We start from the raw sequence: 115,343 nt of genomic DNA on the forward strand, positions 1-115,343 counted from the left end.
ATTGGTCGAGTCCCTGATAGTCCATTCGTGCTGATAGGTACCTTTATACCAGAAAGTATCTTCTGGCACACTTTCAAGTTTCCATTTACCGCAATCACCCTCGATGAGTTTACGTTCTGCATAAGCTCTTCGTTTGACCTTGACAGAATAACCTCGAGATGTAAGCGCGTTTCTCGGACAGGCTTTGTCTCTGGCTGTTACAGTGAAAAGATACGGAGCCTCCCGACCATCCCCAACTTTGGTTTGCCAACATATTTCAACTTCCCTGACGGCAGTTAATACACCATTTTGGAAAGTAAAATAGGGTGTCCCGACTGTAAAAGAAGCACCGGGCAATCCATTATTCCATGATAAATCGATGGTGTCTTTCCAGGGTTGGGTGCCACTGCTGCCGGAAAATTCCTCGTCTTCGGCAATAACTGTCATACAAATCTTATCTCCTTCACATACAGTGGGGTTCTGAATCTCTTTGAGCATAGGAGGGTTGTTGTTTCCGCACGTTACGACTCGTAATTGTAAATCTCTTTTGGTGTACCCGATATGCAACCATTCTGAAGCTGTCGAATCCAAACGGAATTGATCAATCTTAATACATAAAATGCCACATTCTTCGCAATCAACGGGATTAAAAGAAAGGTCTCCGGTCTCAGGGTCAAAACAAATTCCTTCGGTTGTTCTTGTTTTGCTACCCGGGCGGCATGCACAAGGTGTGGTTTTTCTGCAATAGCCTGTCATGGGCCAAGTTGGAGAAAAAGGGCTTTTATATGAAACACTTACACCGGATGAAGCCTGAGACATAACCAAAGAAAAGGAAAGAGAGTCTCCATCAATATCAACAACACCATTGTTGAAATAAAACTCTTGGTTACAGCATAAATACCCAATGGGTGGGTTTCTTAAATCAGGACTGTCATCACAAGTTTTTTTTACGGAGTTCTTTATATTGCAAATATCAATTTCTGCATCAGTCATATAATCGCCTGGAATAATGGTTGTGATATATCCATTTCTGCAACATTCTCCAAATGACATTTTAAATCTACAACACCCCTCATCAATCATTTTCTTTAAATTTCCACTGCCAAAATCTATGATACCGGTATATAAATGTTCTTCTGTACCATCACCACTTGTTGTGTTAGGTGGGTTACAAGGGTTTTTTACATCAGCACAACTTGGTGTAATATCACGCATCGAAACGTTGGGTAATGTGATACTATATGATGTGCTGGCACTACCTCGAGTACAAGAAAAGGAAATAGTTTTACTACCTGAAAATGGAACACCTCTACAATCGCGGTAAAAAGCCAATGTAACTTCAAATTTCAGGTTTCCTATACACTTCCATGTTATATCGGAACCCATTACGTGGGAGGCTTTGAGGTCTTTGGTAGGTATAAAAATGAAGGATAATAGTGATAGAGTAATCACTATGGATTTACAAAGTTGAATTGGATTAGTAGTAAATATTTTTTTCATATTTGATTTGTAATGAATGTTGGGTGTTTATATGTATGACACAAATTTTAACTTAAATGTTGCCTCGTTAATTAAATTTTTCTTTTCTATGGATTAAGCGATTTGTAATGAATGCTTTCACTTGATAATAAATAATAAACATTACCATGAGTTTTTCCACATCATGCTTTCAACGGGTCGTGAACTTCTTTCATTGTATTTTGCGCTCTGCTTACTATGATAGGGGTTTATTATATTGCCTTGAACTGCAAAATAAATGAGTTGTCCGATCGGCATACCTGAATACACTCTAACAGGGATTGCAGTAGTGATTTCAAGCGTCCATTTATTGCAGAATCCTACATCGCCTTTGCCGGCAGTTGCATGAATATTAATCCCCAACCTTCCGGTACTAGATTTACCTTCTAAAAAGGGCACATGTTTGTGAGTCTCAGTATATTCTTCAATAACACCTAAGTAAAGTGTGTTGGGTTGTAACACAAACCCTGACTCAGGAATTTCAAAGTGTTCAATTTCATTATGCAGCCTCGCGTCAATAACTCTGTCTTTATATGTTGCAAGGTGTTTGCCCAAATGGACATCATAGCTGTTACTCCCTAAACATTCCCTGTTAAATGGCTCAATTAATATGTTGCCTCTCTCTATTTCTGCTAAAATTTCTCCGTCACTAAGTATCATCTTTTGTAGTTCTTATGGATTTCAATCTATTTCTACAAAATAAGGTGTTTTGCATTAATCTACCAAATGGATTTAATGCAGTTTATTTTACTTTAATTTCTAAGAGTTTTGTTTGTGAAATTGATCCTGTAAGGGTATCGCCATTATTGATTTTTCCTACTCCTGCAGGAGTACCGGTGTAAACGATGTCGCCAATCTTCAGGGTGTAGAACTGTGAAATATATGAAATGATTTCATCTACACTGAATATCATGGCTGAAGTATTGCCGGATTGAACGGTTTGTCCGTTTATGTCTAATGAAAAATCGATGTTTTGAATTTCATTGTCGCCTAAATGAATCCATTTGCCAATTCCGGCAGCGTTGTCAAATCCTTTAGAAATTTCCCAAGGCAGTCCTTTGTCCTTCAAAGATTTCTGGATATCACGAGCTGTGAAGTCTATACCCACTGTTATTTGATCATAATATCTGTGAGCAAATTTCTTGCTGATTCCTTTGCCAGTTTTGCAAATACGCACCACTACTTCTGCTTCATAATGGATGTCTTTTGAAAAAGTGGGGATAAAGAAAGGCTGCCCTATGCGTAATAAGGCGGTCTCGGGTTTAAGAAATATGACAGGCTCTTCCGGAATGTCATTACCTAACTCTTTTGCGTGAGGAGCATAGTTCCGACCTATACAAAATATTTTCACACTATAATAGTGTTGTTAAATTAGAAATATTTATATCGGTTATCTTGGATATTCGCTAGAGTTTTGAGAGAGTTTACAATCTTAGTTTCCAAGATTTGAATTGTATTCATGTTAACCATGTCTTTTCTGCTAGCTAAATCATCCGGTATTTCGGGATTAGATTCTTCTGTAACAAAAACTAAATAACAACCGTTTTCGCCTCTGATAGGAGTGCTGATGACATTGTGTTTTATTCCTAACACAGCACCTTGAACAGAAGGTTCGTTTCTGCCTGCATCAAACGAAGTTGACTTCATTGTGATGTTCGTAAAATCATGAGCCACTGTTCCAACGTTAATCGCAGTTTGAACCATATTTGTATTGCCTTCTTTTGCCTTGATAAGTTTAGCTTCTAACAATTCAAATTTCTTTTCTTTGATTACGTCTTCAATAACTTGATTTTTAACATCTTCAAAAGAACCGATTCCTTTCTTTGTTATTTTAGCTAAATGAACAACAATCTGTCTATTGTCAATTGAGAATACTTCTGAGATGTCATTGACTTTTCTGTCTTCATCAAAAGCCCATTTAATGATATCTTTAGAATCATCAATACCGGGTATTTCGCTACCTGTAGGGAGTACGTGTTCCGCAATTCTCTTTGCATATCCACCTTCTTCAACCGCACTTTCAAAAGCACCTTCTTTACCTTCTGATAATTTTGAACGGAATTGACTTGCTTTTGCATAAACTTCATTAATTGTATTCATGGAAGGCTCAAATGTTTTGAAAATCTCGTAAACCATAAAGTTTTCTTGGTTCGGATTTTCAAGTATATGTATAAGTAAAATGCCATTCTGAGTTCCTTTAATAATATAATCTCCCTTTTTAGCTTTCTTAACGTCTTCCACTACCATCGGATCAATAGTTTCTTCATAATTCCATGGAATATACCCATCTTGATCTCCTTGAACAAAATACCCTTTTTCGTGTGCAGATTTGATTACATCTGCAAATGGCGTAACTTTCATGTACTCAAGAAATGCGCGTCCTTCTGCCACCACTTTTAATGAATCTTCCGTGGTTGACCATGTCCTAGGTAATGTAATAGACTCATATTTGTATTTCTTTCTTGTACCTTCTTTTCTTTCTGCAAGTTTGGCAATGACATAAGTATTGTCAACGATAAAAGGACCAAGTACAGCACCAACCTGAGCATTTAATAATTGTTGATCTAATGGTTTAATAAAGTGTCCAAGTTCTTTGTAATTCGGATTTACTTCTCCATCGGAGTTTTCAGCGGCAAAAGCCGAGTCATTGGTTGATTCCGCAAATCCTTTCATCAACTCTGTAATTTGGTCTCTCACTTCCAATGAATCATAAGATGAAGGAGTGATATTCCAAGATACATATTCTAAGTCACGGCTTTCTTCTTGTTTGTATTTGTCTTTGTTTTTATTGTAGTATGATTGCAAGTCTTCTTCTGTATATTTGACTTCATCGTTAGAAACGCTTGTTAATTGTAATCCAACTACACTGCCGGAAACCCCTTTAGACTGTGCAAGAAAATCTTGCAGAACATCAAAGTTTGTGGTGTTGATTCCTTTTAGAATGATGTCTGAATATTTGTCTCCTTGAATAGATGATACTACCGCATCTTTCAAGCTGTTAAAAAAGAGTTGCGCTTCAGGATTCGTTTTGTAAACTTGGTTATACCAGTTTCTTACATTCGCAGATGAAAATTCTCCTTTTTCATTAGTAAAGTATTGTCTAACATATTGATTAGGGTTGTCACCAAATAATTGCTCTTTCAATTCTTCATTACTTGCTTCAATTCCTAATTTTTGGTATTCTTGTTCAACAACATACTTCCTGAATAAATCGTCCCAAGCGTTTGTTGCCGCTTGTTTTCTGTCCTCATCTGTCATTCCTTCGCCTTGCTTGCTTTGAGCAATATTGTTTTCTCTAAGTTTCAAACCGCTTTCGTATTCGGAGTAATGAACTTCTATGCCATTTATTTCGCCAATCACAGGGTCTTGGTTTCCGCCACCTCTTTGAAATGATTGAATAAAATCAGTCAACACGAATAAAAGTAATGCAACAAGGATTACTACAAATACCCAACCTGATTTTCTTAACTTATTAATTATAGCCATATCTCTTTATTTAAAGGAGTCGCAAAATAATTTCTTTTAAACTAAAAAAGCAACACAAACTTTGACGATGATTTTGTTTTATTTTATTAGTACATTTTTTTTTTGAGCTTAATTTTGCAAACACGGATTACTTACTATGCACGACATAGAACCATACTACAATTGGCTGCATTTATATAAAGCACAGCATGATGAATATTCACCATTCTATCAAAGAGAATACAGCGAATTGTATTTTACAAACTCTGTATATGACCATTTTATTCACCCGCAATGGGATGAGTTTGGCTCTCATACACTTTATATCAAAATATTATACGTTGATTATGATACAGGTTATTGTATTATCGAAATGATAGGGGAATGGAATGATTGTATTCACAATGATATCATGACCCTGAAACGCGAAATTATTGATGTGTTATTCAATTATGGTGTAAGTAAATTTATAATGATTGGAGAACATGTTTTAAATTTTCATTCATCAGACGACTCATATTATGAAGAATGGTATCAAGATGCTGAGGCTGGATGGATTGTGTTTCTTAATTTTAGGGAACATGCATTAAATGAATTCAAGTCTGAACATATTGACTATTATGTTCACTTTGGCGGTGAATTAGATGATTTTGAATGGCGTAAATACACGCCTTCTGTCTTGTTTTACAAAATTAATGAGATTGTTACTCATAGATTGGGTTAATTAAATCTTATTTTCGCACTCCCCATGCAGTTTGATTTTGATGACAGCGCAAATGTTGCTTATGCAGAAGTCATTTTGCCATTGCCTCTTGCAGGAACTTTTTCATACAGGATAAGCAGAGAAATGCAAGACTATGCTAAGGTCGGGGCGCGAGTACTTGTTCCATTCGGTAAAGGAAAAATTTACACAGGAATTATATTCTGTTTCCATAGTAACACACCCGGGAATTTCCATGTTCATTATATTCAGGAATTGATTGACAAAGAAGAGGTATTGGTTACTCAGTCTCAGATCAATAATTGGCAATGGGCTGCTGAATATTATATGTCTCCAATTGGCGAAGTGATGAATGTTGCTATGCCTGCAGGGTTGAATTTTCACAGTTTAACTTTTGTAGAAATTAATCCTGAGATTTATTGGCAGGATGAAAACTTGAGCAAAGAGGAAGAACATTTGCTGACAATAATTGAAAGTCATAAAAAGATTTCAATCAAAGATTTAGAGCTTGAGTTACGGTCAAGAAGTTCGCTTCTAAAACAAATTCAACGATTGTATGCGCGTGATTTAATTGTGCTGTCAGATGAAGTTAAACAAAAGTACATTCCTAAAACCGAAACCTATGTAGTTTTAGCAGAGAGTCTTAGAAATGAAGAATATGCTCGAACACAAATTGATATTTTATATAAAAAAGCACGCAAACAATATGAGTTGTTGATGACTTTGATGGGACAACCGCAAAGACAAGCGCTCAAGTCCTTATTGGAAAATGAAAAAGGTTTTTCATCAACTATAATCAAATCATTGGTAGCCAAAAATCTTTGTGTCATTGAAAAAAGAAAAGTAAGTAGAATAGATAAACAAAATACCACAGCATCTACTCTGCCGGCTTTAGTTGATTTTCAGCAACAAGCATTGCATGAGATTGAGCAACATTGGAATTCAAAGTCGGTTGTATTACTAAAGGCACCTACTTCAGGAGGCAAGACACTCATCTATTCACATTTAATCAAGAAAGCATTATCAGAAAACAAACAGATTTTGATGTTGATTCCGGAAATTGCACTCACCCAACAACTCGTACAAAGATTAAAAACATACTTTCCCAATAATCTTTATGTAACACATTCAAAATACGACACAAATGCGCGTACAGAAGTTTGGTTAAAGGTGAGGTCAGGTGAGCCGCTGCTTGTGATCGGTCCACGCTCCGCTGCATTATTGCCATTCCAAAACCTGGGGTTAGTCATTGTGGATGAGGAGCATGAAAGTACGTTTAAACAGTTTGATAAAATGCCACGTTTTCACGGACGTGATTTTGCTATTAAATTAGCCTTTGATATGAAAGCAAAAGTGCTGTTAGGCTCTGCCACTCCTTCTGTTGAGTCTGCATATATGGCTAAACAAGGTAAATGGGCTTGGGTAAGCTATGATAAAAAGTTTGATCATGTCGAACCTGTTGAAATAGAAATCGCAAACCTTTCTTCGAGTGTTAAACAACAGGGTAAAAAAAGTTTTATTACGGATGCGCTTGATAGTAAAATCAGAGAAGCAATTAAAGCAAAAAAACAGATATTGGTTTTTCAGAATAGGAAAGGCTATGTGCCGGTGATTGAGTGTGGTAAATGCGGTTGGGTTCCTCGCTGTGTTTCATGTGACATTGCTTTGACTTACTATAAATATAGCAATGATTTGCGTTGCCATTATTGTGGATACACACAACCCTCAGTTACTAAATGTGAAGCATGTGGAAGTAATGACATGCGAATCTGGGGCTTTGGTACAGAAAGAATTGAAGAGGAAATTAAATTGCGTTATCCTGATTTGAGAGTAAAGCGTTTTGACCAAGATTCTGCCAAAAGGAAGGGGGCGCATGAAAAAATATTGGCAGAGTTTGAAGAGGGAGAAATTGATGTTTTAGTAGGTACGCAACTCTTAGTCAAAGGTATTGATTTTGGCAATGTAGGTCTGTGTGTGGTCATTAGCGCAGATCAAATGCTTAATATTCCTGACTTTAGAGCCGGTGAAAGGACTTTTCAAATGCTTGTTCAGCTTGCGGGAAGAGCCGGCAGACGTGATGGAATGGGTGCGATGTTAATTCAAACCGGACAGCCCTTGAATCCGGTTCTCGGGTTCGTAAAGCAATATGATTATGAAGGGCTTTATCATCAGGAAATTGAAGCCCGTCAACAACTTTATTATCCACCTTTTGTTCGGCTTGTTAGAATTACAATCCAGCATAAAGACAACACTGTTGTTGTAGCTGCCGCAGAACAATATGTAGCAATGCTTAAAACAAATTTAGGGAATCGTGTGTTGGGTCCCGAACAGCCCTATATTTCAAGAATTAAAAACTATTATTTACGTAATGTCCTTGTGAAATTTGATATCCGGCATGACCCTATTGCTAAAATGAAAAAGTGGATGATGGATATGGAGAGACAATTAACGGAAATAGACACTTTTAAAGCAGTAAGAGTGGTTTTTGACGTTGACCCTCAGTAAAAACCTTCATTTTCTTTTATCATTTTTGATTTGTTCAGGAACTCAATTAGTTTTGTCAATAAAATCTTTCTGATATGAATAAATTGTTTACCGTTCTCTTTTTATCAATAATTACGGCTTGCATACAGCGTGAGAAACCTCAAAATGAAATTGAAATGAATCTCGAATTTGATAAATATACAAATACATTTATAGAACAGTTTTGGAATTATTACCCCGATTGGGCTACTAATGTGGGGTATCATCAAAATGATTCCGTCTTGCTTGTTCCTACAGAAACAACAAGAGGTTTGCAAGAACAGTTCGCAAAAGAGCAATTGTCTATTCTTCATAATTACCAACTGACAACGCTGACTGATGCACAGAAGATTGATTATCATTTGATAGAGAATCAGTTAAATAGAATTTTGTGGCAACTTAATGAGGAAAAGTCTTTCCAATGGGATCCCTCTCAATATAATGTCAGTGGTCTGATCGCATTTATGCTCTCTGAAAATTATGCACCTTTGGAGAAACGCTTACGATATATACAAGCAAGAATGCAAAATATTCCCTCTTATTACAAGGCTGCTCTAGAGAATTTACTGAATCCGGTTGAAGTACTGAGAATCTTGGCTATTCAACAAAATACGGGTGGGATTGCTGTATTTGAAGAAGACTTAAAGGATTCTATCCTTGCATCAGGATTATCTGAGTTAGAGAAGAATGAGATGTTGCAAAGCGTCAAATTGTCTGTTGAGTCCATTCGTGGTTATATTGATTTCTTGACAAAGCTTTCAAATCCAACTCCGCGTGATTTTAGATTAGGGAAAGAGTTATATGATAAGAAGTTTGGGTTCGATATTCAATCAATCTATACGGCAGAACAGGTGTATGACTCTGCTCAATTGCGTAAAGAGTTTTTGCATAATGAAATGTATAAGATTACGCAAAAGTTATGGACTAAGTATTTTGGAAATCAACCCATCCCTGAGAATCATTTGCTGGCAATTAGAAGAATGATAGACACGCTGTCTCTTAACCATGTAACCCCTTCAACATATCAACAAACGATTGCATCTCAGTTGCCTGATTTAGTTGATTTTATAAAGAAAAAGAATTTGCTGTTTATTGATGAAACTAAACCTTTAGTTGTGAGAAAAGAACCTGCCTACATGGCGGGTGTTTCAATTGCATCTATCAGCGCACCGGGTCCGTATGATAAAACGGGTAATACTTATTACAATGTTGGAAACATTGAAAATTGGACTGCTGAACGGGCTGAAAGCCACTTGAGAGAATACAACCACTATATTTTACAAATATTGAATATTCATGAAGCTATTCCGGGACATTACACTCAGTTGGTGTATGCCAATCAAAATCCGAGTCTTGTAAAGAGTATCTTTAGTAATGGCACTATGATAGAAGGTTGGGCGGTTTATACTGAGCAAATGATGCTTGAAAACGGCTATGGAAATAATGAGTTAGAAATGTGGCTGATGTGGTATAAGTGGCATTTGCGAACTGTTTGTAATACTATTTTGGATTATAGTGTACATGTGAAAGGAATGACAGAGCAAGATGCAATGCATTTACTTATGAATGAAGCCTTCCAGCAAGAAGCAGAAGCGCATGGGAAATGGGTGAGAGTATGCGTTACCAGCGTACAGCTTATGAGCTACTATACAGGTTACAAGGAGATTTGTGAATTACGCGAAACGCTAAAACGCAAAAACGATCAACACTTTGATTTGAAATCCTTTCATGAGAATTTCTTGAGCTATGGTAATGCTCCTGTAAAGTATATTAGAGAAATGATGTTAAAGTAAGGTGCGCGCTATGTTTATCCTAAGGCTTGGGTTAAATCATCTTTTAAGTCCTCTACGTTTTCAATTCCAATGCTTAAACGGATTAATGAATCTCTGAGTCCTGCTTTTTCTCTTTCTTCTTTTGGGATAGAAGCGTGAGTCATTGTGGCGGGATGTCCTGCAAGAGATTCAACACCGCCAAGAGATTCGGCAAGGGTGAAGATTTTTAATGAACTTAAGAATTGTTGCGCAGCCTGAATGGAATCATCTTTTAATTCAAATGATAACATACCTCCAAAACCTTTCATTTGTTGTTTCGCAATCTCATGACCGGGATGTGAAACTAAACCGGGATAATACACTTTATCTACTTTGGGATGGTTTGTTAGAAAAGTTGCAATTGTTGCAGCATTTGAGCAGTGTCTGTCCATTCTCACGTGCATCGTTTTAATTCCCCTGATTGCCAAGAAGCAATCCATAGGTCCGGAAACACCACCACATGAATTTTGAATAAAGCTTAATTTTTCAAATAATTCTGCACTGTTGCCGCATATAGCTCCCATGACCACATCACTGTGTCCGCCAATGTATTTTGTTGCTGAGTGAACAACCAAATCCGCTCCCAAATTCAGTGGGTTTTGCAAATAAGGAGAGGCGAAGGTGTTATCAACTGCCAGCATGATGTTGTGCGTTTTTGCAATAGCTGCAATTGTTTTCAAGTCAACAATCCTAAGCAGTGGGTTAGTGGGTGTCTCTGCCCAAATTAGTTTTGTGTTTTGATTGATTGTGGAAGCTACATTGTCAGGATTAGACATGTCCACAAAGTGAAATTTGATTCCAAAGTCTTGATACATTTTAGTGAAAATCCTGTACGTACCACCATACAAATCATTTGAAGCAATCACTTCGTCATTTGGTTTTAATAGTTTGGCAACCGAATCAGTAGCAGCCATTCCGGATGCAAAAACCAATCCCCATGCAGCATTTTCTAAAGCTGCAAGATTGTCTTGCAACACGGTTCTGGTTGGATTGTGTGTGCGAGAATATTCGTAACCTTTATGCACACCCGGAGCAGATTGAGCATAAGTAGAAGTTTGGTAAATAGGTGTCATGATTGCTCCTGTGCTTGGATCCGCATGGACACCTGCGTGTATAGTCTTGGTTTCAAATTTCATGGGCGCAAAGATAGCGAGATGGAATAACAAAAATCACAAAAAATGGCTTTGTATATCCTGAATAATGCTGAGTTTAAACTGTTTTTGAATGTAATGTAAACAATGTGATTTCAGGGTTTATTCCCAATCTGCCGGGATAGCCAAGATAGCCAAACCCTCTGTTCACATATAGATACTGACCATCTTCATGATAAAGTCCTGCCCATTCGGGATATACGTATTTTACCGGACTCCATTTGAATCCATGTGTCTCTATTCCAAATTGAAATCCATGTGTGTGCCCTGAAAGAGTGAGTTTGATATTTTTGCTTGTCTTGAGCACTTCTGCACGCCAATGACTTGGGTCGTGTGATAGCAGGATTTGAAATGCAGAATTGTGAGAAGTTGCTAATGCCTCGTCAAGTTTTCCGTATTTAGGAAAGTTTGGTTTTGCACTCCAATTCTCAACACCTATAATTTCAATATGTTCTCCTTCCTTTTCCAGCCTAATACTGCGGTTGTTTAGCATTTGCCAACCCATTTCAGCTTGGATTTGCTTTAGCCTAACGAGGTTTGCTTCTTTAGCGTCAACTGATTGCCAATGTATATAGTCACCGTAATCATGATTGCCTAATATAGAGTAAATACCGAAAGGTGCAGAAAGGGTGCTGAATAAATCCTTCCAATTGTCCATCTCGTCAGACTTGCTGTTCACTAGGTCGCCTGTAAATAGGATTAAATCTGCATTGAGGTTTTTGATTTTTTCAATACCTTCGATAACTGCATCTCTATCCCAAAAACTGCCGGCATGGATATCGGAGATTTGAACAATCTTAATCCCATCAAAGGACTTTGGCAGAGTCGCAAAATCCAGTTTTACATTTCTTACTTTATAATCATGTGCCCCTTTCAATATTCCATAAGTAAGACCGGCAAAAGGCAGCGAACCCAATCCAATTCCTGTAATTGAAATAAATTTTCTGCGACTATGAAATAACTGCTCTGATTCTTTGTGCGAGAAGAGACCGACTATCCATTCAAAGAACCTGAATATATCTTCAAGAAATAAAGGTACAGCAATTACCAATTTTGAAAAAATCAATATAAAACCAAAAGCTTGTATGACACCAAAGACCGGATTGCCTGTTTGTTCAACATGGAAAAAAGGACGCAAAATCACCAGAATGACAAAGAAAATACTGACTGACCAATAGGTGTAGAAAATGATGCTTTTTGTTCGTGATGACAAGTCGCGGATAAGTGTTTTGAACGCTTGCCAGGCATATAAGTCTAAAAGGAAAATTGTAACCGCTAATAATGAGAAAAAAAGTATTGAATTGAATTTGGACACGATGCTTTGAAACATTATTTCTTTTGTAATTTTTGGAACTCTTTGTCGTAAGCCATTAATGCAAGCTGAATGCGTATGTTCAATCCTTCTTCTTGATTGATAACCTGTTGGTAGCCTTCTTCGCCAAAGCATATTCTTGCAATGTAAGCCTTAATATATTTGCGTATTAAATTCTCTCCAAATGCATTGATTTTTAAATTCTTGTATTTTGGATTTGCATTAATATACTTACTGATATTGTTAAAAATTGTGGAGTTAATTTTGTAGTTATGCGCAAAACTAAGGGCAGAATGATATTTGCCATTAACCTTGTAAATTTCTTGGCGCATATGGTCTAACACAAAAACATCCAATATGCCGGAAGTAAAGATGCCTCCTAAGTGAAACTCAAACTTGTCTGATTCGTTAAGAGTATCCGTAATCACTAAATCAGGACTAATGCCTCCACCGGCTCTTAGTGTTCTGTTTAGCTTGGTGCTGTAATAAATTTGTTCTGTACTGTCAATGTCTGTAATGTCTTTTCTTCGATAAATTTCTTGTCTATAGGCTTCAACATCTTTAGTATATGGTTTTTGAATGCTTCTGCCCGAAGGTGTGTAATACCGAGCAACAGTGAGCCTTAGGGAAGAGCCGTCAGGTAGGCGATAAGGCTCTTGCACAAGCCCTTTGCCAAATGTCCTGGCACCTATGATAAAGGCTCTGTCATTATCTTGAAGCGCACCGGTTAGAATTTCACTTGCTGAAGCTGTGCTTCTGTTTGTAATCACAAGGATACGGCCGGTTTTAAAAATCCCGTTACCACTTGCTTTATATGCTTCTTTTCTGCGTTTTCGTCCTTGTGTAAATGTAATTAAATCGCCTTTTTCAAGTAATTCATTGGCAATTTTAATTGCTTCACGCAACAAACCTCCACCATTATTTCTAAGGTCTATCACAAGGTTTTTCATGCCTGCTTTTTGAAGTTTAATCAAAGCATCTTTAAACTCTGTATGCGTTGTGGCACTAAAGGATTTGATTTTAATTATACCCGTATATTTATCAATCAAATAAAATGCATCCACACTTCTCAAAGGAACAGAACCCCGTCTGATTTGTGATTCAATAATCTTATTATTCCTTTTTCTATATATCTTGATTTTAGCAATAGAGCCGGCTTCTCCGGAAATTGCTTCAATAATTTTTTCGTTTTTTGCATTTTCACCGGTCAGACTATGTCCGTCCGCTTCAATGATTCTATCCCCTTCATTTAATCCTGCCATGAATGCAGGACCTTTGAGATAGGTTTTTGTAATAACTGCGGTGTCTTGATAGATTATGTATTCAACTCCAATCCCTTGGTAATTACCCTTGACTTTTCGTTCTGTATATTCAACTAATGCTGCTGGAACAAATGTGGTGTGAGGGTCTAATTGTGATAACATCCCTTTGATAGCATCTTCTTCTAATTCTTGAGGATAGGGCTGATCAACATAGTCGTTTTGAACGATGTCAAGAATTTGGTAAATGCGACTCTTGGTTGGTGGTTTTAGAAAAAAACCGACTACTATTCCTGCTATTAATAACAACGAATAAATAGTCGGTTGTAAGAATGACCTTTTATTAAAAAAGCGAGTCACTGTTTTTCAAGGTTGTTAAAACCTTTCAAATTTGCTAAAAAATATGTTCCCTTCAATTTCTGCATTTTCATCGCTGTCTGAACCGTGGATTGCATTTGCATCGATAGATTGTGCAAATTTATTGCGGATGGTTCCCGGAGCAGCCTTTTTAGGGTCTGTGTTGCCGATCAATTCTCTAAAATCGTTCACTGCATTTTCTTTTTGAAGGATAGCTGCTACAATACTACCGGATGTCATAAAATTTACAAGGTCGTTAAAGAATGGACGCTCTTTGTGAATTGCATAAAACATCTCAGCATGTTCCTTACTTAGGCGAGTATATTTCATTGCTTTAATGGTAAATCCTGCATTGAGGATTTGGTCTAAAATCTTGCCTGTGTGTCCGTTTGTTACTGCGTCAGGCTTAATCATTGTGAATGTTTCGTTGGTTGTCATTGATCTTTATTTCTAAGCTGGCGCAAAGTTATGTTCTTTATCGCTTTTTATTCTATTTCATTTGTATTGATAGTCAAATTTTTATCGACTTATTGCCATATTCAAACTTTTTCAAAGCAAAGATAATTTATACATAAGTTAGTGTGATTAATCCATAAGAGGATATGTGATTGGATTTCAATTTGTTTTTCAATAACATATTAGATACTTTTGACGGTCAAATCAATTTATACAATTTATAATTATCAGAATCATGAAAAAGAAGTATTACTTATTGGGAGCATTGGTGTTCCTATTTACTTGGCAACAATTAGATGCTGCCAGATGGTATGTTGATGCAAATGCAATAGGAATGTATAACGGCAAAAGCTGGAAAGATGCTTTTAAAGGACTGCAAGACGGTCTTGACAAAGCATCGGCTGGTGATACAATTTGGGTGGCAAGCGGTACATATTATCCGGTTAAATCACCTGCACCATCCGGAGATCCACGCGATGTAACTTTTTACTTAAAAGATAGAGTACATATTTATGGAGGATTTTCAGGTAGCGAAGTGGAATTATCAGACCGTAGATCTGATTCGTTAAATTTACATGTCAAATTTGAAACCATCCTTAGCGGAGATATTGGCACACCAAATAACGCTTCAGATAACGCTTATCATATTGTTATTTCAAATAATCTGTCCTCATTTACTCTGGATGGATTTACCATTTCTGGCGGTTTTGCTACTGACATGACTGCTCTGACAGTTGGGGGAAATGATATATATAGAAATGCAGGTTCTGGAATATATAACTATGAAACTCAAGGCGTTTATAGGCATTTAGTTGTCCGGGATAACCTTGCCTATAGTACTGATCCTGAATTAGGAGGAGGAGGAGGAATGTATAACTGGGAAATCAATGCGCAAGGCACTCTCTTGGTGGACCAGTCTATCTTTGTAGGCAATATTGCAAAAAACTGTAATGGTGGTGCAATGTATAACTCTAATAGCAGCGTAAACATTAAAAATTCGTTTTTCTATAAGAACGAAGCACATACAGATGATGAAGGAGGCGGAGCCATTGACAATAGAGAGGGTAGTGATTGTTTAATATCAGATGTTGTTTTCGAAGGTAATTTGTCAACCAATTCAGGTGGAGGGATTTATAATGATGGAAGTAAGCCTAAGTTAACCAACGTATTGTTTTTAAAAAATCAAGCAACCGGAAGCTGCGGTGGCGGTATGGATACCGATGGAGGCAGTGATGCAATCCTGAATAATGTAACTTTTCAAAGTAATTATGCAGCAGAAGACGGTGGTGGATTATATGGATGGAAGTCAAGCCCTACACTCAATCATGTTTATTTCTATGATAACTATGCTGCAAATAATGGCGGAGGCATGTATTATTATAATACTTGTAAACCGGTTATTACAAATGCAATTTTTATGGAAAATAGTGCTGATAATTTCTTTGGAGGTTTTGGATTAGAAAGAGAATCCGAGGCAGTTCTTACTAATGTTTTGTTTGCAAAAAACACAGCAATTAATGAAGCCGGAGGTATGGGAGCATTAGGCTCTAATACAAAATTGATTGTAACAAATGCTACTATTGCCAACAATTCGACTAAAAATGGCAATGCCGGAGGTGGTTATGATATGGGTTCTACAACTACTTTACGTAATTCAATCATTGCTAAGAATACACCGGATGATGTCACTATTAATCCTTTTTTAGCAACACTGGTTTTTCATTCTTTAATTGGAGATACTTACATTGAAGACGGTAGTGTGAATCCAAGTGGCTCAACCGTAACTACAAGTTATTTTGAAGACCTGGCAAATGATGATTATAGATTGGATGTTACAAGTATGGCAATAGACTTGGGAGATTCAAATTTTTATGCACCTGCAAAAACTCCTGATTTGTCTTCAATAAAAACTGATTTGAATGGTGATAACAGGTTTTTAGGCAAAAATGTTGATTTAGGTGCTTATGAACGTTGTGCTCAGATTTTAGCTCCTTCAGGATTGGTTGCTAAATCTCCAAACCACCCTGTGTTAAGCGGTAGTTCAATTACTTTTACTCTAACTCCAAAAAATGCAGGAGTTAATCCTACGTTCCAATGGTATAAGAATGGTTCCGCCATATTAGGAGAAACAAGCATGAGCTATGCAGGTACTACCGGAACTGATTTTAATGATAAAGATACAATCTGGGCGATGATTTATACACATGAAACTTGTTTAAGCCCGACAGATACTGCAAGTGCTAAAGCTATTGTTGAGATTTGCCCTCAAGTGCTTGTGCCCAGTGCGGCAATTCTCCTGTCAACCGGCACCCTTGTTCCCGCAGGTACTCCTGTTTCTTTTTCACTTGATTTGAATAATGTTGGAATGAGTCCTGTGATTGAATGGTTTAAAAATGGCAAAAAGATTCCGCTGCAAAGTGGAATTACATATAATGCAACAGCCGGCAATAACTTCGCAGATGGAGATACTATCTGGGCTACTGTAGTTTCTTCTGACCCTTGCGCAATGCCTAAATCTACTATGAGTAACAAAGTTGTGATGAATATTTGTGCAAACGTGCTTATCCCTTCTGCAACAATTTCAAAGAATACAGGTAGCCTTGTCCCTAACGGCACGAATGTTACTTTTACTTTAAGTCCGGTAGATGCAGGCAGTTCTCCTGATATTGAATGGTATAAAAACAGTGTATTAATTGCCGGTCAAACTACTACTACGCTGAATATTATTGCAGGTTCTGATTTTAATACTGGCGATACAATTTGGGCTAAAGTGCTTGCTAATGATCCTTGTGTTGTTCCTAATAATGCATTTAGCAATAAGGAAATTATGTCAATCTGTTCAAGCACTGTTATACCTACTATTTCAATTTCTATTGATAAACCCAGAGTGGTGCCATCAGGAACGGTTGTAGCATTTTCTTCAATCGCTACAGACGCAGGAGCGAGCCCGGTTTTTGAATGGTACAAAAACGGAGTTTTAATACCTTCAGTTTCAACTTCATATTATTTTGCTACTGCCGGAATTGACTATGTCGATGGTGATTCTATTACAGCAAAGTTAATTTCAAGCGAACCGTGTGCTGTACCTAATAACGGAATGAGTAATGCAATAACTTTGTCAATTTGTGCCAATGTTTTACAACCTAAGATTTCAATTTCTATAACCCCTCAAACAATGGTTCCTGTTGGGGCTACGGTAACATTTAGTGTGCAAATTGAAGATGTTGGAGACAATCCGACTATTGTATGGTACAAAAATAATACAGTAATCGCAGGTCAAAATAATGCGATGACCTATGAAGCTGTTGCCGGAAATGATTTTGTTGAAGGAGATTCAATCTGGGCAAAGGTTATCTCAGTTGACCCTTGCGTAGTTCCAAACACTGTTTCAAGTAACAAACTTGTTGTAGAATTTTGTCCTTTGACACTAACTCCAAGTGCTACACTAAGCAAGGATGTTAATTCAGGGGTGTTTGCTGGAACTGAGGTTGAGTTTGTATTGACAGTAAATGATGCAGGAGCCACTCCAACTATAGAATGGTTTAAGAACAATGTGCTCATCCCTTCTGTAAATGGAATGACATACACAGCAATAGCTGGAACTGATTTTGACAATGGAGATACTATTTGGGCTAGAGCGTTGGCTTCAGACCCTTGTGCGCTGCCTGATAATGCCGTATCTAATAAAATGGTGATGACTGTGTTTGGGTTAGGAGTGCAAAGTCTTGCATCAAATTTTGATATTAAGTTAGCTCCAAATCCAAATAGTGGAAACTTTGTGTTGACTGCCAACTTTGTTACCGGAGCTAACTATCGCGCTGATGTAACAGATGTGTTGGGAAGAAAAGTTTATTCTGAAAATTTCATTGGTAGTCAAAACAGCCAAGAGTTTTCAATGCCGGTTACATTGACACCCGGTGTTTATATGCTTTCAATACACAACAATGAAATGGGAACTCAAACCATCAGGTTTGTGATTGAATAAAAGTGTGTTTGTTTCATAATAAAAAAGGCGGTTAACAATAACCGCCTTTTTTTGTGAAAATTCGTGAATACTGCTCAGTCTCGATAACCCAATAGGAAGTCTGCAATTTTCATCCTTTTTTTTCCTTCTTGTTGAATTTCTGTAATCAAGATGTTCTGATCTGCACACCCTACAAGTAATTGTTTGTTTGTTATGCTCCATTCACCCGGAGAAAGTGTGGGGATGGAGGCTGTTTCAGATAGTGCAGTTGCATATACTTTAAAAATTTTGTCATTATGTTGTGTTCTGGCAACAGGATAAGGAGCAAGTCCTCTCACAAAGTTATAAATGGCTGATGCGTTTTGTTCCCAATTAATATAGCAGTCTTGAGGGAAGATTTTTGGAGCCGCTTTTAATACTATTCCATCAACAGATTGGGTTGAACTTCTAACTGTGTTATTTTGAATTTGTATAAGTGTTTTGTTTACTAAATCCGCCCCTTCAAACATGAGCTTGTCATGCAAAGTGCCGGCATTGTCTTGATTGGTTATCTCAACTTTAGATTGTAAAATGATTTTTCCGGTATCTAATTCCTTTTCAATAAAGAATGTAGTTACTCCAGTTTCTTTTTCACCATTTATAATGGCGTGATTAATAGGCGCAGCACCGCGATATTGGGGGAGTAAAGATGCGTGAAGGTTGAATGTTCCTTTTGATGGTAGCGCCCACACTGTTTCCGGCAACATGCGAAATGCAATCACAACTTGTACATCAGGATTTAATGTTTTTAATTCTGAAAGAAATGATTCTGATTTTAGATTGGAAGGTTGTAAGACATGAAGACTTAACTCTTCTGCCATTTTTTTTACAGCAGAACTTTGAACAGCTAAACCTCTTCCTGCCGGTTTGTCGGGGGCGGTAACTACTGCTATAATTTGGAATCCTGATTGATGAATCTGTTTTAGTGAATAGGCAGCAAACTCAGGTGTGCCATAAAATACAATACGGAGCGGTGAATTCATTCTTTTATTTAAACAACTTTTGAGCTGCAAATTTCATCTAAATTACGACAACGAACCCTAAAATCACTTATTTTTGTTCTTTCATGCGGGAATTGATGCGCTTAATCTTGCTGTTGCTCTTATTTTCATTAGGAGTAAATCCTGCTACACTAAAGGCTCAAGAAGGTTTTGTTAAAAATCTGGGTCAATGGGAAGGCGATTTTGTAATGAAAGCTGCAATCAAGGGTGGTTTTATTTTTCTCGAAAAACAAGGAATGACTTGGATTCTATATAATTCAGACTCGCTCCATAAACTTCAACATGACAGATATACAAAAACAATACTTCCCGTACAAGTCGTTAAGTCTAAGTTTTTGAATGCAAACACCATTCCTGTTATTGAGAATTTTGAACCAAGTGAGGCATATTTTAACTTTTACCTTTCTCAAGATCAGAGTAAGTGGTTCAGTGGATTAAGGGCATATAAAGAAGTGTTATATAAAGATGTTTATCCCAATATTGACCTTCAAATACTTCACAATGCAATTGGAATTAAATATAACTTCATTGTGAGAGCAGGAGGCAATCCTGAATTGATAAAAATACAATATGAAGGTGCCGATAATCTTAGATTAACACAAGATGGGTTTGAAATACAAACAAGTTTAGGTGTAATGAAAGAGTTGCCCCCAGTTGTTTATCAAGAGATTGCAGGTGAAACAAAATCCATTCCTTGCGAGTTTGCTATTGATGGTAATATTTTAAGTTTTAAATTGAAGTCCAAGTTTAGCCGCAGGCATAGTCTGATTATCGACCCGATTTTAGTTTTCTCCACTTACTCAGGGTCCGATGCCGATAATTTTGGTTTTACGGCAACTTATGATTTGTCAGGAAATGGTTATGCCGGAGGAACGGTTTACAATTTCAATTTTAATGATACACAAGGATTCCCGGTATCTGCCGGTGCATACCAACTTACATTTAATGGCGGAGTGAATGAAAGCCCTTCCGGAAAATTTTCTTATCCGGCCCGAGACTGTGGGATTCATAAGTATTCACAAGATGGTTCTAAACTGTTGTTTGGAACATTTTTAGGGGGAACCCACAATGACCAACCACACAGTATGGTTGTGAATAATAAAGACAGGTTGGTTGTGTTTGGTTCTACACGCTCAAGTGACTTCCCAAAAACACAACAGCATTTGAGTTATGATAATCATAATTCACCGAATGTAAATTACAATATTTTTGTTTCAATATTCAGCCCGGACGGGAAATCTCTCGTGTCTTCTGCGTTGGTTGGAGGTGTTGGAAATGATGGTATTAATGGAGATTTGACACAATACACAATGGCAGAATTGCCATTGTTGGCTAATTACGCAGATGACTTTAGGGGTGAAGTAATTGTAGATGAATTTGATAATGTTTATGTAGCTTCCACATCGAGTTCATTGGATTTTCCTTTGGTAAATCCATTTGTTTCTACCTATTACAGTCCTCAAAGTGGTGTAGCTTTTAAACTTAGCAGTGATTTATCTACGCTGCTTTGGAGTAGTTATATAGGGACAGGAAAGGTAGGAGATTTTAAAAATTTAGATGCAGCCTTTGGAATTGCTTTAGGTACTGACAACGATGTGTTTGTGTGCGGAGGTACAAATAATGGAGAATTCTTTAAAACATTAGGAGGGCAAAGGTCGTTTATGAGCGGAAACAAACCTGACGGCTATATTATTCGTATTCAAAAAGAAACCGGAGGATTGCTTGCCGGTACCTTAGTAGGAACTGATGACTATGATCAATGTTATATGATTAAAACAGACAAGGAGGGCTTTCCTTATGTGTTTGGACAAACTTTAGGCAAATTTCCTGTTACGGGTAATGTATATAAAAACGATGGTGCAACGCAGTTTGTGGCTAAGTATAATAAGGATTTAAAAAGTGTTGTTTTCTCAACAACTATTGGCTCTGGACACAATACCAGCGATATTTCGCCAACAGCATTTTTGATTGATGATTGCGGCAAAATTTATGTCTCAGGTTGGGGTGGACAGGTTAATTCGCTTTATGGTTTCAGCAATGGTTCTACTTATGGTATGCCCATAAGTCCGGATGCTTTTCAGAAAACTACGGATGGTTCTGATTTTTGGTTAGCAGTGTTTGCAAAGGATATGCGAGAGTTAATCTATGCTACTTATATGGGTGGAAAATCCACTCCGTTTGCAAGTGCTTATGAACACGTAGATGGGGGCACGAGCCGATTTGATGCCAGAGGAGTGATTTATCATTCTGTTTGTGCAGGCTGTTCCAACAATAGCTTGTTCCCCACTACAGAAGGAGCATTTAGCAGGGTTAACAAGAGTAGCAATTGCAATAACGCACTCTTTAAATTCGATATGGATCAATTGAATAAGAAGCCTGTTGTTAGCGATACTGTTTTTACTGTTATGGTTGGACAGACTTTGAATTTCTCATATTTTGGAACCGATACAGATAAGGACGATGTACTCAAACTTTCTTTCACCTCTGACTATATCAATGGTAGTATCCCTTTGCCTCATATACAAGTTACTACATTGCCTAATACAGACACGGTTTGGGCATCCTTTTCTTGGAAGCCTAATTGTGATCATTTGACCGGTGATACGATTTATTTGAAAGTAAAAATCGAAGATGGAGGTTGTCCTCACAGTGATTCATCTTTTGCTTATATTAAAATCTTAGTTACAGAACCCCCTTTAGCCCATGGTCCTGATATTTTGTGTCTTGACTATTTACTGAAAAATGAGACTAAAATTGAATGGAAAGATTTTGACACAGATGCTTATTTTGCAAAAGCCTATCTTATTTGCAAATATCCTGATGGTACCTTGCATTTGGTTAAGACTATTTTGAATGGTAAGTCAGATTTTATTATTCAGGACGGTATTTTAGATTTGAAAATACAGAATTATTGCTACTTCATTGTAACTGAAAATATTTGTGGCAGAACCGATACACTTGATTATATGGTTTGTTCCAAAGATGAGTATGAATCCCCCATTGTTGGCAGTCAACTCATTACTGTTACTGTGCCTGAAGACAATAAAAGCGTACAAGTGGTTTGGTCTATGAGCCATGAAGATGATTTTAAAGGGTATAGATTGTATAGAGGGCAAAATGTACAAGGGCAGATTGTTTGGAGGGAACTTACTGATGTTACTAATGTGTCAGATACTGTCTTTACAGACAGGACTTTTGATGTGAGCAAGGAGTCATATTGTTATTGTTTGCAGGTGGTTGATAAATGCGGACATATCAGTGATACTTCAAATTTGGGTTGTAATATTGTACTCAAAGGAGTTTCAGAACGTTGGTATTTTGACTTAAATTGGAATCCTTATCGCAAATGGGATTCGGGTGTCAAAGAATATGTTTTAAGTCGTAGTGTGGATACCGGAAGTTTGAGACCGATTGTAAGTGTTGTTCAGTCCGTGAATAGTTATAGAGATGGAGATCTTGACTATTGGTGGGGAGGTTATTATTACCATGTTGATGCTTATCAACAACAAGACACTGGACAAAGGTTTAATGCAGTCAGCTCATCTAATACAATTTACTTGGTTCAACCGCCTTTGTTGCATGTACCTAATGCCTTTAGCCCCAATGGAGATGGTACAAATGAAGTTTGGGGTTTTGTTCCGGTTTTTGTGAAAGAGTTTAATATTAAAGTTTTCAATCGCTGGGGTGAGAAAGTATTTGAAACTGACAATAAAGGGTTTCAATGGGATGGAAACTATTTCGGTCAAGAATCTTTCGATAATGTCTTTATTTGGATTGCTACATATAAGGGTTGGGATGATAGTTTCCACAAGCAACAAGGTACTGTTACGGTGCTGAAATAAAAATCCTGATACTGTATTTGCATCGCTTGTTAAAATCATACTTTCGCATCTGATATTACTATGAAAAATCTGATTTCGGTTTCAAAAGTTGACTTACAAAGTCTTACTGCTGTGAGGGTGGGGGAGACAAAGTTGGGTGAATGCTTAGACACTGTGCCTCAAGACGAAAGTGTTGAAAGTTATCTTGCAAAATCTGTATCAAAATTTGTCCTTTTAGGTGTACCAGAAGACGTTGGAGTAAAAGCAAATTTCGGACGACCCGGAGCCGCTACTGCTTGGGAAAATACGTTAAAGAATTTTGTAAATATTCAGTCTAACCAACTTTTGCATGGCAATGAAATATTGGTCTTGGGATATGTAGATACCCATAAGCAAATGCAGCAAGCCCAACCTCTGAATCCTGCCATTCCTTCAGAACTAAACAAACTTAGAGATTTAGTGTCTGAAATTGATGAAATGCTTGTACCTATTGTAAAGCAGATTGTAGCAAATGGTAAAATCCCGATAATCATTGGAGGGGGACATAATAATGCGTATTGCAATATTAAAGGAACCGCACAAGCAAAGGGAAAAGGTATTAATGCTATTAATTTTGATGCTCACACTGATTTTAGAGCGTTGGAAGGAAGACATTCAGGAAATGGATTCTCTTATGCTTATAGTCAAGGTTTTTTGAACAAATACTTTGTTTTCGGGATACATGAATGTTATACTTCCGAAGCCATTTTTAAAGAAATGAACGACAAACAAAGCTGTATTCATTTCAACACGTTTGAACAAATGGCAATCAGACATGAAAAGGATTTTGAAGAAGAATTGTTAATGGCCACTGATTTTATTAATTCAACATCTTTTGGAATAGAGTTGGATTTAGATTCTTTGGCTTTTGTGCCCAGCAGCGCCATGACTGCAAGCGGCTTTCATATAGAACAGATGAGAAGGTTTTTACATGTGCTTGCTTCCAGCCGAAATGTTTCCTATCTTCATATTTGTGAAGCTGCGCCCTCCTTAGGTGATGATAAAAACCCCAATATAATTGGAAAATTAATCAGCTATTTAGTTGCTGATTTTGTGAAAGCGAATGTTCGGAGTATGTAATAAGCAGAGGCTTTTCTTGTATGTTATTTACGGTGTTTGAATACATGTTCAACTACGTGGGAACGAATGGTTAGCTGTTTTTCTAAAAGTTTTCGGCTTGAAAAACTATGGCAAAAAAAAGCTGTCCTGTTGGACAGCTTACATATTCGTTATGTTTCAAAGTTATTACGCCATTTCTGCACGTTGCATTTGCTGGCGATAGCGTGCTTTAATTAATTGCTTTCTCTTTTTAATAGAAGGCTTAGTGAAAGCTTGTCTTTCTCTAAGTTCTTTAACAACTCCGGTTCTTTCAAATTTCTTTTTGAATTTCTTTAAAGCTTTGTCTAATGACTCGTTTTCTTTGATGTTTACTATTAGCATTGATCCACTTCCTTTTTTTGGGTTCGCAAATATAAAAATCTTTTTTGTATTGACAAGTGTCAAAAAGTAAATTCTCTTATTTTAATATATCCCTTGCTATAACAAGCTTTTGAATTTCAGAAGTACCTTCTCCAATAGTACAAAGTTTGGAATCCCTGTAGTATTTTTCAGCAGGGAAGTCTTTTGTATAACCGTAACCTCCAAAAATTTGAACGCTTTCTGTAGCACATTTAACTGCAACTTCAGAAGCATAGTATTTTGCAAATGCAGATTCTTTATTGACTCTTAACCCTTTGTTTTTTAAGTCAGCAGCTTGTTGAGTTAACAGTGTTGCTGCTTCGATTTGGGTTTTCATGTCTGCTAATTTGAATCCAATGGCTTGAAAATCTGAAATAGGTTTTCCGAACTGATGTCTTTCTTTTGAATACTGCAATGCAGCTTCATAAGCCCCAATTGCAATACCTAAAGACAGGGAGGCAATTGAAATTCGTCCACCGTCTAATATTTTCATGGATTGAATAAAACCTTCGCCAACGTTACCAAGAATATTTTCCTTAGGTACCCTGCAATCTTCAAAAATCATTTCAGCAGTTTCGGATGCTCTCATTCCCAATTTGTTTTCTTTTTTACCTGCTTTAAAACCGGGGGTGCCTCTTTCAACTACAAAAGCAGTAATTCCGTGTGAGTCTAACAGCTCTCCGGTTCTTGCTAAAACTACGGCAACTTGACCTGATTTGCCATGTGTTATCCAATTCTTAGAGCCATTTATAACCCAATCATTACCATCTTGTTTTGCCACACATTGCATACGCATAGCATCAGAGCCTGTATTTGCTTCGGTTAAGCCCCATGCCCCGATCCATTCACCTGTGGCTAATTTTGGGAGCCATTTTAATTTTTGCTCCTCATTGCCAAACTGTAAAATATGACCGGTACACAGTGAATTGTGAGCAGCCATTGAAAGACCGATTGACCCGCATATTTTGGATATTTCGATAATGGCATCCATATACTCAAAATAACCCAAGCCGGAGCCGTTGTATTTTTCAGGAACTAAAATGCCCATTAAGCCGTATTCTCCCATTTTTTTGAATAAATCAATTGGGAATTCTTGTGACTCGTCCCATGTTTTGTACTCAGGTCGGATATACTTTTCTGCAAAGTCACGGCAAGTTTCACGAATAAGTTTTTGGCTTTCTGTAATTTCGAAATTCATATTGTTGGCTAATTCTTCTTAAGTCTGCGAAAATAATATTTAATTTCTTAATAAGTTATTTGTCTATCGCTTTGAGAATTGGTTTGTTAGAATTTGAATCTTTAAATCTCTGTTGATTGTTTAAAGTCTATATAAGGTTCAATTTTTTCAATATCCGATGCCTTCAAAGCTTTGATTTTATAAAGATCTTCAATAGAATGATAGTCGCCATGATGCATACGGTAATTGATAATCAATGAGGCTGTTTTGTTGTCTATATAAGGATGTTTGACCAAGTCTTTCCATTCAGCAGTGTTGATTGTGATTTTGTTGATTTTTTTAATATCCAAAAAGATGATTGAATCGTTTTTTGACAGTAAAGAGGAGTCAATACCCCAAACTTCTAAAAGTTGTGATGGGTCAAAAAATCCTCCTAATTTCTGTCTGTAATTGACTATCCTTTTACTTAAAGCAACGCCAATGCCTTTAAGTAACATCAATTCTTCTTCTTGAGCCGTGTTTAAGTCAATTTTGAGCGTGTTTGCTGAATTGGAGTGTGAAACAAAATTGTTTTGGATTGGTTTTGACGTATTGATTTGATATTCAAATATCATAAAAGGGGAGAGCTTCTCCACAAATGCGTCATCGATTCCATAAATTTTTTTCAAGTCATCGGGGGATTTCAGCGTTACTTTTTCTCTGTATTTGATTAATCTGTCAGCGAGCTTTGGATAGAACCCAAGTGCTAACAGTGTTTCGCGATTTGCGGTGTTGGGGTTAAAGGCAAAAAGGGTGGAATCCTTGTTTTGTCTTTCCTTTTGAAAAGCAATGAGTGCTTCTAATGAGTCGCGCAAGGAAGGATTGGTTGAAATGAATTGCTGTTTGGCGGTGTAATTATTGATTATGAAAAATGCGGCAGACAAGGAAAGCATGAGTATCACGAAAATCCAGACTACAATTTTTTCGTAGTAATAAAAGGTGAAATATGCTTTGAATATGGATTTGAATCGTTGTTTCATTATGAACGGATTTTGTAAACCTTGCCCGGCAGTGATATTACTATTCCCTTGAATTCCAAATCAAGCAGTATCATTGAGAGTTCACTCAATCCTATTCCGGATTCTGCAAAAAGAGTATCAATATGTTTTTCTCCTGAGCGCATTTGATTATATATTCGTTTTTCTTGCTCCGAAAGGTTTTGTTCTAAAGCAAAAGGACGTGTGTTTTTGTTACTTTGTTGATTCCATCCTAAATATTCTACCAGCTTTTCGGCACTCTCTACGCTCATAGCTTTGTTTGTGCTGATAAGTTTATTACAACCTTGAGAATAAATATCTGTAATCCGACCGGGCACAGCATATATTTCTCTGTCATATCCCCAAGCAAGCTCGGCTGTAATCATTGCTCCTCCTCTGTTACCGCTCTCAACAATGATTAGACCGTCACACATTCCAGCAACAATTCTGTTTCTTTTTGGGAAGTTCTCAGGGTTTGGAGGTTCGTCAGAGAAATGTTCTGTAATCAATGCTCCGCCTTCATCTAAAATCTCTTTTGCGAGACTTCGATTTCTCGGTGGTGAAATGGTTTTTAGTCCGTGTCCCAGAATGGCTGCTGTAGGAAGTTGGTTATTCAGTGCTTCTTTATGAGCGTATGTGTCAATTCCAAATGCAAGTCCACTCACAATCAGACAATTTGTGCCCATTAGTGCTTGTCCTAATGAATAGCAAAATTCGCGTCCATATTGAGTAGCATTACGAGTGCCTATTACTGCTAATACACGTTGGGCGTTTAAGTCGGTATTTCCTTTTACAAAAAGAAATAAAGGTGAATCCACACAATCTTTTAACCGTTGAGGATATTCTTTGTCAAAGTAAAAGTAAATGTTGATTCCCTTGGATTGAGCAAACTTGATTTCTTGGGCAATTCTGTCAAAGTCTTTGAATTTGATGATTGATTCTGCGGATTTTTCTCCTATATCAGGAATTTTAAGCAAACCGGATTTTTTTGATTGAAATACGGCTTCTGCTGAGCCACAATAGGCGATTAGACTTTTTGCCGTTTTATCCCCAATGTTAGGGACACTTTTCAATGCCACACCATAAATGAGTTCTTGTTCCGTCATTTTTTAGTTGTTTTCTCATTAAGAATGTCTGAAACTCTTTCTACTGCGGTCTTAATCTCTTCTTCTTTATTGAATTTTCCGAATGAAAATCGTATATAATTTCTATGAGGGTCAGCTCCAATTGCTTCTAATACATGCGATCCTTTGCTTGCTCCTGATGCACAAGCACTCCCGGCAGAAACAGCAATGCCATTTAAATCTAATTGAAACAACAATATGTCGGCAGGCAACCAAGGCGGAAATGATGTGTTAAGAACAGTATAAAGCCCTTTGTCTGAACCTATAAACTCAATCTCCGGAAATTGTTTTTGTAATGATTTTTTGAAAATACTCTTTAGATTTTCAATATGTTTTCTATCATGTTCCAACTCATTCAGAGAAATCTCCAGTGCTTTAGCCATGCCTGCGATACCGGCAATATTCTCTGTGCCGGCTCTATGTCCGCGTTCTTGCCCTCCCCCTGTTATAAACGGAGCAATCTTGTTACTTTTTCTAACATATAAAAACCCGACTCCTTTAGGTCCGTTGAATTTATGGGCGGAACCGGTTGCAAAATCAATTGGCAGCGCACCTAAATTAATTGGGTAATGACCCATAGTTTGTACGGTGTCTGAATGGAACAATGCATTGTATTGTTTACACAATTGTCCGATGCTTTCAAGATTATATAAGGTGCCGATTTCATTGTTGCCATGCATTAGGATCACTAGACAATGCGACAAATTTTGTAACTTCTGTTCTAACTCATCTAAGCGAATTTCGCCATGACGGTTTACAGTTAAATAATGCACTTTTACTTTGCCGTAATTTTCAAGATCTTCAACAGTATGCAATACCGCATGATGTTCAATAGGAGAGGTGATAATATGTTGCACTCCTAAGGAGGCAACAGACATCCTGATTGCAGTATTATCTGCTTCAGTCCCCCCTGATGTAAAAATGATTTCAGAGGCGTTTACATTTAAGAGTTGTGCAATTTTTTTTCTGGATTGCTCTAAGATAGTTTTAGCTTTTCTTCCTTCTGCATGAATAGAAGAGGGGTTGCCAAATACTTCAGATAGGAGCGGTTGCATTGATTCAAGAACTCTGCTGTCAAGTGGTGTTGTGGCAGCGTTGTCCAAATAAATCCTTGCCTTATCCAAATCCATCATGCATTATATTCTATTGTAAAATGAAAGGTAAGAAATGAATTTGTAGAGTAATTTAGCACAATTAAATTGTGTTAAAATTTCATTTTCCCTTGGGGCAATTTCAACAATGTCAAAACCAACAACATTGCATTTTTCTGCAACTTTTTTAAGCAATTGTGTGCCTTGATGCCATGTAAGCCCGTTAGGTTCTGCGGTACCAACGGCAGGCATAACGGATGGGTCAAATCCATCTGCATCTATGGTAACATAGACCGGAGCGCCTTTGAGTGTCTCTACTACTTTGTCTATCCAATCGGGGGTACTGTGTACCATGTGAGCATACCAAGTATGAATTGTGTCCGGATTGTTTTTTATAAGCATTGCTTCTTCTTTGCATTGTGCTCTGATTCCTACTTGTGTAAGCGGAACACCCAAGTCAAACACACGCGCTAATGCACTTGCGTGCGAATATGGATTATCTTGATAGGCAGTTCTTAAATCAGAGTGAGCATCAATCTGTAAGCATTTAATATTGGAATATTTTTCTTGGTAAGCGCGTACCATAGAAACGGCAATAGAGTGTTCAGCCCCAAGGGTTACAACAAATTTGTTGTTTGCTATTTGTTCTTTGGTCTTTTCATAAAGAAAATCAATAGCTTCTTTGTTTACTCTTCCCGCAATATCATAAGGCTCTAAGGTGCAGATTCCTACTTTTTGATATGCTTCATGATCAGTTTCTTCATCATAAAACTCGACAAAGTGAGAAGCCTTTAAAATCTCTTCAGGTCCTTTGTTAGAACCTTGTAAATATGAAGATGTATGTTCATATGGAAAAGATTGGATGACTATTTTACTTGAGCCGTATTCATATAGTCTTGGATCTTCAATTCCAAGAAAATTATCTTCTGTTGTTAAGAATTTCATTCTGTAAAGCTGTTATTTAACCCTTTCAACGTATTGTCCTGTGCGGGTATCAATTTTGATTTTTTGTCCTTCATCACAAAAAAGAGGCACCATTACTTCTGCACCGGTCTCTAATGTAGCAGGTTTAAGGGTGTTGGTAGCAGTATCTCCTTTTACACCCGGCTCTGTATAAGTAATCATTAATTCTACATGATTCGGTCCGGTAGCAGAGATCACTTTGTCGCCTTCAAATGAAGCAAGTACTTTCATTTCTTCTTTCATAAACTTTGCAGTGTCTCCAAACATTTGTTCAGGTATATAGATTTGTTCAAAAGTTTCACCATCCATACATACAAGGCTGTTTCCGTCTTTATATAAATATTGTAATTCGCGCACTTCCACTCTTACCATTTCAACTGACTCGTCAGTGCTGAAACGATATTCGGCAGATTTGCCATTCATTAGATTTTTCATCTTTGCTTGATAGAATGCCCGTAGGTTTCCAGGTGTTCTGTGAATAAATTCAACTATTTGATAGAGTTCGCCATTGAAACGGATGATAGCTCCGTTAGATAAGTCTGATGCTTTTGCCATAATCTGGTTTGTTTATAGTGGGGTGCAAAAATATAAAATTCAAGGTGACAAGCAAAATGCTAATCATTGTCAAAGTATATCAATAGTAAAGGTTTCTTCTACTATTTCTGTACTTTTCTATATAATATCCACGCAACACCCAAGTATAGAATATTGGGGATTGTTACGGCTAAAGGTGCGCTAATTAACCCTGTTGCACCATAACTATTGAAAAACTGTACTATGAACAGGAACCCAAAACTCAAACCTATCCCGATTCCTAAGTTTACTCCGATACCACCGCGAGATTTTTTTGATGAAACACACACACCAATGATGGTTAAAATAAAAGTAGAAAATGGCGAAGCCATCCGTCTGTATTTTTCTGTGGTATATAAATATACGTTCTCGGAACCTCTTTCCAATTCGGCTTGAATAATATTGTTTAACTCATTGTTGTCAAAAGTTTGCAAATCTTCTATGCGCAAAAAGAAATCTGAAGGATCAAAAAGAATGGCAGTGTCTAAAGTGTTGTAGCTGTTAATGGTTTGGCTTCCATCTTTGTTGTATGTACGAGAAAATACATCTTGAAGTTGCCATTTATTTGCTTCGTAATTATAACTGATGCGCCTTGCATAGGTTTTTGATAAGAGTTGTCCGTCTTGATATTGCTCTAACGTAATATTAGTGCCGGAGCTATCGTATTGGCTAAACCAATCAATAGAAAGGAACATGTCCGGTCGTATTTGACGATGAATACCCGAACGAGAATGAAGCATATTCCTGGTATATTTATTTTCAAACTCAGCCCTCTTTTTGTCTGCGTGAGGGATAATCCATCCGTTGAGGAAGAATGTCGCTATTCCCAACAACATTGCCGTAATAATATAAGGTCGTAAAAATCTTAAATAGGAAATACCGGAGGCTAACATTGCTACAATCTCCGTTCGTTGTGCCATCTTAGAAGTAAAGAATATTACCGATACAAAAACAAATATCGGACTGAACATATTCATTATCTGAGGAATAAAATTGAAATAGTATTGGAAGATAATTTCTTTTAATGGTGCTTTATTGGTTAAAAAATCATCTAGCTTTTCACCTATATCAAAGACAATAATAATAATACTGAACAAGCCTAATGTTACCAGAAATGTGGTCAGAAATGTTTTGATAATATATTTATCCAACTTTTTGAGCATTCGATTATAGTCTGCTTGTTAGTATAGGAAGTATTTGCCTTTTCCAGCTTTCAAAAGTATTGTCTTTAATCTTTTCACGCGCAGTCTCAACTAACCACATGTATAGCCTTAAATTTTGAAGACTTGCCACCATTGCAAAGAGCATTTCTTGCGCCATACACAAATGCTTGATGTATGCTTTGGAATATTCAGGAGTGAGGAGAGGGTCTAATGGAGTAAAATCATCTTTCCATTTTGTGTTTTTTAAATTGATGATGCCTTGTGTTGTAAAGACAGTGCCATTTCTACCGTTTCGAGTAGGCATCACGCAATCAAACATATCAACTCCCATTGCAATTCCTTCTAAGATGTTCTCAGGCTTGCCGACACCCATAAGGTAACGCGGTTTGTCCTTTGGTAATATTGCACAAACAGTTTCTGTAATTTCATACATCTTTTCAGTAGGCTCGCCAACAGAAACACCTCCGATTGCATTGCCTTCTCGTTCACACGATGCTACAAATTCAGCAGAACGTTTTCGCAAATCAATATAAGTGCTTCCCTGCACAATTGGGAACAGCGTCTGTGGATAGCCATATAGTGGTTCTGTGTTGTCAAATCGAGTTATACAACGAGTTAGCCAACGGTGTGTCAATTCCATACTGTTCTTGGCATATTCGTAATCGCATGGGTAGGGAGCACATTCGTCAAATGCCATAATGATGTCTGCACCAATTGCACGCTGAATATCCATAACGTTCTCAGGCGTAAAGAAATGTTTTGAGCCATCTATATGTGATTTGAATTCGGCTCCTTCTTCTTTAAGTTTTCTGTTTTCAGACAGTGAATACACTTGAAAACCTCCGCTGTCTGTGAGCATAGCGTTTTCCCATCCAATAAACTTATGAAGTCCGCCAGCTTGTTTAATAATATCTGTGCCCGGACGTAAATAAAGATGGTATGTGTTCCCTAAAATGATTTTTGCCAATAAATCACTGTGAAGTTGTTCTCTGTATATACCCTTTACGGTAGCTTGTGTTCCAACCGGCATAAAAACCGGTGTAGCAATTGTACCATGAGCAGTTTCAATTAAACCTGTTCTTGCATTGCTTTCTTTGGATGTATGCTGAATCGTAAATTTCATTTATTCAAAGTGAAAGGAAATCTGAAATAATCTGGTTTGTAAAAAATCGATAGAGCCATTGTAGATATATGAATCCTTTGAAATCATATTGGTGATGGAGTTTGACATTTTTATTTCAGGAGAAAATTTGAAGTATTGAGTATAAATATCTAAACCAAATCCAAATTCATATGAAACAGATTGCTTTTTCAGCGCAATTTGCTTAATCAAAGGTCCGCGCTGTTTGTCTTGTTTTGCACTAAAATCATGAGTAAATCTTGTACCTCCAATCACATACAGGTTGTAATTATTATGACGCTTCCCACGATATTTAACTAGAAGAGGTAAGTCGAACGAAACACTTTCTACTTCAATCATATCTGTTCTGTCTTTGAATTGAAAAAAAACATTTCGCTGTTCAAAATGTAGTTGTGGCAATGCCCGCAAATGCCAATGACTGCTGAGTCTTAAATTCATGATTCCCCCTAAACCAAATCCAGGGAAGCCCTGAGTGCGAATACTTAACAATGAATCTTGACTAAGAATATTTTGAACCGGGGTAATCTTAAATTTGCCATAATCTCCGGTGATTGTAAAGCCCATGTGAAAAGGGTTGACCTCATACCGCATCGGATCAATTTCTCCCCCCCTGGTACGTTTTATTTTTTGAGCATTAACTGAAAACCCAAATAAAAGCAGGATAAAGACCGGAATTACTTTATGGCTGTGTATAAACTGCAAATCCCAAACGTTAATTTTTTTTGCTTTGACTCTTTAAACCCTAAGTTATTCAATATGTCTAAAAATCTTTGTCCGTCAGGGAAAGCCAGCACTGATGCAGGTAAATAAGTATATGCTTTATTGTTCCCTGATACTAAACGCCCCCAAGCAGGTAAAATTGTCTTAAAATAAAAGTTGTAACATTGTTTAACGATAATTGTGGTGGGTTGAGAAAATTCCAACACGGCAATCATGCCTCCGGGTCTAATTACCCTATAAATCTCCGCAAGTCCTTTATGCATGTTTTCAAAGTTTCTTACTCCAAATCCAACCGTAACAGCATCAAAAGTGTTGTCATCAAAAGGAAGGTGAGTAGAGTCTGCAATGTGCAGGGAAATAGTTTCTTGTAACCCGAGTTTCTTAACTTTTTCTATACCAATATTTAACATTCCCTGTGATATGTCAACACCAATAATAGATTCAGGATTTGAATATTTGATAGCTGCAATTGCAAGGTCGGCTGTTCCTGTAGCAACATCAAGTATATGCTTCGGATTTACAGTGGCAATACGCTTGATAGCATTCTTTCTCCATGATTGATCAATGCCAAGAGATAAGAACCGGTTTAAGAAATCATATCTACGCGAAATGGAATCAAACATTTCTACAACTTGGTCTTTTTTGCCAAGCGTAGAATCCATATCCGGTTTTACGTTGTTTTGTGCTACTTGCATGTATTTGGACTATATTCGCGGGTGTATTTTGGAGGGGCAAATATAGTCTTTAAATCCCCTTTTTTACAAACTTTGTATGAGTGACAAATTAGTTAAAAGTGCCCTGTTTAAGGCTTCTTACCCAAACTATAAGAAGATGCCTGATTTTAATAAACCAGAGTTTGCCTTTATTGGCAGATCAAATGTTGGCAAATCGTCAATGATAAATATGCTTGCAGGTAGAAAAGAATTAGCACTCACCTCTTCAAAACCCGGGAAAACCAAGCAAATTGTATGCTTTGAAATTGATACTAATTGGATGTTGATTGATTTGCCCGGATTTGGTTATGCAAAAACATCAATGACCGAAAGAGCGGGAATGAGCGAATTGGTGAGTGGTTATATCAAAAATCGTAAACAATTGTTTTGTGTTTTTTTGTTAATAGATTTTAGATTGCCTCCGCAACAAATTGATCTGGATTTTATGGAATGGTGTGCTGTAAACCAAGTCCCATTTGTAATCATTTTTACAAAATCAGATAAGGTTAAATCCGGAGAAAGGGAGTTAAAGATTCAAGCATATAATGTTGTTTTGAAGGAAAATTGGGAGGAACTACCAATGCAATTTGTTTGTTCATCGCTCACTAAGGATGGAAGAGAGGATGTTTTATCATTTATTAAATCAGTGTTGCAATAAATAAAAAAGCCTCTTTGTAAACTAAAGAGGCTTTTTTATTTAATTTTTTCTTTAACTAGTTATTTTTCAAGTTGTCTGATAACTTTTTGTTGCAATTCTATGATTAGAGATTGGTAGTCAACAATTTTGTTAGAAGAAGTTGAGGATGCTCCTGTGCCGTTATGTGTGGTAGAAGAGGAGGTGGGAGCGTGTGGATTAATAATGCCGCTAACAAACATGTCGCCTGTGCCTAATATCAGCCATTCTGTACTGATTCTGTTTTTGAAAACTTCATAGATACTTTGAATTACTTCAAATGAAGGTTTTTTACCTTTTTCAATGTAATTGTTAATGTTTTGATAGCTAACATTTAATTCTTTAGCCATTTTTGATTTGTTTCCACCATAATAAGTTTCACAAATGATTTTTAATCTTTCACTTGGAGTGTTTATTTTGTCAGTTGTCATTTTGGATATTTATTAAAATTTCGGGAGCAAAATTAATGATAAGATTCTAGGAAACAAGAATGACAATCTATAATATCGCACAATCCGTCAAAGAATCACGATAAAAAATAATTGCATTTTGTCTTTAAAATTATTTAAGATGAAAGCGATTTGTAGATATTTTATATATATCTCTTATAATCAAAGTCTTCGAGGTAATCAGCTACTTTTCTAACAAAAGCACCACCCAATGCGCCATCAACTATCCTATGGTCGTAAGATAGAGATAAATACATCATATGTCTGATTCCTATCATATCACCTTGCGGTGTTTCGATAACAGCAGGCTTTTTTCTGATTGCTCCGGTAGCTAATATGGCAACTTGTGGTTGGTTTATGATAGGAGTGCCCATTACATTTCCAAATGTGCCTACATTGGTAATTGTAAATGTGCCTCCTGATGTTTCATCTGGTTTGAGTTTGTTTTCACGGGCTCGTTTTGCTAAATCATTTACAACTTTTGAAAGTCCTACAAGATTTAGTGTGTCAGAATTTCTAATTACAGGTACAATTAAATTTCCTGAAGGCAATGCTGTTGCCATTCCTATATTAATTGCTTTTCTTTTGATAATTTTGTCTCCATCTAAACTTACATTTATCATTGGCATGTCTTTGATTGCTTTCGCAATTGCCTCAATAAATATAGGTGTAAATGTAATTTTCTCACCTTCGCGTTTTTCAAATGAGTTTTTAACTTTATTTCTCCAAAGCACTAAATTTGTTACATCAGCTTCAACGAATGAGGTAACATGAGGAGAAACCGTTTTGCTCATTACCATGTGTTCAGAAATGAGCTTTCTCATCCTGTCCATCTCAATTATTTCGTCACCTTCCATTAAGGTTATTTTAGGTGCTTGAATATTTCTAACTAAGGTTGCAGCTTGCTCTCCAGCCTTGTTTGTTGTGTTTATAACCGGAGTTGGTTGAACACCTGAAATAGAAGGTTGTTGTTGTCCATTTTCAATAAATGCCAAAATATCTCTTTTGGTAACTCTGCCATTTGCACCTGTGCCTGCAATGTTTTCAAGTGCTTCCATTGAGATTCCCTCTGTTTTGGCAATGTTTAATACCAAGGGGGAATAAAATCTGCTTGCATCTGCATTGGATAAAGGCTGTGTTGATATTTGTGCACTCTGTATATCCTTATTGATTACATCAATAGCTTGTTCTACAGATGCAGCCATGTTGCGGTTTTGAGTAGGTGATTCTGTAGTTGGTTGAGAAGTGGAGTCTCCTGCGTTGCTCTCAATACCAATGATTGCAATAGGTGCGCCCACCGGAGCTACTTGTCCTTCAGAAAAAAGTTTTTTTACTAAAACTCCTTCAAAAGTAGAAGGGACTTCAGAGTCAACTTTATCTGTAGCAATTTCTACAACGGCTTCGTCATTGGCAATTTTGTCGCCTTCATTTTTAAGCCATTTCGTAATGGTAGCTTCTGCAATACTTTCACCCATCTTGGGAAGGATTAATTCTACTTCTTTCACGTGTTTTTGAATTAGTTAGTTTTGAGAAGTGCAAAAATGCACTTTTTTGTTTGGCTTGGCAAATTGGATAATGAAATTAGGAAAAAAGTATTTTGTCAGGCAACATTTAATTAAATTATGTGTCTTAGTAATAGTATAAAAGCTGATTTTTGCTTTTGGTTTTGCCTTTTTTGCAGAGATGATGACAGAGGAAGATATCATACAAGGATGTATTAAGGAGAAACGACAAGCACAAGAAGCATTATACAAAAAATATGCTCCTAAATTGTTGGGTCTCTGCTGCCGATATGCTAAAGATATGCTTGAGGCAGAGGATATCCTTCAAGAAGGATTCATTAAGGTCTTTGACAATATCTCAAGCTATAGCGGAAAAGGGTCGTTTGAAGGTTGGCTTAAAAGAATTATGATAAATGAAGCACTCAATAAAATAAGAGCTAGAAAAGAAAAGCTGGATTTTATGGATGACTTCGATTTTGATGTCCCGACAAGTATTCTTTCTACCGATACCCTCCATCATAAGGAGTTGCTTCAAATACTAAATCGTTTGCCGGAAGGATATAGGGTGGTGTTTAATTTGTTTGCGATTGAAGGGTTTAGTCATCAAGAAATTGCAGAAAAACTCAATATAGGACACTCTACTTCGCGCTCTCAATATGCTAAAGCAAGAAATTATTTGCAAAAACTAATTAATGAAATTGAAAAAGTAAAATTATGAAAGAAAACAATTTTGAAGAGTTTGTAAAAAAACAATTTGAAGACTTTGAAATTGAGCCCTCTAAGGGATTGATGGAGAAAATATTGATGGCTCGTAAAAGCCGCAAGGGAGCAGGATTGTCCTTTGTTGGAGGTAAATCATTGGCTCTTCTGATTGTGGGTTTGTTGTTAAGCGGCTCTTGGATTTTTATTAAAACCCAAAAATCAAACAAAGAAGTGGTACAGGCTCAGGTTCATCAACCTAACACTGCACAATCAGATCCTGAAATAAATTCTAATAGTCCGTCTGAGGACATAAAAGACGATGTGCAAATTCCGGATTTTGTTGTGAATTCAAATCATGAACGGGTAAATGAAAATAATTCTACTAATACTTCTGAATCTATATACAACAATAAAACAATCGGGTCTGCCGGTTCAAACAATGTTGTTTTTGATAATAACAAAGAAAATAAGAACGTTAAGAACACTGCTCAGAAGGTTAAAAGAAATAACATAAATCAGGAATTTACTTATATCGAAACAGAGAAACAACCGGAATTTAAGTTTTCTGCACAATCTGATGAGATGTCTATTCATGAAATCCATACAATTTATCATGACAAAGTTTTGAGGCAGGTTAGTTACATAACCCAGATTTCATATAAACCATTGACACATACTTTTTACCCAACCTTAACCAAAAACAATGCATTTGTAGCCACAAAGGATATGTTATATACTCCAAATCCTATTAAACGTCCCCGTAAAGGATACTCTGAAACCAAATGGTTTAACCAAGTAGAAGTGAATGTTGGTGGCGGGATTTGGAATGATAATGCTCAAGTGAATAATTTTAGCGAATACGGTCGTTTTTCTATGGGTGCTAAGGTGTTGGGCAGATTCAAACTAAGTGATAAATTCAATTTTATCACAGGATTCTCATTCTTACATAGGACTTCTAATATTCAATATAGTAGAACAGAAAGTCAAACTTATATGAGTGTTGATACTACATACGGGTATATAATTGATCCAGGAGCACCACCTGTTTTAGTGGTAAAATATGATACCTCGTTTAACACACTCATAAGTTATTATAAGGGCTTAGGGCGAAATGTATATAACAAACTATCGCTTCCTTTAGGTGTGGAGTATGAGATTGGATTTGGACAAAATTTGGTGTATGCCAATGGAGGTTTGTTACTCACGCTTGTAACGCTTGATAAAGGTGTATGGGTTCAAGGAGCTACTAATGAACTTAAAACATTTTCAGGTAGATCAAATCAAATTTCAACAGCGTTTAATTCAGGTTTTTTTGCAGGTGTTGGGTATGGATATCTCATCTCTCCTGAATTTACTTGGATTGTTGAATCCAATTTGTCAATGTGGAACTTTAAAAATAACCCGCTTGGGAAGTCAAATAAGAGTGTTCTTCTAAATACCGGGTTAAATACAGGGTTACGCTGGAGATTTTAGGTTGTTTGTGAACCGTTTTACTTTTAACTTTGTTTTATGAATGTACGGTTACTTGTGTGTGTGCTTTTTGTTTGTTCTCTTGCTGCAAACGGACAGCAAAACAATACGTTTGTTCAAAGCCCAAAGCTTGATTTTCATTTTACTCCCTTAGGTCGCTTTAGTAATGATTCAGTGGGAATGTTTTTTCCGAGCAGTTCCCTCAAACCTGTCATTGCAAATACTGGAATATTAGTTGCAGGAAGAGTTCAATCCGGAGAGTTGCGTGCGTCAATGAATACTGACAATGCGACTGATTTTACTTACGGTCCATTAGACATTTCATTTACTTTTACTCCTGATAGCGCTCAATGGAATAAGTCTTGGATGATTAGTAAATCAGCTATTCTTAACCATATTCAATCCTACAAAAAACCGGGTTATGTTTTACCTGATGAGATAAAGCATTGGCCCATCAATCCGCCTGCCGGATTTGAAGGTATATTAGCACCTTTTATAGACTGGAACAGTAATGGTGTGTATGAACCTGACTTAGGTGAGTCTCCTGTAGTTGAAGGTGATATCAATGTGTTTGCAGTTTATCATGACTATAAAAAAAATAGAACACGTGCAGATAGTGGATTAGGTATTGAAGTTAAACATTTTGCGTATCTCATCACTCAACCTGAAACGAATCAATATTTGATTTTGAATAGAATGTTAGTAACCAATAAAAATACTAACACTATCAATGGTTTTAAGTTAGGTGTTTGTTCTGATTTAATATTGGGTGGAGGAAATACAAACTTTGTCAGATCATATCCGGAGCATAATGCAATGGTTGGATTCAATGCGGTAGGTTCTGATTCAATTTATGGAAATAATATCCCTGCATTTGCAATCATTACATTAAATCGCAAACTCGCGGGCACAATGTATTTGACCACAGATGATGACGTGGTTACTGGTTATCCTACAACCAATGAACAAATTCAGCATTATTTGTCCGGCAAATGGAGAAACGGGAAGGCGTTGACTTATGGCGGAAATGGGGTTGATGGCAGTACTTCGGTGCGCTATGTGTATCCTGGTTTAGAAGATAAGAATAATCATCCTTTTAATTGGTTGGAAAGTAATTCTGGAAGTATATCAGGTAAGAGGAGTTTGTTGCTTGTTTTTGACAGTATGAATTTAGCTTCCCAAGCTACGGTAGAGTATCGTTTTGCTTTTCAGTTGATACCCGGTGCTAACAATGATTCTGCTTTGATAAAACAGTCAATCGAAGAAACCTTGTTGAGATATGGAAATGGAGACTTGACGAATGTGTCGCAAATAATACATAAAACCGAGTGTAAAGTATTTCCAATGCCCATTCAGTCAAATGAAGCATTCATTATAGAGTCTTTTAATCCAATTAACTCAATCCAAATTTTTGATGTAACCGGGCGTATGGTTTACAATAATGAAATGCAATCTCTCGAAACATCTTTTCAATGCAGCCCTGCTTTGCAACCCGGAATCTATTCAATACGTATTGCTACCACGACAGGTCTTTTTATTCACAAACTGATGGTTCAATAAGGATGTGAGTGATTGGTGGAAAGAATGTATTGTGAAATAAAAATAATGTTTTAACTTTGAATAAAGTTAGATGAACGGATGAAGCGAGCTCTACCAATAGGCTTTTTTATCGGATTTTTACTTTTGTTTCAATTTGAAACAAAGGCTAGCCATGTGCTTGGTTCTGAACTTGTTTATAGTTTCACCGATGTATATAATGTTAAATTAAACCTCAAGGTTTATAGGGATTGTAGCGAATGTAAGTTCAACGGCAATGGAGGAGGGGTTAGTACCGATAATTGTTCAGAAATTCCTCCCATTGAGGTTTATGGGTTTAATAATATTACCGGTAAAAAAGTATTCTTAACATCATTGACAATTTCACGTCAAGGAATGTCAAATATTACCAATTCATGTGTAGGATTGACCAATGCTTGTGATTTGACAAGCACACCTGTTTTAAATAGTGGAATAGAGGTGCATGATTTTATAGCAAACTTTAATACTCAGTCATACGAATTAAACGGATACTGTAATTTCTTTTTTACAAGTTCTATTTTTTCTCGTTCAGATGAGATTACTCCACCTAATTCACCCATTGAAAAGTTCTTTAATTATTCCGAGTTAAATGTTTGTGCCGGTATTAGAACAAATTCTGTAAAGTTGACTTCCAGACCAAATTTTATGGTGAATGCAGGCAGCCCTATTTTTCATTCACCGGGTGTTGATCAAGGAGATGCAGATAGTATTTCAGTTAAATTAGTTCCCGCTCTGAGTGATTTTGACAAAGAAATTCAATATGTGTCGGGTATGAGTTACAATATGCCTTTTACTGTCGCATCTTGTGGTGGTAGCGGATGCGCTCCAGATCCGCTTGCCAATCCTCCGACCGGTTTTTATTTTGACTCCAAAACGGGAAATACGGTTTATACACCTCAATTTTCAGGGCAGGTTGGGACTTTAGTTTATGAAATTACTAAGTGGAAAAGAAGTTCATCAAGCGGACTTGTCGTTGTTAGTAGGGTGCGTAGAGATTTTATGATTAGAACGATTACAGGAACTAATGTTGAGCCAATTTTTGAAAATGATAAAGATGCATACACTGTGTGCACCAATTCAAAAATTATAATCCCCATCATTGTTAAGGAAAGTCAAGATGTAAGCTTCAATACAAATAATCTGCCCGATGGAATGTCTTATACGCCTAGTTCCATGACAACACCTTATTATACCGGAATGTTGAGTTGGACACCTGCTGATTCTTTTGCAGGCAAGACTTTTTTGGTTACTGTCGATGTAACGGATAATAATTGCCCATTGAATGCTACTAGTTCAAAGACATTTATTTTAAAAGTACATGCTACTCCAAACCTGTCTATTTCATTAACGCAGAAGTCTTGTGGCAAAGTGGAATTGGTTGGTAAACCTGCCGCATACCCTGACAATATGTATATTTGGAGGGTTACTTATCCAAATACAGTAACAAAAGAATATTGGGGAAGGAAACAAGAAATTGAGCATCTGTATGGTGGATTACTCAATGTTGAACTTAGTTTAAATCAGGTTTGTAAAGGAACTATTGTCAGTGCAATAACGCTTCCTCTATATACTCCTCCAACTTTCTCTTTAGCTTCCGATTATGTTGCATGCGCAGGAACAAATATCACTGTTGTACCAATGGGAGTTTCCGGCAATGCGCCATTTAAATATTATTGGAATGATGCTTTAGGTACTTCTTTTTTTGTAAAACCAGCAGGTAGTGATTTTGCATTAGACGCAAAAATTGAAGATAAAGATGGTTGTGTTCAAACGGTTTCTACTGTGCTTAAATCTTATCCGAAATTGACTTTACATACGAAAGATTCTTCTTTTTGTTCTTTAGATTCGGGTAGATTTGTATTAAATGGTTTGTTAACGCATCAACACGTCAATATTTCTCAAGGGTTTGAGTTGTTGGGAGGCGGTACTCAATTATTGAATGATAATGGAGAATGGTACTTCTTGAAACAAGATTTTTCCAAAACAATGATTGTATTCCGAGCATGGGTACAAGATGAAAATGGATGTAAATATTATGACACATTTAACATCTATAAAAAGTCCGGACTCGATTTTACTGATCATTTGATAGGTGATTTCTGTAATACGGCTAATAAGTTAGACCTCTATCAACATTTTGGATTAAAGAAAGAAGATGGTTTTTTTGAAGCATTAGTATATGGAGTAATCGAAAATGGCGGATTGCTTAATCCTGCTGCGTTTACAAGTTCAGGAATGTATGATGTGTATTTTATGAGTTCTCCAAAATATTGTTCTAAAACAACGAATTTACATGTCAATATTTTTACAATTCCAAATATTTCGTGGATTCATTCAATGGATAGTATTTATTGTCAAAATAGCGAGAATGTGCAATTGAATGCGAATTCAGGAAGTGGACATTGGACAGGCAAGGGGATTACAGGAAGTTTGTTCAATCCTACTGATCCTGAAATTAAGGCTGGAGAACCATTTTATATAACTTATTCCGAAAACGAACCTGTTTTAGGATGTATCGCAACTGACTCTGTTAAGATTTGGGTTTATAAAGCACCTTCATTCGAAATGACATTCATGGATGGGTTTAATAATGCTTTACACAGTCAAGTGTGTATAAACACTCCCGTCTTTGTTAAATTAACTCCACAGTTTGACGAAAGCACTTTCCCTTTTGAATATTCCAACTCGTTGTCAACGAACCGCGGTCTTTTGGTGAATTCAAGGTTGCAACCGGATTCAGATGCCGGCAAACATATTCTAACACTCAAGACGTCAAGTGGGATATGCCCGGATGTTCAAAATAGTAAAGAAATTGAGTTTGAGAAATTACCTCAAATTTCAGTTGAACCTTTTGAACAGTTTTATTGTGAGCAAGATAATGAAATCAAGTTGCATTATGTAACATTACATACAACTCAACTTGAGTGGTATATGAATCAGAATAAAATGGGTGAGTCTAATTTGTCTGAGAGTGATTTTATATTCTCAAATGCCAAATCAGGTGTTTATACTCTCAAAGTAAAGTTGACTAACGGAGTTTGTAAGAACGAGGTTGTCCTTGCTGATACCCTAGTGATAAGCCCAATACCTCAACCAATTATTGCAGCTACTCCCTCTGTTTACGTGCCTAATGATATGCGCTTGGTATCAATTCAAGATGCAGGGAAGTATTCATTCCCAATTTCAAAGAGAAGATGGTTAATAGAGGATAAGGAATATACGAATCAAATATCTATTTCACACCGAATTAAAGCTGTTGAAGGTGAAATTCCTATTCACTTGTATGTAGAAGATATTTATGGATGCTCTGCAGAAGTTGAGAGTGTACTTTACATTTCAGCACCACTAGACATATATATTCCCAATGCTTTCAGCCCAGATAATATAGGTCCTGAAATCAATAATCAATTCAAGGTTAATGCAGAACATGCTTTGGAATTTAAGATGATGATTGTAAACAAATGGGGGGAAACAGTTTTTAGCACTACAAATCCTAATATGGGTTGGGATGGTACCTTCTTAGGTGCAAAATGTCCCGGTGATGTCTATGTTTATTATATCAAGGTTGTTAACCAACTTGGCGGAACAAGAGAGTTTCGAGGAACCATTACTTTGTTGAGATAGTTATACCTAACAGTATCACAGATTGCGTAGTGGTTGATGTTACTGAAAATGCGTCTTTTATAGAGGTAGGCATTTTCATCAAAGTTGTCGGATAATATTAGTTTCAATAGTTTGATATCGCTTACACTATGAATAACGTGTGGAAATTTCGATGTCTTGCCAAGATGCATTTGATTTTGTTTTGAACCCCAAATAAATGTCATGCTGTGCAGAATGCGTTAAATCAATTTGAACTCCTTTATAAGAAGTATTATCGTGCATTGCACTATTTCTGTCGCCAGTATGTACAGAATGATGAGGATGCAGAAGAAATTGTGCATGATGCATATGTTGCGGTTTGGGAACGCAGAGAAAATTTAGACCTTGACCTACAACTCAAGCCATATTTATATAAAGCGGTGCGTAATAAGTCTTTAAACTTTTTACAGAAACGAAAAATTGAGGTGCAAGAAGTTGAAGAAATTGAAAACTTACAGCACAAGACTGATGTAAGTCCTTTAGAAGTGCTTTATACTAAGGAAACTGAGCAATTGATAGTGGAACTGATTCACACGCTGCCACCTCGATGTAAACAAGTCTTTTTATTAAGTCGAAAAGAAGGTTTTTCATATAAAGAGATTTCAGATATTATGGATATTAGCCCTAAAACTGTAGAAAACCAAATTGGAATTGCAATTAAACAGATTAAGGAAGGAATAGAAAAACGCAACAAAACTATAGATAAAAAAAATGAGAAATTTCCTCTGGTTTTATTGATTGGCGCAGCATTGGAGCATTTTTACTAAAAAATCGCTGTTTTTTGGGGGAGAGATAAATAATGGCTGTTTTATGTAGCAATGAAAGAAGAACTTAAAGCAAATCTAATAACCAAATATATTTGTGGTTTATGTACTCCTGAAGAAGAGGAGTTTGTTCTAAATTGGCTTAAAGCAAATAGTACCAATCAATTGTTGCTTGGGTATATTCGTCAAAATATGATGAGCAATCCAAGTTTTGTCCCTGCAAGGTAAAATGGAAAACAATAGAAAATTAAGCGAAATTGTCTCTGATTTAGAGAAAGGTACCTTGCTCCCTGAAAATGAGCAAGGATTTCAGACTATTTGGGATGCTTCCTCAAAATTTAATTATCCTGAGGTTGATGTGGAACATTCGTGGCAAAGTTTGAAACATAAAATTGCGGCACAACCTTCTGAAGTTGCTTTAAAAGTGAATTATTTTAGAACGTGGGCAATTGCGGCTTCTCTTGCATTGTTGGTCGCTTTTGGTGCACTTTTTTATGTTAACTACTTTAAGGTTAAGCCTATAGAGTATGTTGCGAATAATCAAAATAAAGTCGTTCAATTGCCGGATGGCTCCACTGTTACACTTAATATGTTTTCAAGTATAATTACCGATTCTGATTTTGGTAAGAAACACAGAAATATTGAACTTAAAGGTGAAGGGTATTTTGATGTAAAGAAAAATGCTGCAATTCCTTTTATTGTCAAAACAGGTACACTTGAAACCAAAGTAACTGGAACACAGTTCGATGTTGATGCATATTCTAATAATTTAATTTCAGTTGCACTTAATGAAGGGAGTGTGGAGCTTCAACTTAACCCAAAATTAGTAACTAAATTAAAACCGGGTGAGGTAGCACTTGTGAACAAAACAAAGAATGAGGTGTTTGTATCTCAATTTAATAAACAACATACATTAGCTTGGATAGACAATCAACTTGTATTTGAGAACGAACCTCTTGTGCATGTAATTAAAAGATTAGAAAATGTTCTTAATGTTAAGTTTGTGTATCCTAAGAATATGGATTCTGTTTTAATTACTACGACATTTACTACACTTGATCCTGAACTGATTTCAAACATCCTTTCAAATACTCTTGAAACAGAGATAAGGGTGATAAAATAAATTCCTTTATTTTTTTAGTCAGCTAACAAACTGACAGCGATTGCATCTGAAAAAAGCAAAGCATCTTCGTTACACGTTATTCTATAGTTGCGTAGGCATAATTGATTTTTTAGTGGAATTTTAGCAATTTTTTTTAATAATTGCTCAGTTTCAGAAGGAAGTAAACTCATTAGAAATTTAACGTCAATACCATTTGAAGTCCTTATACCTGTCAGAATAGCTTCATTAAATGCCATTGTTGGTGTGATAAGTTCAGACTCGTGAGGAGGCTCCTTGTCAGCATTGAGACTTTGTATGTATTTGCTATGCGAATTTAAGTTCCACCTTCTTGCTCTACCATTGAAAGAATGGGCAGAAGGTCCAACTCCTAAATATTTTAAATGATTCCAATATGCACTATTGTGCTTTGATATCCATTTTTCAGATAATGCAAAGTTTGATATTTCATAATGCAACCAATCGTTTGATTTAATTTGTTTAATAGTTTCTTGGAAAGAATTTGCCTGTTCTTCCTCAATTGGTCTTGGAAAATGTTTCAAACGAATCAATCTCTCCCAACTTGTGTTGGGTTCGAGGGTTAATGAGTAGCATGAAAGGTGTTGAGGGTTTAATGATAGGGCAACTTCAATGTCTTGGAGGTGCTGTCTTGGATCTGTTACGGGTATACCGGTAATAATGTCTAAGCTAATATTGTCAAACCCTACTTGCTGTGCAGTTTTGATACATTGCACCGCTTCAGTTGCAGTGTGAGCACGATTCATCCATTGCAATGCTTTGTCATCAAAGGATTGCACTCCTATGCTTAAACGATTGATTCCAATTTTATAAAGCGAGCTTATTTTGTTTTCATTTAGGTCATCCGGGTTTGCCTCAAGTGTAATTTCAGGTGAGGGAGAGACCGGGTATGTTGTTGTGATTGTGTTTAAGATTGTAGCTATTTCTGTCGGAGTGAGAAGAGACGGAGTGCCGCCTCCAAAATATATGGTGTCAATCTGCTCATTTTCTAAATAGTGTTTTCGCAAGAGTAATTCATTACAAATTGCAGCAGTCATTTTTTGCGTAGAATGATTTCCTGCCTTGAAATGAAAGTTGCAATATATGCACGCTTGTTTACAAAATGGAATATGTATATAGATTCCCGCCACTGTTTTTACTTTACTCGAAGTATCATTAAACCGTCTCTAACCGGTAATAAAAAGTTCTCAACTCGAGAGTCGTTTCTTACTAAAACATTGAAATCATGCAACGCTTTGGTGTCTCTGTCATTTAATCGCTCCATGTTGTCCAGCACTTTGCCACTCCAAAGAACATTGTCTGCAATAATTACCCCACCCTTATTCATATTGGGTAAAACCATGTTGTAGTAGTTAATATAATTCATCTTGTCTGCGTCAATAAATACCAAATCCCACTTGCTGTGAATTTTAGGAACCAAATCCAACGCATCTCCATATTGGATATTAATCTGTTTGGAATATTGAGATTTTAAAATGTATTTCTCATGCACATCTGCAAGCTCGTCATTAATGTCAATTGTGTACAATAAGCCATTTGATTCAAGACCTTCTGCTAAACAAAGCGCAGAATATCCGCTGAATGTACCTATTTCAAGAATGTGTTTTGGTTGTCTCAGTTTACTAATAAATGCAAGCAATCTTCCTTGAATTTTTCCGCTTAGCATGCGAGATTGCAACATGTTGGTTTGAGTGTAACGCTCTAAATCATCTAATAGTTGATTCTCTAGGTTGGTACATTCTTCTGCATATTCATGAATTAAAAGGTCGTCCATTATTGGTAAGTTTTAAGATGAGGGATTAATTAAATTGACCGATACAAAGATATGCAAGCAATAAGTTTAAACATCGTAATAGGGCTTGCTGATACAAGAGGATAATGTTTTGCTTGCAATTACTTGAAAGGGTTTGAAAAGTTTTGATTCGTTGTAAAATGATAGTCAGTAAGACTTTTTAGAAACGCAATCAAATCCGCTTTTTGTTGTGCATCTAAATTTAGCCCTAAAGGAATTTGGTCCATCAAAGGGTCAATGTTGGGTGAGTTTGCGTGAACTCCTGTCGAATAAAAATCAATAACTTCTTCCAGAGTGGCAAATCGCCCATCGTGCATATAAGGTGCTGTAAGTTCAATGTTTCTGAGGCTTACAACTTTAAACTTTCCTTTATCGTGTTCTTGTTTGGTTGTAGCTCCAAAGCCTATGTCTGTTTGGTGGGTCTCATCTAATCCATTGTTTGCCATTTTTAGACTACCAAAGTGAATATTTCCATGACAATGAAAACAATCGGCTCCTCCCATATTGGGTTCGCTATTGAAAATTTGTAATCCTCTAAAAGCGGAATCGGAGAAAGTGGACGGCTCGCCTCTAAACCATTTGTCATATTCTGAATTAAATGAAATCATTGTAAACAAGAACTGCTCCATTGCTTTAGCATAGTGTTCCTCTTTAATATTGTAAATACCGAAAGCATTGTAAAATAATTTGCGATAAAAATTAGATTGGTTGAGTTTTCGTAACACTTCACTCATAGAAGAGTTCATTTCATTTGGATCTTCAATGGGTGCAATAACTTGTTCGCGAAGCGTATTTGCCCGTCCGTCCCAAAAGAAGTTTGGATGCCACATCAAATTAAATAACCCCATGGCATTCCTTTTTCCTATGGCACCTGTAATCCCAACTGAAAACCTTCTGAGGTCTGCAAAAGCATTTTCTTGTTTATGACAACTTGCACAACTTTGGCTGCTATCACCGGATAAGATAGGATCGTAAAACAAATACCTGCCCAACGTAATCCCTTCTTCGGTTAACTTGTTGTCGTCATTCATTTCATATTGCGGATAGCCAGTTTGCCTTTCCGGAAAGGTAAATGGGATAGGATCAAACACATAATCAGGTTTGTTCTCGCGTCTGCATCCAAACTGGATGATGAATATAAATACAATGAATCCGATGAGTGCTCTTTTATACATGTAGTTATTTTAACTCGAATGTATTGCTCAGGTTTGTGTATAATAAATCCATGATTAAATCCTCATCAGGGGAGCTTGAATGTGAAAGATCGCCATTTGTTTTCAGGCTGTATTGGTTTGGAGTAGAGAAGTATTTATCCAAATTTACGTCAATGACTTTTGCGATTTTGTTATTATTGTCAAAACTGAAGGTGTTTGAAGTTTCTAATGTAATCTGTTTGCGATATTTCAAGTTTGCCATGTGAAAAGAAAAAATCTGGTTGCTGTTGCCATTGTTCATGTAGTACCCTTCGCAAACCCAGAAAATATATCCCCCTTGCCACCCCCAATGCATATTATTTACGATGGGATTGAGCGGGTGGTTTTTGCTCCAACGGTTTGGGTCTCCGTGGTTAATGGAAGAGTCAAGACCAATCATGAATTTTATCCCTTTGAATGTGCCTTCAGGCATTGTTTCATCTATTTTAACTTCGTTTCTCTTTTCTGCAAGGTTCAGATAGGCAAAGGTGTCAAGTTTAACAGTCTCGCCATTTTCTTTGATTAATTCAAAATTTGAAAGAATGAGTTGAACTCTTGAAAAGTTCAGTGTATCACTGGCTTGGATAATATGTGTCATTTTATTAAACACTAAATCTTGACCTTCAAATTTTGGCTTGAAAGTGAGGGTCAATGCCGCTTTTTTCTCTGTTTTGGGTGTTTCATTCGTTTGTTTGTTTTCTTTTTCGCATCCAAATAACATGAATAAACTTAACATGAGTATTACTACGTATTTGTATTTTTTCATTTTCAACTTAACTATTGTTTGACAAATTTCCTAATTTGCTTTCCTGCACTGCTCGTACTTTCAAATATATATAATCCTGATTGAATTTGCTCAAGATTTATCTGTGAAATTTCACCTATAGCTAATGGAGTAGTGAAAGTATATTCAGCCACTACTTTGCCATCCAATGACATTATTTGATATGATTGAATTTCATGGTCAAAAGACACAACATTAAGCAAGTCATTGCTTGGATTGGGGTACAGTAGCAAACTGGATGTGGAAGTGCCTTTGTCTTTAATCATGATTGCTCTCGCTAAAATCCATTTTTCAGGGTCAAATTCAATAGCTTCAATGTCAAATAGAACTTGAAATTTGATGTTGTCATTATTTGCTTTTGGTAGCACTGTTATCATTTCTTTTTCACCATTTTTCCCTTTTAATAGCAATGGTATGGGAGTTTCAAAGAAATTCACAGACGGATCGGATGTTTCTTGAAATATCGATAATTTAACGGTTTTGTTACTGTGCTGTTGATAGTGGATAGTAAAAATCGGAAACCCTTGGCGCATAACCCATTGGTCAAAAAATGTGCTTAAATCTTTGCCTGAGCTTTGTTCTAAATGCCATTGCAGGTGGTTGCGATTAACAAATCCATACGCTAAATCAGTGTCTGCAAGGTAGCTTCTTAAACCGGAAAAAAATGCACTGTCACCACATACAAAACGCAACATGTGAACGACCATCGCTCCTTTGAAATAAACCAAACGTTGGTCGAAAAGTGTGTTAGTGCTCGCGGTGTCAAATGCAAAAACACTTCCGTTTGGCTTGCTTAATACTTGGTCAATTGCGGTTTGCAGTTGCAATTTCCACAAACTGTCATTTCTTAGGAACTGATAACATAGCATATTGCCATAAGTGGCAAAGCCTTCGTTGAGCCACAAATCTTGCCAAGAACTACAAGTAAGTTTGTCTCCAAACCATTGGTGCATCAGTTCATGCGCTATTAAGTCAAAACTAAAGCTGCCCATAAAGCTCATGGTTTGGTGTTCCATTCCTCCTCCATGATGAAACTGAGTATGTCCGTATTGTTCACGCATAAAAGGGTAAGCGCCAAACAAACTGTCGTAAAGTGTCATGATAGGTATGGTTTGTTTCACTTGTGTTTTGGCTGTTTCTGTGTAGAATGGGTAAACAAAATTTTGAATTTTAACAGAATCATTCCCGTTGTTTACAGATGCATAGTCGGTGATAATCTCATAAGGCGAAACACTCATGCAGATAAGGTATGGTGCAATAGGATAGGAGTGTTTCCAATGATAATAATTTCTTACAGAATCAGCCTTGCCTGTTTCAACTAAAACGCCATTTGAAACACCGGTATAAATACTGTCGCAAACAATTGTTATCTCAATAGAATCAATTTTGTCATTGAGTGTGTTTTGACATGGAAACCAATAGTAACAACCATAAGGTTGCGATCTTGTTGCAATGATATTGCCGCTTTTATGAACAGATCTGCTATAATACATTTGGTTAAAGCTGGGTTGTCCTTGATAAAAGATTTCAAGTGTGTCTAAAGTGCCGGCAAGCAGTAAAGGCGAATAATTTAAAACAATCAAGTCCAATTGTCTGGAAAATGCAATGGTATTACCTTGTTTGCGAACAGAATCAACATGTAATGATTTTTCTAATTCAAAAATAACCTTAGAAGTGTTAGTCTTTGGGGTGAAGATAATTTTTGAACTTGCATTCAGATATCCGTTTGCAGGGTTGGGTGAGAAATTAAAACTTTGATTCACAATGTTTAAATATGCAGCATCTGTGCGCCTTTCTAAAGATGTTTTTTTTGTCATTACACATTGTTCAGCAACCGAAAAAGGACTTTCTTGTGCAATAGCAATATTGTGTAATCCAAGCAATATCAACAAAAGTAGCCTTGTCATTCGAGATTTCAAATTTACATATTTAATTCTACTCTTGGAATTAGCCTTTTTGAATCTTTTCTTATTTGAAAAAGCAGCGTTTTCGCTACCTTTGACACGCTTTTGAACAAGACTGCAGCATATCTCCTTTTGTTTACTTGCTACTTCGTGCTTGCGCATGAATCAAGGTCTCAAGGTGTTTACACACATTTCGGAGAGAATCGGGTTGTATATAATAATTTTATTTGGGAAAAAATCAATTCAGGTTATGATGAAATTATTTATGAAAAAGGTCAATCCTTGATGGCAGAAACAATGTTGCAACAATTTGATATTGAGAAAAAAGGGTTAGAGCGTGAAATGCAATTTCAATTGCGAAGCGCAATACGGGTTGTGATTTTCACCAATTTTGCTCATTATATTCAAGGGAATTTTGGTATTAGTGATCAACAGTTCTATGCCGGAGGCTATATCTATACACCTCAAAATACCATTTTTGTTTATTTCAACGGTGATTATAGTCAATTAAATAAGGATATCAAGCGCGGAATTGCCAAGGCGATGATTAATGAAATGGTGTTAGGCGGCACTATGTTGGAGAGGGTGCAGAGCAGTGCCTTAATTACTTTGCCTGAATGGTTTGTCTCAGGGCTTGCATCTTATCTTGCAGAATCGTGGAGTACTTATCATGATAACTTGATGCGAGACGCACTTTTTCAAAAAACATTTAAGAGCTTTACTTCTTTAGACAAGGATATGAGTGTTTTTGCTGGACATAGTATCTGGTTTTTTCTTGAACATAAATACGGCAAAAGCAAGATTCGGAGCATCTTGTTTAATATAAGAATAACTCGCAATGTTCAAATGGGATTAGAAGCCTACACAGGGTTGTCGGTGAACACGTTGCTAAAAGAATGGTTGACTTTTTTTAAAAATCGATATGCCCAAGATGAAGTGAGTTTTACTGATCCACGAGGTGAAGAAAGTAAGCTCAACCAATATGCTAAAATTCGACACACCGGAATGAAATTAAGCCCGGATGGAAAACATATTGCGTTTGTTACTAATAATCGGGGCGCTTACAAAGTATGGATTTACAATGTTGCACAAAGAAGTGCCAAGTTGTTGCTTGCAGACGGGAACAAGACTTTTACTCGAGAACCAAATTATTTTTTTCCGGTTGTGAAATGGATTACAAAAAACAAAGTAGCCATACTGCAAGAAAGCAGTGGAACCCTGACTTTAACAGAGTATTTAATCTCCGGACGCAAAGTTCAAAAACTTGATTTAAGCGAGTTTGATTGGGTAAGGGATTTTGATTTCAATGAAGAAGGTGATATGCTGGCAGTTGCAGCAGTAAAAGACGGGATTCTCAATTTGTTTGCTAAACAGCGAAAAGAGAAAAGTTTTAAACAGCTGACTGCTAACTTATATGACATATCTGAGATTTCATTTACAAAAGATAATAATATCCTGTTTGTGTCCACTGCCCCGGGGAGTGAAATACTCAACATGAGATTTGCACTTTTTAATGCGGCTCGGGGAGTGTTTTATTTTGATATAGAACACAATAAAATTACCAGAATAACTCCTGTTGATTACCAGATAAATTATTCGCAACCTATCCATTTGGGTGATAATTTCATTTCTTTTATTTCTGATGTTGGAGGTATTCATAACAGTTATTTAGTTGAATTTAAAGGACAAACACTGCAATACAAGGATTTTAAACAATTGACCAATTACAGTCGCAGTATTTTGTTTCAATCTGCTTCAATTGAAAATTCAAAGATTGCAGAACTTGTTTATATCAGAGGGAAATACAGGATTTATTTGTCAAACTATAGTCTTGATGAAATGGCAAATACAAACTATGCTACTTTTACTCAACAAACCCAATATCGAAAGGAAGTGAGTGCAAATAAAGACTATCTTTTAGAGCAAACATATTTAGCCCCTATTGTTGAGATTCCTGCTGATTCGACCCAGCGCTCAACTACATTAGAAGATAGTGTGTCTATATTACAATCTTCATTTCAAACGTATTTTCCTATTATTGATTATAAAACTCCGGACAAGCCTATAAAACAACCAAAAGCGAGTCTTGATTTTGGCAATGAAGTAAATCCATTGGTGCATGTTGATTATTTCTTGTTACGGTTTTTAGATAATTCTATCATTGGAGATTACTATTTTCAAGGAGGTATTAATGAACGTATTTTTCATTCTACATTGTTCAGCCCGCATATTACATTTTCGCTGAGTGATATGTTTAACAATCATACAATACAAGCCGGGGTGCGAATCATGGGGACTTTGGATGGCTCAGATTATTATTTTAAATATAAGAATCGAATAGGACGTTTGAATAAAGAAGTGTTCTTTAACAGACGTTCTCGGTATTTTGATGCAAATGCTTTGTATCAGCGAAATATATTTACTCAAGGAGGTGTAGGTATAGAATATCCTTTTAGCGATCGTGCCAGAATAGAAGCACAAGTGCTATACAGAACTGATATTCATGCAAATTTAGCGGTGGACAGTGAATCTTTATTTCATCAAGATCCTAAACAGAGTTTGATAGGAACTAAATTGGGCTATGTTTTTGACAATACGGTTTCAACCGGACTCAATATGTTGCAAGGAACACGAATCAATGCATTTGTGAGTCCTTATTTTGTGTTGAATAGAAAAGGCGCAAATATTATGATGGGTTTAGATTTTAGAAATTATACAAAGATTGACAGACAGCTGATTTGGGCGAACCGTTTTGTTGCTAACACTTCTATTGGTGCGCTCAAAACTGCCTATTTTCTTGGCGGTCCGGAAAACTGGTATTATAGGACTTTTGAAGGCAATGTAGGGTCTTTGCGCAATAAGGAATATATACTCCAAACGATTGGTGCACCTATAAGAGGCTTCCCGTTAAATGCACGTTCAGGTACTTCTTATATGGTGATTAATTCTGAATTAAGATTGCCTGTTTTTGCATATCTCACTCAAAAACCAATTAGGGCGGAATGGATAAGGAGTTTTATGCTTGTTGCTTTTGCCGACATGGGTGCAGCTTGGATGGGTAGTAATCCATACAGTAGCCTGAATCCTTATAATACAATCGTTTATAATCAACCGGATATGGATATGTCTGTTACCTCTAACCGCAATCCATTTATCTTGGGAACCGGATTTGGAGCCCGCATTAAACTTGATTCTTATTATTTTAAATATGATGTAGCATGGGGAATGATGGCTGATGTGCCTACCAGAGTTTTTCAGCATATTTCTCTTGGACTTGATTTTTGATTTGTGATGAACCTGAATGTGAAACCCGCAATTCTTTCTTTTATTGATTGGTATAAACCTGCATATAAAGCCGGAGGTCCTGTGAGGTCAATGGTGAACCTTGCCGAACTATTACAAGATGATGTTGCATTGTATGTTGTATGTGGAGATAGAGAAATTGATGGACATAAACTCAATGTAGAATTGAATAGTTGGATACATCAAGATACAAATGAACAGGTGTCGTATTGCAAAAAACCTACGTTAGCATTGATTAAAGAATGGGTAAAACAACATCCTAACGGGGTGTTTCATATCAATGGGATTTATTCAGCAAGGTTTTCAATATTGCCGTTATTTCTCTTGAAAACTTTTTTCCCAAACAAGCGTATAGTGGTGTCTCCCCGTGGCATGCTCAATGAAGGAGCTTTGCAAATTAAGCCTTTTAAGAAAAATGCATTCATTGCATTTGCAAGAGGTTTGGGACTTTTCAATAATGTAATTTGGCATACAACTTCGGAGGAGGAGGAACAAAGAATTCGAAAATTTTTCCCAACTGTGAAGCAAATGAAGGTCTTGTCTAATATTCCGATAGCACCTGTAAAGCCTGCAATGCAATGTGAGAAAAATGCCGGTTCCTTGCAAATGTTCGCAGTAACTAGAATTGTGCCTATTAAAAAGCTGGAAACTATTTTGAATGCACTCAAGCGGTACCCGGTACCGGGCAATATTACGTTTGATGTCTTTGGTCCAATAGAAGATCAACGCTATGCTGAAATACTGACTCAATTAGCAACTGAAATACCCAATTTAACCTTTCATTTTAAAGGCGCTGTTGAGCCAAATAAACTTTCTGAATTAAGTACCCATTATCATTTGTTTTGTTTGCCTTCTTCCAATGAAAATTTTGGACATTCCATCTATGAAGCGTTTGCCAATGCCTGCCCCGTGTTGATTTCAGATCAAACACCTTGGAAAAATCTTCAAAATGAAAAAGCCGGATTTGAACTTGCATTAAACAATTTGAAAGGTTTTAGTGATAGAATGACAATGTTTTCAGCAATGACAACAGATGAACTTGAGCAATGGAGGCAAGGCGCATTTGTATTTGCGCAAAAACATTATAACAAAGAGAAATGGATTGCATCATATTTAACTTTATTTGTACCCAATGAATAAAAGCAGCTTAAATATCTTGATAACCGGAGGCGGAGCTCCGGGTGCAGAGGGGATTATACGTTGCTTGCGTGAGATTCCACATGTTCATATAACCGCTTGTGATAAAAATTCGGAAGCTTATGGAAAATACTTGGCGGATGCATTCTTTGTTATTCCCGATGCAGACGAAAGTACTTTCATTCAATCCGTTTTGAGTATTTGTAAGGAAATGCAGATTCAGATTGTATTACCTTTGGTAACAAGAGAACTGATTTATTTTAGCCGAGCTTTAAGTCTTTTTGAAAATGAGTCAGTAAAAGTTCTTGTTTCGAATCTGACTTCGCTAACAATTGCGAACGACAAGGGTTTGCTGTATCAAACCCTTTCAGAAAACGGTATGGTGTCACCTGATTTTAAACGGGTGAAAGATTTTCAAGCAATGAAAACCGCAATCATGCAGTTTGGGTATCCTGATAAAAAAGTGATTGTGAAACCCTGTGTCAGCAATGGATTGCGAGGGTTTAGAATCCTCGACTCCAATATTGATGAATTGGATTTGATGTTGCATTATAAACCTGATGCTCGTTATATTAGCTTGCAACGTTTGGAAGATATTTTTGCACATAATGCTATACCGGATTATCTTGTCAGTGAATATCTGCCTGGTGAAGAATTTACAATTGATGTTCTAGCACAAAATGGCAAAGTGCTTCAAATAATTCCCAGACTGAGACTTGAAACAAGAGGCGGAATTAGCACTAGAGGTGAAATGATTAAACATGCTGAAATTATACATTATGTTACTCAAATCATTGAACTGCTCAACCTCAGTTGGTTGGTTGGTGTTCAGGTGAAAAAAGCCGTTGATGGCATTTTCAAAATATTGGAAATTAATCCAAGAGTACAAGGAACCACTGTGGCTTGTTTGGGTGCAGGTATAAATTTCCCGAGATTGGCGGTAGAGTTGGCTCTGTATGGTGCTTTTGAATACAAAGAGCCTCAATGGGGTACAAAATTCTTTAGACATTGGAATGAAGTCTATTACTGATTTTTTCGTCAGTTGTGGATTAATCGTGTTGTTTGGACTTTGCTTGAGATGTAATCTTGCATTGTGAAAATTCTATGAAAAAGGTTGTTTTCCTATCTGTATTGTTTGTTGTAGTATTTATGTTCCTACTCTTGTTTGCATGCGGACAATTCAGACAAGTACCTGTGAACCCTACATCAATACCGGATGTAAATACAGATTCTTCTGTCATTTCCATAGTGTCACAGGATTTAGAAGAAGTTACACAGGATACAGTGATGGATAATACCACAAATTACCCTGCACATAATCCATATTCATATTACTATTCTACTTTATCTGACTCTTTACTTTTGCATGTAGGAAGTGGAATTCCGTATGATTCTGATTCAAGTGACGATTTTCTGATTTTTAGATCTCAATACGCGATTTCGTATAATCCGCGTAAAGGTGTGCCTAATTGGGCAAGTTGGTATCTGGATTCAACTTGGTTTGGTCCTGTGAGTAGATTTAAAGGTAATTTTTTGACTGATTTTTCTTTGCCTGATTCGGTATATAAGGTTACACATAAGTATTACACAAATACCGGTTTTGATAGGGGGCATTTGGTACAAAGTCATCAACGAACCAGGAATTATGAAGATAATAAATCGACTTTTTACATGACCAATGTTTTTCCGCAGACACCGGATTTGAACAGAGGTGTTTCGTTAAAGTTTGAAAATTTCTGTGAAACCTTATGTAAAGACAGTGGATATCGCCTTTTTATCATTGCCGGAGGTGTTTATCACCAAAATCTCACATTGAAAGATTCCGGTTTAGTTGCTATTCCTGATTCCTGTTATAAAATTGTACTTGTTACTTCAAATGTGAACAAAACGATTGATTCAACTGCTCATGTCTATGCTGTGATGATGCCAAATATTGATGGTGTCAGAAATGACGATTGGAAACAGTATCAAACAACTGTTAAACAAATTGAGAACAGTACAGGGTACAATTTCTTTGACCGCTTGTCAACGGAATTGCAATCTTTTCTTGAAGGAGAGTGATTTGGAGAAATATTTACCTTTTAAAGGTTGATTCATAGATGGTAAATAATTTTTATTTTCGTGCACTTCTATAATAAAACATAATGCAGACAGTAGATCAATTCAATTTTAACAACGAAAAAGTTTTAATGCGTGTGGATTTTAATGTTCCACTCAACGATAATATGGATATAGTGGATGATTCGCGTATAAGAGCGGCTGTTCCTACTATTCAAAAGGTGTTGCACGATGGTGGAGCACTGATTTTAATGTCTCATCTTGGGCGACCCAAAGAAGGTACCGAGGATAGATTTTCATTAAAACATCTAATAGCTCGGATTGCAGAATTGACGGGGGCTAAAGTGTTATTTGCCAATGACTGTATTGGTGCAGAAGCAATTCAGAAGGCAGAGGAGTTGCAAGCAGGGGGAATTCTATTGCTTGAAAATCTGCGTTTTCACAAGGCAGAAACAAAAGGAGATATTGATTTTGCACATAAGTTAGCACAATTAGGGACATTTTATGTCAATGATGCTTTCGGAACAGCACATCGTGCGCACGCTTCTACCGCAATTATTGCACAATTTTTTTCTCACAAAAAATGCTTTGGTTTTTTAATGGCAAATGAAATCTCCAATGCACAAAAAGTATTGTCAAATCCTCAGAAGCCTTTTACTGCAATAGTTGGAGGAGCTAAGGTGTCAGATAAGTTGCTCATCATTGAAAATTTAATGAATCTGGCGCAAAATATTTTAATAGGAGGAGGAATGGCATTTACATTTGCCAAAGCACAAGGTGGCAAAATAGGCAATTCGCTGTGTGAAGATGACAGGATTGACCTTTGCAAAGAATTGATTCACAAAGCAAAATCAAAAGGAGTGAATCTTGTTTTACCTGTGGATAGCATAGTTGCAGATAAATTTGCGCCTGATGCTAACTCTGCACAGGCTTCCAATGACAATATTCCGGACGGTTGGATGGGATTAGATATTGGTGAAAAGAGTATGCTTGAGTTCTGCTCCATTATTGAAAAGTCTAAGACTGTTTTATGGAACGGACCGATGGGCGTGTTTGAGATGGATAAATTTAGCAAAGGCACTCAGAAAGTTGCAGAGGCGTTAGCGACTGCCACAAAACAAGGTGCTTTTACATTGATTGGAGGCGGAGATAGTGCTGCGGCAATTCACAAATTCGGATTGGCAAATCAGGTGAGCTATGTAAGTACCGGTGGTGGGGCATTATTGGAATATTTTGAAGGTAAAGAACTACCTGGTATTGTTGCTATTGAAGGAAGTTCTTCAATTAATGCGTAATATATTTTGATTTTGACACCGGCTATAACACTTGGATTTCCTGATTCTTCATGGAAGGAATATCGTTTGATTGATTGTGGAAATAAGTGCAAAATTGAGCAATTTGGTCAATATATACTGATTCGTCCTGAGCCTCAAGCCATTTGGAAACCTCAATTAGATATGGCAGTTTGGTACAAAATGGCACATGCTGAATTTGTACGTAAACCTGATTTTAAACAAAATCAATTGAAGGAGCATGAAATAGAAGGTGGATGGAAGATACTAAAAAAAATGTCTGAGAACTGGACTATGAACGTTACATCCGGGCAAAACAAGATTAAGATTCAACTACGAATGACCGGGTTCGGGCATGTTGGAGTTTTTCCTGAACAAAGTGCAAATTGGGATTTTTTGACTAATCAAATTCAGAAAGGACAAAAGGTACTTAATTTATTTGCATACACAGGAGTTGCTTCTGTTGCAGCATCTATGGCAGGAGGCTTGGTTACACATATTGATTCAGTTAAAAATGTTGTGAATTGGGGGCGCGAGAATGCCGAAAGTAACAACATTAATAATATCCGATGGATAATAGAAGATGCCTTTAAGTTTGCTGCTCGCGAAGTAAGCAGAGGGAGTAAATACGATTGTATAGTGTTGGATCCGCCTGCTTATGGAAGAGGTCCAAAAGGGGAGAAGTGGATTTTAGAAGAAAAGTTAGACGAACTGATGACAATGGTCAAGGCTATATTAACACCACACGGAAAATTGATTTTAAACCTTTATTCATTAGGATACTCACCATTGTTGTGCTTTAGTATGTTATTGACACATTTTCCCAAAAGAAAGATTGAAGTTGGAGAGTTGTGTATTCAGTCAGAAAGCGGTCAATTCTTACCTTTGAGTGTATATGGACGGTTGGTGTAGGCGTTGAAATAGTAATAAGGTCAACAAATGAGCAGTCAATAAAGATAATTGCTGCAAAACAAAAGGATATTCACCAAGTGCTTATTTAAGCACCGGCTGCACGTTGTTCAAAACCCCTATCTGTTATACGTTGCGGTTTCTGAACTCCTTTTCGTTCTTTGTTGATCGGTTGTATTTCAGGTTTGTATGCCATAATACTATTGAATTTATTTTTGATAACTCAAATTGTGTACCAGTTTACTTTCTCAAAAGACACAAATCTTTTTGAATTAGTTGCTTCCATTTGTTAATTATTTTTAAACATTCGTTTACTTATACGTACATTGCTCAAATGCAATGGTTTAATACTGTTTAAACTCCTGCGTAATCCTTTTTATTGTTTGTTCTTTTGGAGTAAAATTGAAATTTATCTGGTTTATTACTTTGTCTGCATAATAATAATATTTGCTCATTGAATTTGTAATTGTCTCAGGGGTTACAAATTCCGTTCGTAATCCTATTTTGGCGAATACATTTAAAAATAAAACTGCCAATTTTCCCATCCATCTTTTTACTTCAAATTTTGGTGGTTTTTTGCCCATTGCTTCAGCAATTGAAAAGAACAATTCTTTGTAGGAAATATTAAATCCAACCAACACGAATCTCTCTCCCTTGATATCACTTTCCCCCAACTGAATGCTAGCTTTTGCTACATCAATAATGTCAACATATCCGTTCACACCTTGGGTGTAAAATGAGAAACCCTTTGCGATTTTCTTGAACAAAGACGCAGAGCCTCTGTCAGGGTTGCCAAATCCAAGAATAAATCCCGGATTTACGACCACTACCTCTAATCCTTCTTCTTGTCCTCTCCACACTTCAAGTTCGCCCAAGAATTTACTCTTTGCGTAGTTAGAATTGAGTTTTGAATCTTCCCATTCAGCGGTTTCATCTATCTGTTCGTTGTTCTTTTTTCTGGATAATGCTGCAATGGAACTGATATAGCAGAGTTTCCTGACCTTGGTACTAAGACACACATTGACTAAATTAGCCGTTCCTGTTACATTTGTATGAAAGAGATTTTCTGCTTCATCTTTTTTAAATGTTACAACAGCTGCACAATGATAAACAAGTTCAACTCCTTGAAGCGCATGTTCGAGACTATGGATGTCTCCCAAATCGCCTTCAACCCATTCAAGTTGTTCGGCAATCACTTTGTCTGATAATCCACAACTCTTGGCAATACGGTGAAACCAAACGGTAGATGTTTGTTTACGTTTCAATGCACGCACTTTGTGTCCTTGTGATAGTAGATGGCAGGTGATGTAACTGCCCACCATCCCCGTTGCTCCTGTAACTAAACGCATTGTTGAAAATATTCTGTTTTTGTGTGCTGCAAATTGAAGAATATTGGACACAAATAAACCCAATGATAGAGAATTTTTTTCAACCACTTTCAACGAAGTTTCCCAAAACAAGTAAAACGCTTGGTAGTATTGGTGCTTCAGTTGCTAAATCGGAGGACATAGCTGACGATGCAGTCGTTATCTTTTCAATCGGAGATGAATTTGTTGAAGTCAGAAAGTCATTTTATCAACTCGGAAATCATTTTACTAATACAGTTATTGTTGATTTAGGGATGTTTAGAAGCACTACTTCACACAAGAATAATCAAGCCGGGCTGAAAGAAGTCTTATATTACCTATATGAAAAACGAGCTAAAGTGTTAATTCTGAGTTCAGATTCCAATGTTGCATTGGCGCAATGGCAAGTTGAAAGAGAGTTTCAAACTCCCGTTGATGCAGCAATGGTTGTGCGTTCTTTTGATTCTCCTTGTGCGGATTATTTATTTGAATACTGGAAACAGCAAGATGAAAAAGACCATTTGTTTCATTTGTCTATCATTGGTTTTCAATCATATTTTAATACAATGACCAGTTATGATGAATTGAACCAAGTGTTTTATGATAATATGAGATTAGGTGAGTTTAGGGCAAATCCACATGCGGTAGAAACGCTGTTGAGAGAATCCGATTTTGCTTGTTTTGATTTAAATTCGCTTAAATTTTCAGACTTTACAGCGCAAACAAATCCTTGTCCAAATGGGTTTTATAGCGAAGAAGCATGTTTAATTAGTCGTTATGCAGGCATATCTAACAAATTGAATACATTTTCGTTGTTAGAATCCAACCCCAAGCAACTTAAAGGTACAAATGCTGCTTTATTGGCTCAAATGATGTGGTATTTTGTAGATGGCGTGGAAAATAGATATCATGATATCCCTGATCCTAAAAACACGAACTTTCATTTAATTCACTGCCCATTGGAAAATTCCCCCATTCCTGAAATTCTGTTTATTAGGAGCTTGGTTAGCAATAGGTTATGGATGCAAGTTCCTTTAGGTAAAAATGCACGTTGGACAGGTTGTACAGAGGAAGAATTTTCCATCGCTTCGCAGGGTGAAATACCTGAAAAGTGGTTTAGAGCGATTGGTTTCTAAACAAAATGCTTCTATTTGATTAAATATTTCTATCTTTGCTCACTAAAAATTAATTTAATATTATGAAACACACATTAACACTGATGGTAATGGCTATGGTTGTAGCCTTTACAGCTTGCAAAAAAGATAAAAAGGACAATAACTCAGGAGGCGGTACAACAGTTACTGCACAACTTGAAGGCATTACCTGGAAATTGACCAATCCCGAAGATTTGTTTGGAGGCGAATTGGATACAACAGGTGGTGCTTCTGTTACGATTAACATGACGCTTACTTTTAAAAAATTTAATACCGGTGCAGACTCTGTTTACACATATACTTCTTTTACTATTACTATGCCCGGGTTGCCTCCAATGAATGATGAAGAGACAACCGTTGGTACTTATGTTAAGGATGGAAATAAACTGACTATCACTGATGAAGATGGAGAATCAGGCGAAGCAACCATTCTTGAATTAACTACAACAAAACTGAATTTAGAAGTTGAAGTAGATGATGAGGATGATAATGGCGATCCAATCACAAGAAAAGTGGTGTTAAAGTTTGTAAAATCATAATATTACAAGATGTTATTTAAGCCGCCTTATGAATTAAGGCGGCTTTTTTTTGCCCATATTTATTGAAGATAGCCATATTTTCTTCACTCACTATTGTTAAATTCGCAGCCTTATGGAGAGCAAGCATTACAGTCCGGCAGAAGTAGAAAGCAAGTGGTATGCCTATTGGTTGGAAAAAGAATATTTTAAATCTGTGCCCGATGACCGAGAGCCTTATACTATTGTGATACCCCCACCAAATGTTACCGGAGTGCTTCACATGGGTCACATGTTGAATAACACTATTCAGGATGTTTTGATTAGGAAAGCCAGAATGGAAGGTAAAAATGCTTGTTGGGTTCCAGGCACTGACCATGCATCTATTGCAACAGAGGCAAAGGTTGTGAATATGCTCAAAGAACGAGGAGTGTCGAAACAAGATATTTCCAGAGAAGAATTTTTAAAACATGCTTGGGAATGGAAAGAAAAATATGGCGGTATTATCCTTGAACAGCTTAAAAAATTAGGAGCCAGTTGCGATTGGAGTCGTAGTAGATTTACAATGGAGGATGAACTTAGCAAGGCTGTAATTCATGTTTTTGTGGATTTGTATAATAAAGGACTGATTTATCGAGATACCAAGATGGTGAATTGGGATCCCGAAGGAAAAACTACCTTGAGTGACGAGGAAGTTATTTATAAGGAAAATAATGCGGCACTTTATTATATCCGTTATCAAATTGCCGATACACAAGATGCTGTAGTCATTGCAACAACCAGACCTGAAACATTGTTGGGCGATACTGCAGTGTGTGTAAATCCTGAAGATAAGCGTTACCAGCACTTAATTGGTAAGAAATTGATAGTGCCACTTACAAATAGAACAGTACCACTTATTGCAGATGAATATGTTGATTTAGAATTTGGTACAGGTTGTTTAAAGGTTACACCTGCGCACGATATCAATGATTATCTTTTGGGTAAGAAACACAATCTTGACAGTATTGAAGTCTTGGATGAGAGTGGTAGAATCAAATATGAGGGATTACCTTATCATGGTTTGGACAGATTTGAAGCCCGAAAGGAAGTAATAAAAGAGTTAAAAACACAAGGTTTATTAGTTGAAACAAAAAACATTGTCAATAGTATTGGGCATAGCGAAAGAACCGGTTCTGTTATTGAGCCGCGAATCAGTACTCAGTGGTTTTTGGACATGCAACAGTTTATGCAACGAAATCCGCAAGTATTAGATGATATCTTGAATAATGAAATTGCATTTTTCCCTGAAAAGTTCAAAAACACTTACCGCCATTGGATTGAAAATATTAAGGATTGGAATATCAGCCGTCAATTGTGGTGGGGACACAGAATTCCTGCTTGGTATGATGATGAAGGCAATTTTGTCGTTGCGGAAACAGAACAAGATGCTCAAAAATCTTATTTAGATAAATTTGGCAAAAGTGCTGTATTGAAACAAGACGAAGATGTGTTGGATACTTGGTTTTCTTCTTGGTTGTGGCCCATCTCTGTCTTTAATGGTTTTGAGCCAAACAGCAAGGATTTTGAATATTACTATCCTACAAATGACTTAGTTACCGGACCGGATATTATCTTCTTTTGGGTAGCAAGGATGGTAATGGCAGGATATGAATTTAAAGGAAAGAAACCTTTCCATAATGTATATTTTACAGGGATTGTACGCGATAAATTAAGACGTAAAATGTCTAAGTCCTTAGGGAATAGCCCAGACCCTTTAGAACTCATTCAGCAATACGGTGCTGACGGAACACGTATTGGGATTTTGCTTTCTGCCCCTGCCGGTAATGATGTGCTATTTGATGAAAGTCTTGTGGAACAAGGTAGAAATTTCTGTAATAAAGTATGGAATGCTTTCAAATTGGTGGACTCTTGGGAACTATCTGATTCAGTTTCGCAAGCAGTGAAAGATTCAAACCGTATAGCAAAGGAATGGTTTGAAGCGAATTATCAAAATGCCGTTGCTGAGACTCATCAAGCATTTGAACAATACAGACTTTCTGATGCACTCATGACTTTGTACAAGTTGACTTGGGATGATTTCTGTTCGCAGTATTTAGAAATGATTAAACCTAAGTATGGGGAAGGAGTGGATGCTGAAACGAAAAACAATACCCTTGTGTTGTTTAGTAATATTCTCAAATTGTTACATCCTTTCATGCCTTTTATTACGGAAGAGTTGTATCATGCGCTGAATAATGGAGCACCGCCAACAGATATCATTGTCAGCGAATACCCTCAATCTGAGAAAATAACCAAGGTTATAGACAACAGACCTTTGCAACTTATTACTGAAATTAGGAATTTGAGAAACAGTAAGGGGATAGCTGCCAAAGAACCACTGAATATTTTTATCCATGCTGACAATGTTGCGGTATATCAAGAGTTTGCGCTTATTATCCAGAAGCTTGCCGGAGTGAGCCAAATCAATTATAAGGATTCTTTCCCTGCTCAAGCAGTTGTGTTTTTAGTCAATAAAGATGAAGTTGCTGTGTCAATGGATGGAATTCTTGATGTTCAAGAAGAAATGAAGAATTTGCAAAAAGAGATAGATTATTTGCAAGGTTTCCTCAAATCTGTTCAGGCTAAACTTTCCAACGAACGCTTTGTGGCTAATGCTAAAGCAGATATTGTTGAAAGAGAGAGGCAGAAACAAGCAGACGCTGAAAGTAAATTGCAAAGTCTTGCAGAGGCATTGCAGAAGTTTAAGCAATAGTACTCTCAATACTGAGAATACTTAGTCCACTTTTGTAATTCTGTAAGGTTGATTGTGCACCCAAATCCAATAGATACCGGGAGCTAATACGCTCAAGTTGATAGTGGATTGATACGATTGATTTAAAGATTGTTGGAATACCACCTTGCCATACATATCGCTTATCCTAATGTCTGCAAGAGGAGAGGTTCCGACAATAGTGAGTTCGTGTATAATTGGGTTAGGAAAAATAGAAACAGCCGTAGCTGTATTTAAAGTTGAGATCCCTAAAGAGCCTGTGGTGTCTTCATTTTCTAATTCAATCAATGCATTGGTAAATGCAGTGTCTGAGTTTCCGCATTGATCTAAAGCGATTAAACGAATGGTGTAATTGCCACTTTTGTTGTATATGTATGTCGGTTCTTTTTGCATACTTGTGTCATTGTTGCCAAAGTCCCAAAGAAATGTGGAGGCATTTGTTGAACCGTTAATAAAAGTAAGGCTTGAATCAAGTTGCATGAAAGAGAAAAGTGCATTCGGTTTAAGTTGAAATCTGTACCAATAATCAAGGCTATCATAAGCAACCTCAGCGGCAACAGCTTTGATTGTAGCTGCTTGATCAGGAGTTAATCCCGAATTGAAGTCAGAGTTTACTGGGTTTTTCTTGAACATGAAGCTGTAAAAAGTACAAGCACCTGCAAATGAGCCGGCAACACTTGGATGGCTCTCGTCTCCTGAATACAATTCAATTCCGGGATGATGTAAGCGAAGTGCTCTCCACACTTTTGCAACCGGTGAAATTACGCCATTTGTCATTGCTGCCATATTGCTATATCGCAATTGTAACAGATTATCCATGCCTTCATATGTGCAAATGGGCGGAAAATAAGGACAGTTGCCCGCATCGCCATTCTTTCTGCCCCAAGTCATATAAAACAACGTTTGAGCACAAGGATTTGAAACATGTATTAAACTATCTAAATAGATAGCATAAGGATAAACCGATTGACTTACTTCGTCATCAGAAAATGCAGGTAGTTGGCTCTGTTCTTGTAATATTACAAAATCCCATCCACCCTGCGCAATTAGGTTAAGACTTGTTGAATTGGTTGAATGTCCCCACAGGGTCTGACCTCCTGGAGTGTTGGAACTATATATTAATGTGTCGCCATTCGTGCTTGCTAAATTAGCTATGAGTGCCGGTAAATTATTGACTTGGGTGTAACTATTGCCCAAAAATAAAGCTCGGATTGTCTTTGCATGGCTTGGAATAACAGAAAGAAGGAGCAGTGTAATTGCTAAAAAAAAATGCTTGTTGTAATTCATAACTCTGACTAAAGATATAATTAGCAGTGTTTTAGTTGCCTCTTGTTTGTATGTTCTCGGTAAGCCATAGTTATTCATCTATCAAAAGGGTTCTTATTTCCCCTTCATCAGTTTGCCGATTTCGGCTTCTAATTCTTCTTTATATTTTTCAAAAAGAATTCCTGTTGCGGGTCCATTAAAGCCGGTGTGTATTTCTTTGATTTTCCCTTTCTTGTCAATCAAGAATGAGCTTGGATAAATTCCTGAGAAATCTATCATCGGAAACTTACTGTTCACATTGTCTTTGCTGACTTTCCCGCCAATCAAAAACTGTGTTTTTATTTGTTTTCTGTTTTTAAATCCTTGCACACGTCTTTGTTGCTCTGCTTCGCTGTCAGCATACTCAAAAGCAACTGCGATAATTTGGAGGTTCGGAAATTTTTGTTGCAATAGCTGAAAATAGTCTATTTCATCCACACAATTGGGACACCAAGTACCAAATATGGTAACAATGGTAACTTTGTCTTTGGTGAGATTGCTAAAGTTCTGCAATTCACCGTTTTCATCTTTCAAATTCAGATTGAACTGCAAGTTGTTTTTCTTTTTTGTAATCATGTCCAAAGCAGGCAATTCAAACTTTGCATCTCTTTCTGCAACAAACTTGGTAGTACTGGAGTTGGTGGTCAGCATGTTGCCTATAAGTCGCCCTTGTTCTAATGTACCTGAGATTTGAAAAATAGAGTTACCCATAAATGTACTCACATAAAATTTATTATCATGCACCTCTCCTTCTAAATACCTGTAATCTCCAGACTTGGTGCGCATAGTTCCGGTGAGTTTGTTGTTGTTCTGTTCAAATTGAAAGATGGCATTATAAGAACGGTCAGGGAGTTGCACTGTTACTTTCCATTTTCCTGCAAAATCTTGGCTTGTATTCTGAGTACTGCTCTTGCTTGCCGGTAATTTTGATGCAATGAATTCACGTTTTCTTGCTATCGTACTTTCATGATTAATCCAATATCCGTTGAGCACATCGCTGTTGAGGTTTGTGAACACAATTTCAGCATTGTAATTGATAAAATGAAAATATGCAGAATCATGTTGAACAGAAAATGGAGTTAATTCAATGGTTTCTTGTGCATTAATAATCTGCAAAACCTTTTGATTAGACTTTTCAATAAAAGCTATTCTGAAAGGCAGCCAATCTCCCGCATCATTTTGGATAGACAGTTCATAGTTTCCAAGTGGTTGAGACATGGCAACGATAGGAGAGAGGAGTATGAGCAACAGTATTTTTCTCATTTACATTCAAATCTAATTCGTGCAAAGTTGCACAATGTGTGAAAACCAACCTACTACTTTAATCTGATTATCGCTGAAAAGCATCATATTTTCAATAATATGCTCATGATACACAGGAAAGGAATGTAAAGGTCGCACTATCTCATTATGCTAACACTCCAAATTTCCCATTATTGAAATCATCAATTGCTTCAATAATTTCATTTCTTGTATTCATTACAAAAGGACCATGAGCCGCAATAGGCTCGCGTAGTGGTTTGCCGGCTAAAATCAATACAACGGCATCCTCTAATGCTTCAATTTCAAAAGAATCTTCGTCTGTGTCAAACAAAACAAAGTGATCAGTAGGGGCTGTTTCAGTACCGTTTACAAGAATACTTCCTTCAATAACCAAAGCAGCTGTTGTATAAAAGTTTGGAAAAGTAAAGGTTGCTTTACCTCCTTTTTTCAATTTTGCATTTTGCAATTCAACAGGAGAAAAGGTTTGGGCAGCACCCTCAGTCCCTTGATAGTTGCCGGCAATAACCTCGATTGTTCCTGCATTATTAGGCAATACAAATTGTTTGATTTGTTCTTTTGCAATGCTTTGGTATTTTGGAGCTTGTTTTTTATTTTCGGCAGATAAGTTTACCCAGAGTTGCACCATTTGGAATTCTCCGCCTTGTTTGCTGAATCCTTCTTCATGAAATTCTTTATGTAAAATGCCCGAGCCGGCAGTCATCCATTGCACATCACCTTCTCCGATAATACCACCGCCACCGCTGTTGTCATTGTGTCTTATTTTGCCTTTATAGGCAATTGTAACTGTCTCAAAACCTTTGTGAGGGTGAGTGCCAACCCCTTTAGGAGTTTCAGAAGGAGGGAAGTAGAATTTTGAATTGTAATCCAAAACCAAAAACGGATCCATGCGTTGCATATCCAATCTGAATCCTCCCGGAATAAAATTGTGAACTCTAAATCCGTCACCTACATAATGAGGTGCAGGAGGAGATACTATGATTTCTATACTTCTATGTTTCATATTGCTAAGTTTTTTTTTTGACAAAGGCGCGATGAAACGCACCACGCCTTTGAAAAGTGTAAGTGGAAAATGATTATTTGTTTTTAATGATTTCTGCGTCAATATTGATTTTGACATCATCGCTTACAACAAGTCCGCCCGCTTCTAAAACAGCATTCCAATTTAAGCCAAACTCTTGTCTGTTAATTGTTCCGCTAATAGTGAACCCTGCTCTTTCGTTGCCGTAAGGATCGTTTACGATACCTCCGAATTCTGCATCAAGGGTAACTTCTTTGCTGATGCCTCTGATTGTTAAATTACCAATGATTTGAAATTGATCTTCATTGATTTTGTTAACTCGGGTACTCTCAAAATGTAAGTGTGTGTGGGTTTCTGCATCAAAGAAATCAGAGCTCTTAAGGTGTCCGTCTCTTTGTTCGTTATTTGTAAAAACTGAAGCAGCTTCAATATCGACTTTTACTTGTGCTGTAGCAAAGTCATTGCCTTGCGTTGTTATATCAACATTGAAATTCTGAAACTTACCTTTTACATTGCTCACTACCATGTGACGAACTTTAAATCCGATTTCACTGTGTGCCGGGTCAATTGACCATTTTGATTGAATTGCTGTGTTACTCATAATGATTATAATTTTGTTTTAATTTCTTGGTGCAAAGTTAGACAAGCACAAATTGGCAGACATTGATGTATGTTAAGAAATTAAATAAGAGTACGATGAGTTGCCATTTCTTTTCTTACACGACTCAGACTTTCGGCTGTAATTCCTAAATAGGAAGCAATCATCCATTGCGGAACACGTTGAGTCAAATCGGGATATAGTCTCAAAAATTCAATATATCTGTCTTGAGCGTTTGCACCAATCAACATATTTACTCTGTCTTGCAAATGTCTGATGTGGTTTTGCAGTAGATAATCATTATAAGTTCTAAATTCGGGACTAATGTTGTTTGCATCTTCAAAATATTGAGGGTCAAGCACGCTTAATACAGAATCTTCGATGGCGTCAATAAAGTACTCAGACTTTTGTCCGAAATAGATGCTGCTTCTATCGCTTACAAACCAGTCTTCGGGCGCAAATTGAATAATATGCTCTTTGCCTTTTCCATCTATGGAATACATGCGCAACAATCCTGATTCTACAAAGAAAGTGTGTTTACATAGTTCATCTTTCATCAGCAATATTTTCCCTTTTTTTACAGTCCTATTGCTCAAACAACCTGAACATAATTTTTCTAAATGTTCTGGTCGTACTAATGCTTTATCGCGTAGATAATCATGAAAGCGGCTCATTGGACAGAAGAATTAAATTAGATTATTGAAGTTATAAAATTAAACCGGTATATCTTTAGGATTTAGACTGTTTTCATCCACTAAAAGCTTGATAAAATCATCGAGTGTATGTTCGTTGTCTTTTGTAGTGTTTGCATCTTTTATTGCTTCTTGTCCTGCTCTCACTAAGCTTTGAATATTTTTTTGAGAAGCATCGCTCATGTCAGAATTATATATTGTAGTAGCTCCTTCACCTAATCCACGTAGATTTTTTGGCACATCTACTCTTTTATAGTTTTTATTATTTCCGTCAGTTAATGTGTCAAACATCAGCCCTACTTGGTAATTCACAGTATCTAATCCGCCATCCATCATGATGTCGGGTATAGTCTTAGCCCAGTTTAAAGCTCCCCAATTACCTGCTTTTTGATAGTTTTTCAGGTCTAAATTCTGAGATCCGGTTCCAATGGATAAAATCATCATATCTTTTGCACTGGGTCTGTTTAGTCCAAGATTCTCAAAATTAGTTGAACGGGCTTCGGCATAGGCGCACATTGTTGGATTGTTTGCAAAAACTCCTCCGTCAATATTGACCATTTCCGAATTGTTTCCAAAATTACGAATAATGGCGGGAGGAAAATAGGTCGGAGCCGCTGAAGTAGATCGTGCCACATCGCGAACCATGAATTTTCTTTCTTTTCTGTCAATTTCCTTTTGTTCTCTACTGTTAAAGAAGAAAGAGCGTTGAGTTTGCATATCATAAGTAGTGATGATTAATCTGCCGAGTAATTGATCAAACATAATATCGCCAAACTTTTCTTTAAAAATTGCTTCAATATTATCAGGTGTAAACTGTGTAGCATTCACTAATTGTCTCAACCCAAACCAATTATTCTTTTTAGATTGGTTAAAAATAGCATCTCCTTTTTCGACATACAATTTCAGTGCTTCAGTTGCAGGATATTTAGCAGAAGGGTTGCCCGATTCAAAGCGTTTTGGGTTGGGCATCATATAGAAACAACCCAAAATTCCTCCGGTACTTGTTCCTACAATCATGTCAAAGTAATCAGCGATACGCGCATTGGGGTTGTTGCTGTATTCAATCAATTTCTGTTCTACATATTGCAAAACAGAGGCAGGGATTATTCCTCTAATGCCACCGCCATCAAGGCTTAAAATGCGTACTTTTTTTGCCATAAATCATTTTAGTTAATTGTTAATGCAAGTGTAGTTGAATTTGCGTATTTAAACTAATGACGAGATGAGGAAGTTTGTAAAACAGAAAAGTCGCCTCAAAGGGCGACTTTCTTTATGTGGTACCAACTGGAATCGAACCAGTGACACAAGGATTTTCAGTCCTTTGCTCTACCAACTGAGCTATGGTACCGTTCAGTTTGAGAGGGTGCAAAAATAGCCTTTTCCCAAAAAGAAAAAAATCTTTATTAAAAAAGATTTAAGATTTATAAGTAACTTGATTAACAGCCTCTACAATGCTTTTCACATTTGGCAGATAAGCATCAACTAAAGTGGATGCATAAGGAAGCGGTACGTCTTTGCTGGTTACTCTCACAATAGGAGCATCTAAATAATCAAATGCTCTGCGTTGAACCATGTAGGCAACTTCACTTGAGATAGAAGCCAGTGGCCATGCCTCTTCAACAATAACTAATCTGTTTGTCTTTTTAATGGATTCAATCACGGTGTCATAGTCGATAGGTCTAACAGTACGCAAGTCTATTAACTCTACATCAATGCCGTTTTTTGCTAACTCGTTGGTTGCATCTTGGGCAACATGCATCATTTTTCCAAAAGATACTACCGTAACATCATTCCCTGTCTTGACAATATTTGCTTTTCCAATTTCGATTAAATACTCTTCTTCAGGAACGCCCCATTTCATACCATACATTTGCTCGGACTCCATGAACACAATTGGGTTGTCGTCTCTGATTGCAGACTTTAACAGACCCTTAGCGTCATAAGGATTGGAAGGAACTATTACTTTTAAACCGGCTGTGTTTGCATACCAATTCTCAAAAGCATTTGAGTGCTGTGCACCTAGCTGTCCTGCAGAAGCTGTGGGACCTCTAAAAACGATGGGACAGAAAAATTCACCTCCGCTCATGCTGTGCATTTTGGCAGCTGAGTTAATAATCTGGTCTATTGCTACCAATGAGAAATTGAACGTCATGAATTCAACTATTGGGCGTAAACCAGCCATAGAAGCACCTATTGAAATACCGGTAAAACCCAATTCTGCAATCGGTGTATCAATGACTCTTTTTGCTCCAAACTCATCCAACATCCCTTGGCTTACTTTGTATGCACCATTGTATTCTGCAACTTCTTCGCCAATAAGAAAGATACTTTCATCTCTTCTCATTTCTTCACTCATGGCTTCGCGCAAGGCTTCTCTAAATTGAATTTGTCTCATTGATGATAACTTTTTTAGCTTGCGCAAAAGTAGTAATAATTCTCTTTTAAGTCTTGCATTTTTTGAATGATGGTTTAAACAGCAGATGATTAATTGTGTTCTTTGATAATCTTAGAACTTGCTTGTTATTCACATAGGGTTATATTTTAGGTCTTGATATCAACTTTAGAGTGTACTTTTGCGTTCGTGGAAGAAAAATTTGAAAATATTGGCGTTGTTGAATCCGTGATAAACCTTTCACCATCTGTAAAACATTATACTGTTAGTGTGAATGATAAAGCGGATTTTGATTTTGAGCCCGGTCAATTTGTGATTATTTCTTTTCCGGGTATTCAACATCAGTTTCCTTATAGAAGTTATTCAATTGCATCAGCACCTATGACAAATCATTTTGATTTATGTGTTGTACTGAAAGAAGATGGAGCAGCAAGTCCCATTCTTTTTGAAAAGGCTGTAGGTGATAGTATTCGGTTTAGTGCACCGCAAGGTAAATTCGTGCTTCCTGATGAAACTGCCGGTAAAACCTTTTGCTTTATTTGCACAGGAACCGGTGTAGCACCTTTTAGAGCAATGATTCAGCATTTGATTAGCAAACAATTACCTTTTGAAAAGATTATTCTGATTTTTGGAGGTAGAAAACAAGAGGATTTGCTCTACCGTGAGGAGTTTGAATCACTTGCAAAAACTGATGCTCGCTTTGAATATTATCCTGTATTGTCTCGTGAATACTGGGATGGTTATCAAGGATATGTTCACCAAATCTATTTGAATAAACCTGCATATACAGGTCAGGCGAATATGTTGTTTTATATCTGTGGGTGGTCAGAGATGGTGCGTGAGGCTAAGAACAATCTAAAAGAGATGGGGTACTCAAGAAAAGAAATTAAGTTTGAACTCTTTGATTAAGTCGTAATGGGGTTGCGAGCTAAAATTAAGGATGCATTTCAATTTCTTAAAGTATTAGATTATCAACGAATTTCAAATGCAGTTGGTTTGTATCGTTCTTATCAAAAGGCAAAGAAAAAAGTGCCGACAGAAACGCGCTTTTTTCCTGCGGCATTGAATATTGAACCTACTACTTCTTGTAATCTCCGCTGTCCGCAGTGTCCCAGTGGACTAAGGGCTTTTACTCGCCCAACCGGTATGTTGCAATATGAACTTGCGGAGAAGGTTGTTTCAGAATTATCTCCAAACCTTTTGTTTCTTACCCTTTATTTTCAAGGAGAGCCATATTTAAACCCGGATTTTAATAAGATTGTAAGGCTTGCAGCTAACAAACGTATTTATACAATTACAAGCAGTAACGGACATTTTTTTAAAAATGATGAAATTGCGGAACAGGTTGTGAATAGCGGTCTGAATAGACTCATCATTTCAATTGATGGTGTAACTCAAGAAAGTTACGGTCATTATAGGATTGGAGGACAACTTGATAAAGTGTTAGCAGGGACTAAAGCAATTTTAGAGGCAAAAAAAAGACTACGCAAATCCACCCCTTATGTCGTATGGCAGTTTATTGTATTTAAACATAATGCCCATGAGTTGCCTGCAATCAAGAAACTTGCTAAACAATACAAAGTAGATGGCTTGCAAATAAAGACAGCCCAAGTTTATGATTTTGAGACCGGAGATGATTGGATTCCCGATGATGAGAACCTGAGCAGATACAAAAAAATAGCAGGTAAATTTGTCTTTAAAAACAGTTTATTAAATCATTGTTGGAAAATGTGGCATAGTGCGGTAGTAACTTGGGATGGGGGAGTAGTGCCATGTTGTTTTGACAAGGACGGTAAACATAATTTTGGTAATCTAAACGAAAATAGCTTTGCTGAAATTTGGCAAGGGCGCAAGTATATGGGTTTTAGACAAAAACTCTTTATTGGACGCAAAGAAATTGATATTTGCAAAAACTGTTCGGAAGGAACGAAGGTTTTTGTGAGCAGGTCTTAATCATTATTCAAACCTCCATCCGCCAAAATTGCCTGAACTCATCATCATCCAGACAGCAGGCTCTTTGGAACGGTTTGATAATACAAATTTCTTAATGTCTTCCACACTTTTTGCTATAACAGCGTTGGGGAATGTTTGATGTAACAGTGCTTCGTTTGGAAATGTTTTATCTTTTATTTCAAGTGCATGTTTGTCAATAAAAACGAGTGCTGCATCTGCTGATTCAAGACTATTTGTGTAGTGAGGAATAAACTCTTCGTTCAAACTGCTATACGTATGCAATTCTAACATACATACTAAATGTCTTTGACTAAATTTAGCACGAACAGCTTTGACAGCAGCTTGAACTTTAGAAGGAGAGTGTGCAAAATCACGCATGGCAAGGACTGAATCAGATTCAAAAACTTTTTCTTGTCGTTTACCCGTTCCATGAAAACTTGTCATACTCTTGAGAAATTTAGCAGTATTAATCTCTACAGCATTGCATAACAAAGAAGCCGCTTTCATATTCTGGAAATTAAATGCTCCAAAAATCTGCATAGCATATTGATTGTTTTCAAAAAGGACAACGGAATTGTCTTCGGTGTCAATAAATTCAAAGGAATCATATTGTTTGTACGGCACTTGGCTGTCGAATAAAGGTTCTTCAACAACTGATTTATGTACATACAAATGCGCATGGGGTGCTAAAGATTCTGTAAATAAATTAAATTGATTAACATATTCAGGATAAGTCTTGAAAACATTGATATGATCCCACGCAATGCCTGTAATTACTGCAACATGAGGCTGATAATGCAAGAATTTTGGACGCATATCTAATGCTGAAGAAAGATACTCATCACCTTCAATCACCATATATGGTGCATCACTCAAGGATACCATTCTTTCAAAACCTTCTAACTGAGAGCCGACAAGATAATCAAAAGGGACATTATTTGTCTTTAAACAATGCATTACCATGGCTGTTGTAGTTGTTTTGCCATGACTTCCGGCAATCACTATTCGCTTTTTATTAGCTGCATGAGAAGCAATAAATTCAGGGAAAGATTGAATTTTTATTCCTAATTCTTTGGCTTTGAGCAATTCAAGATTGTCCATTTTTGCATGCATGCCAAGAATGATTAAATCAATGTTCGGTGTGATCATTGTCGGTTCCCAACCCTCTTTGTCTGGGAGCAATCCTGCCTGTTGTAAGCGTTCTTTGGCAGGGCTAAAAATAGTGTCGTCACTACCGCTGACTTGATGACCCCTATGTTTCAGTTCTAATGCGAGGTTATGCATGACCGCTCCCCCGATTGCAATTATATGGATTCTCATTGCTTTCTAAAATTGTTCAAGTATTTGAAGTTGGGTTCTAAATGCGTGTACAGTGTTGCCAAACTCTTTGATCGTTTTTTCACGCAATCCTTCTGCAAATTGTTGAAGGTATTTTTCAAAGTGTTCCGGTGTTTTGTATAAATACTGTATGGCATAAGTGGTAGCGTTGTCTATGTGGTCGTGTGAAATAAGTTTGAGCATTTTGCACTCAAGAAAACAACCGGTTTGCATCACTTCCGGGATATGGATGTTGGTCATCCATTGAACCCAGCTTTCTTCTACAGATTTATCTGCATGACATGTTACATTGTAATAAAACATGCGGTAAAAGTATGCTGTATTAAAACCTGTAATTCTTGATTTTATTCACACAATGATTACAATTCAGTCAGCCCTTCATGCATTGTTAAGGTAAGGGACTTAGATGCTTCATCAATATTGATGATTAAGCTTTCGTGAATAGGAACCAGAATGTTTTTTTCTTCCATTCTAACTTCCAATAAGGAGCTTAAATGCATTTGAATAAGATCTGTAATGATTCCAATTTTATGGTTGTCTTGGTTGAACATTGTAAAGCCAATCAGAAAGTTGAAGGAATCTTCGGATAAATTATCCATTTCGGATTTATGAAGATGTATTTCTAAACCGCAAATCGCTTGCGCTTCTGCTTCATTATTCAGGTCTGTTAATTTTATTGAGTCATTTTCTATATTATAAGACTCGATTTTATATGGAACCCAGCGACCTTCGCGATTCAATAATAAAAATCCGGATTGGGTAATGTTGTCAAAAATTTCATCAGAATAAACTGCAACCTTGATAACACCCTTAAAACCAAGTGTTTTAACAACAAAACCCACCTTTTGAGTGGGTTTTGAATGAATATTTCCAAAGAAACGGTTGTGCATCCGTCTTATTAATTACTCAGCATTCTCTTCGCCTTCGCTGGCTGCTTCTGTATTTTCAGGTGCAGGTGTTTCCTCTGTGATTGGAGTCTCAGCTACTACTTCTTCGTTACTAGGTTCTTCAGTAGCTGTCTCTTCTAAAGGAGTTTCCTCTGCTACGGGTGTGTTCTTAGCAAGAATCTTAGCTGTTCTGGCTTCTTTTTTCTTAGTTTCAGCTTTCAATCTTTCAGCCATAATGTCGGCTTGAGATTTAGCAACACGGGTTTTCTTACCTTCGATTTTGTTGATTTTCTCTTCTAACCAAGCATTAAATTTAGCGTCAGCTTGTTCTTGTGTTAAAGCACCTTTTTTTACACCTCTGTTTAAGTGTGCTTTGTAAATTGCTCCTTTGTAAGAAAGGATTGCTCTGGTGGTGTCTGTAGGTTGTGCGCCTCTTTCAAGCCATTTCACTGCACTGCCAAGGTTTAATTCAATCGTTGCAGGATTTGTGTTAGGGTTATAAGTACCTAACTTCTCAATGGTCTTACTGTCTCTTGGAGCACGTGCATCTACCGCCACAATGTGATAGAAAGCTCTTTTCTTTCTACCATGTCTTTGTAATCTTAATTTTACTGCCATTTTGTTTTATTTATTTGTTTATCCGCAAGGTCTCCTCGCTTGCGGGGGCGCAAATGTACTATTTGTTTTGTGATTAAAAAATAGTGTTTTTGAAATATTTTTGTGTTCTTGGCAATGAGAGATTATTCTGTGTTCAATGGTTTGGAATTATTTGGTTCTATTTGTTCTTCTTTAAGGTTGAGAGACAGTTTGCGCACCTTGATTGTCAACACTGAAGCAATGATAAAGAACACAATTAAGAGTATAATACTGTTTCTCATACCTCCCGTTATTTCGATTAAAATGCCGTAACTAAGTGTGCCAAGCACAATTGAAAACTTCTCTGCTAATTCATAAAAACTAAAGTATGTCGTTAGATGTTTGGTTTCATTTGTTGGAATGAAGGCAGCAAAAGCCGAGCGCGATTGGCTTTGAATTCCTCCCATAATAGACCCGACTAATACTGCTAATCCATAAAATTCCCACTCTGTAGTAGTGAAATATGCTCCTAAACAAACCAGCATCCAAAGCATAATCATGATTGATATTGACATGATGACACCAAACATCTTGGACAAATAAGCGAAAAAATATGCACCGGCTATCGCCACTAATTGAATGATGAGGATTACAAGAATCAGTCTGTCAGAAACTAATTGTAACTCAACAACACCAAACAATGTGGCAATGTACATGACCGTTTGTACACCCATGCTGTAAAAGAAAAATGAGAGAAGAAATCTGAAGAGTACCGGATTTTTTCTTATTTTCAGAAAAGTACTGTTGGCTTCTTTGTACCCCTTTAACAGCCATTGTGATTGTATGTTGTTTTTGCTGTCGTTGGGAAGGCGACTGATAGCAAATAGTCCAAATGCACCCCACCAAACACCTACGGTAAGAAAGGCGAATCTGATAGCAGAAAGAGAATCCTGGAAGCCGAGTGTTTCATAGTAGGAGATGCAAAGGAGGTTAATAACCAGTAGGATTACACTGCCGATATAACCCATGGCATATCCATGTGCACTTAATTTGTCAAATCGGTCAGGTGTTGCAATTTGTGGGAGATAAGCATTGTAGAATACCAGACTTCCTGCATAGCCAACTGTTGCAGTTGCAAATCCTGTAATGCCTATCCATAATGTGTTTTGAGTAAAAAAATAAAGTCCAATACATGCGATGCTTCCCAATAGAGTAAAAAATGTCATGAATTTTTTTCTAAACCCTCCAACATCTGCAAGCCCGGAAAGCAAAGGGTTTATAAAAGCAACAAGCAAAAACGAGATTGATAGTATAAAAGAATAGAGAGCTGTGTTTTGCAGCTCTCTATTAAAAATGAAAATGGATTTGCTTACATTTTCAAAGTAAATAGGAAAAATTGCAGTGGTAATTGTGAGCGAATAGACTGAATTTGCCCAATCATACATACTCCAACCCCATAGCTGAGATTTTATGTTTTTCCTATGTTGCTCCAATGTTATTTGTCAAGCCAAGTTTTGAAATAATCAGGGTCTGAAATTTTCAAAGCTTCTTCTGTAACTCCAAGAGGTGCAAAGGTGTCCACCATTACTGCATACTCTTCTGTACCTTTTTTGCCTATGCTGGCTTCTGCGGCTCCCGGTTGTGGTCCATGAGTAAAACCGGCCGGGTGCAAGGTGATATTGCCGGGTTTGATAAATGGTCTTGACATAAATTCTCCATCAACATAATATAACAACTCATCTGAGTCGATGTTTGAATGATTATACGGTGCAGGAATTGAAAGAGGGTGATAGTCAAATAAACGCGGTACAAATGAACAAATCACAGAGGATTCTGTTTGAAAATGCTGGTGAATAGTTGGAGGCATGTGTAAACGCCCTGTAATAGGTTCAAAATCTTTGATGTTCATTGCGTAAGGATAGTTATAGCCATCATAGCCCACTACATCAAAAGGATGTGCATCAAAAACAACTTCTATTATTTCGTCATTTTTCTTGGTCTTCATTAAAAATTCACCACGCTCATCGTGAGATTCTAACTCTTTTGGTAGTTTATAATCTCTCTCGCAAAAGGGAGAGTGCTCCAACATTTGACCATAGTAGTTTCTATATCGTGCGGGAGATTCAAAAGGATCGCGTGATTCAACAATAAACAAACGGTTGCCTTCTGATGTGTTAAATTCAAGTGTGAAAATAGTTCCTCTTGGAATAATCAAATAGTCGCCTTCAACAAAGTCAATATTTCCTAAAAATGTTCTGAGTTTACCTGTGCCCTTGTGAATGAATATCAATTCATCTGCTTCGGTGTTTTTGTAGAAGTAATCCATTTCCTTAAACGCTGGCGCTGAAAGTATTACATAAGTTTTTGAGTTAGCAAAAACAATTTTTCTTGATTCGATAAAATCAGAAGATGGTGGCACCTGAAATCCTGAAAGTAAGAACGGTTTTACATTGTTAGCATCTAAGATTGTAGGAGCAACGTTCATACGTTTCCCATAAGATTTAATCATTGTGGGTCGGTTGATATGGTACATATTGGTGTACATTCCTGAAAATCCTGCAGTACAATATAGTTCTTCATAATACAATTCCCCGTTTTCTTTCCTAAACTGTATGTGGCGTTTAGGAGGAATTTTTCCTAATCTGTGATAAATCGGCATAATTCTTAATGTTTAGTTTAATATTGCGCCAAAAGTAAACATTTTTCCGGCTTATGAATCGCAATCTTTTTCTAATTAGCAAACCATTTCTTTTAGTATCATTGATATTAGTCCTTGCCTGTAACAACCATAGTAAACGTTACATTAGTCCTAACGATACCCGTTATTCAGAAGATATTCGAACAATAAGCAAAAGAATCAACAAAGACCCCAAGAATGCAGAATTGTATTACAATCGTGCTAATGTGTTTTTTATTGAAAAAATATATGGAGAAGCAATTGCGGATATTGAGGTAGCAATCGAATTAAGTCCTCAAAATGCTTTTTATTACTACAAGTTAGGTGAGTATTATATGGCAGGAGATACAGCAAATGCCAAAGGTGCAGAAAAAGCATATATCAAGTCTATAGAGTTAGACCCCTCACAAGTAGAACCGCATTTGCAATATGCAATATTACTCCTTGCTAAACAACGTTACAAAGAGACAGTGGAACAATTGACAGCGGTTTTAAATATTAATCCATCTAACTCTGATGCAATGTTTTTTTTAGGAATGGTGAACAAAGAAACGCAAGATACAGCACAGGCAATTAAACGTTTTCAGGAGACTGCAAATATTGATAACAACTACTATAATGCTTATATGCAATTGGCGTATTTACTTATGGATAGTAAGCCGGAACTTGCATTATCATATATCGACAATGCTATTAGGATAGATGAATTTAGTGACGAAGCGCATTATCTCAAAGGAATTATTTTGGAGGAAAAGGGAGAATATATAATTGCAAAGGAGTTTTACAAACGTACCATTGAGTTGAACCCTCAACATAGGTTTGCATATTATAGGTTGGCATATATCAATGCTGAAATAGATAAGAATATGGAAAAAGCGTTGGAGTATCTTAATAAGTTGTTATCAGTTGATCCGGATTTTGTACCCGGTCTGCATTTCAGAGGAGCTGTCTATAAACAAGTGGGTATGAAAAACAACGCCTTGGAAGACTGGGAAAAAGCCGCCCGTCTTGACCCGGAAAACGAGGAAATACAAGCAGACTTGGCTGATTTGAAAGGATAAGAAAATGCCCGCAAAGTGGATTGTTATTACAGAAACACTATACTTACTGCTGCTTGTTAATACTGTTGATAACTTGTGCATTTTAAATGATGTATATATTTCAAACTTCAAAATATTTAAACATTAAATTTATGAAAAGAAAAAATGACTTACTAAATTTAACGGGTATGCTTGGCTGTTCATCGATTAGCTGTGGAGTAGCGGTAGTACTTACGGGAGGTTTTATGTTAGGTGCTAACAGCCTCAAAGCGCAATGGAGTGGAACAAACCCGATAACAACATCGAGTTATGTTGGAATAGGGACGAGTGGCAGTAATGCAAATTTAGATATTTATGGTTCAGGAGATTTTTCTACTTTGCAGGTAACTAGTCCTGCAGGAGGATTTTCCGCTAATTATATTGGTCCACTAAGGATTAGAGGAGAAGCTTATAATCCTGATTTTACTCTTTCTGTCTTTCCATACTTATGTGTAGCACGCTATGGTTTTGTGGGCGTTGGTACCGAATCTCCGAGTGACAAATTTCATTTAAAAGATGGGAATATATTGGTAGATAATGGAAATATCACAGTAAGAGACAACTTTGGTATTAATCAGTTTAGGGTTGAAAGTAATGGATTTTTGATTGCAAGACAAATTGATGTCCATTTGGACCCAATTCCTGATTATGTTTTTCATGCCGCATTCAACAAAGATAGTGCAACCCTATACAGTAAGAATGGTAAGTATCAGATGTTGTCTTTATACGAAATAGATGATTTTGTGAAAAAGCATCATCATTTGCCAGGAATAAAGAATGCCTCTAAATATGAATCTATCGGTACTGTTAATCTTGGTGAATTAAATACAAAGTTGTTGGAAAAAGTGGAAGAACTGACTTTACATACCATTTCGCAACAAAGAGCGATTGACAACCTAATTGAACGTTTAGAGAAAATAGAATCCGTTTCGACAACTCACAATCAACCTAATAAAAGCCAATCTAGCAATGGCTTAATAATGGCAACATTTGCGCTACTTGCTATTATAGTTGGTAGAGGAAGGTTTTCTAAACTATTTAATAAGTAAAACCATGAAACATTCATTAACGATACTTTGTATGGCAATGGTGGCCATGTGCGGCTGTAAAGAAAAAGAGCCGCAGATAACCAAGATTTATGAGCTATCAGAAGAAATGATGGACTATTTTGTAAACTACGAAGTAGGTACAAAGTGGATTTATCAGGATACAATGTATATAACCAACTATGACACCATTGAATTGATTTCAAAAGAAAACTTTGATGTAACGGATGGTACGACTTTAAAAAAGGGTTGTGAACTGTACTATAAACCACGTAAATCAAAGGATTTTAAGGTACGGGTAAGCCCCGGAGTTGATAATAGGTATTATGTAAAGGTTGACCCTATGGTTACCGCTGCCGGAGCTATAACCTTTGAAAACAATAATGGAGTTTGGACAACTGGGGTGACTTATTATGATAGTATTGAAATTACCGGAACTAAATATTATCAGGTGATTAATAGTAAAAGTAACAATATGTATCAGTACGATATGAAGATTTCAAAAGATAATGGAATTGTATTCTTCATATATAGTAACGTAAATCCGCAAAATCCCGATGGTGCAGCTTACAAACTTATTAAAACAGAAAAGCCATGAAAAGGGGAGTAACAGCAATGTTTGTGGTATTTGTTGCCATGAGTGGTTGCAAAGAAAAAGAGCCAAAGATTACAAGCACTTTGGATATATCCCCCGAAATGAAATCCTACTTTGTGGATTATGAGATTGGAACAAAATGGATATATGAAGATTCTCTGAATCATTCAAGTTTGGATACCATAGAGTTGATAAAGAGAGAGCCCTATGACACAAACAGAAAAGGGGTTTTGGAAAAAGGGTACATACTCCACTACAAAGCTCGAAAATCAAGAGATTTTAAAGTTTCGGTAAGCAGAGGTCAGAAGGTTAATTTTTATATTAAGATGTACACAGATGTTACAGGTTCGGGGTATGTAAGTTTTGAAAATTATGATGGAGAGTGGGGGGAAGGGGTTACATACTTTGATAGTATTGAAATTAGAAATGTAATGTATTATGATGTATTGCGTAGTGAGACAACTGGTGGAAATTATTATTTGGTTCATGTGTCAAAGAATATGGGACTTGTATCTTACATCTATATGGATTATAGTGGGGGAATAGCTAAGGGTGGATATTACAAACTTATTAAAACAGAAAAGCCATGAGAAAGGTAGTAACAGCAATATTTGTGGCACTTGTTGCTATGAGTAGTTGCAAAGAAAAAGAGCCGAAAATAACCAAGATTTATGAGCTTTCAGAAGAAATGAAAGCTTATTTTGTAAATTACGAAGTGGGTACAAAATGGATATACCAAGACACCCTGGATGCTGCTAATTTTGATACTATAGAACTAATTTCAAAGGAACACTTTGATGTAATTAATGAAACAACCTTGAAAAAGGGTTTTGAATTATACTATAAACCTATTAAATCAAAGGATTTTAAAGTGCGGGTAACCTCTGGTATTAATAATACCTACTATGTAAAAGTTGACCCTTTGGAAGCAGGTGTAACTGCACTTAGTTTTGAAAATCATAACAATAGTTGGCCTGCCAGTGTTTACTATGACAAGATTGAAATTACTGGAAGCATTTACCATGAAGTGATTATTAGTCCAAGTGGTAATTTATATTACAGTCATCTATCAGTTTCTAAGAATAATGGTATCGTATATTTTAATAAGATGATAGGTAACGCAATTTATGGATGTTATAAACTTATTAAAACCATAAAGCCATGAAACAGATTATATTCAAATTTCTTATTCTGTTATTTTTGATTGCTCCACTGATAACAGTAAAAGCACAACCATCAGAACCGGGATATCCTGCCGCACTAATGTATAACTTGCCATCTACTGATTTACCCATTGTTAATTTACCCTATTTTAACAACGAAGAACTTAAAGCGGCAGATACTTGTGAAACATGTTCGGAAGCATTTGGTGTTGACGCTTTTGCTCCGTTTGATTTTTGGGAGCAAAGCGAATTACAAATTATAAACAACAATTTTGAAAATGTTGAGATTTACAGGATAAAAGTGAAATCACCCACAGCAAATGCTCTTCATGTCATTTTTCAACATTTTGAGTTAGGAGCTAATTCCAAAATTTACTTCTACAGTCCAAATGATACTTTGCGAATTTTGGGTGCATATTCAATGCACAACAATAAATTGGATTTATCATTTGTCAGCAATCGAATTTTTGATAAAGAAATGATTATAGAGGTTAACAGGCGGACTAACTAGGTCAACGAACCTAAAGGGATTTTGCTTATTAAAAAATTTATTCATGTATATGAAAACCGAGATGATTTTGAGAGTTCTTTTAATTGCCACAACAATGTAATTTGTGCACCATGGTATAACGATTGGTGCAATCAAATAAGAAGCGTAATTAAGTTCAATTTTCGCAAAGCTGATGACCCAAGGTGGTGGATGTGCAGTGGAGCTGTTGTAAATGGTGGTAATGGAAATTTTGACCCTATTATTTTAACTGCCGAGCATTGTGTAAGAAATACAACAGAGCACGCAAATTGGATTGTTTATTTCAACTACCAAAGTATCACTTGTAATCCTAGCACAAATGGAAATGATTTGATGACAGTTACTGGTGTCAACCTTTTAAGTTCTGATGGCAGTGCAAGTGTTAGTTGTCCTGATATAGCACTTATGCGTTTACGTGAAAATATACCATTGCAATATAATGTTTTTCATAGTGGGTGGAGTAGACTAAATCTAACTTATCCTCAAGATGGAATTTGTATTCATCATCCTGCAGGCGATGTAAAGAAAATTTCATTTGGCAAATAACTAATCCATTATTAAGTAGTTGTCATAAAGTAACTTGGAACAATGGTTTAACTCAAGGCGGTTCGTCTGGGTCGCCATTGTTCACTAATTCAAGACTAATTACTGCGATTAACAGTCATGGCCCAACAGATAGAAGTTGCGATGATATGAAACACTCTATGTTCAGTAGAATTGAAAAGAGCTGGAATGTATTACAGCCTGATTTATCCCCGGGTGATGAAAATGTTGTGGCTATTTTTGGCGATGACCCGATTTCTGCATGCCAACCGGTAATTGATTTAAACAGAGAATTTTTCCCTGGTAATGATTGGCAGATTAAAAATCAAATTACCATTCAGTCAGCACAGCAGGTAAATGTAGCTAATGTAACGGAAACTGTAATAAGAAATTCTGATTTTTGGCATTATAACCCTCAACATAATTCTGATTATGTAATCCGTGCAGGTAATCGTATAACAATTAACCCCGGATTTCGAATCAATGCACCTAACAGAATAGGTAATACTGGTGCATATACCACTTTCTTTCAATTTGGCAACCAAAATCGTGTCAGTTTCCAAATATCGCCTTGTACACCTTTCATAGACGATTGTGGTTTTAACCATGAGCCTGCTATGGTTCTTACTAATCCTGCTCCGAATGTGCAGGATAATCTCGCAAATAATCTTCAATCCGATGCTTCTTCGGTTTATGGAGTATATATTTATCCCAATCCTGCCAACAATACATTGCATATTGAATTTTCAGAAGAAATCAGTCAGGGCAGCTTTGTTATTTATAGCCTCATGGGAAGCAAAGTGAAAGAAGGAAAGCTAAGTTCAAGTGTTAATACAACAGATATAAGCAGATTGAGCGAAGGGTTATATATTATCCAAATCAGGGCGGCTGATAGAATAGTTAATTACAAGTTTGTAGTGGCAAGATAATAGTTCATTAGTTATCGTTTTCGTAGAGTATAAATAGGGGAGCTAAAAGTTTAAGAAATAGAGATGTTTAAACACCAAATCGGGCAAAAAGACTGGGAAAAAGCCGCCCGTCTTGTCCCGGAAAACGAGGGAATACAAGCAGACTTGGCTGATTTGAAAGGATAGAAATGCAAGTAATGCATTTGTTTTACAACATCACTTTACTAACTGATTGCTAATTTATTGATACCTTGTACGTTTTTAATACTTTTAATAGAAAATACTGTAAATGTTCAGCTGTTTGAATTCAGAAATCTTGAAGGCTTGTATAATAATTTGTCGTCAAGCTCACTGTCTTTAATATATGTCCCTTTATTGTAGCTTATCAAACGGTTAATAATTGTGATAAATGCATTGTATTATTTTCCTAAAACCTTATCAGTAGCATAGACAAGTTTTTCTCTTACTTTTTCATTAACAGGATAAAGAGGAGGTCTTAGGGCTGCATTACAGATTCCCATATATTGCATAATTTCTTTTATTCCACCCGGACTGCCATCCTCAAAAATCAAATTCATACTATCTAATAATAAATAATGAAGTTTTCGTGCTTCAACCGTATTATTGGTTAATGCAGCATGCACCATTTGAGAGAATTGTTTAGGAAAAGCATTGCAAATAACCGAAATCACGCCATCCATTCCCAACGAAATAAAAGGAAAAGTAAAAGCGTCATCACCACTGATTACCAAGAATCCGTCCGGTCTGTTTTGAATTATTTCCATACATTGAGCAAAATTGCCGCTGGCTTCTTTAACTGCACAAATGTTTTGATGTTCTGCAAGTCGTAAAGTTGTTGCAGCCGTGATGTTTGAGCCTGTTCTGCCCGGAACATTATATAAAATGATAGGTAGTGGCGAATTGTCTGCCAAGGAAACATAATGTCTATAAATACCCTCTTGGTTGGGTTTGTTATAATATGGACTGACACTCAAAACCGCAGAAAATCCACTCAAATCAATCGCTTTGAATTTGTGATTCACAGCTTCAGTGTTATTCCCGCCAATACCTAATACCAAAGGCAAACGGTTGTTGTTAGCTTCTTTAACAGTATCTATTATTAATCGAGTTTCACTCTCTGAAAAAACAGGACTTTCGCCCGTTGTTCCTAATACAACCAAAAAATCGGTCCCATTACTGCATTGATTTTCAACCAAATTTTTCAATGCGACTGTGTCAATGCTTAAATCCTTTTTGAACGGAGTAATGAGTGCTACTCCGGCACCGGTTATTTCTTTCATTTTTCTATCCTGATTTTTGTTAAATAATTACCTGCCATCTTTAAATATTCTTCCATTGTGTTTTCTCTGTCACTAGAACCAAAAGTAATACGGTACAATGGTTTTCTTGGAATGTCATATCTGCCTACTTTGATTTGAGCTTTACTTTTTCTAATAAAATTTTCAACTCGATTATTGCGATTTCCCAAAAAGGAAAAGAGATAATCGTAAGGAATATTATATTGTCTTTTAACCAAGGAACTCGCAGGCTGTTTTAATAAATTAAAGTCCTTACGACATATATGTATATCAAATGATTTAGCAAAAATACCTTCAGGTACTTTTTTGAAATCATGGTAAACCAGAAAAAATACATCCTTTTTTTCAGCTTTGATTTCATTTGCAAACTCTTGAATCATGTCAATATCTTGTTTAGGCAAAGACGATTCATATACAAAGAGAAATGAACGTGCTGAATCGAAAGTTGACATAGTTATAAATTAAGCATCAATTTTTGCATAACGGGCATTTTTTTCAATAAACTCTCTGCGTGGCGGTACTTCATCGCCCATTAACATTGAGAAGGTGTGATCTGCTTCTGCAGCACTTTCTAATGAAACTACTTTGAGGGTTCTGCGAGCAGGGTCCATTGTAGTTTCCCATAATTGCTCAGAATTCATCTCTCCAAGACCTTTGTATCTTTGTACGCTTACTGTGTCCAAACTCGCATTCCCTGCAAACTCTCTAATAAGTGCATCGCGTTGCGCATCTACCCATGCATAAGCAATATTATTTCCTTTTTTTACTTGGTAGAGTGGAGGAGTAGCAATGTAAATGTATCTGTTCTCAATTAACTTCTTAAAATATCTAAAGAACAAGGTTAAAATGAGTGTTCTAATATGTGAGCCATCAACATCTGCATCTGTCATTATAATGATTTTATGATAACGCAAGTTTGAGATATCTAATTCTTTATCGTCATCAGTTGTACCAATTTTTACACCTAATGCAGTAAAAATATTTTTGATCTCTTCGTTCTCGTAAATTTTATGTTCAAGTGCTTTTTCAACATTGAGGATTTTACCCCTTAACGGTAAGATTGCTTGAAAGTTTCTATCTCTTCCTTGCTTTGCAGTACCACCTGCTGAGTCCCCCTCCACCAAATATATTTCGCACTTATCAGGTTCAGTCCAGGAACAGTCAGCCAATTTGCCAGGAAGTCCCATTCCGCTCATTGCACCTTTGCGTTGAACCATCTCGCGAGCTTTCCTGGCAGCATGTCTGGCAGTTGCTGCAAGGATTACTTTGTTTACAATGGTTTTTGCATCTCTAGGGTTTTCTTCTAAGTAATTTTCTAAAAATTCTCCAACAGCTTGGTCAACAGCACCCATGACTTCATTGTTACCTAACTTTGTCTTGGTTTGACCCTCAAATTGAGGTTCTTGCACTTTTACAGATATTACACCAGTTAGACCTTCTCTAAAGTCATCACCGCTTATTTCGAATTTAAGGTTTTTGAGAAGCCCTTCTTTTTCAGCATATCCTTTCAATGTTCTGGTTAATGCTCTGCGAAAACCGGCAATGTGTGTTCCACCTTCAATTGTATTGATATTGTTAACATAAGAATGAAGGTTTTCACTATATCCTGTGTTGTATTGAAAAGCAATTTCGATAGGGACCCCGGCTTTTTCAGTTTCACCGTATATTGGCGATGTTATAATCCTCTCTCTTGTGTTATCTAAATATTCAACAAATTCTTTTAAACCGCCTTCAGAGAAAAATGTTTCTGAAACGAATTCGCCTTTTTCATCTTTTTCTCTCTCATCAATTAATGTTAATTTGATTCCTTTGTTAAGATATGCAAGTTCGCGCAATCTGTTGGCTAGTGTTTCGTATTTATATTCAGGAGAATAAAAAATACTAGTATCCGGTGTGAATGTAACTATTGTACCTCGGTAATCAGAAGTGCCAAATTCTTTTACGTCATAAAGTGGTTTACCAATATTATATTCTTGTTTGTATTTCTTACCGTCCTTATGCACTTCAACAGTCATGTGTGAAGACAGCGCATTAACGCATGATACACCCACTCCATGAAGCCCGCCTGAAACTTTGTATGAATCCTTGTCAAATTTACCACCGGCATGCAGCACAGTCATTACAACCTCTAGTGCAGAACGGTTTTCTTTTTTATGAATCTCAACTGGAATTCCTCTTCCGTTATCTTTTACTGAGATAGAGTTGCCTTCTAAAATTCTGACCTCAACATTGTCGCAATAACCTGCTAAGGCTTCGTCAATTGAATTATCTACTACTTCATATACCAAATGATGTAGCCCTTTCGGACCAACATCTCCAATATACATGGCAGGTCTTTTTCTAACCGCTTCTAAACCTTCTAAAACCTGAATGCTTTGCGCACCATAGTTATTGCTTGATTCGTTACTCATTTTTTATCGTTTTAAACTTCTTTTTTTGAAACTGTAAAATTAGATTGAAAGCTTGGTTTACCAAAGGTTATAGCAGATTTTATATCCACAAAATGTGGATAGTTTATCGATGAAATTGAAAGCAATCTCATTGACTTCCGATTGTGGTTTCGAAAGAAAAAATATTAAATCAGTTCAGATTTGAAATGGTGCTATAAAATAAGCATAGCATCACCGTAGCAAAGGAAATTGTAGTCTTTGTTTAGGGCTTCTTTATATGCTTTCATAACAAAGTCATAACCTCCAAATGCAGCAATGAGCATTAAGTTGGTAGAGCGAGGCGCGTGGAAGTTGGTTATCAATGCGTTTGCATTTGAAAAGTCATAAGGCGGGAAAATAAATTTGCCTGTCCAGCCCTCAGAAGGGTTTAAGGTCTTGCTTGATGAAACAGAGCTTTCTAATGCCCTTAGAACGCTTGAACCCACAGCAATTACACGTTTGCCGTTTGCCATTGTGTTGTTAACCAATTTTGCGATTTCGGGACTTATCAAATAGTTCTCTGAATCCATTTTATGTTTGGTTAAGTCTTCAACTTCAACTTCTCTTGCTGCACCCATACCCAAATGTAATGTAATTTTTCCAATGTTGGCACCTTTAATATCCATGCGGATTAATAATTCTCTGCTAAAATGCAGTCCCGCAGTAGGCGGTGCAATTGAGCCTTCTTTTTCAGCAAAAATTGTTTGGTATCTTTCTTTGTCTATTTCTTCCGCAGCACGGTTAAGATAGCGTGGGATAGGAGTGAGTCCTATTCTCTTTACTACTGAAATAAATTCATCGTTGTTCCCATCAAAAATAAAGCGAATGGTTCTACCTCGAGAGGTTGTATTGTCTATCACTTCGGCAACTAAATCATCATCACCAAAATATAATTTGTTACCTACTCTGATTTTTCTTGCCGGTTCAACTAAAACATCCCAATATTTAAATTCAGGATTGAGTTCTCTTAGGAGAAATATTTCTATTGAAGCGCCTGTTTTTTCTTTATTTCCGTGCAAATGAGCAGGAAAAACTTTGGTGTCATTTAAAATCAGGCTGTCTCCTTCGTTGACATAGTCTAAAATATCTTTGAACGTTTTATGTTCAATAGTTTGGGTTTTTCTGTCTAGTACCATCAGCTTGCTGTCATCGCGATTTTCTGCTGGGTACTTGGCTATTCTGCTATCCGGTAAATCAAATCTGAATTGAGATAATTTCATATTTATTGTAGAAATGAAGCGGTGTTTTTTAAGACCTGCAAAAGTATCCTTTTTTTCTATACTAAATGACACGCATACTTTATCTTTTATTTTTGGTCTTTTTGGGTTGAAAGTAATAAGTATGTTCTTATTGATTCAAGTATATTTGCACCTCATTTATTAGAAACAACTTTATGGATTCAGTTGGATTGAATATTTTATTAGGTTGGTTAATCCCGATTCTCATTATTAATAAAATTGGTATGTTCTTGCTTTTTCGCAAGGCAGGTGTTTCACATTCATGGCAGGCACTCATACCTTTTTGGAATTGGTTTGTATTGGCAAAGGTTGTAGGAAGAGCATGGTGGTACGGAATTTTGATTCAAATACCAATGGTAGGAGTAATTGTATGGTACACCATGACAATAGATTTATTAAAGTCTTTTGGCAGATTTAGATTTATTGAAAGTGTTTTAGGGCTTTTGTTTCAATCATTTTATTTTCTATACATTGGCTTGAAAAAGGAAATTAGATACTTAGGAGAATCGCATAATGAAGATTTTAACAAGAAATACGGGATTTTTAAGAAGAATTTAAAAAGAGAATGGGCTGACGCAATTTTGTTTGCAGTGGTTGTTGCATACATTATAAGAACGTTCTTTATTGAAGCATTTAAAATTCCAACTCCCTCTATGGAAAAGACTCTTTTAGTGGGGGACTTTTTATTTGTTAGCAAAGTGCATTACGGGGTGCGTTTTCCAATGACACCCATTGCCATTCCCTTTGCACATCAAGATATTGCAGGAATTAAAGCATATAGTGAGATTTTAAAATTACCATACTTGCGTTTTCCTTCTCTTGAAAAAATCCAAAGAAGTACCATTATAGTGTTTAATTACCCAAATGAACCGGATAGACCGGTTGACAAAAAGACACATTATATCAAGCGGTGTGTAGGAATTCCAGGTGATAGTTTGCAAGTTAAAAACGGATTTGTATATACCAATGGGAGATTAACAGATGACACTACCAAGCTACAGTTTCAGTATCTGGTTTCTTTTAAGAAATATGAGTTGACTGACGAAGTATTGTATGACGAATTAGATTTATACGATTATATAAAACATGCAGACATTGCCGCCTTTTTGCAAGGAGGTAGCGGTTTTTCTTCTGATCCGCTTGTTTATGAAATGCCATTAGATCATGCCAAGTTTGAAAAAGTTAAAAAGTTTATTGATTTGAAATCTATTCATCGTATCTCTTATGATAAAGAGTCAGGTCATGGCAGGGATGTGTATCCACACAATCCCATACTATTTGACTGGAGTATTGACAATTATGGTCCTATTTATATTCCTAAAAAAGGGGATGTGATTGAGATGAATACATACAACTATTGGTTGTATGGTAAGGCAATAAGAGATTATGAAAATAATCCCGGTTTAACTCTGGTTCAAGACAAAGTATATATAGACGGTAACCCTATTTCCGAATATAAATTTAAGATGAATTATTATTGGATGATGGGTGATAATCGCCATAATTCAGCAGATTCGCGCTCTTGGGGCTTTGTACCTGAAGATCATATTGTAGGTAAACCTTTATTTATCTGGTTTAGTATGAAGTATAAACGCAAGTTTGATCCAATAAGAACTAACCAAACAGGTGCAATAGAATTTAAAGAATCCTTGCATAGTATTCGCTTTAATAGAATTTTTAGACAAGCGTACAAATAACGAATTAAATGAATAGTACGGCTTATGTTTGACTTCTTATGCTTTTGTATTGATATTTTTGACCTCGAAATTTTTACCATTTGATACCATTATGATATTATCACCCAAATTTAGAATCAAGATTTTTTTGTTAGTAGCTTTACTGAGTGTTACCATTGGAGCACAAGCACAAGGAAAAAAGAATAAAAACAAAAACCCTGATAAGAATAATAAATCTTTCGTAGTAACAGGAAGAGTTCATGGCGTAATACAAAAAGAAGAAGTGATGTTAGCTGAATTGTATAACAATAAGATAACGCCTTTTGATACTGTTAAAATTGACTTAAAAGATTCTGTTTTTACATTTAAAGGGGAAGTGCATGAAGATTTGATGGTTTATATTGTATTGAGCCAAAATACTGTCATACCTTTTGTATTATCAGGTGGTTCAGTTCTCCATTTTGATATAGAGCTATCCTCACAAGGCATTCAATTTGAAGTTTCAGGAAAAGGCAGTGATAACTCAATTAAAATAAGAAACTTCCTTGAAACATACTCTAAATATGAATATTCAATGAAATCAATCGAAGATATGTTTAGGGCAGGGAAAGTTGAGGTTGGGAACGCACAAAGTTTAGAATCAGAGTATTATCGACTTAGCGATCAGTCTAAAGTATTGCAGTATAATATGATGGCAGATTCTTCTAATCCGATAGCGTCATATTTTGTATTTAATGCATTCCTTGAATCCCAGGGGAAGCCTGAATATGATTTAATTTTTAAAACCTTTAAAATCGGAGCACCACAATCAAAATATTTGTTGGAGCTCAATCAAAGATATGAATCTGTCAAAGCAACCATGATAGGCGAGATAGCTCCCAATATTAAACTTCCTAATCCCGATGGTGATTCGATTGAGTTGTATTCATTGAGAGGCAAGGTTGTTATGATTGATTTTTGGGCATCTTGGTGCGGTCCTTGTCGAATGGAGAATCCTAATAACAAAATGATGTATGAGAAATATGCATCTAAGGGATTTGAAATTTATGCCATAAGTTTAGATAGAACAAAAAATGATTGGGTAAAGACCATTGCTACAGATGGTTTGCCGTGGATTCATGTGAGCGATCTTGCGTATTGGAATAGTGCACCAGCCAAACTTTACAAAGTACATTCCATCCCTGCTACTTTTCTTATAGATAAGGACGGGCGGATACTCGCAAAAAACTTGAGAGGGCAAGAGTTAGCGAACTTCTTGCAAACATATTTTAATGAATAATGTTATCTGACTTTTGTAAACGAGTATTTCGGTTACTTGACATGTGTCGTTCAGAAAAAGAGACTCTGTGGGTTATGTGTGTAGATTTAGAAAAAATATTTTTGCAAATTCAAAAATGGCATATAACTTTGCGAGCCTAAATAAAACAAAAAAATGAAAAAATTATTTTTAGTATTTGCATTTGTTTCAATCGCTGCTTTTACTGCTTGTAACTCAGCTGAAACAACTACTGAACCAGAAGCTACAGAAGAAACTGCACCAGCAGAAACTCCAGCTGAAACCCCTGCAACAGAAGCTGCACCAGCAGAAACTGCACCAGCAGAAACTCCAGCTACAGAGACTCCTGCAACAGAGACTCCAGCAGAAACTCCTGCTAAATAATAGCATCTGTTTAACTTAAGAAAGCGACTCATTGAGTCGCTTTTTTTTTGGACATTATTCAAATATATTTTCATCATTCATGATGCTTAAGTAGCTGTTGTATCTTTCAAGAGAAATGTTATTTTGCTTAACCTGCTCAATGACTGCACAATCAGGCTCGTTGATATGTAGGCAATTATTAAAACGACATTTTTCAGCTAAATGTTTAAACTCAGGAAAATAACCCTTTAACTCACTTTTGTCAATATCAATTACCCCAAAATCCCTGATTCCGGGCGTATCAATTATATGGGTGTTATCGTCAATAAAATACATTTCAGCAAAAGTTGTAGTATGTTTACCTTTGAGAAACTTGTCAGATATATTTCCGGTTTTGAGATTAAGTTCAGGATTTAGATTGTTAATAATAGTTGATTTTCCTGTACCTGAATGTCCACAAATTAAACTGGTTTTATTAGAGATAAACATATTCAGATTTGTCATTCCTACATTGTCTTTAGCACTTATTTCAAGCGTATCATAACCGATATTCTGATAAATATGTTTTATTTCTTCGAGTAATGCATGTTCTGTCTCACTTAATAGGTCAATTTTATTGAAGAGAATTAATACCGGAATATGGTAGGCTTCTGCTGTAATTAAAATACGGTCCAGGAATCCAAGTGAAGTATAGGGTTGTACAAGTGTAAATACAGGAAGGACTAAATCCATATTTGACGCAATAATTTGAAAATGACTTGAGAGTTTGTTGGATTTGCGAATAATGTAATTGTCTCTTTTTTTTATTGCAGTAATCACTCCAATCATTGTGCCGTTTGTGTCTGTTTCTATACGGTATTGAACATGGTCGCCAACAGCAACGGGGTTGGTAGAGCGCACATCTGATAGTCTGAATTTGCCCCTAATTCTACATGTAATAATTTCGGCAGATTCCCCATTTCTGACCAAATACCATGAACCGGTGGATTTGACTACGATACCTTGCATAAAAAAAATCGGTCAAATATAAGTTGACCGATCTTTTAATTTCTATTGTGATAAGAGAATAATTATGAAATTTTCTCTTTAATTCTGGCTTTTTTGCCTGTTAGTCCTCTAAGGTAGAATATTTTTGCTCTTCTCACCTTACCCTTTTTTAATATTTCAACTTTAGCAACTTTAGGGCTTTGAACCGGGAAAATTCTTTCTACTCCAACACCATTAGAAATTTTTCTAACGGTAAATGTTTCTGTTGCGCCTTCACCGTTTCTTTGAATGACATCTCCTTGGAAAATTTGAGGTCTTTCTTTGGTTCCTTCTTTGATAATATAGTGTACAGCCACTCTATCTCCAGCTTTAAAATCAGGAAGATCTGTTCTCAAGTCATGGATTTGTAAATCCTTAATTATGTTACTCATGTTATTCTAATTAATTCGGGGGTGCAAAGGTATGCAAAAGCTTTTTAATGCAAAAGAATTTTGTGAAACTTATTCACGCTTCTGCTGATGCTAAATTTTAGTTTTAATTATCATTGCTTTGGGAAAAATTTCACGAGCTTTATATAAAAGCGAAACTGCTTCTGCTCGGGTCAAAAATGCACCTGCAAACACTTTGAACTTTGGTTCATTCCATTCAACAATACATGGATATTTGTTTTGGAATTGTTGATCAAATGTAATTTTCGTCTTATCAGCAGCAGTTTTATCATCTGAGAAGAAGAGTAATACAGTATATCCCTCTCTGGATTTTGCATTAGGTTTCATTCGCTCTGATTTTTGACTTTCTTGTGCAGCAATGAGTGCACCGGGTTTAATGATTTCTCCGTCAATTGATTTTATTGTCCACGAAGAAATTCCCAATGTAATAATAATTAGACTTAGTAATGCTTGAAGTGATTTTGTTGTTTTCATTCTTGCTTATTTGATAGGTGTCAAATATAATACCATGCAAAATGTTTATTAAGCACCATGACAGTTTTTAAACTTCTTCCCACTTCCACAGGGGCATGGATCATTTCTTCCAACTAGTTTTTCTGTTTTAATTGGAGCAGTATTTCCTCGTTGAGGTTGGTTGCTTTGAGCAACTTCTGAAGTTGAGTCCTCTCTGGAGGTTTTAAGAACAGGGCTGCTTTGTTGTTTTACCTGATGTGCTTCTTTCACTTGGTTGTCATCACCTCCATCAATTCTGGCTTTAAATAAATATGATATCACATTGTTATTTAAACGCGACATAAAAGATTGGAATAAGTTGAAGGATTCAAGCTTATAAATAAGAAGTGGGTCTTTTTGTTCAAATACAGCATTGTTTGAAGATTGTTTTAAATCATCTAATTCTCTAAGGTGATCTTTCCATTCATCATCAATAGTAGCAAGCGTAATGGATTTTTCAAAGCTTTTAATCAACTCTCGTCCGTTGCTCTTTAATGTGTCTTGTAAGTTAATTACAACACCCATGCGTTTAATTCCATCACTAAAGGGCACCATTACATTTGAAATTGTATTACCCTCATTATGTGCAATTCTATCAAGCACCGGCATTGCCATTGATGCAATGGTTGTATTTTTATCTTGATAAGATTTTATAGCGGAATGAAAAATTTCAGTGGTAATTTCTTCGGGCTTAAGTGTATTAAAGTCATCTTGAGTAAGAGAAATATCTATCGCTAGAGATTTGTATAACTCAAATTTTAATCTTTCATATTCTTCATTCTCCTTATATTCATCAACTTTGGCTGCGAGCCAGTCATAAAGCATGTTTTGGATATCTAATTCAATCTTAGTTCCAAAAAGTGCATTTTTGCGTCTTGCATAAATGACAGTTCTTTGTTTGTTCATAACGTCATCGTATTCAAGAAGTCGCTTTCGTATTCCAAAATTGTTTTGTTCTACTTTCTTTTGAGCTCTTTCAATATTTTTGCTTAACATGCTATGTTGTAGCACTTCACCTTCCTTATATCCAAGTCTGTCCATCACTCTGGAAGCTCTTTCAGAACCAAACAAACGCATCAGATTGTCTTCTAAAGAAACAAAAAACTGAGATGAACCAGGGTCACCCTGACGACCGGAACGACCTCTTAACTGTCTATCCACCCTTCTGGATTCGTGTCTCTCTGTTCCTAAGATGGCTAATCCTCCGGCTTTTCTCACTTCTTCTGTAATTTTAATATCCGTACCACGACCGGCCATATTAGTTGCTATGGTAACTGCACCGGGTTTGCCCGCTTCTGCAACTATCTCGGCTTCTCTTTGGTGTTGCTTAGCATTAAGAACATTGTGTCGGATTTTTCGCATTGTTAACATTCTTGAAAGTAACTCGGAAATCTCTACAGACGTTGTGCCAACCAAAACTGGACGACCTTTCTGAGTTAAATCTACAATATGTTCTATTACTGCGTTAAATTTCTCGCGTGTTGTTTTATAGAGTAAGTCTTGTAAGTCGTGACGAATAATTGGTTTGTTGGTTGGAATTACAACAACATCCAACTTGTAAATTTCCCAAAATTCAGCTGCCTCAGTTTCTGCAGTTCCTGTCATACCCGACAGTTTATGATACATTCTAAAATAATTCTGGAGGGTGATAGTAGCATAAGTTTGAGTTGCAGCCTCTATTCTAACATTCTCTTTTGCTTCAATCGCTTGATGCAATCCATCAGAATATCTTCTGCCGTCTAAAACACGTCCTGTTTGCTCATCAACAATTTTTACTTTGCCATCTTGCACAATGTATTCTACATCTTTTTCAAAAAGCGTATATGCTTTGAGAAGTTGATGTACTGCATGTAATCGTTCTGATTTAACAGAGAAATTTCTGAGTATTTCGTCTTTGCGTTTAGCTTTATCAGCATCAGTCAAACCTGATTTTTCTATATCTGCGAGGTCAGAACCCAAGTCAGGCATAATAAAGAAATCCGGCTCTTCGCCTGATTTTGTCATGGTTTCTATGCCTTTATCTGTTAGTTCTATTGTATTATTTTTTTCGTCAATTACGAACAAAAGCCCATCATCAACGATGTGCATGTGTTTTTCTTGGTCTTGTAAATAATAGTTTTCTGTTTTGGTCAGCAATGTTCTTATCCCCGGCTCACTCAAATACTTGATTAATGCTTTGTTCTTTGGTAAACCACGATGGCATCTCAATAATGCTAACCCTCCATCTTTTTCACCTGTTTTACCTTCGGAGATTAATCGCTTTGCTTCTACAAGAGTGTTTGTAAGGCTTTTGCGTTGTAGTTCATATAGTGCTGCTATGCGTGGCTTTAGTGCATCAAACTCTTGTTGATTGCCCTTTGGAACAGGACCTGAAATGATTAAAGGAGTTCTTGCATCGTCCACCAATACTGAATCCACCTCATCCACCATTGCAAAGTGCAATTTGCCTTGTACTAACTCATCCAGTGTATGCGCCATGTTGTCTCTTAAGTAGTCAAAGCCGAATTCGTTGTTTGTACCATAAACTATATCACATGAATATGCCTTTTTTCTTTCTTCGGAGTTTGGTCTGTGATAATCAATGCAATCTACTGTCAAGCCATGAAACTGAAAAATTGGGCGATTCCATTCACAGTCTCTTTTTGCCAAGTAATCATTCACAGTAATAACATGTACACCACGACCGCCTAAGGCATTGAGGAAAGAGGGTAGGGTTGACACTAATGTTTTTCCTTCCCCTGTAGCCATTTCTGCAATTTTCCCTTGGTGCAGTACAATTCCGCCAATCAACTGTACGTCATAATGAATCATATTCCACTTTATCATGGAACCGGCTACTTCCCATTCGTTTTTGTAATATGCTTTGTTGCCATTTATTGATACATAATCGCGTTGAGTTGCTATTTCGCGGTCAGAATCATTTGCGATTACTTCGATTACATTGTTTTCTGTGAATCTTCGCGCAGTGTCTTTTACAATTGCAAATGCTTGTGGAAGTATTTCTAAAAGAATTTCTTCTAATTTGATATCTCGTTGCTTTTCTAAATCATCAATATGCGTATAGAGTTTGTCTTTCTCTTCAAGACTATCAAAAGGAAGAGCCTCTATCGCAGATTTGGTATTGTTGATTTCTTCATCTATGGAAGCTAGTCCCTGTTTGATATATTCTTTGAGTTCTGTACTTTTTGCGCGGAGTTGGTCGTTATTGAGTTGTTGAAATTCTTCGAAATATTGATTTATACTTGCCACATAGGGCTCAAGTTCTTTTATATCTCTTTCAGATTTGCTTCCGAAAACTTTCTTTAGTCCGGATAATATTCCATTAAACATATAGTGATAATAATAGCTGTGTTGTTTCCTTAACTTTAAAGGCGTTGCAAAATTAGTTTATTCGTATGAATAAATGAAGGTGACGGCTACAAAACTATGAGGAATAATGCTGTATATTGATAGAAATTCGGCTTAGTGATGTTCAACAAAAACAGGGACTCTACCTTTGCTATAAAGTTTCTTGTGGGCAGCATGCTCTTTACGCCATTGTTTTTGTTCTCCTGCACTCCATGAAATCACTTCTTTACAAGTGTCAGAACAACAATGGTTATATTTTTCTGCACATTCAGGGCATTGGATCAATAAGAGATTACATCCGGTGTTTGCACAGTTTATATGTGTATCACAGGGTTTGCCACATTGATGACAATGGGCTATTACATCAGAGCTAATACTCTCTGCCATTCGCTCATCAAATACAAAGTTCTTTCCAATAAATTTGTTTTGCAAATTCATTGATTTCACTTGTCTGGCATATTCTATGATACCTCCATTTAGTTGATATACTTCATTAAAGCCATGATGTTTTAAGTATGCACTTGCTTTCTCGCAACGAATACCTCCTGTACAATAGAGAACAACGGGGTTTTCTTTTTTGTCTTCTAACATTTCCAACACTTTAGGCAATTGTTCTTTAAAGGTATCAACATCAGGTAAGATAGCATTTTCAAAATGACCAATTTCACTTTCGAAATGGTTGCGCATGTCCACCAATACGGTCTCTTTTTCAGTTGTAATTTCATTGAATTCCAAGGCTGACAAATGACGACCACTTTTGGCAGGATCAAAACTTGGATCTTCAATCCCATCAGCAAGGATTCTGGATTTGACTTTTATAGTGAGTTTATAAAATGATTTTCCACTATCTTCAATAGCAATGTTAAGCCTAATACCTTCTAAAAAGGAGATGCTATTTAAGAATTCTCTTAATGAATCAACATTGTGTGTCGGAACAGAGAACTGTGCGTTAATCCCTTCTGTGGCTATATAAATTCTACCCAATACACCTAGTTTTTCCATGTTTACATATAAATGGTCACGAAAAAGGTTTGGATTCTTGATTTGCCAGTATTTATATAAAGAGATAGTTGTTCTAGGTTCATTACTTGTCTCTAACTTTTTCTTTAATTCTTCTTTGTTGACTCTATTATGTAAAATCATGGCTGCAAAGTTAAAACAAGAGTATTAATAATTATCTTTCTAATGTTTGTAAGCAATAGAGCTTTGTCAGATTAACACTCCTTTACCTTCTCTAATTAAAATGGGTTCGTCTTCAGTTAGGTCAACAACAGTTGAAGGAAGGTTGCCACCACTGCCTGTACTAATCATAAAATCAATTTTGTCGTGGAAAGTTTGCAAGATTTCTTCCGGGTCTGTTTGGTATTCCAAGATTTCATCTTCTGAGTGAACGGAGGTAGAAACTAATGGAAAATCTAACATTTCACATAAGGATAACGCTACTTTATTGTCCGGAATTCGAATTCCAATTGTTTTGCGATTAGACAGAAAAAGTTTTGGTATATTGGAGTTAGCTTTTAAAATGAATGTAAATGGACCGGGGAAATTTCTTTTCAGTATCTTGTAAACTGAGGTGGAGAAAGGCTGGGTATATTCTGAAATGTTTTTAAGATTATGAAAGATAACGGAGAGATTGGCTTTTTCAGGTTTCTTGCCAACTATTTTACAAATTCTTTCAATGCCTTTCTTATTGTTTAGATGACAAACCAAAGCGTAAATAGAGTCTGTTGGAATAATTCCAATCTCTCCGTTTTGCAGTCTTTTTATGACTTCATTTAAAATTCTGTTGTCAGGATTCCATTCGTATGTTTCAAAGAAATCCATTATAATCTATCTCCAAACATATAGGAGAATCCAACGCCCAAAACATGTTTAAATTGAATTCTGGGATTTTTCATAGTTGTCTCAGGAGTAACATCAATATCATCGTCATAAATCAGATGTGTGAAAATCGAAGCAGTAATGTATTTGTTCACCTTCATGTTTATGGTTGTTTCCCAGTTTACGTCTGTTTTATTTAGTGTTTTGTAATTTGTAAATAAATCCAAACGTGTTTTAAGGTTAATATTTTGCATAATATCTTTGTTATACATCATACTAAAATACCAACCCAACTCAGATCTGAATTTTTGTCCAGTACCAGCAATAGGAACTCCGTTTTCATCAGTCTTTGCTTTTGCAACACCAAATGAACCTATATCAGCAAGTCTTTGCTCATTGACTATAGTAAATTTACCTGTAAGGGGAGAAAGGTAGAAAGACAGATTGCTCTTTGGTTTGTAATCAAAACCTAAGGATAGCATGCCAAAAGCAGGGGCTAAGAAGTTAGAAATGTGTTGTCCGCTTGTTCCGGTTGCGGGGTCAAAAGGAGCATATCCTTGGAAAAATTGAGATTTGAACTCTAATAAGGCAGTATAATTTAACTTAGGAGTGATTTTTCTGCCATATTTTGATAAAAAAGAGAGCTTATCTTCATTTTTATAAAACCTATTTTTCGTTCCATTAGGATATTTTGCCGCTCCGTTTCGGATAGTTCCCCAAGATGCGTCCAAATAATTTTCCCATGTCATACTTTTGTTTTTATAAATTGCAAAGGAGCTTCCGATGATAGATACTGCAACAGAGTTTTGACCTCCCGCTGCCCAATTGACTAAGCCCACATTGGTAAGGTTTGTATTGATAAAGCCACCTTTAATCCAGCCTTTATCCTCGGTTTTAAAATCTTTTTTTGTATCCACAAATTTTTTCACGTCTGCATCTTGTGCCATCACCGTATGTGATACAAAAAGGAAAAAAGTCGCCATTGTGGCGACTTTTGAAATTTTCTTTAAGTTCATTATTTTATAAAAGTATTTGATTATTTGTTTTTTAGAATGTCTCTTATTTCTGTCAATAGTACTTCCTCTTTAGATGGAGCGGGGGGAGGAGTAGGTGCAGCAGCTTCTTTCTTTTGCATTGCATTCATTCCTTTAATAATCATAAAAAGTGCAAATGCAATAATGATGAAACTGATTACTGATGAAAGAAAATTACCATATTTAACAGTGCCAAAAATTGTTAAATCTGCCAAATTCTCCAGTTGAGCCGCTTCTAATGCAGGTTTTAACAATAAAGGAGTAATGACATCATCAATCAAGGAATTAACAATTTTCCCAAATGCACCACCAATAACAACCGCAACTGCTAAGTCGATTACATTGCCGCGCATGGCAAACGCTTTGAATTCTTTTAATATGCTCATAAAATATAATTATTTGATTAGTTCCTTAACTAAGTCTGCCGCATCTTTTAGCTTGATAGCTGAATATACTTTCAAACCTGAGTTGTCAATTATTTGTTTTGCTTCTTCTGCATTAGTACCTTGAAGCCTCACAATAATAGGTACATTAACATTGCCTAAGTTTTTGTAAGCTTCTACAACACCATTAGCAACTCTGTCGCATCTTACAATACCGCCAAAAATGTTAATTAAAATAGCTTTAACATGTGGGTCTTTTAAAATGATTTTAAAACCGGCTTCTACAGTTTCGGCATTTGCAGTTCCTCCAACATCAAGGAAATTTGCAGGTTCTCCACCTGATAATTTAATGATGTCCATTGTTGCCATTGCAAGCCCCGCACCGTTTACCATACAGCCAACATTGCCATCTAATTTAACATAATTCAAATTGAATTTTTTTGCTTCAACCTCTGTCGGGTCTTCTTCTGATTCGTCTCTTAATGCTTCTAAGTCAGGATGTCGGTATAGTGCATTTTCATCAAGATTCACTTTGGCATCAACGGCAATGATTCTGTCGTCTGATGTTTTAAGTACAGGATTGATTTCAAACATAGAAGAGTCTGTAGCATCGTACGCTTTATATAAAGCAGTAACAAATTTTACCATCTCTTTCGCTGCTTTATCTTGTAAGTTAAGATTGTATGCAATTTTTCTTGCTTGAAAGGGTTGCAGTCCAACTGTAGGATCTATGAATTCTTTTTGAATTTTCTCAGGTGAATTTTCCGCTACTTCTTCAATGTCCATACCGCCTTCAGTGGTGTAAACAATCACATTTTTGCCGGTTTGTCGGTCAAGTAAAACACTCATGTAAAACTCTTTTGGTTCACTCGGACCCGGATAGAAAACGTCTTGAGCAACTAATACTTTGTTTACCTTCTTTCCCGCTGCTCCTGTTTGTTTGGTAACCAACACATTTCCTAATAGGTTATGCGCAATGGTTTTAACATCATCAAGTGATTTTGCAAGTGCTACACCGCGCTGCTCTGAGCCAATAATTTGACCTTTACCTCTTCCCCCGGCATGTATTTGTGCTTTGACAACTAACCAACCGCTGCCGGTTTCTTGTTGAACTTGTTTGCCTGCTTCAACAGCCTGTTCCGGTGTGTCGGCAACTACTCCTTCTTGAATTGCAACTCCATATCCTTTTAGAATTTGTTTTGCTTGATATTCGTGAATATTCATGTGTTTTGTTATGTAAAAATGTGATTTTTAGAATGGTGCAAATATATTATTTTGTCTTGAGCAAATTTTTAAAATTGCGCTGACTGATTGGGTTGAACGATTTTTGTCCAGCCATATTTGTCAGGGCTTTTTAGGGTGCGAATATTGTTGAGTTCTGTTTTCACTTTTTCTGCTACCAACTCTTTTGTTAAGTCTAATTTGTAAATCTTATCGTCAATTCCAACCAATTGTATATTTGCAACAGAAACTGCTGTTCCGGTAACAAACATTTCATCTAAACTGCCTTCTGTGTGCCATTGTATGAGGTCGTCAATTGAAATACTACCTTCAATTACTTCATATCCCATATCTTTTAAAAGATGAATAACAGAATCGCGCGTTATACCAGCCAATATGCTGTCTGAAAGCGCAGGAGTGTAAATTGTATTTCCTTTTCTTAAAAAAACATTTGAGGTTCCGGTCTCTTCAAGGTATTTCAATTCAACCGCGTCAATCCATAGGTTTTGGTCAAAACCTCTTTCTTTAGCAACTTTTGCCGGATACAGTGAAGCAGCATAATTGCCGGCACATTTGGCAGCACCCACACCTCCGCGTACTGAACGAACATGATATCTGTCAATATACACCTTTACAGGATGTGAATAATATAAGCCGGCAGGACAGCCATACATCATAAACTTGTATGTCTCAGAAACTTTAATGCCCAGCGTCCAATCTGTGGCAAACATAAAAGGTCGGATATATAAAGAAGCCCCATCAGCTGAGGAAATCCAAGCCCTGTCTATGTCCACTAATGCATGTACACATTGAACAAAAAGGTCTTCAGGAAATTCGGGCATTGCCATGCGGTGAGCCGATTTGTTAAATCGGGCAGCATTTTGTTCTGCACGGAAGACTACTGCGTCATTGTTTTGACTTTTGAATACTTTTAGACCTTCAAAAATTGATTGCCCGTAATGTAAAGCAGACAAACCGGGGGGGATAGGAATATCACCAAAAGGAACTATCTCAGGGTTACCCCATTTCCCGTCTTTGTAATCACAGACAACCATGTGGTCGGTAAATAATTTTCCAAACTCGATTTTTTCAGGATTAAACTCATTTATTCTTGATTGTTTGGTTTTGTTGATGCTAATTTGAAAACTCATTATGGCGCGAAAGTAAGCCCATTTTAAAAACCTAGCAAATTGAACCCACAAAATATAGATAAAAACTTAGTAGAATTAATTACTTCATTCATGGGGAATGAAATATTTTTAGTACAAGATATTGTGTATTACGATGTTATAAAAACCGAAGGTGGCAATAAATATAAATATCTCAATATTGTTGATTTGCCCATAGATAATGCCGATATGGAAGCTTTGAAAGAACAATTAGTTGATATTCATAAAGTTGTTGTAAAGGCAGGGCATACTATGAATTTGGAAGGGATGAGTATTTTGAATCTACATTCTTATCCTGGTGTGCAATTGAATACTATTGTAGAGCAACTTGCACCCAAATATATTTCATTCTGGGGCGCTAATCCACAAAAGATTGGATTAAATATTTTGCCAATGAAAGGAATGGTTTGGAATGGCATTAAAATTCTTAGATTAGATAATGTCGATCAAACGTTGAATGATGCCAATTTAAAAAGTAAAACAGAGGAATATTTAAAATTTCTTTTTGGAATTAAATGAGTTTGATTTTTGCCACGGGTAATGCCAAAAAAATTAAGGAAGCAATTCAGTTGCTTGGACGTGAGATTGTACCTGCTCCCTTAGAATTACTGCAAAGCACCCCACCTGAAAATGGAACTTCATTTGAAGAAAACGCCTTGATAAAGGCACGTTTTATTTTTGAGAAAACAGGACAGGCTTGTTTTGCGGAAGATAGCGGACTTTGTGTTGATGCTCTGAATGGTGCTCCCGGTATTTTCTCAGCCAGATTTGCAGGTGCATCTGCAACTGACGCAAGCAATAATATTGTGTTATTAGAGAAAATGGAGCATCAAGTAAATCGTGTCGCACATTATACAGCAGTAATATGTTATATAGGTAAAAACGGGCAAGCACACTTTTTTGAAGGTAAAGTCTATGGCAGCATTGCAGCCAAACCAGCCGGTAATACCGGTTTTGGATATGATCCTCTCTTTATACCCAAGGGTATGGATAAAACCTTTGCAGAATTAGGTAGTGAAGTAAAAAACAAGATTAGTCACAGAAAAAATGCCATGGAGAAATTCTATGACTTTCTAGTTCGTGAGTCTATTGTCTAACCAGCTTTTGATTCAATATTGCAAGTTAGTAAAAGGAAATTTAATTGCACAAAATTAAGAGGCAGCGATATTATTTAAACAGTCAATTCTAAAACGCAAATCCACCTGTCCATTTCAAATACCAAGGTTGTACAATGACAGGAGCCATGATTTTAACCAGCCCTCTGCCAATTGCATTGCCATCATTATCATTGTTTTGGGTTACATACTTAGATGCGGGAATCGGTATGATTCCTGTACGCATTCCAAGTTCAGCAGTAGAATAAAATCCCGGTTTTTTTCCGACATTGGCTACAATTCTAAACCCAAACATCCTTTTGCGAATACTTGCTATGTCTATTGTGGCAGTACTATTTGTGATACTATCTGTATAATAGATTTTGCCGTATGTGGAGATTAGAGGAGATATTAATAACTCATACCTTAAATTAGAGTAAGAATTGTCTTTATATTTTCTTTTCTTCAGCAGTTCGGTTCCTTGATAATTATATTGAAAAGCAACTTTGTAATGAGCATAAGTGTTTGTATGAAAACCTATTCCAATGGTTGTTTGTGAGAAAGGTACATAAAAACTGGCGGGCATAGGCTCATTGTTTTTAAAAGTAATGTATTTGTTATCTCTCCATCCGAATTTTGTAGTGTCAGCACCATAGAAAGCGATCGAATTAAATTGAATGAGACTGACACCTACTCCTTTGCTTTCACGTATTTTTTTTGTGTATTTAGTGTGAAAAAAATATCCGGTAGTAGTGGTTGTGATAGAAGAAGAGGTAACACTTGTTACTTCGCTGGATAAAAATTTGTATCCAACGGTAGGATAAACAGTCATGTCCTTAACCTCATCCTGGTAATTATAAACAGCAGTGAGCTCTATGTTTCTATATAATGTATAAGGAGTTAAGTTGCTTCCGGTAGATATGTATTTAGCTTGTGATAATGCAGGTTTTATTAAATCACTCTGAAAAACTCCCTGAAAGTAAAAGTGTTTTGGAGCAAATGCTACATCCATCGCATAATAAATACCAAATAAATATCTTGAAGCATCAAAACCAACCCCCGGATTTATTCTAAATGTATAATATAGCAAACCGGGATTGTTATATTTTTCATTGATTGACAACCTCGAGTCGTTTGGGTGTACAAGATTGCTTTTACTTGGTTCGGTTAATTGTGCAAACGATATTTGCCAAGCTCCCATTAAAAAAATAGATAGTAAAAATTTATTTTTCATAGCGTGTTAAATTTGGCTGCGAATGTATAGAATGTGTAAATATAAAAAATAGTACAGATGTACTAAAAGCATAAATTGTTTATTCTCATGAGTATATAAATACTAATTGAATTGTGAAAATTAGATTTTGTCAATGGTGGTCTCAAATAGCCTGAATAAAAGTCTTTAACTGAAATTACCTGTGTGTTGTCAGGTTTCGTGAAGCAGTTTTTGAATTATATGCAACAATGGTAAAATATAAAATATTTTGAAGTTGGGTAATTCGTATTTCATTTGCAATAAGAAAAACAATAAAAACATTGATTATGAAACTAATAAATTTACTATTAGCCCTATTAGTGGCGCAAGCAGTTTTTGCAACATGCAGAGTGGATACTTTAAATACATACACTTTCATAACCGGAACTAGTGTAAAGGAAAAAGCCGGAAGGCAGATATACAGTTATGATGCGAACAATAACCGAACACAATATGTATATCAAAAATGGAACAGCGGCAGCAGCGCATGGGTGAATAGCAGCAAATATGATTATACCTACGATGCGAACAATAACCAAACTCAAGAACTTCGCCAAACGTGGAACAGCGGTAGCAGCAATTGGGTAAATAATTCAAAAAACACCTATGAATACAATACGAATGGTGATAGAATTGCAGAAGATGGTTATTCTAGTTGGGTAGATGCAAGTTCCTATTATGCCGACCATGTGCGTAACGAGTATATCTGTACACAGATAAATACCGGCATAGGCGATATGGCAGAATTAGCATTTAAACTTTATCCAAATCCTGTAACAAATAACCGGTTTACCATACAAGCAACGCAAAGCGGTACATATTTCTTAAACGATATGCAAGGCAGAACTATACAACAAGGCACCATAGTAATTGGCGAAAACAACATTAACATACCAAGCCTGCAAGCTGGTATCTATGTTGTAAAAATCAACAACAAAATTTTTAAGTTGGTGGTAGAATAAAAAATACAAGGCAATTACATAAAACACCAACAACCGATGTTAGAGAACCTTTTCTCTTACAGCGGTTGTTGTTTTGGAAGGTATCATGCCTTAAAACCTGTTGTTATGTAATAAGACGAAAATTATTTGATTAAATTGAAATGAGATTCCACTATCTGAATCTTTTTCATATTATGAGTTTAATTCAGATTGTATAATCCGCAAAACACACTGCTTAGAAACTAGCTCATGACTTTGGAACGGATAAAATCAATAATTTCATCCATTGAAGTTCCGGGCGGAAATAGACGGGCTACACCTTGTTTGTTCAGTTCTTTTGCATCATCATCAGGAATGATACCACCTCCAATCAGTAAAACATCTTCCATTTCATTTTCTTTCATCAATTCAATGAGTCGAGGAAATACTGTGTTGTGCGCGCCTGAAAGAATGCTGACTCCAATCACGTCCACATCTTCTTGTAGGGCAGCCTGTACAACCATTTCGGGAGTGTGTCTCAGCCCTGTGTAGATTACCTCCATGCCGGCATCGCGCAAGGCAGTTGCAATCACTTTTGCACCTCGGTCATGGCCGTCTAAACCTATTTTCGCGATTAATACTCTTATTTGTTTACTCATGATTGTTTAATCTTATGATTGGGTAGCAGGATGAATGTTTGCGATTGCCCAATTGAGCCTGTTAATTACAGTGTCTTTTCCAAGTAATTCCAGCATCTCAAATAGGGGAGGTCCTCCGGCTTGTCCGCTCACAGCTACTCGTAATGGTTGAAGCATTGAACCGGGATTAAGATCGTTTCTTTCTGCAAATGAGTGAAAGTTTGATTCTATCTGTTGTGCCTTAAATTCTGAAGTGTTCTGAATTGTCTCAGTAAATAATTTTAAATTTTCCGGAATAGGGCTTTTCCATTTTTTTTCTATTACTTTGGAATCAAATTGAGTTGGAGCCTTAAAGAAATATTCAGAAATATTGGCAATGTCTTTCCAGAATGTTACTTTTTCTTTTGTCAGACTTACTACTTTTGTTAAATATTCTAAGTTGGTTTGAATCCCCTTTGACTGCAATATCGGTAACAATGCTTCAGCTATATTTTCATTTGAGCGCTGCATTAAATATTGATGGTTAAACCATTTTGCTTTGTCAATATCAAACTTAGCTCCGTTCTTACTGATTCGTTCAAGACTAAACGCATGAATAAGTTCATCGATTGAAAATATTTCTTGGTTATCGGAAGGATGCCATCCTAATAAAGCAAGGAAATTGATTACTGCTTGAGGCTCATATCCGTTTTCTCTATATCCTGATGAAACTTCTTCGGTAATAGGGTCTTTCCATTCAAGAGGAAATACAGGAAATCCCAGTCTGTCTCCATCTCTTTTACTCAGTTTGCCATTTCCTTCAGGCTTTAAAATTAATGGGAGATGAGCAAATTGTGGCATGGTTTCTTTCCATCCAAGGAATTTATATAATAACACATGCAACGGTGCAGATGAAAGCCATTCCTCGCCTCTGATAACATGCGTGATTTTCATTGTGTGGTCATCCACGATATTAGCCATGTGATAGGTTGGCATTCCATCATTCTTCATGAGGACTTTGTCGTCTAACTGTGCAGTATTAAAACTGACCCAACCTCTGATTAAATCATTGAATCTCACTTCCTCCTTTCTTGGCAATTTTACTCTCACAACATAAGGTTCACCGGCTGCTATACGTTGTTTTACTTCATCAGCTGATAAAGTCAGTGAGTTTTTCATGCTCATTCTGCTTGTGGCATCATATTGCGGACTCATGCCACTGTCTTTCAGACGTTGACGCATTTCTTCTAATTCCTCAGGGGTGTCAAATGCATAATATGCATTACCTGATTCAATAAGTTGGTCAACGTAAGCTCTGTACATTGGTTTTCGGTCGCTTTGGCGATATGGACCATATTCGCCCCCTATATGAACACCTTCGTCAAAACTGATTCCCAACCATTCTAAGGATTCAACAATATATTTTTCTGCTCCGGGAACAAAACGAGTTTGGTCGGTGTCTTCAATTCTTAAAATATTGACCCCGTTGTGTTTTTTTGCAAATAAAAAATTGAAGAGAGCTGTTCTCACTCCACCTATGTGTAGAGCACCTGTCGGACTTGGTGCAAATCTAACTCTAACTTGGTTCATATTGGGTTGCAAAGGTATGGTTTCGGTTTATTTAGATTTGACATTATTTTGAAATTGTGCAGCGAATTTTGAGATAAAGGCTTGCACTTCTTTTTCTATGTCTTCAGTTTGTTCTCTATATGTCGGACTCAATGAAGGTTGACCCGGTTGATTTTCTATTTGAATGGTTGTAGTAGGAAATGCAAATTGAACCCCAAGCATATCAGCTAAGGCTATAATGCCATTGATTAATTCTTGTCTTGCTTGTAATTCCCCGTCAAAATTAGGCACCTGAAAAAAAACATTCATTCTGATAGAGATTGAACTTACGTCTAAGTTATACAATGACACTTGGAAAGAGTCTTTACGTGTTGAAGGGTGTGAAAGAATCATTTTTTTTATTCCTTCTATAAAAGCGTGGATTAAGTAATGTGGTGTGCCATACATGATGCCTAAGTTTGTGAAAAACCTTCTGTAAACACGTAACCCATTATTTTTGATGTAAGAATCAGTAAGTTTGTTGTTAGGTACATAAATGAGTGCATTGTCAAAAGCTCTTACTCTTGTGGAGCGTAGTCCTACTATTTCAATTGTACCTTCGATATTGTCAACACTGATATCATCTCCAATCTTAAATGGTTGATCAAGAAAGATGATGATGGAACCTAAGACATTTTTTACTGTGTCTTGTGCAGCAAGTGCAATTGCCAAACCGGCTATGGAAACTCCTGCTAATAATGCACCTATGTTAACATTGAGGGTTTTGAGTAATAATCCGACTCCTATCATAACTGCAAATGATTTGAGCAGAATCTGTAAAATCGGTTTAAATTGATTGGCTAATGGATTGGATTTGCCGGAAATGAACTTGGCATAACGTACTATTAATATATCAATGGCTGCAAATAATAAAATCACAAGGAAAATAATGGCAGTGAATTCAATTCCTTTGATAAAGAAAATATTTGCTTTTGCAGGTAGTAAAATAGAAGGGATAAAAAGCCGTGTATAGTGCATTATCAGGTAAACACTGGTGTATTTACCAAAGGACTTGATAATCTTTAAAACTTCTTGTGAGACGACCTTTTTATGATAAAGTATGTCTTTAATCAGAATGTTAAGCAACCATCTTTGTATTCTATAAATTAATATAATACTTGCAATCAGCATCAATACGCTCATCCATTGCCACACCTTGAGACCCAGAAAATGGTTTTCGCCCCATGAACCAAAAAGGTTAATCAGAAAATCACTGCCAAAAGGAACAGCCTCTTTGTATAAAATTTCTATTTGTGAGACCGTATAAGGTGAGTAATACCATTTGCCACCTATACGTTGAAGGTATATATCTTTATTCCCATGAAAAGGGAAAAATACGTGTTTTTGTGTAGCGCTGTCAACATAGTCATTTATGTTGGGATAGATGGCAGTATCTATGACGAGCAACTTAACATCTAAGTAATGTTTGAGCTTTATTGCCAGATCTTCCGCTGTTTTTCCCTTTTTCCCATATATGGTTTTTGCAGAACGGACGGGGTCAAAAGATTCAGTTCTTAAATAATGGGTATGAGTAAAAATTGTTTGAGAAGGGGTGCTCAGGTCAAAGTCTGATGCGTGAGTTCCTATAGAATAAATAAATCCGATGACAAACAATAAAACATGTTTGAGATGTTTTGAAAGCATTGGGCAAAGTTAAGGAAATTCAATTCTTGTTGCATTGTGAGCTAATTGAACAAAAAAGAAATTTTAATATTGCAGAACCTTAAAAGAATATGGAGATTGTTGAAGTAATTAGTTTGAAGGAACAGAAGGAGTTTTTGAATTTCCCTGTGCAGTTGTATGCAAACGATTCTTCATTCATTCGACATTTGGATGATGACATTAATGCAGTTTTTGACAAATCGCGCAATCGATTTTTAGCTTTTGGAGAAGCAAAAAGGTGGTTGTTGCAAGATGCAGGACGAACTGTTGGTAAAATTGCGGCATTTTATCATACAGAAAAACCTGAGAAGCCATTTGTGGGAATGGGTTTCTTTGATTGTATTAACAATCAATCAGCCGCAAATTTGCTGTTTCAACAAGCGATGGATTGGTTAAAGAGCAAAAGGTTTAGTTCTGCTCTAGCTCCGATAAATTTTGGCGATAGAGATAGCTATTGGGGTTTGATGGTTCAAGGCTTTCAAAATGTTTCTTATAGAGAAAACTATAATCCGCCTTATTATCAAAAATTATTTGAAAATTTTGGTTTTAAAAAGGATTTTGAACAGACTACTTCAAAATTACTCAGAGCAGACTTTAACCTTGAGCGTTTTTCAAAGTTAGCATCTCGTGTTTTAAGTAATCCCAAGTATGAGTTTCGCCATTTGGATATGAAGAAGAAAGAATCTTTTATTAAAGATTTTTTGTATATATACAATAAGGCATGGCAATCTCATGAATTCTTCCGCCCAATGTCGGAGGAGCAAGTACGTAAGCAATTGCAATTGATGGCTCCTATTGCGCCCAATAAATTAAATTGGTTTGTATATGCAAATGGTGAACCTGCAGGATTTTTTATCAATGTATTGAACATCAATCCAATATTTAAAGCAGCTAACGGCAAGTTTAATTTATTAACTAAACTTCGTTTCTTGTTTCTGAAATCTCAAATAAAAACAATCAGAGGAATTGTATTTGGAGTGATTCCTGAATATCATAATTTAGGGTTAGAGGTGGGGATGATTATGAAAATGTATGAACAATTGCAGACTCCGCCTTTAAGGCATATTGATTCAACCGAATTAGCTTGGGTAGGAGATTTTAACCCAAAAATGCTCAGTATGTTCAATAGCTTGGGGGCAAAAATTGCCAAAGTTCACTATACCTATCGAATAGATTTCTAAGCCTGTTTAAATTATTTTTTGGATGCTTCTAAAGATGCTTTAACAAATCGTACAAAGAGAGGGTGGGGATTTAATACTGTGCTTTTTAATTCAGGATGAAATTGCACCGCTACAAACCATGGATGATTCTCCAACTCCACAATTTCAGTTAATCCTGTCTTAGGGTTACGTCCGGTAATTTTTAGCCCTTTTCTTTGAAGCTCTTTTTCATATTTAGCATTTAGTTCATAACGATGTCTATGCCGTTCAGAAATATTGTTTTTGCCATAGGCTTTAGCTGATTGACTGCCCTTTTCTAACTTGCAGTCATAAGCACCTAGTCGCATAGTGCCTCCCATATCTGATTGGTGCTTTTGTTCTTCCATTAAACTAATGACTGGGTGTTTAGTGTCCGGATTCATTTCAGTGGAATGCGCATCTTTATATCCCAATACATTGCGTGCAAATTCTATAACGGCACACTGCATTCCCAGACAAATACCGAAGAATGGAATTTTGTTTTCTCTACAATATTTGATAGCTTCTAACTTGCCCTCAATACCTCTTGGACCAAAGCCTGGAGCAACTAACACGCCTGAATATCCTGAA

100 protein-coding genes and 1 tRNA gene (1 of these 101 running past the window's edge) are annotated in these 115,343 nt (G+C 36.5%); 39 read left to right on the forward strand and 62 right to left on the reverse strand.

Features of this window, described 5'->3' with window-relative positions; genetic code table 11:
* From M0R38_03035 to M0R38_03050, 4 genes are all read right to left on the reverse strand, one after another.
* Positions 1–1,479, reverse strand: a 1,479-nt coding sequence (locus M0R38_03035; protein MCK9480720.1) for a hypothetical protein, incomplete at its 3' end; no start/stop codon positions are given.
* 141 nt (positions 1,480–1,620) lie between these two features.
* Positions 1,621–2,157: a dCTP deaminase gene (gene dcd / locus M0R38_03040; GenBank protein MCK9480721.1), complete on the reverse strand. Its 537-nt coding sequence runs from the start codon at positions 2,155–2,157 to the stop codon at positions 1,621–1,623.
* 82 nt (positions 2,158–2,239) lie between these two features.
* Positions 2,240–2,848 (reverse strand): fumarylacetoacetate hydrolase family protein, encoded by a 609-nt coding sequence (locus M0R38_03045; protein ID MCK9480722.1) that lies wholly within the window; start codon positions 2,846–2,848, stop codon positions 2,240–2,242.
* 20 nt (positions 2,849–2,868) lie between these two features.
* Positions 2,869–4,983, reverse strand: coding sequence for a SurA N-terminal domain-containing protein (locus M0R38_03050; GenBank protein ID MCK9480723.1), 2,115 nt, complete (start codon positions 4,981–4,983; stop codon positions 2,869–2,871).
* 136 nt (positions 4,984–5,119) lie between these two features.
* Between M0R38_03050 and M0R38_03055 the strand changes: the two genes are divergently transcribed.
* The 3 genes from M0R38_03055 (at position 5,120) to M0R38_03065 (ending at position 9,999) form a co-directional block, all read left to right on the forward strand.
* Positions 5,120–5,686, forward strand: a complete 567-nt coding sequence (locus M0R38_03055; protein MCK9480724.1) for a hypothetical protein — start codon at positions 5,120–5,122, stop codon at positions 5,684–5,686.
* Positions 5,687–5,710: 24 nt separating this feature from the next.
* Entirely contained in the window at positions 5,711–8,188 is a 2,478-nt protein-coding gene (gene priA / locus M0R38_03060; GenBank protein MCK9480725.1) for a primosomal protein N', read from the forward strand.
* A gap of 74 nt (positions 8,189–8,262) precedes the next feature.
* The gene (locus M0R38_03065; protein MCK9480726.1) at positions 8,263–9,999 is read left to right on the forward strand and encodes a DUF885 domain-containing protein; all 1,737 of its coding nucleotides are present in this window, start codon (positions 8,263–8,265) and stop codon (positions 9,997–9,999) included.
* Positions 10,000–10,013: 14 nt separating this feature from the next.
* On the opposite strand, the gene M0R38_03070 is transcribed toward M0R38_03065, so the two are convergent.
* The 4 genes from M0R38_03070 to ndk form a co-directional block, all read right to left on the reverse strand.
* Entirely contained in the window at positions 10,014–11,153 is a 1,140-nt protein-coding gene (locus tag M0R38_03070) for a cystathionine gamma-synthase (protein MCK9480727.1), read from the reverse strand.
* Positions 11,154–11,226: 73 nt separating this feature from the next.
* A complete protein-coding gene (locus M0R38_03075) occupies positions 11,227–12,498 on the reverse strand; it encodes a metallophosphoesterase (GenBank protein ID MCK9480728.1) in 1,272 nt (423 codons plus the stop codon).
* The gene (locus tag M0R38_03080) at positions 12,498–14,099 is read right to left on the reverse strand and encodes a S41 family peptidase (GenBank protein ID MCK9480729.1); all 1,602 of its coding nucleotides are present in this window, start codon (positions 14,097–14,099) and stop codon (positions 12,498–12,500) included. Before M0R38_03080 ends, M0R38_03075 begins: the two co-directional genes overlap by 1 nt.
* A 15-nt stretch (positions 14,100–14,114) precedes the next feature.
* Positions 14,115–14,534, reverse strand: coding sequence for a nucleoside-diphosphate kinase (gene ndk, locus M0R38_03085; GenBank protein MCK9480730.1), 420 nt, complete (start codon positions 14,532–14,534; stop codon positions 14,115–14,117).
* 253 nt (positions 14,535–14,787) lie between these two features.
* Here ndk and M0R38_03090 point away from each other — a divergent pair, with 253 nt between their 5' ends.
* Positions 14,788–18,537 carry a T9SS type A sorting domain-containing protein gene (locus M0R38_03090; GenBank protein MCK9480731.1) on the forward strand — a complete coding sequence of 1,250 codons (3,750 nt, stop codon included), beginning with the start codon at positions 14,788–14,790 and terminating at the stop codon, positions 18,535–18,537.
* Positions 18,538–18,611: 74 nt separating this feature from the next.
* Here M0R38_03090 and fmt read toward each other — a convergent pair whose 3' ends face one another.
* The gene (fmt, locus tag M0R38_03095; GenBank protein ID MCK9480732.1) at positions 18,612–19,538 is read right to left on the reverse strand and encodes a methionyl-tRNA formyltransferase; all 927 of its coding nucleotides are present in this window, start codon (positions 19,536–19,538) and stop codon (positions 18,612–18,614) included.
* Positions 19,539–19,621: 83 nt separating this feature from the next.
* On the opposite strand from fmt, the gene M0R38_03100 reads away from it, so the two are divergent.
* Together M0R38_03100 and M0R38_03105 are read left to right on the forward strand one after the other, a co-directional pair.
* A complete protein-coding gene (locus M0R38_03100; GenBank protein MCK9480733.1) occupies positions 19,622–23,398 on the forward strand; it encodes a gliding motility-associated C-terminal domain-containing protein in 3,777 nt (1,258 codons plus the stop codon).
* Between the two features lie 60 nt (positions 23,399–23,458).
* Positions 23,459–24,496, forward strand: a complete 1,038-nt coding sequence (locus M0R38_03105; protein MCK9480734.1) for a formimidoylglutamase — start codon at positions 23,459–23,461, stop codon at positions 24,494–24,496.
* Positions 24,497–24,661: 165 nt separating this feature from the next.
* Here M0R38_03105 and rpsU read toward each other — a convergent pair whose 3' ends face one another.
* The 11 genes from rpsU to ubiE all read right to left on the reverse strand — a co-directional run bounded on the left by rpsU (position 24,662) and on the right by ubiE (position 34,537).
* Entirely contained in the window at positions 24,662–24,856 is a 195-nt protein-coding gene (gene rpsU, locus M0R38_03110; GenBank protein MCK9480735.1) for a 30S ribosomal protein S21, read from the reverse strand.
* Positions 24,857–24,932: 76 nt separating this feature from the next.
* Positions 24,933–26,072: an acyl-CoA dehydrogenase family protein gene (locus M0R38_03115; GenBank protein ID MCK9480736.1), complete on the reverse strand. Its 1,140-nt coding sequence runs from the start codon at positions 26,070–26,072 to the stop codon at positions 24,933–24,935.
* A gap of 101 nt (positions 26,073–26,173) precedes the next feature.
* Positions 26,174–27,070 carry a helix-hairpin-helix domain-containing protein gene (locus tag M0R38_03120; GenBank protein MCK9480737.1) on the reverse strand — a complete coding sequence of 299 codons (897 nt, stop codon included), beginning with the start codon at positions 27,068–27,070 and terminating at the stop codon, positions 26,174–26,176.
* Complete coding sequence (gene dprA, locus M0R38_03125; GenBank protein ID MCK9480738.1) at positions 27,070–28,173, reverse strand: DNA-processing protein DprA; 1,104 nt, start codon at positions 28,171–28,173, stop codon at positions 27,070–27,072. The genes M0R38_03120 and dprA overlap by 1 nt, the downstream gene beginning before the upstream one ends.
* Entirely contained in the window at positions 28,170–29,324 is a 1,155-nt protein-coding gene (locus M0R38_03130) for a cysteine desulfurase (protein MCK9480739.1), read from the reverse strand. Before M0R38_03130 ends, dprA begins: the two co-directional genes overlap by 4 nt.
* A 3-nt stretch (positions 29,325–29,327) precedes the next feature.
* Positions 29,328–30,227 (reverse strand): agmatinase, encoded by a 900-nt coding sequence (gene speB, locus M0R38_03135; GenBank protein ID MCK9480740.1) that lies wholly within the window; start codon positions 30,225–30,227, stop codon positions 29,328–29,330.
* 12 nt (positions 30,228–30,239) lie between these two features.
* Positions 30,240–30,800 (reverse strand): elongation factor P, encoded by a 561-nt coding sequence (efp, locus tag M0R38_03140; GenBank protein MCK9480741.1) that lies wholly within the window; start codon positions 30,798–30,800, stop codon positions 30,240–30,242.
* Between the two features lie 101 nt (positions 30,801–30,901).
* Positions 30,902–31,981, reverse strand: a complete 1,080-nt coding sequence (locus M0R38_03145) for an LptF/LptG family permease (GenBank protein ID MCK9480742.1) — start codon at positions 31,979–31,981, stop codon at positions 30,902–30,904.
* Positions 31,982–31,985: 4 nt separating this feature from the next.
* Positions 31,986–33,104, reverse strand: coding sequence for a tRNA guanosine(34) transglycosylase Tgt (gene tgt / locus M0R38_03150; protein MCK9480743.1), 1,119 nt, complete (start codon positions 33,102–33,104; stop codon positions 31,986–31,988).
* Positions 33,105–33,686, reverse strand: coding sequence for a PorT family protein (locus M0R38_03155; protein MCK9480744.1), 582 nt, complete (start codon positions 33,684–33,686; stop codon positions 33,105–33,107).
* A 110-nt stretch (positions 33,687–33,796) separates the two neighbouring features.
* Entirely contained in the window at positions 33,797–34,537 is a 741-nt protein-coding gene (gene ubiE, locus M0R38_03160) for a bifunctional demethylmenaquinone methyltransferase/2-methoxy-6-polyprenyl-1,4-benzoquinol methylase UbiE (protein MCK9480745.1), read from the reverse strand.
* 76 nt (positions 34,538–34,613) lie between these two features.
* On the opposite strand from ubiE, the gene yihA reads away from it, so the two are divergent.
* Positions 34,614–35,213, forward strand: coding sequence for a ribosome biogenesis GTP-binding protein YihA/YsxC (gene yihA / locus M0R38_03165; GenBank protein ID MCK9480746.1), 600 nt, complete (start codon positions 34,614–34,616; stop codon positions 35,211–35,213).
* A gap of 59 nt (positions 35,214–35,272) precedes the next feature.
* Here the strand turns inward: yihA and M0R38_03170 are convergent, their stop codons facing one another.
* Both M0R38_03170 and M0R38_03175 read right to left on the reverse strand, forming a co-directional pair.
* Positions 35,273–35,659 (reverse strand): helix-turn-helix transcriptional regulator, encoded by a 387-nt coding sequence (locus M0R38_03170; protein ID MCK9480747.1) that lies wholly within the window; start codon positions 35,657–35,659, stop codon positions 35,273–35,275.
* Positions 35,660–35,820: 161 nt separating this feature from the next.
* Complete coding sequence (locus tag M0R38_03175) at positions 35,821–37,182, reverse strand: 2-oxo acid dehydrogenase subunit E2 (protein ID MCK9480748.1); 1,362 nt, start codon at positions 37,180–37,182, stop codon at positions 35,821–35,823.
* A gap of 178 nt (positions 37,183–37,360) precedes the next feature.
* Between M0R38_03175 and M0R38_03180 the strand changes: the two genes are divergently transcribed.
* The 7 genes from M0R38_03180 (at position 37,361) to M0R38_03210 (ending at position 46,458) form a co-directional block, all read left to right on the forward strand.
* On the forward strand, positions 37,361–37,897 hold the full coding sequence (locus M0R38_03180) for a sigma-70 family RNA polymerase sigma factor (GenBank protein ID MCK9480749.1): 537 nt from the start codon (positions 37,361–37,363) through the stop codon (positions 37,895–37,897).
* Positions 37,894–39,354, forward strand: a complete 1,461-nt coding sequence (locus M0R38_03185; GenBank protein MCK9480750.1) for a hypothetical protein — start codon at positions 37,894–37,896, stop codon at positions 39,352–39,354. The genes M0R38_03180 and M0R38_03185 overlap by 4 nt, the downstream gene beginning before the upstream one ends.
* A gap of 36 nt (positions 39,355–39,390) precedes the next feature.
* Positions 39,391–40,911 (forward strand): T9SS type A sorting domain-containing protein, encoded by a 1,521-nt coding sequence (locus tag M0R38_03190; protein MCK9480751.1) that lies wholly within the window; start codon positions 39,391–39,393, stop codon positions 40,909–40,911.
* Between the two features lie 78 nt (positions 40,912–40,989).
* Complete coding sequence (locus tag M0R38_03195; GenBank protein ID MCK9480752.1) at positions 40,990–44,553, forward strand: gliding motility-associated C-terminal domain-containing protein; 3,564 nt, start codon at positions 40,990–40,992, stop codon at positions 44,551–44,553.
* A gap of 206 nt (positions 44,554–44,759) precedes the next feature.
* Positions 44,760–45,338, forward strand: coding sequence for an RNA polymerase sigma-70 factor (locus M0R38_03200; GenBank protein ID MCK9480753.1), 579 nt, complete (start codon positions 44,760–44,762; stop codon positions 45,336–45,338).
* Between the two features lie 51 nt (positions 45,339–45,389).
* Positions 45,390–45,563, forward strand: coding sequence for a hypothetical protein (locus M0R38_03205; protein ID MCK9480754.1), 174 nt, complete (start codon positions 45,390–45,392; stop codon positions 45,561–45,563).
* A 1-nt stretch (position 45,564) separates the two neighbouring features.
* On the forward strand, positions 45,565–46,458 hold the full coding sequence (locus M0R38_03210; GenBank protein ID MCK9480755.1) for a FecR domain-containing protein: 894 nt from the start codon (positions 45,565–45,567) through the stop codon (positions 46,456–46,458).
* Between the two features lie 14 nt (positions 46,459–46,472).
* Here M0R38_03210 and hemW read toward each other — a convergent pair whose 3' ends face one another.
* From hemW to M0R38_03235, 5 genes are all read right to left on the reverse strand, one after another.
* On the reverse strand, positions 46,473–47,603 hold the full coding sequence (gene hemW / locus M0R38_03215) for a radical SAM family heme chaperone HemW (GenBank protein ID MCK9480756.1): 1,131 nt from the start codon (positions 47,601–47,603) through the stop codon (positions 46,473–46,475).
* A 5-nt stretch (positions 47,604–47,608) separates the two neighbouring features.
* A complete protein-coding gene (locus tag M0R38_03220; protein ID MCK9480757.1) occupies positions 47,609–48,247 on the reverse strand; it encodes an O-methyltransferase in 639 nt (212 codons plus the stop codon).
* Between the two features lie 119 nt (positions 48,248–48,366).
* Positions 48,367–49,440 carry a cytochrome-c peroxidase gene (locus M0R38_03225; GenBank protein ID MCK9480758.1) on the reverse strand — a complete coding sequence of 358 codons (1,074 nt, stop codon included), beginning with the start codon at positions 49,438–49,440 and terminating at the stop codon, positions 48,367–48,369.
* A 4-nt stretch (positions 49,441–49,444) separates the two neighbouring features.
* Entirely contained in the window at positions 49,445–50,224 is a 780-nt protein-coding gene (locus M0R38_03230) for a hypothetical protein (GenBank protein MCK9480759.1), read from the reverse strand.
* A gap of 11 nt (positions 50,225–50,235) precedes the next feature.
* Positions 50,236–52,149 carry a T9SS type A sorting domain-containing protein gene (locus tag M0R38_03235; protein MCK9480760.1) on the reverse strand — a complete coding sequence of 638 codons (1,914 nt, stop codon included), beginning with the start codon at positions 52,147–52,149 and terminating at the stop codon, positions 50,236–50,238.
* Positions 52,150–52,251: 102 nt separating this feature from the next.
* Here M0R38_03235 and M0R38_03240 point away from each other — a divergent pair, with 102 nt between their 5' ends.
* The 6 genes from M0R38_03240 (at position 52,252) to M0R38_03265 (ending at position 60,848) form a co-directional block, all read left to right on the forward strand.
* Positions 52,252–55,431, forward strand: coding sequence for a WD40 repeat domain-containing protein (locus M0R38_03240; protein MCK9480761.1), 3,180 nt, complete (start codon positions 52,252–52,254; stop codon positions 55,429–55,431).
* Between the two features lie 6 nt (positions 55,432–55,437).
* Entirely contained in the window at positions 55,438–56,589 is a 1,152-nt protein-coding gene (locus tag M0R38_03245) for a glycosyltransferase family 4 protein (protein MCK9480762.1), read from the forward strand.
* Entirely contained in the window at positions 56,582–57,616 is a 1,035-nt protein-coding gene (locus M0R38_03250; protein MCK9480763.1) for an ATP-grasp domain-containing protein, read from the forward strand. Before M0R38_03245 ends, M0R38_03250 begins: the two co-directional genes overlap by 8 nt.
* A gap of 74 nt (positions 57,617–57,690) precedes the next feature.
* Positions 57,691–58,647 (forward strand): DNA/RNA non-specific endonuclease, encoded by a 957-nt coding sequence (locus M0R38_03255; GenBank protein ID MCK9480764.1) that lies wholly within the window; start codon positions 57,691–57,693, stop codon positions 58,645–58,647.
* Positions 58,648–58,730: 83 nt separating this feature from the next.
* A complete protein-coding gene (locus M0R38_03260; protein ID MCK9480765.1) occupies positions 58,731–59,939 on the forward strand; it encodes a phosphoglycerate kinase in 1,209 nt (402 codons plus the stop codon).
* Between the two features lie 12 nt (positions 59,940–59,951).
* Positions 59,952–60,848 carry a class I SAM-dependent methyltransferase gene (locus M0R38_03265; GenBank protein ID MCK9480766.1) on the forward strand — a complete coding sequence of 299 codons (897 nt, stop codon included), beginning with the start codon at positions 59,952–59,954 and terminating at the stop codon, positions 60,846–60,848.
* Positions 60,849–61,189: 341 nt separating this feature from the next.
* Here the strand turns inward: M0R38_03265 and M0R38_03270 are convergent, their stop codons facing one another.
* Positions 61,190–62,194, reverse strand: a complete 1,005-nt coding sequence (locus tag M0R38_03270; protein MCK9480767.1) for an NAD-dependent epimerase/dehydratase family protein — start codon at positions 62,192–62,194, stop codon at positions 61,190–61,192.
* Between the two features lie 62 nt (positions 62,195–62,256).
* On the opposite strand from M0R38_03270, the gene M0R38_03275 reads away from it, so the two are divergent.
* From M0R38_03275 to M0R38_03285, 3 genes are all read left to right on the forward strand, one after another.
* Positions 62,257–63,327: a hypothetical protein gene (locus M0R38_03275; protein ID MCK9480768.1), complete on the forward strand. Its 1,071-nt coding sequence runs from the start codon at positions 62,257–62,259 to the stop codon at positions 63,325–63,327.
* A 62-nt stretch (positions 63,328–63,389) separates the two neighbouring features.
* Positions 63,390–63,884 carry a lipocalin family protein gene (locus M0R38_03280; protein ID MCK9480769.1) on the forward strand — a complete coding sequence of 165 codons (495 nt, stop codon included), beginning with the start codon at positions 63,390–63,392 and terminating at the stop codon, positions 63,882–63,884.
* A 112-nt stretch (positions 63,885–63,996) separates the two neighbouring features.
* Entirely contained in the window at positions 63,997–66,615 is a 2,619-nt protein-coding gene (locus M0R38_03285; protein ID MCK9480770.1) for a valine--tRNA ligase, read from the forward strand.
* 21 nt (positions 66,616–66,636) lie between these two features.
* Here the strand turns inward: M0R38_03285 and M0R38_03290 are convergent, their stop codons facing one another.
* The 8 genes from M0R38_03290 to M0R38_03325 all read right to left on the reverse strand — a co-directional run bounded on the left by M0R38_03290 (position 66,637) and on the right by M0R38_03325 (position 73,925).
* Positions 66,637–67,920 (reverse strand): PKD domain-containing protein, encoded by a 1,284-nt coding sequence (locus M0R38_03290; protein MCK9480771.1) that lies wholly within the window; start codon positions 67,918–67,920, stop codon positions 66,637–66,639.
* Between the two features lie 93 nt (positions 67,921–68,013).
* Entirely contained in the window at positions 68,014–69,201 is a 1,188-nt protein-coding gene (locus M0R38_03295; protein MCK9480772.1) for a TlpA family protein disulfide reductase, read from the reverse strand.
* 145 nt (positions 69,202–69,346) lie between these two features.
* A complete protein-coding gene (locus M0R38_03300; protein MCK9480773.1) occupies positions 69,347–70,222 on the reverse strand; it encodes a pirin family protein in 876 nt (291 codons plus the stop codon).
* A gap of 73 nt (positions 70,223–70,295) precedes the next feature.
* Positions 70,296–70,841, reverse strand: a complete 546-nt coding sequence (locus tag M0R38_03305) for a YceI family protein (protein ID MCK9480774.1) — start codon at positions 70,839–70,841, stop codon at positions 70,296–70,298.
* Between the two features lie 80 nt (positions 70,842–70,921).
* On the reverse strand, positions 70,922–71,512 hold the full coding sequence (locus M0R38_03310) for a Crp/Fnr family transcriptional regulator (GenBank protein MCK9480775.1): 591 nt from the start codon (positions 71,510–71,512) through the stop codon (positions 70,922–70,924).
* 39 nt (positions 71,513–71,551) lie between these two features.
* Positions 71,552–72,688: a patatin-like phospholipase family protein gene (locus tag M0R38_03315; GenBank protein ID MCK9480776.1), complete on the reverse strand. Its 1,137-nt coding sequence runs from the start codon at positions 72,686–72,688 to the stop codon at positions 71,552–71,554.
* A gap of 117 nt (positions 72,689–72,805) precedes the next feature.
* Positions 72,806–72,878, reverse strand: a tRNA-Phe gene (locus tag M0R38_03320).
* A gap of 66 nt (positions 72,879–72,944) precedes the next feature.
* Positions 72,945–73,925, reverse strand: a complete 981-nt coding sequence (locus tag M0R38_03325) for a pyruvate dehydrogenase complex E1 component subunit beta (GenBank protein MCK9480777.1) — start codon at positions 73,923–73,925, stop codon at positions 72,945–72,947.
* A 186-nt stretch (positions 73,926–74,111) separates the two neighbouring features.
* Between M0R38_03325 and M0R38_03330 the strand changes: the two genes are divergently transcribed.
* The gene (locus M0R38_03330) at positions 74,112–74,831 is read left to right on the forward strand and encodes an FAD-binding oxidoreductase (protein ID MCK9480778.1); all 720 of its coding nucleotides are present in this window, start codon (positions 74,112–74,114) and stop codon (positions 74,829–74,831) included.
* Positions 74,832–74,837: 6 nt separating this feature from the next.
* Positions 74,838–75,875: an SPASM domain-containing protein gene (locus tag M0R38_03335; protein MCK9480779.1), complete on the forward strand. Its 1,038-nt coding sequence runs from the start codon at positions 74,838–74,840 to the stop codon at positions 75,873–75,875.
* 3 nt (positions 75,876–75,878) lie between these two features.
* Here the strand turns inward: M0R38_03335 and M0R38_03340 are convergent, their stop codons facing one another.
* The 6 genes from M0R38_03340 to M0R38_03365 all read right to left on the reverse strand — a co-directional run bounded on the left by M0R38_03340 (position 75,879) and on the right by M0R38_03365 (position 81,335).
* Positions 75,879–77,195: a Mur ligase family protein gene (locus M0R38_03340; protein MCK9480780.1), complete on the reverse strand. Its 1,317-nt coding sequence runs from the start codon at positions 77,193–77,195 to the stop codon at positions 75,879–75,881.
* A 6-nt stretch (positions 77,196–77,201) separates the two neighbouring features.
* Entirely contained in the window at positions 77,202–77,516 is a 315-nt protein-coding gene (locus M0R38_03345) for a DUF4286 family protein (protein MCK9480781.1), read from the reverse strand.
* Between the two features lie 56 nt (positions 77,517–77,572).
* A complete protein-coding gene (gene rimM / locus M0R38_03350; GenBank protein MCK9480782.1) occupies positions 77,573–78,103 on the reverse strand; it encodes a ribosome maturation factor RimM in 531 nt (176 codons plus the stop codon).
* 12 nt (positions 78,104–78,115) lie between these two features.
* The gene (locus M0R38_03355) at positions 78,116–78,718 is read right to left on the reverse strand and encodes a 30S ribosomal protein S16 (GenBank protein ID MCK9480783.1); all 603 of its coding nucleotides are present in this window, start codon (positions 78,716–78,718) and stop codon (positions 78,116–78,118) included.
* A 122-nt stretch (positions 78,719–78,840) separates the two neighbouring features.
* Positions 78,841–80,121, reverse strand: coding sequence for an MFS transporter (locus M0R38_03360; protein MCK9480784.1), 1,281 nt, complete (start codon positions 80,119–80,121; stop codon positions 78,841–78,843).
* A 50-nt stretch (positions 80,122–80,171) separates the two neighbouring features.
* Complete coding sequence (locus M0R38_03365; GenBank protein ID MCK9480785.1) at positions 80,172–81,335, reverse strand: homogentisate 1,2-dioxygenase; 1,164 nt, start codon at positions 81,333–81,335, stop codon at positions 80,172–80,174.
* A 53-nt stretch (positions 81,336–81,388) separates the two neighbouring features.
* Here M0R38_03365 and M0R38_03370 point away from each other — a divergent pair, with 53 nt between their 5' ends.
* The 8 genes from M0R38_03370 (at position 81,389) to M0R38_03405 (ending at position 87,237) form a co-directional block, all read left to right on the forward strand.
* Complete coding sequence (locus M0R38_03370) at positions 81,389–82,414, forward strand: tetratricopeptide repeat protein (protein ID MCK9480786.1); 1,026 nt, start codon at positions 81,389–81,391, stop codon at positions 82,412–82,414.
* Positions 82,415–82,545: 131 nt separating this feature from the next.
* Positions 82,546–83,481, forward strand: a complete 936-nt coding sequence (locus M0R38_03375; protein MCK9480787.1) for a hypothetical protein — start codon at positions 82,546–82,548, stop codon at positions 83,479–83,481.
* A gap of 4 nt (positions 83,482–83,485) precedes the next feature.
* Positions 83,486–84,076: a hypothetical protein gene (locus M0R38_03380; protein ID MCK9480788.1), complete on the forward strand. Its 591-nt coding sequence runs from the start codon at positions 83,486–83,488 to the stop codon at positions 84,074–84,076.
* Positions 84,073–84,663, forward strand: coding sequence for a hypothetical protein (locus tag M0R38_03385; GenBank protein ID MCK9480789.1), 591 nt, complete (start codon positions 84,073–84,075; stop codon positions 84,661–84,663). The genes M0R38_03380 and M0R38_03385 overlap by 4 nt, the downstream gene beginning before the upstream one ends.
* Positions 84,660–85,238, forward strand: a complete 579-nt coding sequence (locus tag M0R38_03390; GenBank protein ID MCK9480790.1) for a hypothetical protein — start codon at positions 84,660–84,662, stop codon at positions 85,236–85,238. Before M0R38_03385 ends, M0R38_03390 begins: the two co-directional genes overlap by 4 nt.
* Positions 85,235–85,747 carry a hypothetical protein gene (locus M0R38_03395; GenBank protein ID MCK9480791.1) on the forward strand — a complete coding sequence of 171 codons (513 nt, stop codon included), beginning with the start codon at positions 85,235–85,237 and terminating at the stop codon, positions 85,745–85,747. Before M0R38_03390 ends, M0R38_03395 begins: the two co-directional genes overlap by 4 nt.
* Positions 85,748–85,768: 21 nt before the next feature.
* A complete protein-coding gene (locus tag M0R38_03400) occupies positions 85,769–86,311 on the forward strand; it encodes a hypothetical protein (GenBank protein MCK9480792.1) in 543 nt (180 codons plus the stop codon).
* Positions 86,312–86,457: 146 nt separating this feature from the next.
* Positions 86,458–87,237, forward strand: coding sequence for a T9SS type A sorting domain-containing protein (locus M0R38_03405; protein MCK9480793.1), 780 nt, complete (start codon positions 86,458–86,460; stop codon positions 87,235–87,237).
* Between the two features lie 398 nt (positions 87,238–87,635).
* Here the strand turns inward: M0R38_03405 and dapA are convergent, their stop codons facing one another.
* The 4 genes from dapA to queA all read right to left on the reverse strand — a co-directional run bounded on the left by dapA (position 87,636) and on the right by queA (position 92,184).
* Complete coding sequence (dapA, locus tag M0R38_03410; GenBank protein ID MCK9480794.1) at positions 87,636–88,517, reverse strand: 4-hydroxy-tetrahydrodipicolinate synthase; 882 nt, start codon at positions 88,515–88,517, stop codon at positions 87,636–87,638.
* Positions 88,514–88,987: a hypothetical protein gene (locus M0R38_03415; protein MCK9480795.1), complete on the reverse strand. Its 474-nt coding sequence runs from the start codon at positions 88,985–88,987 to the stop codon at positions 88,514–88,516. Before M0R38_03415 ends, dapA begins: the two co-directional genes overlap by 4 nt.
* A gap of 9 nt (positions 88,988–88,996) precedes the next feature.
* Positions 88,997–90,946, reverse strand: coding sequence for a DNA topoisomerase (ATP-hydrolyzing) subunit B (gene gyrB / locus M0R38_03420; protein MCK9480796.1), 1,950 nt, complete (start codon positions 90,944–90,946; stop codon positions 88,997–88,999).
* 191 nt (positions 90,947–91,137) lie between these two features.
* The gene (gene queA, locus M0R38_03425) at positions 91,138–92,184 is read right to left on the reverse strand and encodes a tRNA preQ1(34) S-adenosylmethionine ribosyltransferase-isomerase QueA (GenBank protein ID MCK9480797.1); all 1,047 of its coding nucleotides are present in this window, start codon (positions 92,182–92,184) and stop codon (positions 91,138–91,140) included.
* A gap of 173 nt (positions 92,185–92,357) precedes the next feature.
* Here queA and lepB point away from each other — a divergent pair, with 173 nt between their 5' ends.
* Together lepB and M0R38_03435 are read left to right on the forward strand one after the other, a co-directional pair.
* A complete protein-coding gene (lepB, locus tag M0R38_03430; GenBank protein MCK9480798.1) occupies positions 92,358–93,899 on the forward strand; it encodes a signal peptidase I in 1,542 nt (513 codons plus the stop codon).
* 91 nt (positions 93,900–93,990) lie between these two features.
* Positions 93,991–95,157, forward strand: coding sequence for an AhpC/TSA family protein (locus M0R38_03435; GenBank protein MCK9480799.1), 1,167 nt, complete (start codon positions 93,991–93,993; stop codon positions 95,155–95,157).
* Positions 95,158–95,243: 86 nt separating this feature from the next.
* Here M0R38_03435 and M0R38_03440 read toward each other — a convergent pair whose 3' ends face one another.
* The 11 genes from M0R38_03440 to M0R38_03490 form a co-directional block, all read right to left on the reverse strand.
* Positions 95,244–95,615: a hypothetical protein gene (locus tag M0R38_03440; GenBank protein MCK9480800.1), complete on the reverse strand. Its 372-nt coding sequence runs from the start codon at positions 95,613–95,615 to the stop codon at positions 95,244–95,246.
* Positions 95,593–96,525, reverse strand: coding sequence for a ribosome small subunit-dependent GTPase A (gene rsgA, locus M0R38_03445; GenBank protein ID MCK9480801.1), 933 nt, complete (start codon positions 96,523–96,525; stop codon positions 95,593–95,595). Before rsgA ends, M0R38_03440 begins: the two co-directional genes overlap by 23 nt.
* A 62-nt stretch (positions 96,526–96,587) precedes the next feature.
* A complete protein-coding gene (gene rplS, locus M0R38_03450) occupies positions 96,588–96,935 on the reverse strand; it encodes a 50S ribosomal protein L19 (protein ID MCK9480802.1) in 348 nt (115 codons plus the stop codon).
* A 90-nt stretch (positions 96,936–97,025) separates the two neighbouring features.
* A complete protein-coding gene (locus tag M0R38_03455; protein MCK9480803.1) occupies positions 97,026–97,427 on the reverse strand; it encodes a hypothetical protein in 402 nt (133 codons plus the stop codon).
* Positions 97,428–97,475: 48 nt separating this feature from the next.
* Complete coding sequence (secA, locus tag M0R38_03460) at positions 97,476–100,775, reverse strand: preprotein translocase subunit SecA (protein MCK9480804.1); 3,300 nt, start codon at positions 100,773–100,775, stop codon at positions 97,476–97,478.
* 132 nt (positions 100,776–100,907) lie between these two features.
* Positions 100,908–101,936, reverse strand: a complete 1,029-nt coding sequence (locus M0R38_03465; GenBank protein ID MCK9480805.1) for a rhodanese-related sulfurtransferase — start codon at positions 101,934–101,936, stop codon at positions 100,908–100,910.
* A gap of 66 nt (positions 101,937–102,002) precedes the next feature.
* Positions 102,003–102,617: an L-threonylcarbamoyladenylate synthase gene (locus M0R38_03470; GenBank protein MCK9480806.1), complete on the reverse strand. Its 615-nt coding sequence runs from the start codon at positions 102,615–102,617 to the stop codon at positions 102,003–102,005.
* Positions 102,617–103,630: a DUF3078 domain-containing protein gene (locus M0R38_03475; protein MCK9480807.1), complete on the reverse strand. Its 1,014-nt coding sequence runs from the start codon at positions 103,628–103,630 to the stop codon at positions 102,617–102,619. The genes M0R38_03470 and M0R38_03475 overlap by 1 nt, the downstream gene beginning before the upstream one ends.
* A gap of 20 nt (positions 103,631–103,650) precedes the next feature.
* Entirely contained in the window at positions 103,651–104,034 is a 384-nt protein-coding gene (gene mscL, locus M0R38_03480) for a large-conductance mechanosensitive channel protein MscL (protein MCK9480808.1), read from the reverse strand.
* Between the two features lie 9 nt (positions 104,035–104,043).
* Positions 104,044–105,255: an ADP-forming succinate--CoA ligase subunit beta gene (gene sucC, locus M0R38_03485; protein MCK9480809.1), complete on the reverse strand. Its 1,212-nt coding sequence runs from the start codon at positions 105,253–105,255 to the stop codon at positions 104,044–104,046.
* Between the two features lie 68 nt (positions 105,256–105,323).
* Positions 105,324–106,403, reverse strand: coding sequence for a branched-chain amino acid aminotransferase (locus M0R38_03490; protein ID MCK9480810.1), 1,080 nt, complete (start codon positions 106,401–106,403; stop codon positions 105,324–105,326).
* Between the two features lie 39 nt (positions 106,404–106,442).
* Between M0R38_03490 and M0R38_03495 the strand changes: the two genes are divergently transcribed.
* Together M0R38_03495 and rdgB are read left to right on the forward strand one after the other, a co-directional pair.
* Entirely contained in the window at positions 106,443–106,940 is a 498-nt protein-coding gene (locus tag M0R38_03495; GenBank protein ID MCK9480811.1) for a hypothetical protein, read from the forward strand.
* Positions 106,937–107,518 carry an RdgB/HAM1 family non-canonical purine NTP pyrophosphatase gene (gene rdgB, locus M0R38_03500; GenBank protein ID MCK9480812.1) on the forward strand — a complete coding sequence of 194 codons (582 nt, stop codon included), beginning with the start codon at positions 106,937–106,939 and terminating at the stop codon, positions 107,516–107,518. Before M0R38_03495 ends, rdgB begins: the two co-directional genes overlap by 4 nt.
* Positions 107,519–107,606: 88 nt before the next feature.
* Here rdgB and M0R38_03505 read toward each other — a convergent pair whose 3' ends face one another.
* Positions 107,607–108,749 (reverse strand): hypothetical protein, encoded by a 1,143-nt coding sequence (locus M0R38_03505; GenBank protein MCK9480813.1) that lies wholly within the window; start codon positions 108,747–108,749, stop codon positions 107,607–107,609.
* Positions 108,750–109,054: 305 nt separating this feature from the next.
* On the opposite strand from M0R38_03505, the gene M0R38_03510 reads away from it, so the two are divergent.
* Entirely contained in the window at positions 109,055–109,729 is a 675-nt protein-coding gene (locus tag M0R38_03510) for a T9SS type A sorting domain-containing protein (protein MCK9480814.1), read from the forward strand.
* A 221-nt stretch (positions 109,730–109,950) separates the two neighbouring features.
* On the opposite strand, the gene M0R38_03515 is transcribed toward M0R38_03510, so the two are convergent.
* The 3 genes from M0R38_03515 to M0R38_03525 are packed head-to-tail and all read right to left on the reverse strand — an operon-like array spanning position 109,951 to position 113,556.
* The gene (locus M0R38_03515) at positions 109,951–110,346 is read right to left on the reverse strand and encodes a cobalamin B12-binding domain-containing protein (GenBank protein ID MCK9480815.1); all 396 of its coding nucleotides are present in this window, start codon (positions 110,344–110,346) and stop codon (positions 109,951–109,953) included.
* A 12-nt stretch (positions 110,347–110,358) separates the two neighbouring features.
* Positions 110,359–111,894: a glutamate--tRNA ligase gene (gene gltX, locus M0R38_03520; GenBank protein MCK9480816.1), complete on the reverse strand. Its 1,536-nt coding sequence runs from the start codon at positions 111,892–111,894 to the stop codon at positions 110,359–110,361.
* 27 nt (positions 111,895–111,921) lie between these two features.
* Positions 111,922–113,556 carry a mechanosensitive ion channel family protein gene (locus M0R38_03525; GenBank protein ID MCK9480817.1) on the reverse strand — a complete coding sequence of 545 codons (1,635 nt, stop codon included), beginning with the start codon at positions 113,554–113,556 and terminating at the stop codon, positions 111,922–111,924.
* A gap of 89 nt (positions 113,557–113,645) precedes the next feature.
* Between M0R38_03525 and M0R38_03530 the strand changes: the two genes are divergently transcribed.
* Entirely contained in the window at positions 113,646–114,755 is a 1,110-nt protein-coding gene (locus M0R38_03530) for a hypothetical protein (GenBank protein MCK9480818.1), read from the forward strand.
* Positions 114,756–114,766: 11 nt separating this feature from the next.
* Here the strand turns inward: M0R38_03530 and M0R38_03535 are convergent, their stop codons facing one another.
* Positions 114,767–115,343: the 3' portion of a CTP synthase gene (locus tag M0R38_03535; GenBank protein MCK9480819.1), read on the reverse strand. It continues 1,037 nt past the right edge of the window; the window shows 577 of its 1,614 coding nt (coding positions 1,038–1,614); its start codon lies beyond the right edge, outside the window; it ends in the stop codon at positions 114,767–114,769.

It is taken from the genome of Bacteroidia bacterium (assembly GCA_023228875.1).
In the GTDB taxonomy this organism is placed as follows: domain Bacteria; phylum Bacteroidota; class Bacteroidia; order NS11-12g; family UBA955; genus JALOAG01.

Bases quoted from the DNA above. Each gene is read 5' to 3' on its own strand.
- dcd (MCK9480721.1), bottom strand. From the start codon at position 2,157: ATGATACTTAGTGACGGAGAAATTTTAGCAGAAATAGAGAGAGGCAAC.
- M0R38_03050 (MCK9480723.1), bottom strand. From the start codon at position 4,983: ATGGCTATAATTAATAAGTTAAGAAAATCAGGTTGGGTATTTGTAGTA.
- M0R38_03055 (MCK9480724.1), top strand. From the start codon at position 5,120: ATGCACGACATAGAACCATACTACAATTGGCTGCATTTATATAAAGCA.
- priA (MCK9480725.1), top strand. From the start codon at position 5,711: ATGCAGTTTGATTTTGATGACAGCGCAAATGTTGCTTATGCAGAAGTC.
- M0R38_03065 (MCK9480726.1), top strand. From the start codon at position 8,263: ATGAATAAATTGTTTACCGTTCTCTTTTTATCAATAATTACGGCTTGC.
- M0R38_03070 (MCK9480727.1), bottom strand. From the start codon at position 11,153: ATGAAATTTGAAACCAAGACTATACACGCAGGTGTCCATGCGGATCCA.
- M0R38_03075 (MCK9480728.1), bottom strand. From the start codon at position 12,498: ATGTTTCAAAGCATCGTGTCCAAATTCAATTCAATACTTTTTTTCTCA.
- ndk (MCK9480730.1), bottom strand. From the start codon at position 14,534: ATGACAACCAACGAAACATTCACAATGATTAAGCCTGACGCAGTAACA.
- M0R38_03090 (MCK9480731.1), top strand. From the start codon at position 14,788: ATGAAAAAGAAGTATTACTTATTGGGAGCATTGGTGTTCCTATTTACT.
- fmt (MCK9480732.1), bottom strand. From the start codon at position 19,538: ATGAATTCACCGCTCCGTATTGTATTTTATGGCACACCTGAGTTTGCT.
- M0R38_03100 (MCK9480733.1), top strand. From the start codon at position 19,622: ATGCGGGAATTGATGCGCTTAATCTTGCTGTTGCTCTTATTTTCATTA.
- M0R38_03105 (MCK9480734.1), top strand. From the start codon at position 23,459: ATGAAAAATCTGATTTCGGTTTCAAAAGTTGACTTACAAAGTCTTACT.
- rpsU (MCK9480735.1), bottom strand. From the start codon at position 24,856: ATGCTAATAGTAAACATCAAAGAAAACGAGTCATTAGACAAAGCTTTA.
- M0R38_03115 (MCK9480736.1), bottom strand. From the start codon at position 26,072: ATGAATTTCGAAATTACAGAAAGCCAAAAACTTATTCGTGAAACTTGC.
- M0R38_03120 (MCK9480737.1), bottom strand. From the start codon at position 27,070: ATGAAACAACGATTCAAATCCATATTCAAAGCATATTTCACCTTTTAT.
- dprA (MCK9480738.1), bottom strand. From the start codon at position 28,173: ATGACGGAACAAGAACTCATTTATGGTGTGGCATTGAAAAGTGTCCCT.
- M0R38_03130 (MCK9480739.1), bottom strand. From the start codon at position 29,324: ATGATGGATTTGGATAAGGCAAGGATTTATTTGGACAACGCTGCCACA.
- speB (MCK9480740.1), bottom strand. From the start codon at position 30,227: ATGAAATTCTTAACAACAGAAGATAATTTTCTTGGAATTGAAGATCCA.
- efp (MCK9480741.1), bottom strand. From the start codon at position 30,800: ATGGCAAAAGCATCAGACTTATCTAACGGAGCTATCATCCGTTTCAAT.
- M0R38_03145 (MCK9480742.1), bottom strand. From the start codon at position 31,981: ATGCTCAAAAAGTTGGATAAATATATTATCAAAACATTTCTGACCACA.
- tgt (MCK9480743.1), bottom strand. From the start codon at position 33,104: ATGAAATTTACGATTCAGCATACATCCAAAGAAAGCAATGCAAGAACA.
- M0R38_03155 (MCK9480744.1), bottom strand. From the start codon at position 33,686: ATGGGCTTTACAATCACCGGAGATTATGGCAAATTTAAGATTACCCCG.
- ubiE (MCK9480745.1), bottom strand. From the start codon at position 34,537: ATGCAAGTAGCACAAAACAACGTAAAACCGGATATGGATTCTACGCTT.
- yihA (MCK9480746.1), top strand. From the start codon at position 34,614: ATGAGTGACAAATTAGTTAAAAGTGCCCTGTTTAAGGCTTCTTACCCA.
- M0R38_03170 (MCK9480747.1), bottom strand. From the start codon at position 35,659: ATGACAACTGACAAAATAAACACTCCAAGTGAAAGATTAAAAATCATT.
- M0R38_03180 (MCK9480749.1), top strand. From the start codon at position 37,361: ATGATGACAGAGGAAGATATCATACAAGGATGTATTAAGGAGAAACGA.
- M0R38_03185 (MCK9480750.1), top strand. From the start codon at position 37,894: ATGAAAGAAAACAATTTTGAAGAGTTTGTAAAAAAACAATTTGAAGAC.
- M0R38_03190 (MCK9480751.1), top strand. From the start codon at position 39,391: ATGAATGTACGGTTACTTGTGTGTGTGCTTTTTGTTTGTTCTCTTGCT.
- M0R38_03195 (MCK9480752.1), top strand. From the start codon at position 40,990: ATGAAGCGAGCTCTACCAATAGGCTTTTTTATCGGATTTTTACTTTTG.
- M0R38_03205 (MCK9480754.1), top strand. From the start codon at position 45,390: ATGAAAGAAGAACTTAAAGCAAATCTAATAACCAAATATATTTGTGGT.
- M0R38_03210 (MCK9480755.1), top strand. From the start codon at position 45,565: ATGGAAAACAATAGAAAATTAAGCGAAATTGTCTCTGATTTAGAGAAA.
- M0R38_03220 (MCK9480757.1), bottom strand. From the start codon at position 48,247: ATGGACGACCTTTTAATTCATGAATATGCAGAAGAATGTACCAACCTA.
- M0R38_03225 (MCK9480758.1), bottom strand. From the start codon at position 49,440: ATGTATAAAAGAGCACTCATCGGATTCATTGTATTTATATTCATCATC.
- M0R38_03230 (MCK9480759.1), bottom strand. From the start codon at position 50,224: ATGAAAAAATACAAATACGTAGTAATACTCATGTTAAGTTTATTCATG.
- M0R38_03235 (MCK9480760.1), bottom strand. From the start codon at position 52,149: ATGACAAGGCTACTTTTGTTGATATTGCTTGGATTACACAATATTGCT.
- M0R38_03245 (MCK9480762.1), top strand. From the start codon at position 55,438: ATGAACCTGAATGTGAAACCCGCAATTCTTTCTTTTATTGATTGGTAT.
- M0R38_03250 (MCK9480763.1), top strand. From the start codon at position 56,582: ATGAATAAAAGCAGCTTAAATATCTTGATAACCGGAGGCGGAGCTCCG.
- M0R38_03255 (MCK9480764.1), top strand. From the start codon at position 57,691: ATGAAAAAGGTTGTTTTCCTATCTGTATTGTTTGTTGTAGTATTTATG.
- M0R38_03260 (MCK9480765.1), top strand. From the start codon at position 58,731: ATGCAGACAGTAGATCAATTCAATTTTAACAACGAAAAAGTTTTAATG.
- M0R38_03270 (MCK9480767.1), bottom strand. From the start codon at position 62,194: ATGCGTTTAGTTACAGGAGCAACGGGGATGGTGGGCAGTTACATCACC.
- M0R38_03275 (MCK9480768.1), top strand. From the start codon at position 62,257: ATGATAGAGAATTTTTTTCAACCACTTTCAACGAAGTTTCCCAAAACA.
- M0R38_03280 (MCK9480769.1), top strand. From the start codon at position 63,390: ATGAAACACACATTAACACTGATGGTAATGGCTATGGTTGTAGCCTTT.
- M0R38_03285 (MCK9480770.1), top strand. From the start codon at position 63,997: ATGGAGAGCAAGCATTACAGTCCGGCAGAAGTAGAAAGCAAGTGGTAT.
- M0R38_03290 (MCK9480771.1), bottom strand. From the start codon at position 67,920: ATGAATTACAACAAGCATTTTTTTTTAGCAATTACACTGCTCCTTCTT.
- M0R38_03295 (MCK9480772.1), bottom strand. From the start codon at position 69,201: ATGAGAAAAATACTGTTGCTCATACTCCTCTCTCCTATCGTTGCCATG.
- M0R38_03300 (MCK9480773.1), bottom strand. From the start codon at position 70,222: ATGAAACATAGAAGTATAGAAATCATAGTATCTCCTCCTGCACCTCAT.
- M0R38_03305 (MCK9480774.1), bottom strand. From the start codon at position 70,841: ATGAGTAACACAGCAATTCAATCAAAATGGTCAATTGACCCGGCACAC.
- M0R38_03310 (MCK9480775.1), bottom strand. From the start codon at position 71,512: ATGAGCCGCTTTCATGATTATCTACGCGATAAAGCATTAGTACGACCA.
- M0R38_03315 (MCK9480776.1), bottom strand. From the start codon at position 72,688: ATGGCAAAAAAAGTACGCATTTTAAGCCTTGATGGCGGTGGCATTAGA.
- M0R38_03325 (MCK9480777.1), bottom strand. From the start codon at position 73,925: ATGAGACAAATTCAATTTAGAGAAGCCTTGCGCGAAGCCATGAGTGAA.
- M0R38_03335 (MCK9480779.1), top strand. From the start codon at position 74,838: ATGGGGTTGCGAGCTAAAATTAAGGATGCATTTCAATTTCTTAAAGTA.
- M0R38_03340 (MCK9480780.1), bottom strand. From the start codon at position 77,195: ATGAGAATCCATATAATTGCAATCGGGGGAGCGGTCATGCATAACCTC.
- M0R38_03345 (MCK9480781.1), bottom strand. From the start codon at position 77,516: ATGTTTTATTACAATGTAACATGTCATGCAGATAAATCTGTAGAAGAA.
- rimM (MCK9480782.1), bottom strand. From the start codon at position 78,103: ATGCACAACCGTTTCTTTGGAAATATTCATTCAAAACCCACTCAAAAG.
- M0R38_03355 (MCK9480783.1), bottom strand. From the start codon at position 78,718: ATGGCAGTAAAATTAAGATTACAAAGACATGGTAGAAAGAAAAGAGCT.
- M0R38_03360 (MCK9480784.1), bottom strand. From the start codon at position 80,121: ATGTATGATTGGGCAAATTCAGTCTATTCGCTCACAATTACCACTGCA.
- M0R38_03365 (MCK9480785.1), bottom strand. From the start codon at position 81,335: ATGCCGATTTATCACAGATTAGGAAAAATTCCTCCTAAACGCCACATA.
- M0R38_03370 (MCK9480786.1), top strand. From the start codon at position 81,389: ATGAATCGCAATCTTTTTCTAATTAGCAAACCATTTCTTTTAGTATCA.
- M0R38_03375 (MCK9480787.1), top strand. From the start codon at position 82,546: ATGAAAAGAAAAAATGACTTACTAAATTTAACGGGTATGCTTGGCTGT.
- M0R38_03380 (MCK9480788.1), top strand. From the start codon at position 83,486: ATGAAACATTCATTAACGATACTTTGTATGGCAATGGTGGCCATGTGC.
- M0R38_03385 (MCK9480789.1), top strand. From the start codon at position 84,073: ATGAAAAGGGGAGTAACAGCAATGTTTGTGGTATTTGTTGCCATGAGT.
- M0R38_03390 (MCK9480790.1), top strand. From the start codon at position 84,660: ATGAGAAAGGTAGTAACAGCAATATTTGTGGCACTTGTTGCTATGAGT.
- M0R38_03395 (MCK9480791.1), top strand. From the start codon at position 85,235: ATGAAACAGATTATATTCAAATTTCTTATTCTGTTATTTTTGATTGCT.
- M0R38_03405 (MCK9480793.1), top strand. From the start codon at position 86,458: ATGAAACACTCTATGTTCAGTAGAATTGAAAAGAGCTGGAATGTATTA.
- dapA (MCK9480794.1), bottom strand. From the start codon at position 88,517: ATGAAAGAAATAACCGGTGCCGGAGTAGCACTCATTACTCCGTTCAAA.
- M0R38_03415 (MCK9480795.1), bottom strand. From the start codon at position 88,987: ATGTCAACTTTCGATTCAGCACGTTCATTTCTCTTTGTATATGAATCG.
- gyrB (MCK9480796.1), bottom strand. From the start codon at position 90,946: ATGAGTAACGAATCAAGCAATAACTATGGTGCGCAAAGCATTCAGGTT.
- queA (MCK9480797.1), bottom strand. From the start codon at position 92,184: ATGAAATTATCTCAATTCAGATTTGATTTACCGGATAGCAGAATAGCC.
- lepB (MCK9480798.1), top strand. From the start codon at position 92,358: ATGGATTCAGTTGGATTGAATATTTTATTAGGTTGGTTAATCCCGATT.
- M0R38_03435 (MCK9480799.1), top strand. From the start codon at position 93,991: ATGATATTATCACCCAAATTTAGAATCAAGATTTTTTTGTTAGTAGCT.
- M0R38_03440 (MCK9480800.1), bottom strand. From the start codon at position 95,615: ATGATGAAAATATATTTGAATAATGTCCAAAAAAAAAGCGACTCAATG.
- rsgA (MCK9480801.1), bottom strand. From the start codon at position 96,525: ATGCAAGGTATCGTAGTCAAATCCACCGGTTCATGGTATTTGGTCAGA.
- rplS (MCK9480802.1), bottom strand. From the start codon at position 96,935: ATGAGTAACATAATTAAGGATTTACAAATCCATGACTTGAGAACAGAT.
- M0R38_03455 (MCK9480803.1), bottom strand. From the start codon at position 97,427: ATGAAAACAACAAAATCACTTCAAGCATTACTAAGTCTAATTATTATT.
- secA (MCK9480804.1), bottom strand. From the start codon at position 100,775: ATGTTTAATGGAATATTATCCGGACTAAAGAAAGTTTTCGGAAGCAAA.
- M0R38_03465 (MCK9480805.1), bottom strand. From the start codon at position 101,936: ATGATTTTACATAATAGAGTCAACAAAGAAGAATTAAAGAAAAAGTTA.
- M0R38_03470 (MCK9480806.1), bottom strand. From the start codon at position 102,617: ATGGATTTCTTTGAAACATACGAATGGAATCCTGACAACAGAATTTTA.
- M0R38_03475 (MCK9480807.1), bottom strand. From the start codon at position 103,630: ATGAACTTAAAGAAAATTTCAAAAGTCGCCACAATGGCGACTTTTTTC.
- mscL (MCK9480808.1), bottom strand. From the start codon at position 104,034: ATGAGCATATTAAAAGAATTCAAAGCGTTTGCCATGCGCGGCAATGTA.
- sucC (MCK9480809.1), bottom strand. From the start codon at position 105,255: ATGAATATTCACGAATATCAAGCAAAACAAATTCTAAAAGGATATGGA.
- M0R38_03490 (MCK9480810.1), bottom strand. From the start codon at position 106,403: ATGAGTTTTCAAATTAGCATCAACAAAACCAAACAATCAAGAATAAAT.
- rdgB (MCK9480812.1), top strand. From the start codon at position 106,937: ATGAGTTTGATTTTTGCCACGGGTAATGCCAAAAAAATTAAGGAAGCA.
- M0R38_03505 (MCK9480813.1), bottom strand. From the start codon at position 108,749: ATGAAAAATAAATTTTTACTATCTATTTTTTTAATGGGAGCTTGGCAA.
- M0R38_03510 (MCK9480814.1), top strand. From the start codon at position 109,055: ATGAAACTAATAAATTTACTATTAGCCCTATTAGTGGCGCAAGCAGTT.
- M0R38_03515 (MCK9480815.1), bottom strand. From the start codon at position 110,346: ATGAGTAAACAAATAAGAGTATTAATCGCGAAAATAGGTTTAGACGGC.
- gltX (MCK9480816.1), bottom strand. From the start codon at position 111,894: ATGAACCAAGTTAGAGTTAGATTTGCACCAAGTCCGACAGGTGCTCTA.
- M0R38_03525 (MCK9480817.1), bottom strand. From the start codon at position 113,556: ATGCTTTCAAAACATCTCAAACATGTTTTATTGTTTGTCATCGGATTT.
- M0R38_03530 (MCK9480818.1), top strand. From the start codon at position 113,646: ATGGAGATTGTTGAAGTAATTAGTTTGAAGGAACAGAAGGAGTTTTTG.